Raw genomic sequence first — 115,343 nt, 5'->3', positions numbered from 1 at the left:
TAGAACATACACTGTTCGATCAGGCGATAATTTATCATCAATCGCATCTAGGTTAGGTACAACGTATCAAGCGTTGGCACAGCGCAATGGATTATCCAATCCTAATTTGATTTATCCAGGTCAGACACTTTCATATTAAAAAAAGTTCCTCGTTGAGGAGCAGTACATATAATTTATTCTTAATAAATATCTCATATTTAAGTTATTTTTTATCACTAAATTTTTATTAGTAAGACAAAAAACACTATATATAGCACATTATGTTTTACTACAGCCAATAACATACATGATACACACTATATGTTGTGTATTAAGTATGTTTTAAATGATTTATTATTAAATCTTCGCAATTGACGTTTTATTTTCTTCATGATATATTTTAGTCAATAGATGACAATGCCTCCATTTCCGAAAGGACAGATACGCTCTGACATGGAGGCTCTTTTTTTTGGAGGAAAAGGGATGGATGAACCACTATACTTGAGCTGCAAAGAGCAGTTAGAATTGTTTGCTGCAAGAGGTATGGAAGTAAAAGAACATGATATAAAAAAACTTGAACATATAAATTATTACAGATTAAAAGAATTTGCTAGACCTTTATCAAAAACACGAAAAGAAAATGGAGTAATACTGGTTGATTATACTGGGATATCTTTTAAAGAAGTATTAACTAGATATTACCAAGATAAAAATTTAAGAATTAATCTATTGCATGCAATTGAAAAAGTAGAGATATCTTTGAAGACTAAAATAGCGCAAGTTTTAGGAGAATCTTTAGGAGCGTATGGTTATTTAAACTTTTCATCTTGGACCAATAGAGCAAAATTTAGTAGATTTGAAATTGAAGAGAGACAATATAACTTTAAAAAAAACTTGCTAAAAGTTATGCGTCATGCTCGCTCTGCAGATTTAACAAATAGAAATAAAAATAAAGATGGTTTTCCTATTATATGGCTAGCACTAGACTTATTGATGTTTGGAGATCTAATTAGAATGTTAGAAATAATGAGTAACAAAAATCTTAAAAAAATCGCCGCTTGTTATTCCTGTGAAGCAAACGAACTTATTTCATGGATGAAATGTTTGCATTTTGTTAGAAATATTTGTGCCCATAATTCAAATATAATTGATTTAAAGCTTAAAACAACCCCTATACAAAAGTCAGAATGGGACAATATTCTTTTTATGTTGAAGGATAAACATGGGGAAAAAAGGCAGTCTAATAGATTAGCAATAGTATTATTAATTGTTTATCACCTGGTTTCTCAAATAAATGAACATTATAAGTGGAAAAATCTTAAAAATAACATAAAAACAATATGTGCAGGTAAAGAAAAAAATGCAAATTTATTAGGTTTTTCTAGTATAGAGGCTTCAAAAAAAGTTTTTAAAAAAGAAAAATGACTTCTAAACAAATAATGAAAGTGTAGTCAATGATGTGAGCATTAAGTTTATTTAGTTGAAGGGGTATTCAACAAGCTCCTCGTTGAGGAGCTATACATAACTATATTGACAACTATAAAAATTATTCGATAAAATAGTGATGTTATCGCATATCTTCACTATCACCCATAATAGTCACACTCCAAGCTATACGGTAACAGGTTTGTTGCCACAAAAACTAATGCTATCTCTTTTTATTGTCCATGGTGGCAACAACCTGTACCCTTAGCTCAGTTGGTCAGAGCAGACGGCTCATAACCGTCCGGTCGTAGGTTCGAGTCCTACAGGGTACATAAATTGAAGAATTACAAGTATGAAAAAAATGAAAACTTATTATTTCAACTTTTAACTGTTGACATTGTGTATTATTTATCGTTTAATAAAATTAATAGAACCCCGCACACCTCTTAACAATGTGTCCCAAGCGGGGACGTTTTTATATAGGAGACTATACATATTAGTATTGATTTTTTACAGGATGAGATTATAATAATCATAATAGCTGATGAATTAACTTCCCAATCCTTTTTACAACTCTAAACAGCGAAGCGCCTTTGGGCGCTTCTTTTTTGTACAAAAAAACGACTCATAATGAGCCGTTTAAATAGATCAGAGTAATAAGTCGTTAATTTCTTTAAATTCTTTATCAAGTTCTTTTTCATCATATTTTTCATATTTGTCAGCTTCATGAAGAACTTTTTTAATTTCATGAATAGCTTTTCGTTCAACTAACCATTTTTTTAGGTTATGTTTTTTTTCTGGATTTTCAGATAACGTATCAAGTTCGTCTAATTCTTTGTCCAGTTTGTTGACAGCAGAAACAATTTTGTTTACAACTTTTTCTTCTTTGTTTTCTAAATTTGACATTTATCTTCACGTCCTTTTTATTTGATAATATAAGTATAGAATATAGATACAATTAATACAAAATAAAACCTTTAAATATGTCTAATCGCATAAATAGAAAAGCTAGTTTAAATATTCTTATTAAGTTTATTTAGTTGATTTATATGGGAATAAGAAATATTTAAATTTGAAACGATGGATTTAATTCATGAAAGATACATAAAAGGGATAAGCTAATTAAACTTATTTAAGATCTTTTTTTCATTTTTCTGAAAAGTTAAAGTAATAATAGACTAAAAAATAACCATGTGAGATAATAAATAAAGAAAAAGCTTCAGATACACCCTTACCCTAGAGTCTTTCCCCAAAAAGATAAGTATCTGAAGCTTTTTTCTTTTTATGACTTGGAAATAATAGCATAAAATAATATCTTATACAAAGAATAAGTACAATCTAGTTTTTTGCTATTAAATGTGTAATAATAAATATGCCATCACAACAAAGAATGAAACCCATTATTATCTAGTCTATGTCCATTCTTTTTGTTTGCAGTAGTTGTGATGGCTTTCCGTACTCTTAGCTCAGTTGGTTAGAGCAGACGGCTCATAACCGTCCGGTTGTAGGTTCGAGTCCTACAGGGTATATAAGGATAGATAAATATACAAGGAGGTAAAGAAATGGCTATTACTGTGAACATTTATTATAGTGGTACAAATGGAAATGCGAAAAAATTTGCAAAAGAGATGGTTTCAACTGGAGTTGTAGAAGATATCCGTGCAGAAAAAGGCAATATTAAATATGAATACTTTTTTTCAATGAATGATGAGGACACAATTCTTCTAATTGATAGTTGGACAGATCAAGATGCACTAGACAAACATCATGAATCTCCGATGATGGCTCATATTACTAAACTTAGAGAAAAATATGATTTGCATATGAAAGTTGAAAGATATGTAACAGATATAAAAAATATTTCCGCAAAAGACTCCGCTTTTATAAGAAAATAAAGTGCTTATTTTATTTGATAGGATAGTTTTTTCTTTAGAGTGAGAAGAACACTTGTAGTAACAGTACTCTTAAGTTAATTTATCTATAACTAAACCATTTTTTTATACACCTTCGGGTGTTTTTTTTATTTCAAAAATATAGAATATATAATCTCTTAAATTGGTAAAATAAATGTGTTAGATGTTTTGGTCTATCCGAAAGAGTAGACTTTTTTATGTGAATTTAATAACTGTATCTAATTTTAAATTAATTAATACAATGTTTTAAAAATAATGTTTGTATGCAGTTACATCTGACTTTATCCGAATTAAGAAAAAGATTTATAAAAATAAAATAAAAAAATACATATTTAAATTGACTGATTGTGAAATCATTAACTATAATTTGTTCAGTTTGTGTTAAGGAGAATGGTGATATGAATAAGAAAATTGTAGTAAGTGGATTAATTATAGGTGGATTAGTGTTAGCAGGGATCGCAGGGAAAAACTTTGCCGATGATATTTTGTTATGGGGTGGAGAAGATAATATTGAACAAATCAATCATAATTTGGAGTCATTAGATAAAGCACTAGAAAATAAAGAGCAAAATATTAGTAGTTTAAATTCACGATTATCTTCAAATAATCAAGAACTTGAGCAAGTAAAGGCTAACGTTGAAGAATATAAACAAAAAGTGTTGACTTTGGAAAATGAGAAAAATCAATTAACTATAGATAAAACAAATTTAGAGAATCAATTATCAGGAAAAAATGCTGAATTGCAAGGTAAACAAAATGAAATCAATGCTAAAATTGATGAAATAAATCAAAAAATAGCTGAAATAAATCAATTAAACACTGATTGGAATAATCGTTTACAAACAGAACAAAATAAATTTAATGATGCTCAAAATACTGTTAATAGTTTAAATCAACAAATTAATCAATTGTCAAATGAAAAAAATACTATTAAAAACCAATTGCAAAGTACTCAACAAAAACTAGAAAAAGAGCAATCAGAAAACAGTAATTTGAATAATTATATTGAAAAACTGGAAAAAGCCAAAAGCGATGTAGAAGACACAGCAAATAGATCACAAGAAATCGTGACTGAACATACAGGAAAATAGATGTATTTTTTAGTTTAAATTTCTTTAACAAAATAGTATTTTGTTGCTAAATAATTTTTATTTGAATATTCTACAAAAATATCTCCTCTCAAAATGGAGGGGAAGTACATATTTATATTTTTGCTGAACGACAGGAAACGGGGAAAGGTCTTTTTGTTTGTACTTCAAAAAGACTAAAACATATTAAAAAAGGTCTTCCACCTTTAAATAGATTTGAAATTTTACCAAATAAAGAGACTTCTAGAATTAAATCGCCATTTCGCATGCCAGTTCTGGTGGATTGTGATCGGTTATTTGTCTTAAGTGGTATCTCTATACCATTAACGTTACTTACAAATCGGAGGTATATATGTAGAGAATACCTAGAAAAAATTTTACAAATAAGGAAAAATAATATGAGATGTGAAATTGTGCCTTTAGAGATTAAATCAATGATTTCATTAAATCCTTTGCTAAATTTAAAACCGAAAGATTCAAATCTGACTTTGAGTAGCTAAAGACCTCAACCAATCATTCTTGGCTGAGTTTTTTTCGTTCTTATATTAATTGTTCTAACTCCGGTTTCAATATGCATATAAAAAAGTAAAAATAATAGAAAAACTAGTGATAGTTTTGGTGATAGTGATATTAAAAACCAGAAAAGATGGAAAAAGCAGGAGATAGATAAAATACTGATATTTCAGCGTTTTCTAACGGTACAAAAGAGAAAAAAAGTAATAAATGTACACATGATACAAGAAAAACATGTTCGCACTTCTAGGCAAACCAGGCTTTGAAGACCTTGCCAAAGAATTGAACGAACGTCTTTAAGATAAGGAGTTTTAGGTAATTATTAAAAATAATTATCCAAAACAATTTGCCTTTAAAATGAAAAATGATACTCATTGAGGTATTTATAAAAAAGGATGGCTAATTATAGCCATCCTTTTTTGGTTTGTTGGCAGAGAAATATTTTGTCCAGAAAATTTTCGTTGTTGATTATTGATATAGTCATTGGACTTATCGAAGTTCGTTCAATACTTTCATATGACACTTGATCCTATAGTTGAATAATAGAGATATCTTTATGACTTATATCTTCATGCTTCATGCCAACTTTTCGGTTAGGCACTGCTTACACATAGCTACCATTATGGACAGTTAGGGGAGAGATGGGCACGTTTGTCAATTCTGTGGGCAATAGTATTCACAGTTTAAATTTTTTAAATCAATCAAGCTTACTTTGCTCGGTTGGTCAGAGATTGTGAGCATACATCAAATGTAATTTTTATGTCGTCTGTAATGATTAAATCTTTGTTCAGATCTTTTCAATAGCTTTTATCCGTGCACGAATACTATCATTGACAAATATATCATTATTTTGATAAAATAATAATTGTTATTTAATAGCCATTTGTTTTGATTTGTAATTAGCTGAAACATAGGTAAATCCAATTATAATAGTTTTACGACCAAATTTTAATAAAGTGAATGGAGAAATGATATGGATCAAAAAGCGTTTATTGAATCGATTGATTCTACAATTAATAAATTAAAAAAAGATATTCAATCGTATAATAGAATCATTGGCATAGGGAATATTATAAAAATCGTATTATCTGCTGCTATCCCTATTTTAATTCACGAGGCATCTGATCATAAGTCTTTGTTATTAGTCGTTTCGATTGCTTCCGCAATCATAACGATTATTCAAAGTGGAATGTCTGCGTTTAATTATCAAAACAAAGTACAAACCGCAACACAGGTTCTAATGAAAATAGAAAACGAGAAGCTACTTTATGTAACAAAAACATCCCCATATGATAAAACGGATGAAGAAAATTTTCATTTGATTGTTTCGACACTTCAAACGGAGTTGAATGATATCATTTCTGACTTTAATCAAGTAAGCAATTAACCATATCATCCGTTTAAAGATAGAAAGGTACCAAAGAGATAGGAACAACAAGTAATCCTAGAACAGCATTTATGTATAAATAAAAAATAAACCTAATTTTGCTGATTTAAAAAGGTATCCAAACCTACTCGCTGAGACAGATGGATACCTTTTTTCTTTTACAAAAAAGTTCTGATTTTTTTAGACGGGAGTTATATACTTCAAAACCAATTTTTATTTTTTACCAATAAATTCTTTCTTGATTTTTTTAAAATCAATCAGTATTTTCGTGGGACCTAGCACATGATATTCTCTGACGACCAATTGGTTTCTTTGATTATAATAGCCACTGATTACTAATTTCATTCCTTCATCTACTTCAGCAAGAAAGTTTAAACCATGACCAGCGATTAAACAGTTCGTATCATTCAAGCTAAATCTTATCAAGGGACGAGCCCCAATTTGTAGTATTTTTATTTTTGTTACTGTGCCATATTTCTTAATCATTGTGGACTCTCCCTTATGAGCGATTTCGAGGATGACAATCCGTAAATATTCTTTAATAGCATTATACGAACAAACGTTCTTTTTGTAAAGGAGAAACGCAAAAAAATTTATGGTATTTAAGCTAATATCCGACTATTAATATCAGGGGAATGGCTGTAAAAATTTTCTTTTTTTTGTATGACCATGCTTAAGTAAAGTTAGGAGAGACCGGACACCGGAAATGTTCACAATAAAAAATAAATTAGGGAGACAAATCTTACATTGTGCTTTGAAAATGGATAAACGGTGTTCAAAGAGCTGACCTTCGGCGATAAGTCAAAAAATCTCAAAACATGGAGAGCTGTTTCGAGATTTTCATCCTTAACGCTCAGGTCAAAACGCTCTTTTCACAACCTCTGATTCACGGTGTTCAAGCATCAACTCCTTGAAATAAGCCGGAGAGTCCAAAATAGTAGAGACTATTTTCGGATTCTCCGGCTTAGTTATCAGAGCTAGACACTGCTGTCACAGTTCATTTTATTATTTTAGATTAACCTCGCTTACACAACGTATATCCACGTGCTTGGGCCTCTTGCAGCGAGATAGCTACGACAGAATTTGCGTTGTTAAGTCCCGAACAGTTCGGATTTAAATGATATTTTGTACCATGATCTGGAGCAATATAAACCGTTTGTTCGTTGTTTTGTTGCGGTGTTTGTGCTGCTGCAACTTGATTGGCTTGTTCTTGTGCGGCCGCAGCTTGCCGTTGTCGTTCTGCTTCAGCTGCCTCATTTGCTTTGATCGTTGCATCTACTGTAGCTAGTCGAGCAGACAAGTGTTGATTGCCGTTTGGAATAGCCTGGATTAAAGTAGCTGCTGAGTTATAGTTTTCTCTAGTTGGATGAGCTTCAGCTTGTGATAGTGCTGTTGTTGCTTCATTTTCAGCTTGTTTTTGACGTTCTTCTTGTGCTTTACGCTCAGCTTCAATTTTCTGTTTTTCTTCTTCTTGTTTTTTGCGCTCAGCCTCAAGTTTCTGTCTTTCTTCTTCTTGTTTTTTGCGCTCAGCCTCAAGTTTTTGTTTTTCTTCTTCTTGTTTCTTACGCTCAGCTTCAAGCTTCCGTTTTTCTTTTTCTTTATGTTCAGCCTTTTGTTTCAGCTGTTCTTCACTAGAAGTACTTGATGTTCTTTTTGTTTCGATCTTTTTTTCAGATTGTGTGCTTGCTTTTGAACTATCGGAATGACTGGTAGGAGAGATAGACGCTCCGAAAATCATAAGAATAAATGCTGTTCCTATAATAATAAAGTTTCGTTTTTTATTCCCTTTTTTGAAAAATGATCGAATTAGTCCTACTAACCCCCAACAAATACCAATTAAACCTACTAACACTAAAAAAGTTCCCATTTTTTTCCTCCAAAAATAAAAATATTTTCCTTCCATGTAGGAATGAAAGGAATAAACCTCCTAATAAAAAAATATATCATTCTGTAATACTTGTCTAAAGATATACAAAGTTGTTTTTTATCTAAAAATTAAATTACAAAATAAAAAATGTGAATTTTTAATCACCTATTGATAAAAATAGATATATAAAGGAAATGATTTGCACAACAGCAGATTACGATAGTTACAAAGTGGAAAAGATCAGTCATTAAGTTAGTACAGTATAATTCTTGTTTTTAACGCTTAGAACCTGCTAAAAAAGCAATCAAACAAGTTAATAAGAATCTTTTAAGGTTAATATCAATGAAATGAATTTTTGCTATACTTATTAGAGGCTTATTGAATAAGGAGTTGAGTGAATTGGTTAAAAATAAATTATCAAATATGATTAGTATCAAGAAGAAAGGCGGAGGAAAGGTTAGGGTACATGGATAGAGTAAAGGAAATGCTTCAGTATGTTAGGCAAAAACAACTTTATTTTATTTGTGGTATCGCTCTAATTCTTACACTAATACGTCTTTATCTCTATTACAAAGCGACTTACAGCATCGATATGACAGCTAGCTATGATGACCAGCTTTTTATTCATTATGCCCGTAATTTAGTGGACGGGCAGTGGTTAGGAGAGTACAATGCTAAAACTTTATCAAAAGGTATTTCTTATAGCTTATTTTTAGCTTTTGCCAATAAAATTCAGCTACCATACTCGCTATTATTAGGTGGGTTTAATATTTTAGCTAGCGTGCTGATTACACTGAGTGTAAAGCCGATCGTTAAAAAGAATAGTATCTTGTTTTTTATCTATGTCTTTTTTTTATTTTCACCAATCGGTTTTACCCATGAATATTCGACACGTATTTATCGAAACGCCATTGTAATTCCATCTGTCGTAATTATCGTTGCTTGTTTATTAGCTATTTATTATCGTAAATATCGTGCAACAAAAACTATTTTACCTTGGTTTTTCTTGTTGTCTCTAATCTTTCCATTTTACTGGTATATTCGCGAAGATTCACTCTGGTTGTTGCCGTTTGTTCTGGCAGCCTTAATCATTAGTTTTGTTCAGATTTTATTAGGAGTGGATTTTAGACCAACGAAAACTGTTGAAAAGTTTCTTTCACAAATTACCTTTGATCGAAGAAAACTGATCAAGCTCAGTTTGTTTTTTCTTCCTATGATCAGCTTTATCGTGACAAACCAAATGATTAAGCATAAAAATGAAGAAGTCTATCATCTTGCAGTAGTCAATGATCGTACGAGCGGAGAGTTTGCTCAATTGATGAAGAACTTGATTCGAATAGATGATGGAACGAACATAAACAAAGAGAACAGTAGGATTTGGGTTTCTCATGAAGCGTTAAATAAAGCATTAGCTGTGTCACCTGCTTTTGCTAAAGAAGCTGCTAGAATCAAAGAATTATATACGACACATGCTTGGACTCAGGCAGGAAAAGTAAAGGAATTAAAGGGAGACATTATTTTTTGGGCACTGCGAGATGTGTTGAATGAGTCTGGCTACTATCAAAATAACGCAAAAGAAACCAATGAATTTTGGAAACAAGTCAATCAAGAGTTAAGGGCTGCTTATCGTAAGGGAGATTTGAAGAAGAAACGTGAAGTCTACTTAATGAGTACAGGAGATGGGAAGATTGCCGAGGATATTCCAGTACTCTTAGATTTTTTTAGGACAGCTTATAGTGACAATTTATTTTACAAAGATTTTCATCAAGGAGGGAATTACAGTTTTGGAACCCATGCGGATGTAGAAGCAGCGCAAAACTTTTTGCGGGTTCCTTTATTGAATAATTGGATTAATAGTGAAGATCCACAACCGCCAATTTTAGTTTTATCAAAAACAGCGAAAATCTCTAATATTATGATTGCGATTTATCAAAAGACAAGTGGTGTTGTTCTATGTTTAGCGATTTTAGGATTTTTATTTTTGATCTTAGGTTCAATCTATGCTAAAAAAGATCGTGGTTTTTATTGTTCTGCACTAGTCATTACTAGTGGTTTGATATTGACCCAGTTTTTATTTTTATTTGGGGTTTCATGGTTTTGTTCCTACTCGCCAGAGCAAAAAGATTATTTTCTAAGTGTGTATACGGGGGCAGGAGTACCAATCATGCAAATTGCGATGGTTCTAATCTTTCTGGGAATCAGCAAAATTTCATGGGGGAAAATAAAGCACAAACTCAAATTGAATAAATAATAAAAGACGTTTGCTAACTGTATTAGTTGCAAACGTCTTTATTCTTTTTTCGATCCCGAGTTGTTTTCGGTCATTAGAAATGATTCACTCCTTATTTGGATTCATTTAATGCACGGACAGCTTGTTCAATCGTGATACCAAATGCTACGTTGTTTTCATTTGTAGCATCAATTGCTATAAATTGATTGGATACAGTATCAAATGCAACTCGGTATTCAATATTTGTTTTAGTAAATGTCATGTAAGTCACCTCTTTTTTTATTAATGTAAATTGTGGTTGGAATTTTCTGTTAAATTTTCCTTCCTGTAATCAGTGTAGCACCCTTATTTTTTTTTCGCAATTAATTGCTATGTCAACAAGGGATTCTTAATTTTCTGTGAGTCCAATAAGCAATCCAATCAATAACAGGATAAATACAGTAGCTTGAATAACAATCATGAAATTCCCTCCTCACAGAATAGTTTAGATGCTTTTTCGGAGGTTTACACGAACAAAAGGCTAACAGTTTCAAACAAATCTGTCACTTATAAATTACAATTATATCTTGGTGTTAGTTATGTGAGAAAAAGGGGAATCTAGATTGAAATCGTGTAATTCTAAGAAAAAATATAAAAAAATTCAATAAATCGTTTTCAAATCTTCTTTTTTTTGTTATTATAAATTAAAGATTAACAAAATAAAGGAGGGAATTGAGAAATGTTAAAATTAGAAATAGGCAAGTCATACATATGCAAACCGATTGGAGTGAACTATGAAGTGATTGGTTGCGTGGAACGTACATATACTAATACGGCTGTTATTTTTGTAGAAAGCTATGATCAGAGAGATCGGTTGGCTGTTTACGATAGTAAGTTTCGTCTACTAGTTAAACTGGACGAAATTTATACAGTAGCAGAATCTGCTTTGGTTTCATAAACACTTTTTTTGAGAAATATCGTAAACTTCTCTATAATTAGAGGAGAGAGAAGGGAGCGAAAAAACATGCAAAAAAGAAAGAGTTCAGGTAAAATGGGCATTATCTTAGCAGTTATTTCTGCTATTCCGGCAATCTTAGCAGTAGTTCGTGCGGTGAAAAGCGCGAGAGAAAGATAAAGTAATTGAAAAAGAACCCCATGGATTCAATCCATGGGGCTCTTTTTTTAACCAACACCTAAAACGAAATTCAATAATTTATCTGAATAGGTGATCTCTTCATCCATTGCTTTGATATTTTCATTTAAGATAGTCATTTGATCAGTAATGATCCCATCAACACCATAAAACATCATACGACTGATTCCATCTGAGTCGTTAACCGTCCAGACATACACTTTTTTACCATCTTGATGAGCTGAATCAATAAAATTCCGATTGATCGTACTATACTCCATCGTCAAAAAGTCAGCCGGAGTAACTGGTGGTCCAACAATATTGAATGGTAGGATGTAGCCTACATAAAAATTAGGGTTGGCATTTTTCAGATCAGATACTGTCTGATACGTAAGACTTTGTAGAATATGCTGATGAGTTAAAATGTTTTCTTCATATTTTTTTACAAAGCGATCAACGATATCTTTAGAATCATTTTTTGAATTTTTGATTTCGATTAAAAGTTTTTGATTTAATTCATTGGCTCTCTTTAAATAAGTATCAAAGGAAACGACAGGTTCTTTCGCACCGTTTTCAGTTACTTTTAACTTTTCTAATTCTTTCAAGGTTAGATCTTGTGGTGCTTTATTTATCCCTGTTAATTTTTTTAAGTTAAAATCATGCATGACAACGAATTGACCATCTTTGGTTTCTTGTACATCCATCTCCACATAATCAGGATGGTAGGTACGACTTGTTTTTTCTAAAGCAGCTAAAGTATTTTGGGCACTGTTACCTCCACTGACACCACGATGAGAAATCGTTACAGGTTTCGTTTGAGAAGCAGAAGTCAAATAATCCATATTGTAGAGACAAACACCTACACCAAAAAATACAGCAAATAAAACTAAGCTTGTATTTTTAAGAACAGAAAAACGTTTGTTAGGAGATTCTAAACGAAACCAGTTAGGAGTCTCAGGAAGAAAACCTTCATCATCCATGAAATCAATAATAATGTAAAAAATTCCGACTGTTGACATAACGATGTTGAATAAAAGGATAGCTTGAAGAATCGTCATTGCAAAAACAGCGCTAATCAATGAATAATTAGGGAAAAATTGTTCTACAATTATTTGTGCGAGGAGCACAATTAAATAGCCGGCAAATGAAATGAGTAAAATACTACCACCAATAATGATGAACTGTCCAAGGATTGCAAAAAAACGTGATTTGGTTAAATACCAACTTTCTTTAACCGCTTGTTTAAATGGTCGATCACGTAGAATCATTTCTGGTAAGGCAAAAATGAGACGGATACCAATGTAAGCTAAAAAGATATAAAACAGAATGAAGCTGCTAACCACGATCCAACGATTAGTAAAAATAAAATCCATGATAAAAGCTGGGATTTTAACTTTAGATAGTAAATCAGAATTAAAACTTAACCCACTAATCGGTAAAATAAGTACGAAATAAGCTAAGAAAAAAAGAAAAGTCAATGGGCGTATTTTTTTTAATTGACGAAACGTTGCTTGAAGTAACTGTTTCAACGAGATAGGTGTTTGTTTCTTAATAAAGTAAACACTCATCAATAAAAAAGTAAACTCAAAATAAACTAGGAGTAAGATAGTTAGTAAGACAGCAGTCAAAGACAATAAGACACCTGGGTGCTTTGAAAGGATTGTAGAGATATTATCACTAGATATATAATCAATGGCTCCTCGATTCAAGATGAATTTGGTCGTACTATTCAATAAGGGTAAACAAATAAATAAAATAAATAAATGCATAATCAAAACATCACGAAAATATGCTTGAGTTCCTTTAAGAAAGTCCCAAGCATTTCCTAAACTTCTTTTTAAATAAATTAACATTCAATCACCTACCATAAATATTATAACGTAAAAATAAAAATAAGTGGACAGATTGCGCAAATACTTAACGCAGTACGCCCACTTATCATAAACTATCCTAGTAATCCACTTAAGAAATGTCCACCATAAATCAAAGCCATGCTGTATAAGAAAATCGAGAGGGGTTTCGCCAATAAAATGATCCAAGTATATTTTTTTACAGAAATATTTGTTAGACCAGCCATTAAACAAAGCGCATCATCAGGGGCCACTGGTAGAAAAATTGCTAAAGCAAATAACTTTTCAAAGCGATTCTGGTTATCGAGCCAACCAACATACTTGTTATACGTCTTGTCACTGACCATAGATAAAATAAATGGTTTACCATACCGTCGACCAAGTAAAAAGATGATGATCGAACCGATACAAATCCCTACATAATTATAAATAAAACCAGCATAAGGTCCAAAAATTAATACACCGGCTGCTGTACTTATCCCTCCAGGAATGATTGGAATAACAACTTGCAGGATTTGGATTAAGATGAAAATAATAGGACCTAAGATAATTGAATCTCCAACTAATCCTCTTAAAGAATTTAAATCTTTAAATACACCCAAATTGATAAAATAAATCGTTAAGCCTATCGAAACTACTAATCCAATGATAGATATAAAATTGATCAATTTCCGTGATGCCGCAATGTTCAACGTCTATCAACTCCTTTGATACGTTTTCTTATATTACTAATGTACTTTATTAGTGACTCTTTGTGCCACTATTTTAAATGACAGTTATCAAACAATTTTGTAAGTTGTAATAAGTATAATTTAAAAACGATTCAAAAACATCCAACTAAAGATGTATTTGAAGTATTATTTTTGTGCCTGTAGTTTTAGGAAAAATATCCTCTATTAAATGAAAAATCGGCGTTCAAGTATTAAATCTTTAAAATAAGCTGAGGAAACTAAAAGAAGAAGTTTTTGCTTTACCTCTTATGCGTTTCTAGCTTACTTACGTGGATAGAATACTCTGAACGCCATAACTATATGAAAGCTAAAGGGAATATCTCAGGGGAGTGAAAATCAGTGTCTCATTTTGTCTTTTCACTAAGCCTGTTGAATCAAAGGATTCGTCTAAATACTTTTATATTTAAGATGGGAAGTTCGTACATAAGTTCCACATCATCAATCAGACTTCCAAGTAATCGGAAATCTGATTGATCCAGAAAAACATTTCCAAGCTCTTGGTAATATAGATCCATAGTAGGATTTCTTGGTTCATTGAGCATTTCCGCTAACTCATGCAAATCAGAAGGAGGAGAATAACAAGATCCTTGAATTTCAATATATAATCCTTCGGGTGTTGATTCTAGCCCAATCCTTATTTCAGTGATCTCGTGAGAATAAAGATAGGTTAAAAATTCACTAATGATTCTTTTTGATAATTCTTTTTCCAATGCCATCCTTTTCCTTTCTGCCAACAGTCAGGCTGTCTAAGATCGGTACAAGAAAACCTGCAACGAATCCAGTTGAGAATCCACTATTATATAGGCTTAATCCGCCATGTAATGCACTGACGTTATGGACTAAGACAATATGCAAAAATCCAGCTAAAATACCAAAAATACTACCATAAAAACCACTAATAGGAGCAAGTGCAGTACCAAATATCGCTGCTACGATCATTGTTGTTTGAGAGGCATCATGGATAGTAGCCAGATATGAAGCAAGATAAATCCCTATAAGTATGGGGAAACTGTTCTTTAGATGACAACCGAAGGCACTGAATCCAACTGAAGATAGGATTGCACCAATAATCGGGCCATTGAAATCACCACCAATAAGAAGAACATAGATGGAAAGCATTAGCCCTACTAACCCCATGTTTAGTAAGATGGCACCGATACTTGAGATCGCCATAAAATCAGTAGTTACTTTTCCTGAAGTTTGAAAAATGTCATGTAAACCAGTGAGCTTCCATGAATTAATAAAAAAACCAAATAGCGTAGTTAAACTAAAAAAAAGAAAAATGACTAATGTAAGTTCTTGATGGTAGCCTGTTGAAACGAACGATTGAACTTCAATTGAAAAATCAAATAACCGAAGGATACCAGCCACGACCATGGCGATCAATCCAGAAGTAAAACCAATATTATACAAATGGAATCCACGATGAAAAATAAGGGTATGCGATGCCAAAGGAGGGAGTAAAAAACCAACGAGTATACCAGTCAGATTACCAAATAAAATACCTAAGCCCAATGGTAAGTTCATACCGAAAGTGATATAACTAACTACAGGTGACAAGGCGCTAGCAAATAAGCCAACCATAATATACTGTGAAAATGGTTTATGTACAAAACGTGCATAGAGATAGACACCCAAAATAATGGAAAGAGAGTTATACAGATTTTTTCCAAAAAAAGAAAAGCCTGTGACGGTTAATACAGAAGCAAAGATTAGTCCATTTAGATAGACTTTATGATGATAGCAAAGAAGTACGGACAACAAAGTCAGAACACCAACATTGATAAATGCGCTTCCAAAACCACCTATTGCCAAATAATCGGTCATCAGATTACTAGGAGAAGTGAGGATATTGTTGAGTCCCTCAATAGTTTCAACCGGATGTCCAGAAACAAGCCCGATTATTAGAAAAAACAAGCCAGTAAATGTTAAATAAAAATACTTATTTTTTTGAGATGGCTTTTTTTTGATGGGGTGAATATAAATAACGTCGTTTTTATTAACCATTACATACCTTCTTTGTCGTTTTCTTTAACTATAACGTGAAAGAAATCTTTTGGTCAACTAACAGTTACAGAAAAATCAATTTTTGTAAGGGGAAACAGTATTTTTGTTTATTCTTAAATAATATTGTATCATTGTTAAAAATAAATAAGAAAAAAACTTAAAATATAACGTTTTGAGTAAACTATTTGCCAAAAACTGTGTATATCGGTTACAATAAAACAACATATACTGCAGTAAGAAGTGGGGGAGTTTTAATGAGAAGAAAAGTCTATACTAAAGATCAAATTCTAAAAGCTGCTTATGATGTTGTTGCAAAGGAAGGTTTTAAAGGGTTTACTGCGAGAAATATTGCTAAAAAAATGGGTATATCCACACAACCTATTTATTTAGAGTTCAAAAACATGGAGGATCTAAAAAATACTTTATTAGACTCAATTTTTGAACAACTCAAAGAAAATGTTTTTCCAGTTGAACGTACTGGAGATAAAATTATTGACCTAGGATTAAACTATATCTACTTTGCAAAAAAACATCATAGTCTTTACATGGCATTATATATCGACGAACATGGCGATGGACAAAAAATGCATGATTTTTCTTATAACTATTTCCGTGAAATCGTCAAACAAGATCATCGATACAACCAGTTGTCAGATGAATACGTTGATGCATTACACACTGGAACCTGGGTTGCAGTTACTGGAATCGCATCTTTAATGTCTTCAAACATCATGCACCCAACTGAAGAACAAATTATTTCGTTCATCAAGCGAACGATTGATTCTATTCTTTCTTTAGAAAATCCTGAAACAATTAGTTAGATCTACTTATGAAGTGTGATAACACAAGGTTCATTCCAATACTCTTTCTTACTTCACATTGGGCACTATTTAAGAAGGAGCAGAAAATGATTCTTGTGTTTTTTTGTCTTCTCATAAAATAAATATGCCGGTTTTTGATTTCTATCGGGAAATAGGCTTGACTTTTTACTAAAAAAAGTTTAAAAATAATAGGTATGGAAGGTTGGCAGAGTGGTAATGCACCGGACTCGAAATCCGGCGAGCCGCAGAAATGTGGTGCACGGGTTCAAGTCCCGTACCTTCCTTTATACCAACGGTTAGACACGATTTAGGTCGTGTCTTTTTTGTTGTGTTTTTTAATCTGAATTATTTTTTGACTCCCCCGAAAGACTATTCTGATGGTGAGACATTAAACTCACACTTTACTCAAAAAATAAATCAATAGTGTTTAAGCAGAAGCTTATTGTCATTGGAGCTACCCGAAGTTTTCATAACCTCTTTTTGTATTCCGAATTTCTGTCATATGCCTATCGATAGTTATTGTAACTTTTGTCTCTTCATGAACGATATCATTTAGAAGGGGGAATTTATGAATGTTTCAAAAATTATGCGGTGTTATTTGTTTGGAGTACTTATTTTTCTTGTAAAGTTTTATTAACAAGTAATGAATACTTTTTTAGCCGAATATGGTTGATCAAACGCTTTGGAAAACCAATGAATGAAACCTGTTAATCGTTATGTTTATTTTTGATAAAGTGACCAGTTTGTTCATTATTTAAAAATAAAAGGATGAAAAAAATATAGGAAACAGATGCCTCTGTGTTATAATTGCTGGGATAAATTATAAAAAGGAGTTTAATAATGTACTGGAATAAAAAAAGAATTAATAAAGAATTATTTTTTTGCTTTTAGTTATTTGGCTTGGTTTTTTATTTTTCAATCTATATATGCCATCATTTAGAGCAGACGATTTAGTTTACTCAAATAGATTAGACCAACTAGGGTATTTAGGAGCTTCGATCGAACATTATAAAACTTGGAGTTCGAGAATTATCATAGAGCTGTTTATGATGTTTTTTTCTAAACATTTTCTGCTGTGGAAATTTGTCAATTCAATCATCATGTTGGGCACGGTCCTGATGATTTGTAAGTATGTTTTTGAAAAATTGGATGGTAAGAACGTGTTGCTAGTTACATCTGTCTACTGCTTAGTCCCACTTACCGTGATGGGGGAAACAGGCTGGGAGTCGACAACTTTGAATTATCAATGGTCCGTTTCATTTTGCTTATTCGCTTTTTTCCCATTCTTCCAACGCTTAAAAGGAAGAGCTATCACTCCTAGTATTTATTGGTTTAGTTTGCCTTTCCTGATATTTGCTGCTAACCAAGAACAAGTGAATGCGTGCTATTTTACTTTAACGGCCATTATAACTGGCTATTTATTATATAAAAGAAAATATCATCGCTTATTGATTCTCCCACTGCTCATAAGTTTTATTGAGTTACTATTTTTATTGACAACACCGGGGAATGTCATCAGGACATCCCAGGAAATTAGCAAGTGGTTTCCTCAATATGATCAATTTGGCTTTATCACTAAATTAGATTTGGGTATTTCTTCTTTTGGAAAGCCTTTTTTTCTAGATACAAATGTATTGTTCTTACTTTTGTTCTTATTTGTTTTTTTACTTTCTTATAACAAGTGCAAAAATTATTATGGTTGCTTATTATCTGCTATACCTTTTTTCTTGAATCTGATTATCTATCTAGGGAATACGATGGGTGAAAGTTTTATACACATTCGTGGCAATAGTCGTGCACAAATATGGGATAGCAGTCACTTAACAAAGCTATTTACCGACACTGGAACGAAGCTAGCACTTACTCGTCCTGGATCATGGCTAGCGACTTTACTTGTTTTAGGTTTATTGGCTTGTTTGCTCCTAGGGATTTACTTAAGTTTTGATAATAAAAAAACAGCATCTTTTCTTATATTGTTAATGATGATGGGCGCTTGTTCAAGAATAATTATGGGATTTTCTCCTACGATCTGGGCTTCAGGAATGAGAACTTATTATATTTTATATATAGTTGTAGGAATTTTAGTGTTAATGCTGGTAAAAGAATTGTTGAAAACCTGGAATCCGAAAAAAGCAGAACTCGTACAATTTAGTTTGACTATGCTGGGGATTGGGACCATTGTTTTGACCATCATAAATAGATGAAAATAAAAAAAGACTCAAGTTGTAGGAAATCCAACAGTTAGATCACTAACTATTGAGATCGTTACAACTTGAGTTTTTTTATTTCTCGCTTTGATAGTTTTTTGGATTAATTTTTTCAGTCTCTCTGATAATATACACTGGACGTTGTTTGGTTTCTAAAAAGATTTTTCCAATGTATTTGCCAATTATTCCAAGACACAATAATTGGATACCTCCGATAAACAAGAAAATAGAGACCATGGAAGGCCAACCAGCTGTAGGATCACCATACAACAGGGCACGTAAAATAATAAATAAAATAGCAAGACCTGAACCAATACATGATAATGCCCCCACGAATGAAGCAATTGTTAATGGTGCATCTGAAAAGTTGACGATTCCATCAATAGAGTAATTAAATAATTTCCAAAAAGACCAAGAGGTTTCACCAGCTACTCGTTCACGGTTTTCAAAGGAAATATACTTGGTTTTAAAACCAACCCAACTGAACAAGCCTTTCGAAAAGCGGTTGTATTCAGTTAATTCCAAGATAGCATCAACCATTTGGCGAGTCATTAAACGGAAATCTCTCGCTCCGTCAACCATTTCAGTATCACTGATTTTATTGATTAGCTGATAAAATTTCTTAGCAAAAAAACTACGGATCGGTGGTTCACCGTCACGAGTCGAACGACGAGTACCGACGCAATCAATATCAGATTGCATAATTGTTTCAATCATTTCTGGTAATAGATCAGGTGGATCTTGTAGATCAACATCCATTACAGAGACAAGGTCGCCAGTAGAAGCTTGTAAACCAGCATATAAAGCAGAGCTTCTTTCCCAAAATTTCGAGAAAAGGAAATAAAGCGTACATATTCATGGTCATTAGCTAATGCTTTGATTGCTTGTAATGTATTATCTCTTGAACCATCATCAATAAACAAATATTCAAATTCATGTATTCCCTTAAATTTTTCGACCTCGTTAAAAAAAAGAGGAACTGTTTTTTCTTCGTTATAGCATGGAACCACAATTGATACTTTCATAACATTACCCTTTCCAATAAAGATCCTTCATAATAATAACATGAATGAATCAAAAAAAATATAGTTTTAGAGATAAGTAAACGAACAAAGTCTTCTCAGCTATGTTCGAAGAAATAGAAATGAAAATATAAACCAGATACTAGACGAGATGAGGTCAGATCTAGTTAGGTTTATTTGAAAGTGGAAAATATATTCTTGTTTTTAAACGAGATTGTTCCAACGGAATTTCTTTCACGATAAGAAGGTTTAAGAGTAAAATCAAAAAAGTCTTATTGGAAATCGCTCGTAACTTAATTAGAGCGGATTATTTAGTAAGGACTATCTTTAGATTGGTTAAATGATAGAGATGATTAAATAATAATGAATATTTTTCAAGTCTTTGCTAAACAAAATAGCTTCCTTAGTCAAAACATGTTAAATTAATTAATAGGACTACTTTTTTTATAGTAGAACTCAAAAATATTCACTGTTATTTCATGTGACGAAACTGTAAGAGAGCTATTATTTCAAGATTTAATAGCCTCTATGATAAGATGCTTATGGACGAAATAAAGTAATAGTAATTATTATCTAGGATGTGAAAAATAAAATGTGTGGAATTGTAGGATTTATTAACGACAAAGACAATAAAAAAGCAATCGTAAACGACATGATGGATCGAATCGTTCATCGGGGACCGAATAGTTCGGGTGATTATATTGACCAGCATGTTGCTTTAGGATTTAGAAGATTAAGTATTATCGACTTAGAGGGTGGAAAACAACCTATCTATAATGAAGATCGAACAAAAGTCATCATTTTTAATGGGGAAATCTATAATTACCAACCTCTTAGAGAAGAGCTGATTGCAGCTGGACATATTTTTCAAACACATGCGGATACAGAAGTATTGTTGCATGGTTATGAAGAATGGGGAACTGATCTATTACAAAAGGTTCGGGGTATGTTTGCCTTTGCAATCTGGGACAATAAACGCAATGAATTATTTGGTGCTCGGGATCATTTTGGAATCAAACCATATTATTATGCGGAAATGAACGGCACATTTATGTTCGGATCAGAAATCAAAAGCTTTTTACCACATCCAGATTTTCATAAAGAATTGAATAAAGAAGCCTTGAAACCTTATATGACATTTCAATATTCACCATTAAATGGAGAAACCTTTTTTAAAGGGGTTCACCGTTTGCCAGAAGGTCATTATTTCACTTACAAAGATAATAAGTTAGCGATTCATCAATATTGGGATGCTAATTTTGAAGAAAAACAAAACTATTCACGGAAAGAATGGATCGATAAGATTGATGAAACAGTTGAAGCATCGATTAAAGCACATACGATCAGCGATGTAGAAGTTGGCTCATTCTTATCTAGTGGGGTAGATTCAAGCTATGTGACTTCTGTATTAAAACCTGATCATTCTTTTTCAATTGGGTTTGATGATAAAACATATAATGAAGCTATTGAAGCTAGAAAGTTAACAGAACTTTTGGACTTAGATAATACAGCAGCTGTCATCGATGGAGATATGTCATTTAAAGCTTTTCCTTTGATTCAATACCATTTAGATGAGCCAGATTCGAATCCTTCATGTGTCCCACTTTATTTCTTAGCAAACTTGGCTTCGCAAAGTGTTCGAGTTGTCCAATCAGGTGAAGGGGCAGATGAACTATTTGCGGGATACCAAACTTATGGGTTCCATACGAATTCAAAAGTTATTCGTGTCATTGCTCAAGGGTTGAAGAAACTACCAAAAGGAACACGTTATAACTTGGGACGAAAAATTGGCAAGATGAAAAACTTCCACGGTAGAATCCATTTATATGAATCTTTAGCTCCTGCGAAAGAATATTTTATTGGTCATGCCCGAGTGTTTGAAGAAAACGAAGCGTCAGATATTTTAACACAAGAATACCAAAAGGCTCCTTCCGTTCAGGAGATTATGGCAGTCCATTATGCTAAAACTGAAAAAATCGAAGATGAAGTGAACAAAATGCAATACGTTGACCTTCATCAATGGATGCCAAAAGATATTTTATTAAAAGCGGATAAATTATCAATGGCTAGCTCACTTGAAGTACGCGTACCGTTACTTGACATCGAAGTGATGAGATTGGCAGAACAGATCCCAAGTAAGTATCTGTTAAATCAAAATAATACCAAAGATATTTTCCGACAAGCAGCAAATAAACATTTGCCAGAAGAATGGTCTAACCGTGTAAAACTTGGTTTCCCAGTACCAATCAAAGCTTGGTTGAAAGAAGACCGTGGTTATCAACAAGTCAAAGAATTATTTGAGGCTGATTTTGCCAAAGAATTCTTTGATCAAGAAAAAATTATGAAGTTGTTAAATGACCATCATGAAGGGCGTCATGAAGAACAACGAAAAATTTGGACGATTTTCAGCTTTTTAACTTGGTATAAAGTTTTCTTCGTTGACGAAGAAATCCCTAAGGCTGAAGCAATCGATTATGTAACAGTCTAAACGTGATCAGTTAGCGAAGCAAAAGAACATCCCGCTTCGAGCGGATTGATTTTATTCCTTTTTAACAGTGAACAACTCCTCCTTTATTGTGGAGGAGTTGTTTTTTATTAATAGTTTATTTCTCTTTCTTTCGTTCCGTCTTTTTTGTAGATAATTAATGATGTGTTTTTGTTTTGAGCAATTTCTTTCCCTTTTTCAATCGCTTTTTCTTTCGTATCAAAATGATTACTTGCTTTTTTAGCTCCTTCTGATTGGACAATCCACTTATCTTCTTCAAATTTTACGATCACTTTGGCTGTCAATAATTTAGAAGCTCTTGGATTTGTGTCGTGAGAATCATGCTTTGTTGGATTTTTTTCTTGAGAAAACTCTTTTTTTTCAGTAGAAGTAGCATCTTCTGACCATTCTTTGGCTTGTTTGATAGCAATCGGAATAGCACGATCATCAGGATAGCCTTCTGCAAGCAAGGCGTTACCGATATCGATTGCTTTCTTTCGTGTTAACTCTTCTAAATTTTTCATTGCAGGCGGATAATCTTTCATATTCCAAGGCATAAAATCTTCCTCCTCAAAAATTATTTATATTTCAAGTGTAAGCGCAATAGTTGGAAAAGGAAAAGATTTTGTTTAGCAAGTAGTTATTTAGATAACTTTCGTCAAGTAGTTTTACTTAACAAATTTTGTAAAAAGGCTAGCAATCTAGTGGAAATCATGGTAAGATAATCAAGTCTGAGAGTCATCTTAGAGGATTCTAGTAAAAAATGGGAGGGAAAAACATGCGCGTAAACATTACTTTAGAGTGTACTTCTTGTAAAGAACGTAACTACCTAACAAGCAAAAACAAACGTAACAACCCTGATCGTTTGGAAAAACAAAAATATTGCCCACGCGAACGTAAAGTTACTTTACACCGTGAAACTAAATAATTAGTTTAGCGTAAGTCTAGAATCCTTTTTAGGAAGCTAGACTTTTTTTAATAGTGAAGGTTGAATGAAACCATAAACCTGACAAGCGACTCTTTTTCTTGTAACAGGGTCGTTTTTCTTGTATGATTGAAATCGTTTGTTTAAATTCAGTTTGAGAGGATGAAACACATGTTTATTTCAATGTGGGCACAAGACAAGAATGGTTTGATTGGAAAAGATGGCCTGCTTCCTTGGAGGTTACCAAACGATATGCGTTTTTTTCGGGAACATACGATGGATAAAATATTAGTGATGGGAAGAAAGACATATGAAGGCATGGGCAAATTGTCTCTTCCTTATCGGCATATCATTGTGTTAACTACTCAAAAAGATTTTAAAGTAGAAAAAAATGCGGAAGTCCTTCATTCGATTGATGAACTTTTGGCATATGCAAAAGATATACCTGAAGATATCTATGTGTCAGGAGGAAGTCGAATTTTTCAAGCTTTGTTACCAGAAACAAAAATCATCTGGCGAACATTAATTGATGCAGAGTTTGAGGGGGATACATTTATTGGAGAAATCGATTTTACAGGTTTTGAATTAGTGGAAGAACATGAAGGAATTGTCAACCAAGAAAATCAATACCCTCATCGATTTCAGAAATGGCAAAAAATGAGCAAAGTGGTTTAGCACATAGTTAAATAAAAAAAGACGTTCACTCCAATTTGTAAAGAAAGGAAGGTGAACGTCTATTCTTGTTCAGGCGATTTATTTCAAATTATTTTTGATATCATTGACCATATTTTGACTAGCTATTGGACCATTATAGAGCCAACTAGATTCAGGACCAAATTCTAAGACATGATTTTCTTTGACCGCTTTTAAATTTTGCCAAGTTGCTTCATTAAACATCGCAGCTTTTTCATCACTGTTGACTAAGATGAGATAGTCTGCATCTAACTCTGCTAATTTTTCTGCAGAGACAGCTGACCAATCTGAAGTTGCACTTTTAGAGATTTCAGTAACTAGATTTGGCACACCAAATTTTAGATCACCGTAAATGATTCTTCCACTTGAACGTGTTTCACTAACCATAAATGCTGAGTTATTCGTTACCCATAAAACAGCAGCCGTTTTGCCGTTGATTTTATCTGCGAGTTCTTGTCTAGTGGCTTTCACCTTTTTTTGGTAATCAGTAATGATTTTTTCGGCTGCTTGTTCTTTATTTAATGCTTTTCCGATATCTTTTAGTTGGGTTTCCCAAGTGACATCATTCCCATTTTTTACGACATAGGTTGGCGCAATTTTGCTGTATTGCTCGTATTTACCTCCTTCAACTGTAGCCGAAGAAGAGATCAATAAAAGATCGGGTTCATAACTTAAGACTTTTTCATACGGAAGATCATAAGAGATCGTGGGAACATCTTTTAATTCTTTTTGTAAATAATGTTGAATCGATCCACTACCAACTGTCCATTGAGCAACAGGTTTTTCACCTAAAGCGATAAGATAGTCTTCGAGGTAACTCCCGATGATTCGTTTTGGTTGATTAGGGATCTCGACTTTATGACCCAAGGCATCAGTCACTAGGTGAGTTTTTGCAGTTGTTTCATTACCTGCTGTGTCAGTTGAATTGGATGAATTATTTGAAGAAGAGCAGGCGCTAAGTAAACTAAGCAGCAACACTGTGGCCCCAATGGTAAAGATATTCTTTTTTAGTTTCATTTTTTCCTCCTGAAGGGATTTTCATTGATAATCATTCTCAATTGATATTATTCCTGACAATAGTGGTCATGTCAACTATTTTCGGGAAAGAGCCATTTAGAGTAAAACTTGACGAATTTGTGAAGGAGCTTCATAATTGAGAATGATTTTCAGGGAAAGGATGAAAAATTTGACGACGATTGAAGCTGTTGATATTACAACGGGTTACTTAAATAAACAAGTGATTGAAAAAATGTCTATCAAGATACCAGAAGGAAAAGTGACAAGTTTGATTGGTCCTAATGGCAGTGGTAAATCAACTTTATTAAAAAGTTTTACTCGACTGTTACCTGTCAAAGAAGGAAAGATTATCGTAGATGGATCTGAAATTTCTACATATAGTCCTAAGATGTTAGCGCAAAAAATTGCATTGTTAGCCCAAAGTAGTGAACACCCTTTAGGCATGACTGTCGAAGAGGTGGTCTCTTATGGTCGTTATCCTTATCAAAAATTTTTTAGTGGATTAAATGAAGAAGATCTACATGCTATCCAATGGGCGTTGGAAGCGACGCAACTAACTAAGTTGAAAGAAAGAGAGCTTTCGAGTCTATCAGGTGGACAAGCTCAACGAGTTTGGATTGCGATGGCTTTAGCCCAAGAAGCGGATATTTTGATTTTAGATGAGCCAACCACTTTTTTAGATCCTGCGCATCAATTGGAAATCTTACATTTACTGAAAGAGATCAATCATATCAAACAGACAACCATTTTAATGTCGATCCATGACATCAATCACGCTTCTCGCTTTTCTGACTATTTAATTGGGATGAAAGCAGGACAAATAGTGGTTCAAGGCACACCTGATGAAGTAATCACAACGTCATGGATGAGGGAAATCTATGAAATTGAAGCGCAGATCATCGAATTGCCTGAAACGAATAAACCCGTTGTTTTGTCTTACGATTTAATCAATGATCGTAAGGAGGATGAACAATGAAGACAAAGAGGAAACGAATGATTCTTTCCCTATTGTTGCTAGGAGTAGTTAGTATATTCTTCTTTGCGTTAGCCAATGGAGCGGCGGTTGTCGACTTTTCTAATTTGTGGCAAGCGATTTTTAAATTTGACGACTCAGTTCAATCGCAGTTGATTATCCGAACGATTCGGTTGCCTCGAGTGCTTGGGGCTTTCTTAGTCGGAAGCTGTTTTGCTCTTAGTGGCGCATTGATGCAAGGTGTGACACGGAATCCTTTAGCTGATTCAGGGTTATTAGGAATTAATGCAGGAGCATCACTTGCAATGGCTCTTTGTTTTGCGTTTTGGCCACAAGCTTCTGCTTTTTCTGTTTTTTTACTGTCATTACTTGGTTCGTTGGTAGTTACGTTATTTGTTTTTGGTTTCTTACGTTTTTCAAAAATGGGGATGAATCCACTTCAATTGATTTTAGCAGGTGTTGCGATCAGTACTTTTTTTACAGCTATTAGTCAAGCGCTGACACAACTATTCAATTTGCAACAAGACTTGGCGTTTTGGTTCGTGGGAGGCGCTGCGAATGTCACTTGGCATCAATTGGAAATTTTGGCTCCGATTTATCTGTTGACAGTTAGTGGTTCTTTTTTGCTAGGTCGCTCCATCTCGTTGGTCAACTTAAGTGAGTCACATGCCTTGGCATTAGGAGGCAACCCTGGACGGATCAGATTTTTTGCATTTGTATTAGTGGCGGGGTTAGCTGCAATGGCGGTGTCGTTAGTTGGACCAGTTTCATTTATTGGATTGATGGTTCCACCAATCGTCCGAGGAATCATTGGTTCCGATTATCGGTATGTTTTACCAGCCTCTTTTTTAGCAGGTGGAGGATTAGTGATGTTGGCGGATTATGTTGCACGAATGATCAATCCGCCATTTGAAACGCCATTCGGCTTAATAATTTCCTTGATCGGTGTACCGTTTTTACTACTCCAAGTAAGGAGGGAACAAGGATGAAAAGAAGTTACCAATCACTAGTTGTTTTATTTGTTTTATTAGTTGTTAGTATAGTTGCAAGTTTAATGATTGGCACACCATTTATTCCATTTGATCAATTAGCTGAGGTGTTTCAAGGGAAGGGTTCGGCAATCCAAGAGTTGATTGTTTATGAATTTCGTGCCCCTCGTCTATTAATCAGTCTTCTTGCTGGTATGTGTTTAGGTATTTCAGGCTTTATCTTGCAGGGAGTTACCAGAAATAGACTAGCTGATGCTGGCATATTGGGCATTAACGCTGGAGCAGGTTTTTTCGTTATGATTTATTTGGGCTTTTATGCCAACCAAACTTTTCCGTTTTTACTATTGATCGTGGCTTTTCTAGGCGGCTTGCTTGCAGCTTTACTTGTGTATTTGTTTGCTTATACGAGAAATAGTTTTTTAGGGATGAACCGGCTTTTACTATCAGGAATTGCAGTCAATGCTGGATTGTCGGCATTGATGCTTTTATTTACGATTAAATTGTCGAAAGAAAACTATGGTTTTGTTAATGCCTGGTTAGCAGGTTCACTTTGGGGAGCTAGTTGGCCATATGTTTTCTCATTGTTACCTTGGGCAGTCATTTTGCTTCCTTTCGTGCTGATTTACAGTCGACGAATTGGTTTATTATCTTTTGGTCAAGAAAGAGCGCAAAGTCTAGGATTAGACGTGCAGAAAAGTCAAAAAATCCTATTGATACTCGCTGTTGCTTTAGCCTGCGGAAGCGTTGCGGTAGCTGGCAGCTTATCTTTTGTCGGTTTGTTAGCTCCTCATTTGGCTAAATTTGTCGTCAGAAGAGAAAATCAACTGTCCTTGATCTTGAGTGGATTATTTGGGGCATTTTTTGTAACGATTGCAGATGTTCTTACACGAGTGATTCTACCAAGTGGTGAGATTCCTACTGGGATTTTAATTGCGGTCCTAGGAGCTCCATATTTCTTATATTTATTATTTTCCAAACAAACGATTGCTTAGAAAATAAATACGGGGAAGAAACGATTGTGTTGAGTAAGCAGTGTTTCCCAAAGTAGTTTCTCGTTATTTTGAGACTACGATTATTCTGTCTATTCAAATGAAAAGAGTGAATCAGAGGTCGTGAAGGCATCGGAAAGCTCCAATGACAATAAGAAAGAATTTTTTTTAACAGCTTCTCATGTTTTGAAAAATTCAGGCTTATTTCAAAGAGCTGATGCGTGAACACCGTTTACTCGTTTTTAGAATAAAGAGTGAGAGTGATGTCTTAAATTCTGTTTATAAAACTCTTTTTATTTAAAAAGTTAAATTGCTATTTTTACTATTTTCCGCTACCATTTTAACGAGAGGTGGGTTGATACGTTTGAGTCATATTAAAGAAAAACTTAGAAAACTTGGCATTGAAAATTTACAAAAGATTGCTAGAAGTGAACAGAAGCAGCAAAAAGAGCAAAAAATTTACCAACAACTCTTTCAAAGTGATGAATGGCAGCAAGCAAAAGTGGTTGGTTTGACGATGGCAAATGAGATAGAAGTGGCTACGACCCCAATTATTGAAAAGGCATGGGAAGAGGGTAAAACCATACTTGTTCCTAAGACATGGCCTGAACGTCAAATGTGTTTTTTTAAAATTGATCCGGATACCCGATTTGAACGCACCGCTTTTGGCGTACTGGAGCCATTATCTGATCATTCTTTTTCACCGGACGCTATCGATTTGCTGATCGTTCCAGGGGTTGTTTATCATCAAAATGGTTATCGGATTGGTTTTGGTGGAGGCTACTATGATCGCTATCTAGCCAATTATCCGAACCAGACATGTAGTCTGGTTTTTCAAGAACAAATAAACAATCAATGGGTACCAGAAAGTTTTGATAAAAAAGTGCAACACTTGTTTATCGATAAATAATAAGGAGGGTTACATGAATTATCAACAGAAATTAAAATTAAACGCTTGGCTAAGAAGACCAATTTTGACTTATTTGTTTTTAGCGATACAAACCATCGTGTTTGCAATGATGGAGTTCTTTCCATTTTTAAATATTCCAGCATATTTAGGCATGTTTGGGCCGTCTATTGTAGTTGGAAATGAATGGTGGCGGTTTATTACACCGATTTTCATTCACTTTGGACTGGTGCATTTTGTCATGAATTCTTTGATTTTATATTTTATGGGAGACCAAATTGAAACACTCTACGGCCATTGGCGTTTTTTCTTGATCTATTTGTTTAGTGGTATCCTTGGGAATGCAGCGAGTTTTGCATTCAACGATCTTGGCGTTCTATCTGGTGGAGCAAGTACTTCTTTGTTTGGTTTGTTTGGTGCGTTATTCATTCTTGGTTTTCATTTCAAAAATAACTCTCAGGTTCGCCAATTGATTCGTCATTACATGTTGTTTATTGTTATCAGTTTTGTATTTGGTTTGACGGATACCTCAGTCGATATCTGGGGGCATCTCGGTGGGATTGTTGGTGGCTTGCTTATAGGAAATATCATCGGCCTACCACAGAAAGTGACCAATTACTCGATTCATCAAAAAATCCTATCTACGCTTGTTTTTGGATTTCTTTTGATAATATGTGTTTTATTGGGTTTAAAAAACTACGGATTACTTGTATAATGTGAAGGAAGTGCTTTGAGATGGAGAGCTTATATGACGTGCAACAACTGCTCAAACGATTTGGCATCTTTGTCTATGTTGGGTCACGTATCTATGATATTGAATTAATGACGATTGAATTGAAGAATCTTCATGACAGTCGTTTGATCGATCATGATACATACATGACAGCGTGGCGCATACTAAAACGAGAGCACCGAGTGGAAGAAAGCCGAAAGAAAGGAAACTTGTAATGGACAAAAAAATTATTGGGATTGATTTAGGTGGAACAACAGCAAAATTTGCAATTCTAACACCAGAAGGAGAGATTCAACAAAAATGGAGCATCGATACCAATATATTGGATGACGGTAAACATATTATTCCGGAAATTATCGAGTCAGTAAATCATCGTATCAAATTATATAACATGAATGCTGAAAATTTCATCGGAATCGGTATGGGAACACCAGGAAGTGTCGATAGTGAAGCAGGTACAGTGATCGGAGCCTACAATTTAAATTGGACTGAACTTCAATACGTAAAAAAACAAATTGAAGAAGGAACTGGAATCAAATTTGCTATTGATAACGATGCGAACGTTGCTGCTTTAGGTGAGCGCTGGAAAGGTGCAGGGGAAAATGATCCTGACGTTATTTTTGTTACCTTAGGAACGGGTGTCGGTGGCGGAATCGTTGCTGCTGGGAACTTGATCCACGGCGTTGCTGGTGCAGGTGGCGAGATTGGACACATTACAGTGGACCCAGAAGGTTTTGAATGTACATGTGGTAAAAGAGGGTGCTTAGAAACAGTTTCAAGTGCAACAGGTGTAGTTCGCTTAGCACGTTTCTTAGCAGAAGAGTATGCCGGAGATTCAAAATTAAAAGCAATGCTTGACAATGGAGAAGAAGTAACAAGTAAAGATATTTTTGAAATGGCACAAGCAGACGATCCATTTGGTCTGATGGTCGTTGATCGTGTTTGTTTCTACTTAGGATTAGCTTGCGGTAATCTAGGGAACACTATGAACCCATCAAGTATTGTTTTAGGCGGCGGAGTATCTGCTGCCGGGGAATTTTTACGTAGTCGTGTTGAAAAATATTTCAACCAATTTACGTTCCCTCAAGTACAACAATCAACAAAAATCAAATTAGCAGAATTAGGAAATGAAGCTGGCGTGATCGGTGCTGCTTCATTAGCCTTGAAATTTGCGGAATAACGTGGAGGAATGACATGGTTTTATGGGTAATTAACATCATTTTGCTATTGATTATTCTTGCTATTGTGTTTTGGGAAGTTTATCTACGAGTAATGGCAAAACGTTCTGCAAAAACACTGGAAGAAGAAGAATTTCGTGATGGGATGCGTAAGGCACAAGTCATTGATGTTCGTGAAAAAGACGTGTTTGATGCAGGACATATTTTAGGGGCAAGAAATATCCCTTATACTGTTTTAAAAGATTCATTAGGATCTATCCGAAAAGATCAACCGGTGTATATCTACGACCAAAAGAAAAGCTTAAGTATTCGTACAGCGAATAAGTTAAGAAAAGCTGGCTACCAAGATATCTATATCTTAAAAGGTGGATATGATGGCTGGTCTGGCAAGATTAAAAGTAAAAAAGTATAGAACGTCATGACGTCAAATTATCGGTCAATCCTGATGAGTCGTGTAAAGTCAAATCTGGGTCAGAATGAACCTCATTCTGTCTCAGATTTTTTGTTATTTCATTTGGAAGGAAAATGAGGCTGAAGAATCAACTTTGATTCTGTAGTAACCACCAGAAGTTAGATTTTGGTCTTACTTTTTGGGATTGATACATTCATCAGTTCCACAAATGATAGAGCCAATTTATCAGAAGTTTTTGTATATAAAGTAACAGATACTTTTTAGAAAATTGCATGACTGATTATTCGATTAGGCAACGGGAATAAAAAGAATTCATTAGATCGCACAAGATAAAATACTAAATTTTATTCTTTCCAGAAATAAAAGTTCTATCTCCATTGCGTACGTCATGTATGATGATTCAATGATAAATCAAACAATGGGGGAGAAAAGAAAATGCCAGAAATATCTAATGAAACTTTCACTGAGCAACAACCTGCAGGAGTAGTAAAAAAAGAAGAAATAACAGAAAAAAGAAAAAAGGAACTTGATAAACTTGTTGGAACGATTGAGGTTTCACTAGCTGGTAAATTAAAAGGAAAGACATATGAGGAGATCGTTGAATCGGTTGTGTCTGAGCTTATAAATAAGAAGATAAAGCAATCTGAACTTGGGAGAGTATTATACTCACTAGATCTTTCTGCCCAATTATATCAGCAGGTCGTAAAGGATTATAACATAAAACGCTTAATCAGCCATGATGGTCCAAGCCAAAGTAAAGTCTCTATAACCAATTCTGTGATTATAGAAAATATAGAAAGCGCAATAGATTCTCCACAAATAATAATAGAAGATCAATCGGTCGAACAAAAAGATAGTTCAAAACCAGAAAACATTCAAGAACAAAAAACAAGTAAGTTGACAACTGAAAAGCTAACGTTCAGGAAAAGGATTAAGAAGTGGGGTCAATCGTTAAACATTTTCAGAAAGAGTAACACAGATAAACCAGAGAATATAACAAATTGTCAAGGTATTGAAATGGATAAGGGTGGGGTACCTTTAAAAAAAATATTGAGACGACAATCGAGCGAAACTAATGATGCTTGTCATAATAATAATCAATGCCAACACATTGTTCCTCTAGAAAAGGGAGATAGGAATCACTAGCAAGTATCCATAGAGCGTGCAAAATTGAAATTTAGTATTTAAGGAGTACTAACAGAAATCAAGCCACGATTTTTTGCTATGACATAATCAAAGGAGAATCTAATCATTTATGCTATGATCAATGTATAAGCAATGAAAGAAGTGGAGAAAATGATCAAACTGAAAAGAGTGTACAGTGCGCGCGAAAAGGGTGATGGCTTTAGAATTTTAGTTGATCGAATATGGCCAAGAGGGATATCAAAGGAAAAAGCACAGATTGATCTATGGTTAAAGGAGATTGCACCAAGTACTGAGTTGAGAAAATTCTTTGGACATCTTCCTGAGCGTTTTCCTGTTTTTGAAGAAAAATACCTAGAAGAGTTAATGACAGATCAAGAAAAGCAATTGGCAGTCAAGCAGTTAGCTGAACTCTGTCAAAACTATCCAATCGTGACCTTAGTTTATGGTGCAAAGAATGAACAGCAAAATCAAGCCGTGGTGCTAAAAGGGTTGATGGAAAGGAAGCTGAATCGATGATTATTGGCATTGTTGGGGCAGGCCCCAGAGGACTAAGCATGGTAGAACGATTGATCCGAAACAATCGGGAAAACCAACATATCCAGATCTGTTTATTCGATCCTGATGGGCCTGGTGGTCGAGTCTGGCGGCTCGATCAATCAACAGAGTTATTGATGAACTCAGTTTCTCAGCAAGTTACGCTTTTTACAGATGAAACTTTAACAAGTGGCGGAGAGATTTCACCGGGGCCTAATTTATATCAATGGAGCCAAACAGAGGCGAAAAAGTATATCGAAAAGCAACAGTTTGTGAATAAAGAATTTTTTTTGGCAGAAGCCGAGCGCTTACGTGCCAATGAACCAGCTACCAGATGTTTTTATGGCTTGTACCAGCAGTGGTTTTATGAACAATTAAAAAAATTAGCACCGCATTCATTCACTATCGTTCGATCCTTAGTGAAAGAGATTGATAAGATAAAGACAGGTTTTTACTTGAAAACAAACGAACAGCATTTAGTAGTAGATCAGTTAGTGATGACTACGGGACATTGGGAAAATAAAGTATCCAAAGACGAGAAAAGGTTTTATGACTATGCTGAAAAAGAGCAATTGTTCTACCAACCGCCAGCAAATCCAGCTGATGTTTCCGTAGAAACTATTCCGCCAAAAGCCACAGTGATTCTTAGAGGATTAGGTCTAAGTTTTTTTGATTATGTAGGTTTACTTACCGAGAATAGAGGAGGTAAGTTTGAAAAACAAGGAGAGAAATTGGTATATTTGCCGTCTGGACGTGAGCCGATCGTATACTGCGGGTCTAGAAAAGGGTTGCCCTATTTTCCTCGAGGAAAAAATGAAAAAAGGGGAGGAGCAATGGCTGTTCCTAAATTGATCACCAAAGAAAATTTAGCAAAGCTTTATCAAAATCAACAATTAACTGGGAAACTGTTTTTCGACTTGCTAAAAAAAGATGTCGAACTTTTTTATTATAAGAAATTAATTGAGGAAAAACATCTAGCTATTTCACCAGTATTATTTGAACAAATCTTTTTAACACGTGATCAAAGTGATTGGCAAAAACAATTTCCTGAATTACAGCCTTATCAATGGGAGTGGGATTTTTTTGAAACGCCTATCTATCATGAGAAGCACGACTTTCAAAAAGAAAGTCGAAGGTTTATTGATTATCAAATCAATGAATCAATGAAAGAAAATTGTACTGGGGCGATTGCTTCAGCTTTTGATGCGTTAAAAGATTGGCGTGATCCTGTCCATCTGGTCATTGAATGGGGCATCTTCACTGCCAAAGAATATAGAGAAGTATTATGGGGTTGGTTTACTAAGCTCAATGCTTTTCTCACGATCGGTCCGCCAGTTGTTCGGACAAGAGAATTAGCCGCTCTGATTGATGCGGGTATTTTCACAATCGTTTCCCCACCGCTGGAAATCAAAACAGAGGCCGGTTTCTTTATCGTAGAAAACGAGGGACAACGGATTGAAAGTCGCTACTTGATTGAAGCCCGACTCCCGCAGACTGATTTGACACAAACAAAGAACCCAGCATTAAATAGCTTGAAAAAACATCAGCTGATTCGTCCTTTTACTTATCAGGACACGACTGGCGTGTATGAAACTGGTGCAATTGATATCAAACTAAGCACCAATCAAGTCTGGAACAAACAGGGAGAGCTAGAAGAAAATTTATATTGTTTAGGGATTCCGGTCGAAGGTGTGGATTGGTTGACAGCTACAGTCTCACGACCATATACCGATGCTTGGAATTTGAGGCAAATCGATAAAGTGGCACAGCTGATTCTTGGAAGGACAACCAATTGAAGCAAAAAACACAACCGACTCTAAAGGCTAGATCATTCATCTAACTTTTAAGATCGGTTGTGTTTTACTAATTAATAATGATTCTTTGGGCTATAAAAGGGATGATTTTCTTGAATCGTTTAAAGATTAGCGAGCTACACGTTTACGCATCGCTTTTTTACGATTTTCTTCGATCATTGTTTCTTTTTCATCAATGGGATCGATTACTGTTTTTTTAACTGAAGCTACCAATCCAGCAACAGCTGCCGCTGTTGCAAGACTACCGACTAAAATTCCAGATACAAATTTTTTCATTAAATCCACCTCGTTTATTAGTTGTTGCTTCTATTATGTAACAAATTGAAAAAAAAGGCTAGTCTGACGTCTATTTATTGGAAACCTTTACAAATTTTCCTTGAAAATATTTACTAAATGTTTTATTATAAATTTACTAAATAAATAGCAAAGGCAACAGAAACAAAAGAGTCATAGTTTCAAACGATTCAAAACGTACTTTTTGCTGCTTTTGTAAAAAAAGGAGTGTTTTCATGGCAATCTTGGTATTGGGTGGCGCAGGTTATATCGGTTCACATGCTGTTGATCGGTTGATCAATCAAAACTATCAAGTGGTAGTAGTGGATAATTTATTAACGGGGCATCAAGCAGCAATTCATCCTAAAGCACAATTTTACAAAGGTGACATTCGGGATAAATCTTTTTTACAGTCTGTTTTTGAAAAAGAAACGATCGAAGGAGTCCTTCATTTTGCAGCTAGTTCATTAGTGGGAGAGTCTGTTGAGAAACCATTGAAGTATTTTAATAACAATGTCTATGGTATGCAAATATTGTTAGAAGTGATGCATGAATATCATGTGAAGAATATTGTCTTTTCATCTACAGCAGCCACTTATGGTGAACCTACAGAATCACCAATTACCGAAGCAACTCCTACGAATCCAAAAAATCCGTACGGTGAAAGCAAATTGATGATGGAAAAAATGATGAAATGGTGTGACCAAGCCTATGGCATGCGATATGTAGCATTGCGTTATTTCAATGTAGCAGGTGCAAAAGCAGATGCATCGATTGGGGAAGATCACACACCAGAAACGCATTTAGTTCCTATTATTCTCCAAGTAGCTCTAGGTCAACGTGATTCTTTGGCGATTTACGGTGATGATTACGATACACCCGATGGAACATGCATCCGAGATTATGTTCAAGTGGAAGATTTGGCTGATGCCCATATCTTAGCTTTAGAATATTTAAGAGCGGGGAATGAAAGTAACTTCTTTAATCTAGGGAGCAATCAAGGCTACTCCGTCAAAGAAATGCTTGAAGCGGCTAGAGAAGTAACAAATCGAGAAATTCCAGCTAAGGTGGCACCACGTAGAGCCGGAGATCCAAGCCGGTTGGTCGCTTCCAGTGCTAAAGCTGAAGAAATCTTAGGTTGGCGACCAGCTTACACAGATGTAAAAGAAATCATTAAAACAGCCTGGGATTGGCATGTGAGTCATCCCCATGGTTATGAGGAGTAGAGAGAAGATGACAATCAGTCAAACGATTTGTGATTTTACGACACTAGCAATTGAAGCTGGTGGCTGGATGGAAATGGATCGAATTTATTTACAAAATCGAATTTTGGGAATGATCGGCGAAGAGGCTTTAGAAAACACTGAAGTGCGCCCTGTTTCAGAAGAATCGGTGGTGTTACTTGATCGGTTAGTCGAACAAGCCAAAAAAAATGAAGTGGTTACTGATTTACCAGCTGAAATCGAAATCTTTGAAGCACAATTAATGGATTTTTTAACACCACCACCATCAGTAGTCAATGCGTTTTTTGCACAACATTACGCAACAAATCCAGAAGAAGCAACAGACTACTTTTATCAATTGAGTAAAAGAAATGATTATATCAAAACCAGAGCGATTGCGAAAAATATCAGGTATACGTATCCTTCAGAATATGGCGAATTAGAGATTACGATCAACTTATCCAAACCTGAAAAAGATCCTAAGCAAATTGCTGCCGAAAAACATGCCAAAAAAGTTGATTATCCTGAGTGTATGCTTTGTATGAACAATGAAGGCTATAAAGGACGTTTAAATTATCCAGCTCGCACCAATCATCGAATCATCAGAATGAATCTTGATGGGGAAAGTTGGGGATTTCAGTATTCTCCATATGCTTATTACAATGAACATTCGATCATCTTGTCAGAAGAGCATCGTCCTATGAAGATTACGAAAGAAACATTTTCACGTTTATTAAAAATCACAGAGGTTTTACCACACTACTTTGTTGGTTCAAACGCAGATCTGCCAATTGTTGGAGGATCGATTCTGTCACATGATCATTACCAAGCAGGGCGCCATGAATTTCCAATGGCTAAAGCTCCAATCGAACGATTAATCAAATTATCGGATTATCCTCAAGTAATCGCAGGTGTTGTCAAATGGCCAATGTCTGTCATTCGTCTGCAAGCGACGGGGAAAGAAATCCTAGTGGAAGCTGCTAATAGTATTTTAGAAAAATGGCAACAATATTCAGATCCTGCGGTAGCAGTGACGGCATTTTCTAAAGATGGTACGCCCCATCATACGATTACACCAATTGCTAGAAAACGCGAAAATTATTTTGAACTCGATTTAGTGTTACGAGATAACAATGTCTCTGACGAATATCCAGAAGGGATTTTCCATCCTCACCGAGATATCCAGCATATTAAAAAAGAAAATATCGGTTTGATCGAAGTCATGGGATTAGCTGTTTTACCGCCTCGTTTAAAATCAGAAATGGCAGAAGTAGAAAAGTATTTGCTTGGACAAGAAAATAAGATAGCTGAGTATCACATGGAATGGGCGAAGGGCTTGAAAGCCGACCATCCAAATGTGACAACTGAAACAGTAACCGAGATCGTTCAGCAAGCTATTGGTAAAGTTTTTGTTCGTGTGTTGGAAGATTCAGGGGTATTCAAACGCGATACAAAAGGTCAAGAAGCTTTCCAACGCTTTACTGCAACGCTTTAAGAAGAATGCCCGAGTGGAATAGATAGGAGGAGAAACAAGTGGCAACGATTAAAGATATTGCAAAGTTGGCAGGGGTTTCTCCTGCTACTGTGTCAAGAGTCTTAAATGATGATCAGGAGTTATCAGTTAGCCTAGCAACGAAAAGAAAAATTTTTGAGGCTGCTGAAGAGTTGAATTACACGAAGCATCATAGAAACACATCGTTGAATCAAAAGTCGTTGCGTTTGATCCAATGGTACAATGATCAAGAAGAATTAGAGGATCTCTATTATCTTGCTATTCGTTTGGGAATAGAGAAAAAGGCAGAGGAATCAAATGTGACTTTGCTAAAGGAAACGTGGGACGCTATCAGTGATAGACCGACAAATGGAACGATTGCTCTAGGAAAATTCGATGAGCAACAGTTGATTGAATTGAAGCAGACACAAAGCAATCTGTTATTAGTTGATTTTGATGGAACACCCTATAACATTAATTCATTAATCGTTGATTTTCAAACAAGTATCCAAAAAGTGATTGATTATTTTTTTAACCAGGATAAAAAAGCGATTGCAATGCTTGCTGGTAGGGAATACACCAAAAAAGGACATCAACGGATTGATGACCCAAGGATTGCCGCCTACCAACAAATCATGGCTGGTAAAGGATTGACTACAACGATCATTGAAGCAGATTTTTCAGTTGAATCTGGCTATCGGAAAGTCAAAGAATACTTAGATAGTGGACAGTATTCGTTTGAGGCGCTGTTTGCAGCAAATGATACACTAGCGATCGGTGCATTGAAGGCAATTAACGAAAAAGGTCTGAAAGTACCTGAGGATATCTCATTGATCGGATTCAATGATATTAGTGTAGCAAAATATGTTTCACCAGCTCTTTCGACAGTCAAAGTTCACACGGAATGGATGGGGGAACTGGCGGTAGAGACCGTGTTACAAATGATGAATGAAAAAGCACCTGTTTCGAGAAAAATCATTGTAGAAACGGATCTTATCTTGCGTGAGTCTACAAAAAACTAAAGAACAAATCAAGAGAAAGTTGCGAATGATTGCAACTTTTTTTCTTTTTTTCTGAAATGAATTGTCTTTTTCTTAGCAAGAAGTATGCTACAATATAAAACGATAGAAGTTAGTAGAAAGGATGCATCAAAATGATTACATTAGGGATAGACACCGCTAATCAAACTTTAGCGATCGGCGTGATTGAAGATGATACTGTCTTAGGACAAATCCAAATCAATAAACAGAAAAATCATAGCGTTAGTTTGATGCCGGCTATCGATCAGTTATTCTCAGCACTCGGATTAGCACCAACCGCTATCGATCGAATTGCTGTTTCCGATGGACCAGGTTCATACACCGGTCTAAGAATCGGTGTAACTACTGCAAAAACACTTGCATATACATTGGGTAAAGAACTTGTGGGGATTTCAAGTTTACAAGCAATTGCTGCTAATTGCCGGAACGTAAATGGGTTGATCGTGCCTTTATTTGATGCAAGAAGAAAAAATGTTTATGCTGGTGTGTACCGAAGACAAAATGGAAAATTAGAAACAGTTCTTGAAGATGTACATATTTCAATTGAAGAACTGCTTAAGCAACTGTCTCAGTTCGATGAACCTATCTTATTTGTCGGAACAGATACGCAAAAATTTACGAATGAAATAAAGGAAGTATTACATGAAGCAGAAATAAATAAGGTGCTTGAATGGGATCTTCCTAATGGCTGTACGATTGCAACATTAGGGGCCAATCGTGAACCAGTAAGAGATTTAACCAATTTTGTACCACGTTATTTGAAAAAAGTAGAAGCAGAGGAAAAGTGGTTGGAAACCCACACTCCTGGAGACGAAAGATATGTTGAAAAAATTTAAAGCATATGCTAGAAGTTTATTCTATGAAAAAAAAGAATTTGCTACTAAGATAATTGAAAATCAAGGGAAAAGCTATCGAATAAAAGAGCTGATACCTCGAGATATCAAAGATTTATTATCGATTGAACGCCAGGTATACAATGGCGAATTACCATGGACAAAAAGTGCCTTCCTTTCTGAATTAAATTCACCTTTTCAAAATTTATATTTAGGAATACTAGACGGTGAACAGTTAATTGGATTTATAGGTGCGAGAATTTTTGGCTTGGATTGCCATATTACAAATATTGCGGTTATTCCTGTGTACCAACGAAGAAACATTGGTACATTGTTAATTGACGAAATTGAAAAATTTGCTATAATGAATCGCTGTGACACACTCTCTTTAGAGGTGAGAATGAGTAATCAAGATGCCCAAAGACTCTATCGGAAATTAGGATTTCAATCGAACAAAGTAAAAAAAGGGTATTATACCCAAACAAATGAAGATGGATTAGAAATGATCAAATATTTAGAAAAATGAGAGGTACAATTGATTTATACTAAGAATGACTTTGAAGATGAACAGTTAGCGTCTTGTTTATGGGCGCTTTGTGAGGAAGCATATGAACATGGTTCTCCTTGGACCAAAGACCAATTTTTAATGGATATCCAACAACCACATACGCAATATTACTTATTGGTGGAAAATTCGCTACTCCAAGGATTCATTGGCTATTCGAAAGTTATCGATGAGACGGAGATCACGAATATTGCTGTGGCAAAAAAACTGCAAAAAAAAGGGTATGCACGTCAGTTATTACGCTTTTTATTAGACCGAGAAAAACAAGCAGGAACATATAATGTTTATTTAGAAGTACGAACGTCTAACCTAGCAGCTCGTCATCTTTACCAATCAGAGAAATTTAGAGAACTAGGGAAACGAAAATCTTATTATCATGATCCAGTAGAAGATGCGATCATTATGAGTACAAAGTTAAAAACGGAGACGATGAAATGAAAGAAGAATTGATTCTGGCAATTGAATCAAGTTGCGATGAAACGAGTGTCGCAGTTGTGAAAAATGGTGATGAGATTTTAGCCAATGTCATTGCTTCACAGATTAACAGCCATAAAAGATTTGGCGGTGTTGTTCCAGAGGTAGCAAGTCGCCATCATGTAGAGCAAATCACTTTATGTATCGAAGACGCTTTGGCGGAGGCAGGCACTTCTGTTGAACAACTGAGTGCTGTAGCGGTTACTTATGGTCCTGGTTTAGTTGGTTCGTTACTGATTGGGATTTCTGCCGCTAAAGCTTTTGCTTGGGCGAACAATTTGCCTTTGATACCTGTGAACCATATGGCAGGTCATATTTACGCTGCACGCTTTCAAAAGCCTTTTGAATTTCCGCTACTAGCATTGCTTGTCAGTGGTGGACATACAGAGCTGGTCTATATGAAGGAAGACGGGAACTATCAAATCATCGGTGAAACGAGAGACGATGCCGCTGGAGAAGCTTATGACAAAGTTGGTCGTGTCTTAGGTTTGAGTTATCCAAGCGGAAAAGAAATCGATCAGTTAGCGCATCGTGGTGAAGATACCTACCATTTTCCAAGAGCCATGATTCATGAAAGTAATTATGATTTTAGCTTTAGTGGTTTAAAAAGCGCCTTTATCAATTTAGTACACAACGCCCAACAACGTGGAGAAACTCTTGATACAAATAATTTAGCTGCTAGTTTTCAAGCGAGCGTTGTGGACGTTTTAGTCAATAAAACCCTTCGTGCTTGTAACGAATACCCAGTCAAACAATTGATTGTAGCAGGTGGAGTTGCAGCCAATCAAGGATTGCGTGAAACACTCGAAGAGGCATTGAAAAAAGAACATCCAGAAATTGAACTGCTGATCCCTCCATTAAAACTTTGTGGTGATAATGCAGCAATGATTGGAGCAGCTGCGCATGTAGAGTTGAAACAAGCCAATTTCGCTGATCTTCGTTTAAATGCGAAACCTAGTGTGGTATTGAATCAAGGAGGAAATGAGTAAAATTCACCTTATTTTCGTATACATGGCAAGAGCGGTTGAGAAAAACTTACTTTGTAGTAAGTGAAATCGATTAATTAATGAAATATGAAAGTTAGAATATCATTTTTATTTTTACATCTATTAAAAAGTTTGGGACAATCTTTTATTTGTTCCAAGCTTTTTTTGACTTAAAATTTCTAAATTTGGAAATTTTTGTTCTATTGTTCAAATCGTTATATTAATAAGAGATCTCGCGATAATATGGATTAGAGATTAAGAATACAAATGACGTAAATACTATGTTCTCAGTAAAATCGCTTATTATAATAACTATTTCTAAATAGTAATTGTTATTTCACAAGTAGTGATTTTATTACGATGGTTATTTGTTTTGAAGGCATTTATTTAATTGTCTTAAGAAATAACATATGCTAATATGGATGGTAGAAATGCTTTTATGTGTTATTTTTTAATGGTTGTTTAATTATTTTGATAGGAAAAGGAGAGTTAGAAGATGAAATATGTGTTACAGAGTATGGTTTTAATTTTATGTAGTTTCTTTTTTACGTCTTATGTTGATGCTGCCGGGGCGATTTCGCAAGATGAGCAAATGATCATCCAAGAATTGACTCAACCTATTTTAATTCAAGGCAAAGAATTTCAAATGCCTCAAACATATATTACACAAACTGAAAATTATTTAAAACAAAATGATTTATCCAAGTCACAAGTGGATACAGCAGTAAAAAATATCCAAAATGTGAAGCAAAAACTGACTAATTTAGACATTGATTTGTCATCGGTTCATACGATAAATGATTTAATAAAAATTATCCCTAGGGAAACAATTTTGGAAATTCAGCAATTGATTTCATCAACAGCGGATGCTTTAGGATTAGTCGTTTTAAGTTGGAATAAAGGGTATGTTGAGCTAGGCACACAAAACTCTGATGGCTCGATTTCAGCAGTGTTCAACTCGAAACAACCGATTAAACAAACGGGAACATTCCCTATCTCAAGCATTCTTGCAATTGGATGTTTAATGATGACTGCGACAGGTGCATTCATCGTAGGAAAGAAAGTCAAACTTGCATAAAAAAAAGAAAAAAATAAAAAGAATAGGCGGAATGATTTTTACCCCTATCTTTTTTTTGATCATGGGTTATTCGCTAATGTATATTATTGGGCGACCTGTCATTCAGTTTACGACTTCTTCCTTACGATTGTTTCTGCTTTCGGATATTCCAAAATATGAAAAAAAGACACAACCATCAGCTAAAGGTATGTCAACTAGTGAGTTAGAAGAAAAACGGAAAACAATTGAGTTGGAAGGAGAGAACATTCCCTCCAGTAAAATCGATTATCCAAGAAGTGGGTATCAATATGGACAGGTTGATGTTGCTTCTGTAAATTTGAATGTGCCCTTATATTATGGAGACTCAGATGATATTTTACGAGAGGGTGCTGGGCAATACATGGGGTCTGTGTATCCAGGTGAACATGGGACTACATTGATTGGTGGGCATAATAGTAGTGAATTTGGAAAATTAAGTGCTGTCAAAATTACGGATAAGATTAACATTTCCACTAGTTATGGTGAGTATGTTTACCAAGTATACGAAACAAAGATTTTAGATAAAAATGCGAAATTGATTAGTCAACTTCTAATTCAAAAACAGCAAGGAAAACTGATTTTGTATACTTGTTATCCAGTCGATAGTATTGGAATGACGGATCAAAGATTATTTATTCTAGGCGATCTCATTAAGGGGCCAATGATCCAACCAGATAAATAATGAATTGAAAAATTGCGCTACTCATGTGTTAAGCAAAACGCTTTGAAAAGAGGTGGATTTACCAAAAAAGAATCAAATGATCAATCGAATAATCGCTTGTTTGGCTCACTAAAAATGAAGTTAGTGGATAAAAAATTTCGAAGTGGGGCAATTTAAGCTGCAATGAGTTTGTGAAATTTTATGGTCTTTTCTTACATTTGGTAAAAATAGTTATGAAAAAAAGAAAACAATGGCGAAAAGTGCCAAAAATGATTCTTGCTTTTATCTGTTCGCTTAGTTTATTTGCAATTTTTGTCTTGGGCATTCTTAAGATTACTTTATTCAATCAAAATTTTATGATCCGTGCAGTGGAATCCTCACATTATGGGGAAACGATCACTAAAGAGATCAATCACACAATTGCTGATGTAGGAAGAGGTGCCAATATCTCCCAAAAATGGTTGAATCAGACAGTTTCAGAAAGCTTAGTAAATGATAATATCAAACAATATATTCATAGCATCTATGCTGGCTCAACCTTTCAATTAGAAGGGGAGAAGCAAATAGAAGAGACAGTCCAAAGCCAATTAGAAAGTTACGGAAAAGAAAAGAATTACCCAAGAAATGCAGAATTTGAAACCACAGTAAATAAACTAAAAAAAGTGAGTATTGAAACAGTTCGGCGTGATATCGAAATCCCTTATTTTGCGTTATACGGCAAAAAAATAATGGCTTATACATCCACCCTTAACCTGTTGCTCATTTTTGCAGTCGCTTTTTTTGGAATCTTATTTTCCGCAATCATTTCGCTTAACAAACCTTTCTTTCATTTAATTATCCGTTACCTTGCTTATGTGATCGGTGGAGCTGGATTAATGGTAGGGGCTTTACCGACCTATTTGTATGTAACTCGATTGATTGAACGATTGGGTATTCATTCTGAAGCTCTATACTTATTTTTAACGACTTATTTGAAAAATTTTCTCTTTATGTTTATGAAATTTGGTCTTTTCAGTATCCTGTTGAGCTTGTTCCTATTTGGCGTAAGTGAGTTTTTCAGAAAGAAAATAGTTCGACGTGAAAAATAGAATAGAAAGGGGCGAAAAGATGGAAGCGGTTATTAATTTGAATGAGATACTAAGCTGGTTAAAAAAGCGGATACTGTTGATCATTTGTTCATTGATCGGCGGTTTCGCCGTTGCGACTGGAATAACTTATTTTGTTATTACACCAACATACAGTTCATCGGCTGAATTGATCGTTCAATCGAAAAACGAAATCGTCAACCATAATTTACAATCAGAAGTACATGCAAATGTACTCTTGATTAATACATATAAAGACATGATTTTAGGAGATATCGTACTTAATGAAGCAACCGAATACTTAGAAAATAAATTTGCTTATTACTTAACGAAAGATCAATTGAGAAAGAATATTCAGATTATTCAATCTTCAGATTCACAAATGTTCCATATCAAGGTGATGTCAGATGAAGCTGAAAAAGCTGCGAATATAGCAAATGTTCTTGCTTATACTTTTGAAGAAAAAGTAAAAGAAGTTTTAGACGTAAATAAAGTAACGATCACATCAATTGCGCAAGCAAATCAGCTACCGGTTTCACCCAATAAACGGTTGAATCTTTTTCTTGGTGCATTTTTAGGTTTACTTCTAGGGATCGGAATGGCTGTCTTGTTAGAAATATTGGATAAAACAGTAAAGGATGAGCATTTTCTCGCAACGATGGGGTATCCAGTCTTAGGGATAATTAGTGAAATGAGTAATAAGGAAATTGAAAGTGGGCAATCGATTCAACTCACAACATACTCTCGACAAGGAACTCATACACATAGACAACGAGCGCGTACACATCTAAGCAGAGAAAATCGGTTCACACGAAAATAGATGAGGAGACTAATACGTGAAAAATAATATGAAAAAAAAGGGTGTTCCTCTGATTAGTGCTAGTAAACAATCGTCCATGATCTCTGAACAGTATCGGACGGTTCGATCAAATATCCAATTTAGCTCATTTGATCAGGATATAAAGACAATCGTCGTTACTTCAGCAGGTCCAGAGGAAGGGAAGTCAACTGTTTCAGCGAATCTAGCGATTGTTTTTGCAAATAGCGGGAAGAAAACACTCCTAATTGATGCAGATTTAAGAAAGCCAAGTGTAGAAAGTACATTTCGTTCAACCTCGAACAGTGAAGGACTAACTAACCTGTTAAAAAAAAGAAATGAATCAGCTTTCGTATTCATTCATGAAACAAATATTGCACATTTGTGGACGATGACCAGTGGACCAAAACCTCCCAATCCTTTTGAATTACTCGAGTCAAGCCGAATGAATGAAATCATTGATGAATTAAGCGTAAATTTTGATTTGATCATTTTTGATTTGCCTCCTGTTGTGCCTGTGACGGATGCACAGATACTAGCTTCAAAAACAGATGGTACAATCATTGTCGTGAGAGAACGAAAAACGCTAAAGCAAGAATTGTTCAAAGCAAAGGAACTGTTGACGATCGCTCAGGCAAATATCTTAGGGATTGTCTATAATGGAGTAAAGAAGTCGAAAGATATCAACTACTATTATTGAGGTAGTAGATGGTGTGTTAAAATGATTGAAAGAAAATGTTGATCAAGATCGTGCATATCAAGTACTAAAGAAGGTGATTTATTGATTAAACCAAATAGAAAAATCAAAGCGATTAGTTTGGTGCTACTCGATAGTTTTCTGATCATACTTGCTAATTACATCAGTTTTATATTTATGGTTCCATTTGTTATCATCAATAGAGATTATTTGGCAATAACACTCATTTCATCAGTTGTGTGTTATCTGTTCTATGGTGGGATCTTTAAAGTATTTACAAGAATCAATCGTTATACGAATCTTAATGAGTTGTTAGGGATCTTTGCGGCACTCACTTTTATGTTATTTTCAATTTTTCCTTTGTTTTACTTGTTTAACCAGGAGCTCATGTACCAGATTAGTTTGCGATTAGTTGTTTTTTCTTACATAATGGCACTTTTATTGATTGCTAGTAGTCGGTTAGGCTGGCGGGTCTGGGTTGAATTGAAAAATAAAAATGGTCGTTCGAATGAAAAAAAAGTACGAATCTTGATCATTGGTGCTGGAGAGGGTGGACAATTACTGTATCAAAGTTTTTTAGGTTCTCAAATTGTGAATAATATTGAAGTTGTGGGCTTTGTCGATGATGATTGTAACAAATGGGGAACTTATCTTTTAGGTAAAAAAGTACTGGGAAATACCCGTGAAATAAATCAATTGATCCAGACATTCCGTATCAATATGGTTACGATAGCGATACCTTCGTTACCAAAAAAGAAGATCCAACAGCTTGTTCAATCCATTGAAAATAAGAATATCAAGGTAAATATGGTTCCCTCTTTTGAAGAAGTAGCTACCGGAAAAATCAATGTTTCGCAATTAAAAGAAGTAGATGTGATCGATCTATTAGGAAGAGAGGAAGTTTCCCTTGACCTAGAAAGTATCAGCCATCAATTAGAAGGACAAACGATTTTAGTAACTGGGGCTGGGGGCTCGATTGGTTCAGAGATTTGTCGGCAAGTTTTGGCATTTGAACCAGCAAAGTTGATTTTACTTGGACATGGAGAAAATTCGATTTATTCGATTCATCGAGAACTAACTACATTAGATCCTCAGAGGAAAGTAGAGATTCTACCAATCATTGCTGATATTCAAGATAGAGAACGCATCTTTTATTTGATGGAAAAATACCATCCCACGATTGTTTATCATACAGCCGCACATAAGCACGTTCCGCTGATGGAATATTATCCCACAGAAGCAATTAAGAATAATATTAACGGAACAAAAAATGTGGCGGAAGCAGCTAAAAAAAATCATGTTAAGAACTTTGTGATGATTTCTTCTGATAAAGCAAATCGCCCGCCAAATGTGATGGGAGCAACAAAAAGAATCGCTGAAATGTTAATCACAAGTCTGAACCAATCTGGTGAGACCAAGTTTTCGGCTGTCCGTTTCGGGAATGTACTTGGGTCTAGAGGTAGTGTTATTCCACTGTTTAAAGAACAGATTTTAAGAGGGGGACCGATCACTGTCACCGATTTTCGGATGACCCGCTACTTCATGACGATCCCTGAAGCGAGCAGATTAGTTATTCAATCAGGTGCATTGGCTAAGGGAGGAGAAATTTTTGTTTTGGATATGGATAAGCCGATCAAGATCGTGGATCTAGCTAAGAATATGATCCATTTGAGTGGTTATACAGAAGAAGATATCGAGATTGTTGAAACAGGGATACGTCCTGGGGAAAAATTATATGAAGAATTGCTATTAGAAAAAGAAAAGAAAGAAACGCAAATTTTTGAGAAGATTTTTGTTGGGGACATTAAAGGCTTTTCTTTAAAAGAAGTCACCCAGCTAATTGAACAGTTACCAGAAGATGAAAGCGAAGCAGCCAAGAAAGTTATAGCGTTTGCAAATGCTTCTAATGAATGAAGAAAAGATAGAAATGATGATTGGAAAAATAAATCAATCAGTGAATTTTTGCTGTTAAAGGCGCACGGGGAGATAGAAAATGAAAACAATTGAAGCACATGGGTACTCATCAATTGATGAATTAACGAAAAGCAACCAAAAAATTTTAGGAAGGTTATTTTACCTATTGGGATTTACACTCTGTATTTCGCGTGTTTTTTTCGGGATCAATATGTCAATAAGTGATGTATTTATGGTGCTATTAGTTGGCTACCTTCTACTAATGAAAAAAGTGGTGTTCAGTAAACAATTAGTACTATTTTTTATTGGGGTTATTTGTTGGCGGTTATTGTCCACGATATTGTTAAGTTCATGGGTGGATACTTCTGTTTCGCTTTTTTCAGTCATCATGACGGGACAAAAATTTTTCGTCAATCTCCTTTATTTAATTCTAACGATCTCGATCCTTCATATAAATCCAGAGTTGAAAAAAGATTTTTTATCTGGGGCAAAAGTCGGAACACTTTTTTTTGGCTGTCTTAGTATGTTCATTTTTCTAGTAGCTCCAGCAAGTTTGAAATCATTTGTTTTGTTCGGTGATCTACGTTTGAAAGGATTCATGAATGATCCTAACTATTTTGCTTATCTTCAAACATGTGGCTACTGTATCTGGTACTTAAGACCATTTAAAGGTAAGTGGAAGAACCTGATTGCATTCATGGGTTATACATCCTGTATTTTGTTATCTGCTTCCAAAACAGGGGTTGTAGCATTTTTAGTAATCAATTTGTTATTTCTAATTCAAAAATTATTTAGGAAAAATATCAACGTCAAACATCTTGTAATGACAATCATGACAGCGAGTGTATTGATTATCGGTACGCATTTTCTTTTTGCTGATTATGTAAGTAATTTAATTGCACGTTTTCTTTCCATTCCGCAATTTGTCCGATTTGAGGGAGTTTTCACTAATTTTTATGGCGCAATCGTTGCTGGAGGTTCCGGTAGAACAGAAGCTTGGAAAACAGCACAACTTTTGTTAACGCGGACTCATTTCATGGGTATCGGTTTCGTTGACTACTCTTCAGTTGCTTTATCAGTTAGTGGAAGCCCGACGATTGCTCATAATACTTTTTTACAAATAGCTGTTGAATGGGGAATAGTCCCAGCAATGATGGGAATGTTGTTGGTATTTGGTCAGTTTGTCAGAAAATTATTGCTGAAAAAATGGTTGCTGTGTCTCTTAATATTAGCGAATATTATTTTTTCTTTTAGTATTTCTTTACAAAATTCACGATTACTATGGATCTTAGTAGGTTTACTCGTTGTGAAAGAACAGGGATCTCTAGTAAATGGAAAAAAGGAGCAGTCAAATGATTAGTGTGATTATCCCCACTTTCAATGCAGAAAAATCGATTGAGCGAGCAGTCAATTCTGTACTAAGACAAAGCTATCAAGATTTTGAAATCATTATTGTCGATGATCGATCAACAGATCATACTTGGGAACTTTTAACGAAATTAAAAAAACAAGATCAACGTATCAGAATCTATCAAAACGCTAGAAATTCTAAAAGTGCTTATACTCGCAACCAGGCAATCAAACATGCACGGGGGAACTACATTATGCAACTAGATGACGATGATTATTGTCACGTGGAACGTATGGCAAAGCAAGTAGCGTTTTTAGAGGCTCATCCAGAATTTGGTTTTGTTGGCAGTAATGCCTATTTATGGGACCAAGAGGGTGTCTATGGTGAACGGGTGGTCAAAGAACGACCTGAAATAAAAGATCTCTTGAAAACGAGTCCGTTCATCAATCCATCGGCTATGTTTAGAAAACACATCTTAGAATCTGTAGCGGGTTATCGAGTTTCAAAAGATACTGTTAGAGGACAAGATTATGACCTATATATGCGGTTATATGCGAAGGGACACAAAGGTTATAATTTACAAGAAAACTTAGTTTATTACTATCAAGATAAAGAGTATTATAAAAAAATTTCCTGGAAAAATCGCCTTGGGGAAAGTCGGTTGAAATATCGTAATTTCAAAGAATTAAAGGTTGCTAAAGTTCATTATCTGTATGTCTTGAAACCACTAATAGCGATAATGATTCCTAGACACCTCCTATTTTGGCATCAGCACCGCAAACAAGGATGAAAAGGTTTCTTTGTTTCCTTTACAAATAAATCAGGCTTAGACAAAAAATAAAACATACTAAGATAAGGGCAGCCTCATCTTAGTATGTTTTTTTATTCTCTTAAAGCAGGCGTCACAGCAGTTTTACAAAAAGTAAACCGTTTCTTTTGGTAATCTAATAAACCAGAATCTTTTAACTGTTTGATTACTTGTCCAGCAGTCTCTCTCGTTGTCCCACTATTAACCGCTAATTCTTTTAGTGTGATAGGGTATGGAATTTCGACATGGCCATCTGTGGTTGGTATGCCAAGCTCTTCTTTTAAAATGAATAAGTTTTGTTTCACTCGATCAAAAGCGCTAGAAGTTAAACCGATCTGTATCCGCAGTTCGTGCATCGCTACTACTTTTGAGATTTTATGGATCATATAGAGTAATTGTTTTGGATTGTTTTTCGCAATTTTTTCATAACAAGATACTGGGAAAGAGAAAGTTTCGATGTCTGTCATTGCTTGAGCAGTGTATGAATAAATTCCTTCTTCAAAAATACCAGACATTGGGAAAAGGTTATTTGGATTGACATAATCATAATAATAATAAGTAGCACTTTCATCATATCGTTCTAGACGAACCAATCCTGATGTTAAAATGTAGAGACGTTGTCGTTCATCTCCTTCATCAAATAAAATTTGTCCTTTTTTATAAGAACGAAGGATCGTATGCTCTTTAATGAGCTCAAATTCCTCGTCAGTAAAGTTTTCAAAATCAGGTTGATAGCGTAACTTTGAAAAATGATAATCAATTCTATTTATACGCATAAAACTCCCACTCCTTACTTTCAGCTACATACTATATTGTGACTGGTTTTGGCTTAAATGTAAAGTTTTAACCTAGAAGAAAAATCATGGTTAAAAAAGCAATTTTATTCTTTGTGATCAGTCTTTTATGTTATTATGAATAATTTATACAGATAGATTGCATAATTCTTTTTAATGATTGGTATTTTTGTATAAAAAACACAATTATTACATAAAGCAAGCGCTATCAACCTTGTGAAATATCGAAAAAGAAAATATTCAAAAATAATTTTTTAATGAATAAATATTTTTTTGAGAGAGTTTTCAGTATAAAAAAAGTGATAAAAGTTAATAAAAAATGTAAAAACGTGTATTTATTTAATTGTCTTCTAATAATGTGAAATTGCTCTCGTTTTAGATGAGAAGAAATTATGAAAGTGGTTACAAAAAGGCGGTATTCTATGTATGTAATCAAAACGAAGGAGGCAACACAACATGGATAAACCTATTCACGTTTTCTCTGAGATAGGGAAGTTAAAGACAGTTTTATTGAAACGACCTGGACAAGAAGTGGAAAATTTAACACCAGATATTATGGACCGTCTGTTGTTTGATGATATTCCATATCTGCCAATCGCACAAGAAGAGCATGACTATTTTGCAAAGACATTGCAAGATGAAGGCGTCGAAACTTTATATCTAGAAAAATTAGCTGCAGAAGCAATTGATGCCGGCAATGTCAAAGAACAATTTTTAAATAAAATGTTAGACGAATCCCACATTGCATCTTCTGCTGTAAGAGATGGTCTTCATGAGTTCCTTCTATCAATGGAAACCCAAGAAATGGTAGATAAAATTATGGCGGGTGTCCGCACGAAAGATATTTCAGTTCGTTCAAACAGTCTGTATGATCTTTCTTCAGATGACGACTATCCATTCTATATGGACCCAATGCCAAACCTTTACTTTACACGTGATCCTTCTGCATCAATGGGAAATGGGATGACTGTTAACATGATGACATTTGAAGCACGTCGTCGTGAATCAATGTTTACTGAATACATCTTGAAACATCACCCACGTTTTGCGAACAAAGGGGTTGAAGTATGGTTAGATCGTGAAAACCCTGATCACATCGAAGGTGGAGATGAATTAATCCTAAGTGACAAAGTCGTCGCTGTAGGTATCTCACAACGAACAAGCGCTAAAGCAATCGAAAAATTAGCACGTAATTTATTTGCTAAACATGCAGGCTTTGAAAAAGTCCTAGCAATCAAGATTCCTAACAATCGAGCAATGATGCATTTAGATACTGTGTTTACCATGGTTGATCATGATAAATTCACGATCCATCCAGCAATCCAAAGTAAAGAAGGAAAAATGGATGTCTTTACGATCGAACAAGCAGGCGATGACATCAAGATCGCTCATTCTGATGACTTACAAGCGTCATTAAAAGCTGCGTTAGGTTTAGATGATTTAGTCTTGATCCCAACTGGTAATGGCGATGCGATCGTTGCTCCTCGTGAACAATGGAATGATGGTTCTAATACTCTGGCAATCGCGCCAGGTGTTGTCGTAACGTACAACCGTAACTATGTATCCAATGAATTATTACGTAGCTATGGCATCAAAGTATTGGAAATCAATTCAAGTGAGTTGTCACGCGGTCGTGGTGGTCCACGCTGCATGAGCCAACCATTAGTACGTGAAGATTTAAAATAATATGAATGCTAGTGGCAGTCTAACTGTCAGCTGCCACTAGATTTCCTCTTTAAAACAAAAAACAAACAACCTAAAGGAGAATTTTAGTTATGAAAGAGTCAGTATTTCAAGGAAGAAGTTTATTAGCAGAAAAAGATTTTACAAAAGAAGAATTACAATATCTAATCGATTTTTCTGAGCACTTAAAAGATTTGAAAAAACGTGGCATTCCACATCACTACTTAGAAGGTAAAAACATTGCACTTTTATTTGAAAAAACGTCTACTCGTACACGTGCAGCTTTTACAACTGCAGCAATCGATTTAGGTGCGCATCCTGAATATCTAGGTGCCAATGATATCCAATTAGGTAAAAAAGAATCAACAGAAGATACAGCTAAAGTATTAGGTCGAATGTTTGACGGAATTGAGTTCCGCGGCTTTAGCCAAAAAATGGTGGAAGAACTAGCAGAATTTTCTGGTGTTCCAGTATGGAATGGTTTAACAGACGAATGGCATCCAACACAAATGATCGCAGATTTCTTAACAATCCAAGAAAACTTTGGAACAGTTGAAGGAATCACAGTGGCATATTGTGGTGACGGACGTAACAACATGGCGAACTCTTTACTTGTGACTGGGGCTATTTTAGGTGCAAACATGCGTATCGTAGCACCAAAAGAATTACAACCAGAAGAAGAAATCGTCAAAATGGCAGAAGAATTTGCTGCTAAATCTGGTGCACAATTAATGATCACTGATGACGTAGATAAAGGTGTTGACGGTGCTGACGTACTTTATTCAGATGTTTGGGTATCAATGGGTGAAGAAGATAAATTTGAAGAACGAATCAAATTGTTGAAACCTTACCAAATCAACATGGAAATGATCGAAAAAACGCACAATACTGACCGTTTGATTTTCTTACATTGCTTACCAGCATTCCATGATACAAACACAATCTATGGTGAACAAATGAAAGAACGCTTCGGCATTACTGAGATGGAAGTTACTGATGAAGTCTTCCGCAGTAAATATGCACGTCAATTCGACCAAGCAGAAAACCGCATGCACTCAATCAAAGCGATCATGGCAGCAACACTTGGTAACTTGTTTATTCCTCGTGTGTAACGGTTAATCACATTCATCTCAAGAACAAAACGAGTCAGCTTTAATGGACCTCATCATGGGCTGGCTTGTTTTGTCATTGAGAAAATTCAGAACTCTCTGGAGAAAGGAAGACAAATATGGCAAATCGTAAAGTAGTTGTCGCATTAGGTGGTAATGCGATTTTATCAACAGATGCAAGTGCAAAAGCACAACAAGAGGCATTGATGGAAACAGCAAAATACTTAGTAAAATTCATTGAACAAGGGGATGAGTTGATCATTTCTCACGGGAATGGACCACAAGTAGGGAATTTGCTGATCCAACAACAAGCAGCTGACTCAGAAAAGACACCAGCGATGCCTTTAGATACTTGTGTTGCAATGACAGAAGGATCAATTGGGTATTGGTTACAAAATGCAATGGGTGAAGTGTTGAAAGAAAAAGGCATCGATAAAGATGTGGTTTCGCTTGTTACGCAAGTCATCGTTGATGAAAACGATCCATCATTTAAAAACCCAAGCAAACCAGTAGGACCATTCTATACCGAAGAAGAAGCCAATGAACAAATGAAAGCTGATTCAACAGTAACCTTTAAAGAAGATGCTGGTCGTGGCTGGCGTAAAGTAGTGGCTTCTCCTAAACCAATTTCAATTAAAGAAGCACGAGTGATTGAAACGCTAGTAGAACAAGGCGTGATTACAATCTCTGTTGGTGGTGGTGGAATTCCTGTTGTGGAAACGGCAACTGGTTTAGAAGGTAGAGAAGCGGTCATCGATAAAGATTTTGCTTCTGAAAAATTAGCGGAAATCATCGATGCAGATCTATTGATCGTTTTAACTGGAGTAGATAATGTTTATGTAAATTATCAAAAACCAGATCAAAAGAAACTAGAAACTGTTTCAGTTTCAGAAATGAAGCAATACATTGATGAAAATCAATTTGCACCAGGAAGTATGCTGCCAAAAGTCGAAGCGGCAATTGCCTTTGTTGAGGCAAAACCAAAAGCTAAAGCGATTATTACTTCTTTAGAAAATATCGAGAACCTTCTCGCATCTGAAGAAGGAACGATCATCGTAGCGGATAACTAAGAATTCTTTTTCTTAGGAAATGAACTATGTTAAAAAGTGTCCAGTTGGTATTTCTTCTCCTTTAGACCTTCTGGACATTTTTTATAAAAAATTCCTAGCCAGCAGTTTTTTTTTCTGCTATAATTCAATTAATATAATAATTTCATAGTTTGTTGAACAAGAGAGTAATTGTATTTACTTGATCAAAGCGAGTTTGGGTGTGGTGAAAGCCAAACGAGAGGATACAATGAAGCGCACTTGGAGAACTCTGTCTAAGACAGACGGCTATCAACCGATATCAGATGAAGCTGGTCCTAGCAAATAGGACAACTGGAGTGGTACCGCGGGATATCTCGTCTCTAGTGATCATAGTTATCTATGATCACTAGAGATTTTTTTGTTTTCAGCAAACAAAAGTATTTATAGGAGGAATGTAAATGAATAACAAAGATATTGTATCAAAAGCGATCTATGACGTTGTCAAAGACGATCTTACAATGGAACAAGTAGAAAAACTATTAGAAAATCCAAAATCTGCAGACCATGGGGATGTAGCCTTTCCTGCCTTTTCATTAGCGAAAATCTATCGAAAAGCCCCTCAACAAATTGCAGCTGACCTAGCAGAAAAAATCGATTCAACAAACTTTGAAAAAATCGAAGTGGTTGGTCCTTACTTAAACTTCTTTATGAATAAAGCGATGATCAGTAAAGAAGTTTTGGCTTCTGTCGTGAAAGAAAAAGAACATTATGGCGACAGCTCCATCGGAAATAACGGAAACGTACCAATCGATATGTCTTCTCCTAATATTGCAAAGCCGATTTCAATGGGGCATTTGCGTTCTACAGTTATCGGGAACTCCATCGGATTTATCATGGAAAAATTAGGCTACAACCCGATCCGTATCAATCATTTAGGAGATTGGGGCACACAGTTTGGGAAACTGATTGTGGCTTATAAAAAATGGGGTTCAGAAGAAGCAGTACGTTCTGAACCAATCAATGAATTGTTGCGTCTGTATGTTCAATTCCATGAAGTGGCTGAAACAGAACCAGAATTGAATGATGAAGCACGTTCATGGTTTAAACGTTTGGAAGAAGGCGACAAAGAAGCCATTGAATTATGGCAATGGTTCCGCGACGAGTCTATGAAAGAGTTCAATAAAATCTACGATCTATTAGAAGTTCGTTTTGATTCTTTAAATGGTGAAGCTTTCTATAACGATAAAATGGATGAAATCGTAGAACTTTTAGAAGAAAAACATTTATTGCAATCAGATAAAGGTGCTGAAATCGTTGACTTATCTGCTTATGATTTGAACCCAGCGTTGATCAAGAAATCAGATGGTGCAACACTTTATATCACTCGTGATTTAGCAGCAGCTCTTTACCGCAAACGCACCTATGATTTTAAACAATCATTGTATGTTGTCGGAAACGAACAAAGTTATCACTTCAAACAATTGAAAGCTGTTCTTAAAGAATTAGGCTTTGATTGGTCAGATGATATGCATCACATCCCATTCGGATTGATTACTCAAGGTGGTAAAAAACTATCAACACGTAAAGGGAAAATTGTTTTACTTGAAGAAGTGCTAAATGAAGCCATTGACTCTGCTAAAGAACAGATCAGTGAGAAAAATCCTGATTTAGAAAATAAAGATGTGGTAGCTAAACAAGTCGGTGTTGGCGCAGTTATCTTCCATGATTTAAAAAACGATCGCCTAAATACATTTGACTTTAATTTAGAAGAAGTTGTACGTTTCGAAGGTGAAACAGGACCTTATGTACAATATACACATGCTCGTGCTGTCAGCTTGTTAGCAAAAGCCGACTTTACGCCATCGACAGATCAAGAATACGCCTTGAATGATGAAAACAGCTGGGAAGTTGTAAAATTGATTCAAAAATACCCAGAAACTGTTTTACAAGCAGGTGAAAAATACGAACCGTCTATTATTGCGAAACATGCAATCAAGTTAGCTCAAGCATTTAATAAATATTATGCACATACTAAAATTTTAGTTGAAGATGACCAAAAAGAAGCGCGTTTAGCATTAGTTTATGCTGTAACAGTCTTGTTAAAAGAAGATCTACGTTTGCTTGGCTTACACGCACCAGATAAAATGTAAGAAAAGTAACGTACACAAATAAACCGTCCCTTACGAAAGGCTTACTTATAATAGTAGCTTTCGTGAGGGGCGGTTTATTTTATATAGAAGTGATTGGGACAGATATCATCCATTCATTGATTCATGCTGCGTTGATTAAATTTAGTTGGCTTAAAAAAGTGTTGTCTCTTTGGGAGCATGTAAGAAGGCTTCCACCAATTTTGCTTCTTCTTCATCTTTGGAAATGATAATGGTTGTATCGAACCCGGCAATCGTACTGACGATATGAGGTGGTTTGATATCGTCTAAAACGGCAGCGAAAAGATGTGCGTTGTCTGGTAAGGTATGGACGACCGTCAGAAAATGGACCCGTTCCACTTTTAACACGATGTCTTCGATCATTTGGACTAACCGTTTTTCATCATCTGTTTTTGCTTCGAGTCCTTTTTTTCCTTGAAAAAGAACAAAATGGGAAACGCCATTTTCATCTGGTACTTTTACGATTTTTAAGTCACGAATATCTCTGGAAATCGTAGCTTGTGTCGCTGTCACACCATAATTCTCCAGTTTGGCCAAGAGTTCTTCTTGTGTACGGATCGTAAATTCCCCGATCACTTGTTTAATAAGTAAATGTCGCTCAGATTTACGCATATTCTTTCTCCTTTACGAAAGATTTCACATGTATCATATCAAAAAAAAATCGAGTTGCCCAATATTATTCTGATTTATGAGATAACTCTAGGAATTATGATCATTTGTTAATGAGAGAGTAAAGTATAAAAGATGAGAATAAATGCAGAGGCAACTAGAGATTTCTCTTGATATTTACTAGCAAGTCAGGTAAAATATTGAATGTTGAGCAAGAATGTCTCTTTAGCTATTGCTATACAGGTAGGTTACTTGTATAATGTTTGAAGATGCTTTTTGTATCAATAAATCCACATTCCTGTTGGATCGTTGATAGGTGCTTGAAAAAGTTTGTCAGCGAGGTAAAAGACAGGGAGAGGAAAAATAAAAACCAAATCGGAGGAAACAAAAATGGCAGTAATTTCAATGAAACAATTACTAGAAGCCGGCGTACATTTTGGTCACCAAACTCGTCGCTGGAACCCAAAAATGAAGAAATATATCTTCACAGAAAGAAACGGAATCTACATCATCGACTTACAAAAAACTGTTAAGTTAGTAGATGCAGCTTATGACTACATGAAGAGCGTTGCAGAAGAAGGCGGCGTAGCTTTATTCGTAGGTACGAAAAAGCAAGCACAAGAAGCAATCAAAGATGAAGCAACACGTGCTGGACAATACTTTGTAAACCATCGTTGGTTAGGTGGAACATTGACTAACTGGGATACAATCCAAAAACGTATCAGCCGTTTGAAACAAATCAATGCAATGGAAGAAGATGGAACTTTTGAAGTTCTACCTAAAAAAGAAGTTGCTGGTTTGAACAAACAACGTGAACGTCTTGAAAAATTCTTGGGTGGTATCGCTGATATGCCAAGAATTCCAGATGTAATGTACATCGTTGACCCACGTAAAGAGCGCATTGCTGTTCAAGAAGCGCATAAATTAAATATCCCAATCGTAGCTATGGTTGATACAAACTGCGACCCAGACGAAATCGACGTAGTTATCCCTTCAAATGACGATGCAATTCGTGCCGTTAAATTGATTACTTCAAAAATGGCTGATGCATTTATCGAAGGTAACCAAGGGGAAGACCAAGTAGTTGAAGAAGACTTTGTAGTAGAAAACAATGCTACTTCAATCGAAGAAATCGTTGACGTTGTAGAAGGCGACAACACTTCAGCAGAATAATTTTTAAATGATGGAGCTGTTTCAAAGGCTAGGCGACAAGCCTCACTCTCCTTTGAAACAGCTTTTTTTAAAAAGAAACTATAGGAGGATACAATAATGGCAGACGTAACAGCTAAAATGGTAAAAGAACTACGCGAAATGACAGGCGTAGGTATGATGGATGCGAAAAAAGCATTAGTTGAAGTAGAAGGCGATATTGAAAAAGCAGTAGATCTTTTACGTGAAAAAGGAATGGCTAAAGCAGCTAAGAAAAATGATCGTATTGCAGCTGAAGGATTAGCTTCAGTAGCAATCAAAGGAAATACTGCAGCAATCGTTGAAGTTAACTCAGAAACAGACTTTGTTTCTAAAAACGAAATGTTCCAAGATCTAGTGAAAGAAATCGCTGAACTTGTTGCAGAAAACAAACCTGCAGACATGGAAGCTGCAATGAAGATCAAAACAGAAAAAGGTACGATCGAATCTGACTTGATCGAAGCAACACAAGTAATCGGAGAAAAAATCAGCTTCCGTCGTTTTGAAGTAGTTGAAAAAGAAGATAACGCTGCTTTCGGTGGTTACTTACACATGGGCGGACGTATCGCTGTATTGACTGTTTTAGATGGAACAACTGATGAATCTGTAGCAAGAGACGTTGCTATGCACGTAGCTGCAATCAATCCTCGCTATGTAAACGAAACTCAAATTCCTGAAGCTGAATTAGAACATGAAAAAACTGTTCTTACAGAACAAGCTTTAAACGAAGGTAAGCCTGCTAATATCGTTGAAAAAATGGTAGAAGGACGCTTGAAGAAATTTAAAGCAGAAATCGCTTTGGTTGACCAACCATTCGTTAAAGATCCTGATATGACTGTTGAAAAATATGTTGCTTCTAAAGGTGCTACAGTGAAAACTTTTGTACGCTTTGAAGTTGGCGAAGGAATCGAAAAACGCGAAGACAACTTTGTTGAAGAAGTTATGAACCAAGTGAAAAAATAATTCTGAAAATTGAGTATATGTTATCTAATGTTGATTCATTTTGCGAGTCACTTTTTAAATGTTGGATCAACATTAGATAGTATGCTTATTTGGAATTAAAAAGGAGCAGCGACGTATGTCACAGCTCTTTTTTTTAGGCATAGGTACAAATAGTTAGACTTTTAGTGGCTAAATTACCTGAATATGGTAAAATAGCAATAGAAAATATTGGAGGAATGAACATGGTCACACCGAAATATCAGCGTGTTGTCTTAAAATTAAGTGGAGAAGCTTTAGCTGGGAATGAAGGCTTTGGAATCAAACCGCCTGTTATTAAAGAAATCATCCAAGAAATCAAAGAAGTACACGAATTAGGCGTTGAAATGGCTATCGTGGTAGGCGGCGGCAATATTTGGCGCGGACAAATCGGTGCTCAGATGGGAATGGAACGTGCTCAAGCTGATTACATGGGGATGCTGGCAACTGTAATGAATGCTTTAGCGTTGCAAGATACTTTGGAAAATGTTGGTGTGCCAACACGTGTCCAAACATCAATCGAAATGCGACAAATTGCTGAACCATATATTCGCAGAAAAGCAGAACGTCATTTAGAAAAAGGCCGAATCGTGATTTTTGCAGGTGGAACTGGGAATCCATACTTTTCAACAGACACTACTGCAGCATTACGCGCAGCTGAGATTGGCGCTGATGTTATTTTAATGGCTAAAAACAATGTTGATGGTGTTTATTCAGCTGATCCAAAATTAGATTCAAATGCTGTGAAATTTGAAGAATTGACTCATTTAGAAGTGATTGCAAAAGGGTTGCAAGTAATGGACTCTACCGCTAGCTCACTAAGCATGGACAATGACATCCCATTGCTTGTCTTTAATTTAAATGAACATGGAAATATCCGTCGTGCAATCTTAGGCGAAAATATCGGAACAACTGTAAGGGGGAAATAAAAAATGGCAGATGCAATTATGACAGAAGCAAAAGAAAAGATGCAAAAAGCAGCACAAAATTTACAACGTGAGCTTGGACAAATTCGTGCAGGACGTGCCAATGCAAGTTTACTTGATCGAATCACAGTTAATTATTATGGTGCACCAACACCTTTGAACCAAATGGCTTCAATCCAAATCCCGGAAGCACGTGTTTTAATGATCACTCCATTTGATAAGAGCATTTTACAAGATGTTGAAAAAGCAATTATGGCAAGTGATATTGGAATCAGTCCAACCAATGATGGGAATGTCATTCGTTTAATTATTCCTCAATTAACTGAAGAACGTCGTAAAGAATTAGCAAAAGATGTAAAAAAAGAAGCAGAAAATGCGAAAATCGCTGTTCGTAACATTCGTCGTGATGCAATTGATGAATACAAAAAACAACAAAAAAATGGCGATATCACAGAAGATGATCTACGTGGATTAGAAAAAGAAGTACAAAAACTAACCGATGAAAGCATCAAAGAAGTAGATAAAATCGCTAGTGACAAAGAACAAGAATTACTGGAAGTTTAACCATAAAGCTTGGTAGAATCAGTCTTTTATCAATGCCGTTTATGTATTTTTACACCTACTAAAAAGCTTTGGACGATTTCTTGTCCAAGGCTTTTTTTATAGCAAAAGTTAAAAAATAAGAAAAAAGTCGTAGAAATAACTAAAAAAAGTAATCCAGCATAGGAAATCACGTGATAAATTGATATAATACTAAAGATAGTGGTAACTTTTAAGTATAGGAGGAAAAAGAATGTTACGTTTTTTTCCGCAAAAAAACAAGTATATTCAAGAAAAAAGTGATTTTCATTTTGCGGCTGAAGGTCCCATTCCTCAGCATATCGCAATCATTATGGACGGAAATGGTCGTTGGGCCCAAAATCGACGTTTACCTCGAGTTGCTGGACATAAAGAAGGGATGGAGACAGTTAAAAAAGTAACCAAACAAGCTTCTCGTTTAGGTGTGAAAGTTTTAACCCTCTATGCTTTTTCAACAGAAAATTGGAAACGACCAAAAGATGAAGTCCGTTTTTTGATGCAACTTCCAGTGGATTTTTTTGATACATTTGTTCCAGAATTGATCAAAGAAAACGTTCAGGTTCGTGTCATGGGCTATGAAGAAGTATTACCTGAACATACACAAGATGCTGTTCGTCGAGCAATTGAGCAAACAAAAGATAATACTGGAATGATCCTTAACTTTGCTTTGAATTATGGAAGCAGAGCAGAGATTGTGACAGCAGTCAAAAAAATTGCTGAAGAAGTCAAAAATGAAGAAACTGCGATTGAAGCTATTGACGAAGAACTGATTGCAGATCATCTCATGACTGGTTTTTTGCCAACCGAATGGCGGGATCCTGAATTGGTTATTCGAACAAGTGGGGAAGAAAGAATTAGTAACTTCTTGCTTTGGCAACTTGCATACAGCGAATTGTATTTCACAAAAGCTTTGTGGCCTGATTTTGATGGGGCGCATCTAGAAGAAGCAATCGCAGCATTTCAAAACAGAGACCGTCGTTTCGGTGGCGTGAAGAAAACAGAGAAAGAAGGAGATCAGTCATGAAGCAACGAGTGATCACAGCTGCTATTGCCCTGGTCCTATTTATACCAATTATATGGATCGGTGGAATCACAATCGAATTTGTAGCAGCTTTGTTAGCAGTCGTCGGTGTCTATGAGTTATTCCGTATGAAGGGCTTGACGTTGTTAAGTTTTGAAGGAATATTATCAGCGATTGGAGCAGTTATTTTAGTTCTACCAAAAGAACGTTGGTTTTTCTTTTTACCGGAGAAGACAAGCACGTTTATGCTCTTTTACTTGATCGTCATGATCTTGTTAGGGACATCAGTTATTTCAAAGAATACCTATACGATTGATGAAGCGGGGTTCCCGGTAATTACTAGTTTATATGTAGGTATTGGATTTCAAAATTTCGTCAATGCAAGAACAGAAGGTTTGGCAGTTTTGCTCTTTGGATTATTTGTCGTTTGGGCAACTGATATCGGTGCTTATATGGTTGGAAGACAATACGGAAAACATAAGTTAAGTCCAGATGTTTCACCAAATAAAACAATTGAAGGAGCATTAGGTGGTATTGCTAGTGCATTAGTCGTTGCTTTGTTGTACTTCTTGTTCTATCCAGCCAAAGAATTATTTGGACATGGGCTGTTCTTCATGCTCCTTGTAACGATGCTCTTATCGATCGTGGGACAATTTGGTGATCTCGTTGAATCTTCGATCAAACGTCATTACGATGTCAAAGATTCTGGGAATATCTTACCAGGGCATGGCGGGATACTAGATCGTTTTGATAGTTTGCTTTTTGTCTTTCCAATCATGCATTTATTTGGATTGATTTAGTGATCATCAAAGACTTGAATGAGCACTTGCCTAATCGTCTACTCATTTATAAATAACAATAGTTTAATAGTATGCCAATGAGTTGTTAACTAAATATGGGTATGGGAATGAAGCATTATCTTTTTTCAAATCAATATGCGAGCTTTATGTTCACATCTTACTCAAAAAAGAATACGTGGTGTCTTAGAAGTTGTTCGTTCAGAAAATAAGCCGAATAATCCAGAAGAAAAATAGTTTTGGATTATTCGGCTTATTTCTAAAAATTGATTATTTCCAGCGCCACCTCTTTTCTTTAAAAAAACTAGGGCTATTGGTGAATAGCTATTAATATGGTAAAATTAAGATGTTTTATTTAACCTAAAAAAAAGTAAAGGAGAATGTAAAATGAAAACAATTATTACATTTATTATTGTTTTTGGCATTTTGGTCATTGTTCATGAATTTGGACACTTCTTCTTTGCGAAACGATCAGGAATTCTCGTTCGAGAGTTTGCAATTGGTATGGGACCCAAAATTTATGGGCATCAAGCTAAGGACGGAACTACCTATACACTACGTTTATTGCCAATCGGAGGTTATGTGAGGATGGCAGGAAACGGGGACGATGAAACAGAGATGGCTCCGGGAATGCCGTTATCTCTTTTATTAAATTCTGATGGTATCGTAGAGAAAATCAATTTAAGTAAAAAAGTACAGCTTACAAATAGTATCCCGATGGAATTGATTCGTTATGATCTTGAAGAAGAATTAACGATTACTGGCTATGTCAATGGCGAGGAAGAACAAGAAGTGACTTATTCTGTCGCGCATGATGCTTCGATCATTGAAGCCGATGGCACAGAACTTCGAATCGCTCCAAAAGACGTGCAGTTCCAATCAGCCAAATTATGGCAACGGATGTTGACGAATTTCGCAGGACCAATGAATAATTTCTTGTTAGCTATTTTGTTATTTATTCTGCTTGCTTTTATGCATGGCGGAGTTCAAGTCACTAACACGAATCAAATTGGCGAAGTCTTACCTAATGGTGCAGCACAAACTGCTGGTTTAAAAGAAAATGATAAAATCTTGGAGATCAATGGTAATGCCATTCATTCTTGGGGAGATCTAACGGCTACGATCACCGAGAATCCTGGGAAAAAACTCAATGTTGAAGTCGAGCGCAATGGTCAGAAACAAACCCTTTCAGTAACACCAGGCGTGGTAGAAACGAATGGAAAAAAATATGGGCAATTAGGAATCAAAGCACCAATGAAAACGGGATTTTTTGACAAGATCATTGGAGGAACACAACAAGCTTTCAGTAGTTCATTAGAAATTTTTAAAGCACTAGGCTCATTATTTACAAACTTTAGTTTAAATAAATTGGGCGGTCCTGTAATGATGTTCCAATTATCTTCAGAAGCTGCAGATCAAGGAATATTAACGGTCATTAGCTTGATGGCCATTCTTTCGATGAATTTGGGAATCGTTAACTTATTACCAATTCCAGCGCTTGACGGAGGAAAGCTTGTCTTGAACGTCGTGGAAGGGATTCGTGGAAAACCAATCAGCCAAGAAAAAGAAGGCTTTATCACATTAGCAGGCTTCGGTTTATTGATGCTTTTAATGGTATTAGTCACATGGAATGATATCCAACGATTCTTTTTCTAGAAAAAGTTTATAAATAGGGTATAATTACAAACGATAAATGATTATATGAGAAATGAAGGAGTATATAGAATGAGACAATCAAAAATGTTGATTCCAACATTACGAGAAGTTCCAAATGATGCAGAAGTACTAAGTCATCAAATTTTATTAAGAGCAGGGTATATTCGCCAAGTTTCAGCTGGTATTTATTCTTATTTGCCTCTTGCTAATCGTGTATTGGAAAAATTAAAAACGATCATGCGTGAAGAATTTGAAAAGATTGGCGCTGTCGAAATGTTGATGCCAGCTCTCTTACCTGCGGAATTGTGGGAAGAATCTGGTCGTTATGAAACTTACGGCCCAAATTTATATCGTCTCAATGATCGTAATGATCGCAAAATGATCTTAGGTCCAACTCATGAAGAAACATTTACTGAATTGATTCGCAATGAAGTCAATTCCTATAAAAAATTGCCGTTGAACCTTTACCAAATCCAGACAAAATATCGTGATGAAAAACGTCCACGGTTTGGGTTATTACGTGGCAGAGAATTTATTATGAAAGATGCTTACTCTTTCCATTCATCAGAAGAAAGTTTAGATGAAGCGTATAAAGATTATGAAAAAGCATATACTGAGATTTTCAAACGGTGTGGGTTAGATTTCCGAGCAATCATTGGTGATGGTGGTGCAATGGGTGGTAAAGATTCAAAAGAATTCATGGCGATCTCAGAAATCGGTGAAGATACGATCTGTTACTCAACAGAAAGCGATTATGCCGCTAACTTAGAAATGGCGACAAGTTATTATGTCCCTAAAAAATCACATGAAACACAACTTGAATTAGAAAAAATTGCGACACCAGATGTAAAAACGATTGAAGAAGTAGCGAACTTCTTTGAAACTGAGCCACAAAAAATCATCAAATCTGTTTTATTTATGGCAGACGAAAACCCAGTATTGGTATTAGTACGTGGGGACCACGATGTCAATGATGTGAAACTGAAAAACTTTTTAGCGGTTGATTTCTTAGAAGAAGCAACAGAAGAAGATGCTCAAAAATACCTAGGAGCAGATTTCGGCTCTGTTGGTCCAATCGGTGTAGCAGAAGAAGTAAAAGTCTACGCTGATCGTCATGTCCAAGACTTAGCGAACGCTATTACTGGAGCGAATGAAACTGGGTTCCATTATGTGAATGTCAACCCAGAACGAGATTTTGAAGTGATCTCATATGAAGACCTTCGCTTTGTTCAAGAAGGAGATCCATCACCTGATAATAATGGTGTATTGGCATTTACACGTGGAATCGAAATCGGACATATCTTTAAATTAGGCACACGCTATAGTGAATCAATGGGCGCAACCGTATTAGATGAAAATGGACGTGAAAAATTTGTCATTATGGGTTGTTACGGAATTGGCGTAAGTCGTCTGCTTTCAGCAATCGTTGAACAAAATTCAGATGAAAATGGCATTAACTGGCCTAAAGGAATCGCGCCTTTTGATTTACATGTTGTTCAAATGAATCTAAAAGACGAAAACCAAACGAACTTAACCGAAGAAGTCGAACAAACGATGTTAGCTGCTGGTTATCAAGTACTCGTTGACGATCGTAATGAGCGTGCAGGTGTGAAATTTGCAGATTCCGATTTAATTGGCTGTCCAATTAGAATTACAGTAGGTAAAAAAGCGGTGGATGGTATCGTTGAAGTCAAAATTAAGAAAACTGGGGAAATGGTTGAAGTCCGCAAAGAAGAGCTAGCAAATACGTTACCCATTCTTTTAAATCAATAAAATACAGTTAAGAAAGAAAATTCTTGCTCGAAATGAAAGACAAGCCTAACGAATAGTTGGGCTTGTCTTTTTTCTAATGAGACTGAGACAAGTTTTGGCTCGGTATCCTTCGTTTTTTGTTTCTCACATTTGTTCGAATGAAAAATCATACTGGCTCTTTAGTAAGAAGAAATTGATTTGTGTTACAAAATCGTTCTTAATAAATCGTTGGCACCAATCCTCCATCAAGTCGCAAGGCAGCGCCAGAAAAAGAAGTTGCATAGGGGCTAGAAACAAAGGCAACAAAACGCCCGATTTCTTCTGGTCGGATTAAGCGTTGGATCTGTGAGAGTGGACGATGATTTTTCATAAAATCTTGTTCCCATTCAGATTCAGGCAATTGGCTGTCTGCGTACATTGTTGTTAACATTTCTTGAACGCCCTCTGTCAAGGTGGAGCCAGGCATGATCGTGTTGACGGTCACTTGAGAGCCAACAGTCAATTTGGATAAACTTTTTGCTAAAGAAAGATTCATCGTTTTGGTCATACTGTATTGAGCCATTTCACCTGAAGGCATCACTGCTTCTTCACTCGCAATAAAAAGGATACGACCAAAATCTTGCTTCAACATTTTAGGTAAATAATTTTTGGCTAATGCATTTCCAGCAAGTACATTGACTTGGAAAAAATGTTCCCAAATATCATCTGTGATAGCTAAATAATCCATCGGTTCAAAAATCCCCATATTATTGATCAAAATATCTACTGTAGGAAATTGCGTAAACAGTTCTTGCCGTGCTTCTGGATCTGCTAAATCAAATGGCGCACGCTGAGGGTTAGTTCGGGGGAATTTTTCTTTTAATTCAGTGACCACTTGATCAACAAGCGGTGCGTGACGACCGTTGATGATGACATCTGCACCTTCTTTTGCCAATTCAATCGCAATGGCCTTTCCGATGCCTTTCGTTGAGCCAGTGACTAACGCAACCTTATGAGATAAACCTAGTTCCATCTTACATCTTCCTCCTTTATTTAAAATCGAATGTATCAGGATTTGGTCCTACCCGAAAATGATCGTTCAGTGCATTCAAAACCGTCATTTCATCTTCAGAAAGAACGAAATCAAAAATGTCAGCATTACTTTTCATTCGTTCGGGCTTAACTGACTTGACCACTAATAAGATGTCTTGCTGGACATCCCAACGTAAGATTACTTGGGCTGGAGTAATATGATGCGCTTCAGCAATCTCTACTATAGTTGGGTGATTCAATAGTTTCCCTTGCATCAAAGGGGACCACGCTTGGATCTTTATTGCATGTTTTGCGCAGAAATTGCGTAGTTCAATTTGAGATAACTTTGGATGTAGTTCCACTTGGTTGAGAACGGGAATGACATTCGCATGTGTCAATAATTTTTCTAAATGAGTGATTTGAAAATTGCTAACACCAATCGCTTTGATTTTCCCCGCTTGATATAATTGTTCCAAAGCACGCCATGACTCTAAAAATGCATCTTCGCCAGGCCAATGGATTAAATAAAGATCTAGATAGTCTAGTCCTAGACGTGCTAAACTGGTTTCAAAAGCTTGGATCGTTTCGTCATAGGTTAAATGATCGTTCCAGACTTTGGAGGTTACGAATAGTTCTTCTCGAGAAATTCCAGCAGCTTTCAGCCCTTCTTTGATTCCGATTCCTGTACCAATTTCATTATCATATATTTGAGCAGTATCAATCAACCGATAGCCCTTTACAATGCCTTCTTTGACTACTTCAGCAGTTTGGGTATCAGGGATTTGAAAGACACCAAGTCCTATCCCTGGAATTTCTATTTGGTTATTTAACATGATTCGATCATTCAATGAATGGATCATCTATACTCCTCCTTTAATTTTCAATAGATATAATGTATACTAGATAGGCTCTAATAGATAGTACCTACTTTATTGTGCTATAGTGTCTAAAAAGTAACTATTGGATAGTAAAAGGATTTTAGGAGGGAAATATGATTGGAAAAACGTATAATATTGGTGTAGAAGCCACGATGGATGTTATCGGTGGGAAATGGAAACCGATTATTTTATGCAACCTGCGTCACAGTCCGCTTCGTCCCAGCGACTTAAAACGAAAAATTCCTAATCTTAGCCAAAAGATGTTGACTCAACAATTGCGTGAATTAGAAGCAGACGGTATTGTTGTACGAACCTCATATCATCAGGTTCCACCAAAAGTTGTTTATTCCTTAAGTGAATATGGTCAAACATTAAGTAGTGTGTTAGATGCGTTATGTGATTGGGGCGAACTGCATGTTACTACGTTGCAAGAGCAAGGAGTACCAATCAGCTTACGTTGTGAGGATTCATTTAGCTAAGTAATCAACGATTTAGAACGAGAAAGAAAATTCTTTGTCGTTTTTTTAATGTAAATCCATGTAAAAACGGGTATACTAAATAGTACTGAAAGAAGAAGAGGTTCAAATGAAATAGCATTGATTTGTCCTCGTCAGAAAGGGCGTATGGTTTTGTCAGAAAAACGAGAGTTATTTGAAAAATTGTTGGAACAAATCCAACTAGAAGAAGTGGAAAAAAATCATCCACTAATCTCTGCTGGCGAAATGGAGCGTGTAGTGGTTCACCGCAAATCAAGATTGTGGGAGTTTACCCTACACTTTACTCAAATTTTACCGATCATGCTTTATCGATCATTGCTCCAAAATTTGACACTGGCATTTAAAGATATTGCACAGATCAGATTAACTATCAAAGCTGATGATCAGCAGTTTGATGAAAAATTATTACAAGATTATTGGGCACAAGCTTTAGAAAGCCAACAATGCGATACGCCGTTGGCTCAACAAGTTTTAAAAACACAAGTCCCTATATTGAAGGAAAAGAAAATTGTCTTGCCAGTAGATAGCAATGGCGCTATTAATTATTTAAAGCAACAATATCTACCTTTAGTTGAAACGCTGTTTGTCAGCTACGGGTTCCCTAAATTTCGTATCGAACCTGAAATTGATGAAGAACAAGCAGAACGTGTGCTAAAACTGTTTGAAGAGCGGAAGCAAGAACAAGCAGAAGCGTTCATGAAGCAAGCTGCGGAAAGTTTGATTGTCCATGAACAAAAGAAAAAAGAAAGAAAAGAGCAACTTCCTGTACTAGATGGACCGATCCAGTTAGGTCGTAATATTCCAGCAGATGAACCGACAATACCAATGATCAATATCGTTGAAGAAGAACGTCGTGTGACCTTGGAAGGCTATGTATTTGATAAAGAAGTGCGTGAGCTACGTTCAAAACGTAAGATCCTAACGTTAAAAATCACCGATTATACTTCTTCTTTTATTGTTAAGAAATTTTCAAATAATGAAAAAGATGAACAAATCTTTGATGCAATCAGCGTAGGAAGCTGGTTAAAAGTTAGAGGAAGTATCCAAGAAGATACATTTGTGCGAGACCTGGTGATGAATGCACAAGATATCATTGAGGTGAAGCATGCACCTCGTAAAGACTATGCTCCTGACGATGAGAAACGAGTGGAATTACATGTTCATAGTAATATGAGTACGATGGATGCAACCAATAGTATCTCTGACCTTGTGGCTCAAGCTGGAAAATGGGGACACAAAGCGATTGCGATCACGGATCATGGAGGGGCACAAGCATTTCCTGAAGCGCATAGTGCCGGTAAAAAAGCAGGCGTGAAAATTCTTTATGGGGTTGAAGCCAATGTTGTAGATGATGGTGTGCCGATTGCTTACAATGATGAACATGTTTCTTTGAATGAAGGAACATATGTCGTATTTGACGTGGAAACCACTGGACTATCTGCTGTTTATGATACGATCATCGAATTAGCTGCGGTCAAGATGTATAAAGGGAATGTCATTGAAAGCTTTGATGAATTTATTGATCCTGGACACCCACTTTCCCGCACAACGATTGATCTAACTGGGATCACAGATGAAATGGTACGAGGATCTAAATCAGAAGAAGAAGTCCTACGTCTGTTTCTCGAGTTTTCAAAAGATTCGATTCTGGTCGCCCATAATGCCGCGTTTGATATGGGATTCTTGAATACAAGTTATGCAAAATATGGAATTCCAGAGGCGACGAATCCAGTCATCGATACGCTGGAATTAGCCAGATATCTGTATCCTCAATTTAAACGATTTGGTCTAGGTGTGTTATCTAAAAAATTTGGTGTCAGTCTTGAACAGCATCACCGAGCGATTTACGATGCTGAAGCGACAGGTCATTTAGCATGGATTTTCGTTAAAGAAGCAATGGAAAACCATGAGATGCTCTACCATGATCAACTCAATGCTCATGTGGGAGAAGGCGATTCGTATAAACGAGCAAGGCCATTTCATGTGACGATCTTAGCGAAAAATCAAGCTGGATTAAAAGATTTATTCAAATTAATCTCGATGTCGAATGTGGAATATTTTGAACGTGTCCCACGTATTCCTCGTTCACAACTGAAGAAATTACGTGAGAATCTTTTCATTGGCTCTGCTTGTGATAAAGGTGAGATTTTCGAAGCAATGATGCAAAAAGGAATTGAAGAAGCTAGAAATCGAGCAAAGTTTTATGATTATATTGAAGTGATGCCAAAAGCGGTCTATGCACCATTGCTTGAGCAAGAACTAGTCAAAAATGAACATGATTTAGAAGAAATCATCAAAAATCTAGTTGAAATCGGAAAGTCATTGGACAAAATCGTCGTTGCTACTGGGAATGTTCATTACCTTAATGAAGAAGATGCAATCTATCGGAAGATTTTGATTAATTCAATGGGTGGGGCTAATCCGTTGAACCGACATAGTTTGCCTGATGTGCATTTTAGAACAACAGATGAGATGTTGACTGCTTTTAACTTTTTAGGAAAAGATCTAGCGAAAGAAATCGTCGTTGACAATACGAATAAGATTGCTGACCTTTGTGAAGAGGTCATTCCGGTGAAAGATGATTTGTATACGCCAAAAATTCCTGGATCTGAAGAAGAGATTTCTGATTTGAGTTATACCAGAGCTAAACAGTTGTACGGTGATCCATTACCAGAAATCATTGAAAAACGATTAGAAAAAGAATTGAATTCGATCAACGGGAATGGGTTTTCTGTGATCTATTTGATTGCGCAAAAACTGGTGCATAAAAGTAACGAAGATGGTTATTTAGTTGGTTCACGTGGATCAGTTGGTTCTAGTTTTGTTGCGACAATGACTGGGATCACTGAAGTAAATCCATTAGCCCCTCACTATTATTGTCCTGATTGCCAGTATTCAGAATTCTTTGAAGATGGTACTTACGGCTCGGGGTTTGATATGCCTGAAAAAAAATGTCCGAAATGTGGCGCACGATTAAATAAAGATGGCCATGATATTCCTTTTGAAACGTTCTTAGGGTTCCATGGAGATAAAGTACCAGATATCGATTTGAACTTTTCAGGTGATTACCAAGCAGAAGCGCACAACTATACGAAAGTTTTGTTTGGAGAAGAATATGTTTATCGAGCAGGAACAATCGGGACAGTTGCCGATAAAACAGCTTATGGCTTTGTTAAAGGTTATGAGCGAGATCATAATTTACAATTTCGCAGTGCTGAAGTTGATCGATTAGCCAAAGGTGCGACTGGCGTGAAGCGAACGACTGGACAACATCCAGGGGGGATCATCGTTATTCCCGATTACATGGACGTATATGATTTTACACCGATCCAATATCCAGCAGATGATCAAAATTCAGAATGGAAAACAACGCATTTTGATTTCCATTCTATCCATGATAATGTACTGAAGCTTGATATTCTGGGACATGATGATCCGACAGTAATCCGTATGTTGCAGGATTTATCGGGAATCGATCCACAAACGATCCCAACTGACGATCCAGAAGTAATGAGAATTTTTGCCGGTCCAGATGTCTTGAACGTTACCAGTGAACAGATTTATTCTAAAACAGGGACACTAGGTATCCCAGAGTTTGGGACACGCTTTGTTCGGGGAATGTTGGAAGAAACACATCCAACGACTTTTGCTGAACTCTTACAGATTTCTGGATTATCACATGGGACCGATGTGTGGTTAGGCAATGCAGAAGAATTGATCAAACGTGGGGATGCAACTTTGGCTGAAGTAATTGGTTGTCGGGATGATATCATGGTTTACTTGATCCATGCTGGATTAGATAGTGGGATGGCTTTTAAGATTATGGAAACCGTTCGTAAAGGGCTATGGAACAAGATCCCTGATGAATTACGAGAAACCTATCTATCCGCCATGAAAGAAAACAATGTTCCAGATTGGTACATTGATTCTTGTTCTAAAATCAAATATATGTTCCCAAAAGCCCATGCAGCGGCTTATGTTTTGATGGCCTTACGTGTAGCTTATTTTAAAGTCTATTTCCCTATTTTATACTATTGTGCCTATTTCTCAGTTCGAGCGGATGATTTTAATCTTGTGGCTATGTGTAAAGGGAAAGATGCGGTAAAACAAGCGATGAAAGAAATCACAGATAAAGGTTTGGATGCCTCAGTCAAAGAGAAAAATCAGTTGACCGTCCTTGAATTAGCGAATGAAATGTTGGAAAGAGGCTTCCATTTTGGCATGATCGATCTATATAAATCAGATGCCGTGAACTTCGTGATCGAAGGAGACACATTGATCGCACCATTTAGAGCTGTCCCAAGTTTAGGAACAAACGTTGCAAAACAAATCGTTGAAGCACGAAAAGATGGACCATTCTTATCAAAAGAAGATCTTGCTACACGAGGAAAAGTTTCTAAAACGTTGATTGAGTATATGAACGACAACGGGGTATTGAAAGACCTTCCAGATGAAAACCAACTTTCCTTGTTTGATATGTTCTAATCAAGGGTTAGCGTGGAAGCTTGTCATTTTAAATGAAATATGGTATAGTTATTTATAGGTAATGATACTAACTGTGAGTGAGCGGAATTTTCGCTCACTCTTTTTAATGGAATTACGGAAGCAATTTTAAGGAGGCGAACTTTTTGAGTAGCGTCGTTGAAACAGTCACAGCAATGGTGACTCCGATTTTAGAGGAACAAAATTTTGAACTTGTCGAAGTAGAATTTGTGAAGGAAGGCAAAAGTTGGTTCTTACGAGTATTCATTGACAAAGATGGCGGAATCGATATCGAAGAATGTGCATGGGTTAGCGAAAAACTTAGCGAAAAACTTGATGCAGCAGATCCAGATCCTATCCCACAAGCTTATTTTCTAGAGGTATCATCTCCAGGGGCAGAACGCCCATTAAAAAAAGAGAAAGATTACGAAAAAGCGCTTGGAGAATATATCCATGTTTCTCTTTATCAACCAGTTGATGGAGAAAAACAATATGAAGGATTTCTCCAATCAGTTGATGCTGAACAGCTGATATTGAAAATACGCATAAAAACACGGGAAAAAGAATTAATTCTTGACCGAAAAAATATTGCCAAAGCTCGCTTAGCGATCCAATTTTAATCACGGAGAGGAAACAGAAAAATGAGTAAAGAAATGCTAAACGCATTAGATGCATTAGAAGCTGAAAAAGGGATTTCAAAAGAAATCGTGATCGACGCTTTAGAAGCTGCTTTAGTTTCTGCATACAAACGCTATTATGGTCAAGCTCAAAATGTTGAAGTTGAATTTGATCAAAAGAAAGGGAAAATTCACGTCTATGCTGTGAAAGAAGTTACTGAAGAAGTAATGGATTCACAATTAGAAGTATCATTAAAAGATGCGCTTTTGATTAATCCGGCATATGAGATTGGTGATACCATCCGTTTTGAAGTGACACCAAAAGACTTTGGACGAATTGCTGCACAAACAGCAAAACAAGTTATTTTACAACGTGTCAGAGAAGCAGAAAGAACCATCATTTACAATGAGTTCAGCGCGTATGAAAAAGACATTATGCAAGGTATCGTTGAACGTCAAGATAAACGATATATCTATGTAAATCTTGGAAAGATCGAAGCAGTTTTATCGAAACAAGATCAAATGCCTAATGAATTTTATCAACCGCATGATCGTATCAAAGTGTACGTTTCTCGTGTAGAAAATACGTCAAAAGGGCCACAAGTCTTCGTTAGCCGTAGCCATCCAGATCTATTACGCCGTTTATTCGAACAAGAAGTGCCAGAAGTTTACGATGGGATCGTTGAAATCGTAAGCATTGCTAGAGAAGCGGGCGATCGTTCAAAAGTAGCCGTTCGTTCAAATGATGAAAATATTGATGCAGTTGGAACTTGTGTTGGACCAAAAGGCCAGCGTGTGCAAGCGATCGTGAATGAATTAAAGGGTGAAAACATGGATATCGTTGAGTGGAACGAAGATCCAGCGGTATTTATCACGAATGCTCTGAATCCAGCGCAAGTGATCGATGTGATTTTTGATGAAGAAAATCCTAAAGCTTGTACCGTTGTCGTTCCAGATTACCAATTATCCTTAGCGATTGGTAAACGTGGACAAAATGCACGTTTGGCTGCCAAACTAACAAATCACAAAATCGATATCAAGTCAGAATCAGATATGGCTGAATATTATGAAAAACAAGCGCAAGATCAAGAAGTAGCTTCTGAAGAAGTCGCTCATGATGAAGCGATCGTTCAATCTGATTATACAGATGATGAATATGAAACGATTGCTTTCAACGATGAAACAGTTGAAAATACGGATCAAGATGCTTAACAATTAGCTTAGGAGGCGAAGAGATGAAACAAAGGAAGATTCCTTTACGCAAATCTGTGGTTTCAGGTGAAATGAAACCCAAAAAAGAGATGATTCGAATTACCCGTTCCAAAGAAGGGGAAGTATCGATTGATCCCACTGGGAAAATGCCAGGCCGTGGTGCGTATGTCTCACTTGAGCCAGCTGAAGTACAACAAGCTTGGGATAAGAAGATTCTTGATCGGGCGTTAGAAACGACTTTGACAGATGAATTCTACCAAGAGTTACTCGATTATGTAACCCATCAAAAAGCACGAAAAGAGCTATTCGGTAAATGAATGAAGGAAATCGGCAAAAAGCCATGAATCTCATTGGGTTAGCGATGCGCGCTGGTAAGTTGATTACCGGCGAGGAGTTGACCATTGCAGACATTCGTAAACAGAAAGCAAAGATCGTGTTTGTAGCAAATGATGCGAGTGAGAATACGAAGAAAAAAGTGAAAGATAAGAGTTCATATTATGAAGTTCCTTGCTTTGAACTATTTTCCGAAGCTGAAATCACGCAGATGATTGGGAAGCCTCGCAAAGTATTTGGAATCGTAGATAACGGTTTTGCGAAGAAAACCAAGGAGCTAATTGAAGGTTAGGAAGGTGATTGCATGAGCAACAAACGAATTTATGAACTAGCAAAAGAATTAAATCAGCCTAGTAAAGACGTTGTGGAAAAGGCGCAGCAACTTGGGATTAATGTGAAGAATCACATGGGAGCAATCACAACTGGTGATGAAAAGAAGTTGCAACAAGCGTTCAAAAAACCACAGACGAATAAAAAACCAGCACAGCAAGCCAGCCAAAAGCCAGCCACAAACCAGCCGAATGAACAAAAGAAACAAGAAACAAAAACGAAACAACAAAAAAATAACCGCAACTATCAAGATCGCGGTCAAGGGAGCGGTCAAGTGAATCAAGGAAAAAACCAATCAACAAACCAAAACCGAAGTAATAATGGAGGCGGAAATAACCAAAACCGTCAAGGAGCAACACAAAGTGGCAATCAAAACCGCCAAGGATCAACACAAGGCGGAAACCAAAACCGTAACAACAATAATAATCGTGGTAAATTTAACAATAACAACCGCAATCGTTTTAACAAAAAAGGGAAAAAAGGAAAACAACAAACTTCCAATAAACCTGCTGTACCACCACGTAAATTCCGTGAGTTACCAGAAGTATTAGAGTATACTGAAGGCATGAACGTTGCGGATATTGCGAAGAAAATCCATCGTGAACCAGCAGAGATCATCAAAAAATTATTTATGCTTGGCGTAATGGTCAACCAAAACCAAGCACTAGATAAAGATACGATTGAACTCTTAGCAACAGATTATGGGATGGAACCACAAGAAAAAATCCAAGTAGATATCGCAGATATCGACAAATTCTTTGAACCAGAAGAATTAAATCCTGATACATTGGTTTCTCGTCCACCAGTTGTAACAATCATGGGACACGTCGACCACGGGAAAACAACATTACTTGATACATTACGTCATTCACGAGTAACAAGTGGCGAAGCTGGTGGGATTACACAACATATCGGTGCCTACCAAATCGATATTGATGGCAAACCAATAACATTCTTAGACACACCTGGGCATGCTGCATTTACAAGTATGCGTGCGCGAGGAGCAAGTATCACTGATATCACGATCTTAGTTGTAGCAGCAGATGACGGTGTTATGCCACAAACAGTCGAAGCAATCAACCATGCGAAAGCAGCTGGCGTACCAATTATCGTTGCTGTTAATAAGATTGATAAACCAGGGGCAAATCCTCAACACGTGATGCAAGAATTAAGTGAATATGAATTGATTCCAGAAGCTTGGGGTGGAGAAACGATTTTCGTTGAAATCTCTGCTAAATTTGGTCAAAATATTGACGAATTGCTAGAAATGATCTTGCTGGTTGCGGAAGTAGAGGATCTAAAAGCAGATCCTAAACAACGAGCAATTGGTACAGTAATTGAAGCACGTCTAGACAAAGGAAAAGGACCTGTTACAACATTACTTGTTCAACAAGGAACTTTAAACGTAGGTGACCCAATTGTAGTAGGAAATACCTATGGACGTGTGCGTGTGATGGTCAACGACTTAGGTCGTCGTGAAAAATCTGCTGGACCAGCAACACCAGTTGAGATCACTGGGTTAAACGATGTGCCACAAGCAGGTGACCGCTTTGTTGTCTTTGAAGATGAAAAAACTGCTCGTGCAGCCGGTGAAGAACGTGCCAAACGTGCGTTGTTAGAACATCGTGCGATCACTAGTCGGGTAACATTGGACAACTTGTTTGAAAGCTTAAAAGAAGGCGAATTAAAAGAAGTAAATGTTATCATTAAAGCTGATGTACAAGGTTCTGCAGAAGCATTGGCTGCTTCATTGCAAAAGATCGATGTAGAAGGCGTACGTGTGAAAATCGTCCATTCTGCAGTTGGTGCCATCAATGAAAGTGATGTAACCCTTGCAGCAGCAAGTAATGCGATCATCATTGGGTTCAATGTTCGTCCTACACCACAAGCTAAAATTCAAGCGGATAATGAAGAAGTGGACATTCGTTTACACCGAATCATTTATAAAGCAATCGAAGAAATCGAAACAGCGATGAAAGGGATGCTAGATCCAGAGTTTGAAGAAAAAATCACTGGTCAAATGATCGTTCGAGAAACATTCAAAGTATCAAAAGTTGGAACGATCGCTGGGGCTTATGTCACAGAAGGATACATTCGACGTGATAGTGGCGTTCGCGTGATCCGCGATGGTATCGTTATTTACGAAGGACAACTAGCTAGCTTGAAACGTTTCAAAGACGATGTAAAAGAAGTTAAAATGGGTTATGAATGTGGTGCAATGATCGAAAAATTTAATGACATCAAAGTCGATGACGTCATCGAAGGCTTCATTATGGAAGAAATCAAAACAAATTAATTTTAGGAGGCCGCTCAATATGGCAAACTATCGAGACCGCCGAGTCGGTCAAGAAATTTTAAAAGAAGTAAATGATATTTTACGCAAAAAAGTTCGTGATCCTCGTGTAGAAAACGTGACAATCACTGATGTCCACGTTACGGGAGATCTACAACAAGCAACCATCTATTATAGTATTTTATCTGACTTAGCTTCAGATAAGAAAAAAGCACAGGAAGGCCTAGCAAAAGCAAGTGGACTGATTCGCCGTGAATTAGGACACAACTTAAGCATCTATAAAACGCCTGAATTAACTTTTGAATTAGATGAGTCAGTGGGGTATGGTAACCACATTGATGAGTTGCTTCGTAATTTAAATAAAGATTAAAACAAAAAGAGCTATAAACCTTAAGAAGTGGGGTTATAGCTCTTTTTTAGTAGTTTTTTTAGTTTTAGCTTTTTATAAAGCAGAGATACCGCAGTTACACCATCATCCAATTTTTTAGAAAAAAAGTTCAAACTACACAATGCAAGTAGTTTAAAATGATAAACGCACAGTACCATAATTTTACTGTACAGAATACATGAGAAAAAAATGAGCAATTTGTACGTGTCTCGAACAGGTTGTGAAAGAAGCGGTCAACTCCAAACGAATAAGAGAGAATCTTTTAAAATAGCTTTTCTTATTTTGAAAAATTCTCTCTTATTTTTAAGAAGTGGCTTCTTGGACACCGTTTATTAAGAGTTAGATTTATACTTCAGACTCTTTTCGAGATTCGTATATGATCCTCAGTTTTTTGTTTTGGGGAAGACTAGGATCATTTATTCCTTAAAAGCTGCGACTCGTTTTAATCAAAGGCTGCAAATGAAGGATTCAAGCTTGCCTTTGTCTAAGAGAATAACATGAATTGTATTTACAGGTTTGTGAAGTTTTATTACAAGTTTGTTGCCAAATAATAAAAACGTAGCGAAAAAAGGTAAAATCGTCACATTATTGTGGGATGTGTTATAATGACAAAGTTGATATTTTATTGGATAGGGAGAAAAAACATGGACGGATTATTACCTTTGTGGAAAGAACGTGGCATGACAAGTCATGATTGTGTATTTAAATTAAGAAAAATCTTACATATGAAAAAAATTGGTCATGGTGGTACGTTAGACCCTGATGTTGATGGTGTGTTACCGATTTGCCTTGGAAAAGCGACTAAAGTTATCGAATATTTAAGCGATGCAGGAAAAGTATACCAAGGAGAGATTACATTAGGATTTAGTACAACGACAGAAGACAAATCTGGTGAGGTCGTCGAAAGTAAAACAGTTGATCGATTAATCAGTGATGAAGAAATTGATGAAACAATGAAAAGTTTTATCGGGGAAATCACTCAGATACCACCGATGTATTCAGCTGTCAAAGTGAACGGCAAACGTCTTTATGAGTATGCCAGAAACAATGAAACAGTTACACGTCCCGTGCGTAAAGCGCAGATTGAACGTTTTGAAAGAACAAGTGACGTGCATTGGGACCAAGAGAAGGGGTTGCTATCTTGGCGTTTTGAGGTAGTGTGCGGAAAAGGGACTTATGTACGAACGCTTGCTGTTGATACTGGGAAAAAATTAGGCTATCCTGCTCACATGTCCGATCTAACTCGAACAGCTAGTGGAGGAATGAAGAAGGAGCAGTCAATCACTTTACAGCAAGTAGCAGATTATATGCTTGCAGGAACCTTTGAAGAACATTTATTGCCACTAGAAGCTGGTGTTGCTCGTTTTAAGAGAGTAGACATTAGTGATCGTGTTTGGGAAAAAGTTAAAAATGGTATGCGCTTAGATTATCAGGTATTTAACTTAGCAGAAATGCCGACAGAAGAGATCGCACTTTTTTACCAAGACAAAGTAGTAAGTATTTACCAGCCAAATCCAAAAGAAAAAAATAAATTAAAACCAAGCAAAGTGTTGAGGAATGAGGTATAAAAATGAAAATTATCAAAATTAGACATCCTTATCAAGCAGATCAGATCCCACCAGATGACGTTGTACTTGTTTTAGGCTTTTTTGACGGGGTACATCTAGGCCATCAACGTGTTATCAATCGGGGAAAAGAAATTGCTAAAAAAGAAGGATTGAAATTAGCTTTGATGACTTTCAACCAACATCCTTCAATCGTCTTCAAAAAAATAAATCCAAGTCAAGTAAAATATTTGACTACTCTGGAACAAAAAGAAGAAAAAATGGCCTTATTAGGTGTTGATTATTTATACGAAATCGATTTTACGTCATCGTTTGCTCATTTAGCTCCACAAGAATTTGTTGATCAATATATCGTAGGACTTCATGCAAAATATGCTGTTTCTGGTTTTGACTATACTTACGGACCTAAAGAAATTGCAGATGTAGCGCACTTACCAAGTTATGCAAAAAATCGATTTGAAATCATCACTGTACCAAAAGAAGAAGACATTGGCGAGAAGATTAGTTCGACACGGATACGTGAATTATTAAACGCAGGAGAAATAAATGAAGTAACACGTTTATTGGGGGCTGCTTACGAGGTCGAAGGGGTGGTAGTCCATGGCGATGCTCGTGGCCGCCTGCTAGGATTCCCAACAGCTAACATCAAAGTTAAAAGTACTGTTCATCTTCCAAAAGAAGGCGTCTATGTTTCAGAGATCAAAGTTGGTGAAACGTGGTATCAAGCAATGGGATCAATCGGTCATAATGATACCTTTGGTGATGATCGTGAACTTACCGTTGAATTATATATTTTAAATTTTGCTCAAGATATCTATGGAGAGCATGTAAAAGTCCGTTGGCATCATTTTTTGAGAAACCAAGTGAAATTTCCAAACGTTGAATCGTTGATTGAACAACTGAAAGCAGATGAAAAAGCGACAGCGGACTATTTTAAATAAAAGTATTGAATTTAACTGAAGACAATAAAAAAGCCTTTTTTGGTGAAATCATTCGAGTCAGCAAGTAGCTTGCTGACTCTTTTATTATAGAAAAAAGTAAATCGATCGAATAAGCGTATCGTTTGCCTAAAAGACAGGGTGCTATTGTACACTTGATATAGGAAGTATGCAGTAGGTGAAAAAGAAGGGTGGAAAGTATATGTATAAAGATCTAACAAATAAGGTGGCAGTAGTAACTGGAGGATCAAAAGGGATCGGTAAAGCAATCTGTGAACGCTTTGGTAAAGAAAAAATGTGTGTGGTTGTCAACTATCATTCGGATGAAGAAGGGGCACAAGAAGCAGTAGCCGAGATCGAAAAAAATGGTGGCAAAGCAGTAGCTGTCGAAGCGGATGTCAGTACAGAAGAAGGGATGGATCGTCTGCTCAAAGCAGCAATCGAAACATTCGGAAGTTTAGATATCTGGGTCAATAATGCTGGTATGGAAACGCAAAAACCAACCCATGAGCTGGAATTAGAAGATTGGGAGAAAGTGTTAAAGGTGAACCTAACAGGCGTATTTTTAGGGACAAAAACAGCGTTGAATTATTTTAAAACTCATCAGATCAAAGGTAATATTATCAATATGTCCTCCGTTCACGAACAAATCCCTTGGCCGACATTTGCTCATTACGCAGCATCAAAAGGCGGTGTCAAGCTGTTTACAGAAACAGTAGCCATGGAGTACGCACCAGAAAATATTCGAATCAACAGTATTGGACCAGGGGCGATCAAAACTCCGATTAATGCAGAAAAATTTGAAGATCCAAAAGAAAAAGAAATTCTAGAAAGCATGATACCAATGGAACGAGTGGGTAAACCCGAGGAAGTCGCCGCTGCTGCTGCTTGGCTCGCTTCTAATGAATCCAGTTATGTGACAGGAATTACTTTATTTGTAGATGGTGGCATGAAACTATATCCATCCTTTCAAGGGGGTAAGGGTTAAAGCTACTTACCATTATTATAGAAATTCAGGTCAAACGCTCTTTTCGCAATCTCTTATGCACGGTGCTTATGCATCCAGTTCTTGAAATAAGCCTGAATTTTTTGAAACATGGGAAGCTGTTTCAAAAAATTCAGGCTTATTGTCATCAGAGCAGATCGTTTCTTTCACAGTCTCTCTTTCAAAATAAAAAACTAATTCTTTTTTAGTGAAATGGATGTTTGTTTTTGTAGTTGTTCATAGATCCATGACCCGAAATTAGTGACATAATTAAAGTTACCACCAATTAAGATATCATATTCATTTTCTTTGAAATGCGTGTATTGGATCAATCGATCATTTTTATTAGCATAAACCTCTGAATGATAGTTAAAAAGTTGCTCTTTAAAGGCATCCATTTCGTGAAAATCATCTGTTACAAGAGATAATTTTAATGTGACAGGGACATCAAGCGTCACTTGATAATCTTTTTGGATCATTAGATTTTCCTTGTCACCGTAAAGGAAATCAAACAAATTTTGTTCAGAAAACTTCCATTTTCCTCCAACTTTTGTTCCCTTTAATTTCCCTTCGTGCAGATAGTTTCGAATTGAACGAGTTGTCACACCAAGTTGGTCGGCTAATTCTTGTACTGAATAATAACCTTTCAATATATCCCTCCTAGAAATTAAACCACTTATTTAAATACCGTGGTATCGAATTAAAATAAAGTCCTTATGACTCAAAAGTTAGTTTCAGATTGATGAGGAATTAAATATACTTTATAGATTGTAATTATACTAAAATTCTTATGAAAAAAATAGATTTGTTCGTTAAATAATCGTTATGTTTAGAATAAAATAAACAGATAAAGCAGTGTTTTTCAAATTTAAACTTAAAAAATCGTTATTTAAAATAACTTAATGGAAATTTATGATCACTATGGAAATTTGAGGTGATGAAATAAAATAAAAACAAATTTACTTATAGATAGCAATGAATCCAATCAAATAAGTCAGAAGAACAAATCAACGTGTCTTAGAAATTTTAGCGTTATATAAAAGAAACGCATAAATTGTTTAATTTTTTTTATTTTATAACTAAGGTTTTAATAATTTTTCTCTCGAACCGTCATTGACAATATTTTCATTCAAAGTTTATACTATATTTAGGAAAAAAAATGAATATTATCGTGCTTTTTCCTAAAAGTTCAGAAAGGAGACTTGTTATGTTTACGAAACCTGTACTAAAAAAAATCTCTGGCAATGTTTTGTCCCCATGTTCTTGTGGGTTATTGATTGGTAACGGTTCTTAATCTAGTCTTCCGATGTCCATTTTTAATTGGAAAATAAAGTTGCCCTACAAAACTCCCCTGTTAAAAAGGCGACTTTATTTTCCTATTTAATATAGTCAAAATGTTATTATTCGTTTGTGATGCTAATAAAAGAGGTGAGTGATCTATGAAAATCAAGGAAAATTTATACGCGTATCCTTTTCTTGATGAAATGATTCTCCATAATGTTCTAAGAAGCAGCTGGCTAGTGATTTCTAAAGAAGAGTTAGAGTTGGTGAAGCTACGAAAGTATTCAGCGTTATCCGAGTCTACGCAAAAAAAACTAAAAATCTTTCAGCTTCTATTAGATGAGCCATTAAAAGTAAAAAAAAATGAAGTCACCATTCCTGAAACCGCTTATTTGGCGTTGACACATCAATGTAATTTAAAATGTGTGTATTGTTACGCAGAAGCAAATATGACCAAGGGTTCTGTTGCAAAGTTTTCCAAAAAATCTATTTTAGTGTAAAATTGAGAAAAAAGACAGAGAGGACAGAGTAATGAATCATTTTAAAGGCAAACAATTCAAAAAAGACGTCATTATTGTCGCTGTTGGTTACTACCTGCGTTACAATCTAAGCTATCGTGAAGTTCAGGAATTGTTATATGATTGTGGAATAAATGTTTGTCATACTACGATTTATCGTTGGGTACAAGAGTACAGCAAAGTCCTCTATTATCTTTGGAAGAAGAAAAATAGACAATCCTTCTATTCATGGAAAATGGACGAAACCTATATCAAAATTAAGGGACGTTGGCATTATCTTTATCGTGCAATTGATGCGGACGGCTTAACCTTAGATATCTGGTTACGAAAGAAACGGGATACGCAAGCAGCCTATGCTTTCTTAAAACGACTCCATAAACAGTTTGGTGAGCCGAAAGCAATTGTGACCGATAAAGCACCTTCTCTTGGCTCCGCCTTTAGAAAGTTACAGAGTGTGGGTTTATATACTAAGACAGAGCACCGAACTGTGAAGTATCTTAACAATTTAATAGAACAAGACCATCGACCTATTAAACGACGAAATAAATTTTATCAAAGTCTCCGTACAGCCTCTTCCACGATTAAGGGCATGGAGACCATTCGAGGAATATATAAAAAGAACCGAAGAAATGGAACGCTCTTCGGCTTTTCGGTGTCTACTGAAATCAAGGTATTAATGGGAATAACAGCCTAAGATATTTGGAGTTCAGAGAGGGCGCGTTTGATTTTCAAACTTCGCAACAGAACCAAAGAAGGTATCAAGAGTCACAGTGAATTTATTCCGAAAAGTGAAAAGAGCAAATATAAAATTTAATAAAAATAACCCGTGGTGCTAGTTAATTTTAATATCCTAAAGAATATCTCAAAGTTCCTTCAAAACGTCGTTGTGCTCGACTTAATAGAACACTGTAAGCCAGTAATATGCTTTCAAATCTACTCTCTAGCCCTTTAACAGAACGTGAGTTGAAATTTTGACAACCTAATTTTTCTAAGGAAGAAAAAACAGTCTCAACTGTTTTTCTTTGTTTTCCAAGTAAGCTGTGGTCTAGTTTTTCTGATTTATCCATGTTTTTACGTGGCGGAACGGATATAGTAATGCCCTTAAGGGCAAGCTTTTCATGGATTTTATGGCTAATATATCCTTTGTCCCCTAGGATATTGGGAATATTCGCTTCTTCCGATAAAGTCTCTAACACTTTCACGTCATGGACACCTGGATTCGTGATTGAGTAAGTAATCGGAAAGCCAGTCTTAGTAACGATCATATGAATTTTAAGACCATAAAAATAAGATTTTTTTGTTGAGTTATAGCCAACTTTGGCTATTTGATTCAATAGTTTTGCTTGTCTATTTCTAACTGGTTTACATAATGGACTAGGAAAACTATCTATAATTCCGACTAGTTCACCTTTGGTGAGCTTCTTTATGAAAAAGTATCGAATAATCTTGATAGTGTAAGCTAAGTTTGAACTTAAGCGAGTGAATCGACTCCTACTAGGAAAGTCACCATTAGGAAATAATACGGAACAAACCGCTCTATACGTGGCTCTTTGGCTAGTATAGCCATTAATTATGCCCCATATAACACAAGCAATAATCACTGTATCGCGTTGCTTCAGTTGATCAGTGTTTCTTCGGTTTTTAATCTTATCTGGTACACAATTGTGGTATATGTTAGAAACAGTTCTCATAATTTCCTTGAATGTTATAAAAGTATCTGTATAATGTTCAGTATATTTTGATGAACGCATATGTAGTCCTCATTTCTTGGGAGTTTTGAGACTACTATATGCGTTTTTTTGTTGATTTACCAACATGTTTAGACATTTTCCTCTAGGAAAAAATTAACTAGCACCAGGGGTTTATTTTAGTTTTTCTTGGAAATAAAAACAGCGAAAATCCGAACATTTTCACCTCTCTCACTTTATAACTTTTACAAAATAGTACTTCTCATAAAAAGCGCTCTAGTTAAAGAAAATAAGAGAAAAATCAAAAAAAACAAAAGTTTCTTTTACACTTGTTTCTATGTTCGTTACAATGGTTATGGGAAGTTTTTCAAAAGGTTAAGAAAAGCTTACGGAGGTTTTTGAAATCAAAAAGTAGTAGGGAACGATAAAATGAAACATACACACAAAATCATATTGGCTGTCACTTCTGTATGCACTGTTATTATTCTAGGTGTAAGTATCTTTTTTGTTACACAAGCAGCAACAAACAATAAATTAGAAAACACTAGTCAAACAACTCAACACTCAAGCAGCAGCTCAAAACCTGTTGAAGATAAACAAACGACGAAACAGCTTGATCAAGCAAAACAGCTTGCTGCAAGTTATCATTATGATGAAGCCATCGCCTTACTTGAAAAAGACGACGCCAAAGAAGCGCAACAATTGTTAGCAACTTTGAAAAAAGAAAAAGAATCCTTGGTAAAATGGGAAGACCCGACCAAAATCTCACACGTCTTCTTTCATAGTCTGATCGTTGATCCAGCTAAGGCTTTTCATACCCAGCAAGCACAAGGGTATAAAGATTATATGGTCACTATTTCCGAATTCAATAAAACCATTGATCAGTTATATAAAAATAACTATGTTCTTGTTAATCTAAATGGATTAGTCAAAAAAGGAACAGATGGAAAACTGACCTTTACAGGTGTTTCTCTTCCAGAAGGAAAGAAACCGTTAATTCTTTCGCAAGACGATGTCAGCTATTATGAATACATGGACAATTCAGGATTTCCAAGTAAGTTGATTGTCGATAAACAGAACCAAATCAAGAATATTTATATCGACAATAAGAAGGAAACTGTTGGTGACTATGATATGGTTCCATTGATCGATTCATTCATTAAAAAACATCCCGATTTTTCTTATCAAGGCGCCAAAGGAACATTAGCTTTAACAGGCTATAATGGTGTATTAGGTTACCGTACATCAAAATCAGAATATGGTGATAACGAAAAAACAAACAAAGAAATCGAAGCAGCCAAAAAAGTTGCTGATCAATTAAAGAAAGATGGTTGGAGTTTTGCTTCTCATACTTGGGGACACTTGAATATGACACAAGCTTCTTTAGCCGATATCCAACAAGATAATGAACGTTGGCAAAATGAAGTTGCACCTATTTTAGGCAAAACAAATATTTTGATCTACCCATTTGGCGCTGATATCAGCGATTGGCAACCTTATTCTGAAGCAAATCAAAAATTTGCTTACTTGAAACAACAAGGATTTGATATCTTCTGCAATGTCGATGCCTCAACTCCTGCATGGGGACAACTAGGAACTGACTACTACCGTAACGCCAGAATCAATATTGACGGTATCCGTTTCGAAGCTGACCTAAAAGGAGAAAATCCAATACTTGATCAATTTATCAACGTCAAAGAAGTGTATGACCAAAAAGATCGAGGATAGAGGTTGTGAAAGAAGCGTCCAGCTCCGCCGACAATAAGAATGGATTTTTCTAAACAGCTTCTCATGTTTTGAAAAATCCAGACTTATTTCAAGGAGTTGGGCTTTGAACACCGTGAATAGAGGTTGTAAAAAGAGCGTTTTGACTTATTGTTGAAGGTCAGCTCTTTGAACACCGCGTGTTAGGTTGTGAAAAGGCTGGTCTGCATCAAGCAATAAGAATGAACAGAGAAAAACAGCTTCTTGAATACCGCAGATAGGTTGTAAAAAAACCGTTTTGACCTGACGATAACCAGTAAAACAGAGGTGAGATCATTGCTAAAAGTAGCAGTGGTCTCATCTCTTTTTTTGCACAAGTCATATTTGATTGTTTCGTTATTTTAATCAGGATAAAGTTCTTTTTTTTTATGCTAAAGAGTGATTCTTTCTTCTCGATTTTCACTTTCTTCGTTTAACTTTTGGTAAATACTTCTGTCAGAAAAAGCTCTAGGTAGACACACGAAAGCAGATAAAAAGCCTAACTTTTGCAACAGTTTATGCTGTCGTTCAAAGTTAGGCTTCTACAGTTTATAAATAGCCCTTTCTATCCATGAATCACATCAAGTAATGTCTGGAATAAGATTGCACTAGAAGCTGCTCCTGGATCAATGTGTCCAATCGCCCGCTCCCCTAAATAAGAAGCACGTCCTTTTTTTTCGACCAAATTTTTAGTATGTTCTTTGGCATTTTCGATGACGTCTGCGGTTAGCTGATTGTTTTTTAATGCTTCCGTAACAGGCAACCAAACATCTAGCATTGTTTTATCCTCTGCTTCAGCTTTTCCTCTTGCTTGTATCCCATTTGTACCTTCTTCGATGATTTTCCCTAATTGCTCTTGTGAATTGATGACGTCAACATCCTTTGTCGCTTTCATCATGTTCATGAATGCTGAACCATATAGCGGACCTGAAGCTCCTCCAACTTTGGAGATCATTGCCATCGAAAGAACTTTAAAGGTATCACTGATTGTTGTCGGTTCCTCTTTCTTAAAGGCGTCTTCAAATGCGGAAACACCTCGCCCCATATTATTTCCATGGTCACCGTCACCGATCGGCGTATCTAGATCACTAAGATAACTTTTGTGGTTCTGTTGCAAAGTTTTCCAAAAAATCTATTTTAGTGTAAAATTGAGAAAAAAGACAGAGAGGACAGAGTAATGAATCATTTTAAAGGCAAACAATTCAAAAAAGACGTCATTATTGTCGCTGTTGGTTACTACCTGCGTTACAATCTAAGCTATCGTGAAGTTCAGGAATTGTTATATGATTGTGGAATAAATGTTTGTCATACTACGATTTATCGTTGGGTACAAGAGTACAGCAAAGTCCTCTATTATCTTTGGAAGAAGAAAAATAGACAATCCTTCTATTCATGGAAAATGGACGAAACCTATATCAAAATTAAGGGACGTTGGCATTATCTTTATCGTGCAATTGATGCGGACGGCTTAACCTTAGATATCTGGTTACGAAAGAAACGGGATACGCAAGCAGCCTATGCTTTCTTAAAACGACTCCATAAACAGTTTGGTGAGCCGAAAGCAATTGTGACCGATAAAGCACCTTCTCTTGGCTCCGCCTTTAGAAAGTTACAGAGTGTGGGTTTATATACTAAGACAGAGCACCGAACTGTGAAGTATCTTAACAATTTAATAGAACAAGACCATCGACCTATTAAACGACGAAATAAATTTTATCAAAGTCTCCGTACAGCCTCTTCCACGATTAAGGGCATGGAGACCATTCGAGGAATATATAAAAAGAACCGAAGAAATGGAACGCTCTTCGGCTTTTCGGTGTCTACTGAAATCAAGGTATTAATGGGAATAACAGCCTAAGATATTTGGAGTTCAGAGAGGGCGCGTTTGATTTTCAAACTTCGCAACAGAACCTGACCAAGAACTATCCGGATCAATTGTCTTTTATTGAATGGTTCCAACTATTAGATCAATTAAAAGACTGTGGTGTAAAAAAAGTCATTTTTACTGGTGGAGAAATAGGACTGAATCATGATTCTTTAAAATATATCGATTATGCTTATCAACTAGGCTTATCGGTTGGTTTGATCACTAATGGAACCTTGATTGGAAAAAAAAGGAATGCACAATTCTTGGCAGATCGATGCGAATCAATGACCATCAGCTTGGATTCGATTGATAAAGAAGAAAATGACAAGAACCGTGGTAGAGGTTGTTATGAAATAGCAATGAGAGGTATCCGTAATCTTTTAGATATCGGTTTCCATAATATTTACGTTAATGCAACCGTTACCAACTATAACTTAAAATCAGTTGATCAAACGATTGAGTTTTTTAAAGAGAATGGAATCGCCTATAAATTAGGTGGATTTAGCGAATTAGGAAGAGGTAGTATGGCAGATATTTCATTATCTTTTGAAGAAAGAAAAGAAATCGAGTGCAAAGAAAAAAGTGCTCAACGATCTGCATTTTTAAAGCCATTTACAATTAAAGAATCTTGTGGTTTGGGTTTGGGAGAGTTCGTTATCAATCCAGTTGGGGATATTTTTACATGTAAATTATTGGAGACAGATGACTATAAATTAGGTAATATCAGAAAAAACAAATTAGCTGATATTTATAACCATAAAGAGATAGAATTGCTTGAATCTCAAAATATCCATCATTTATCTGGTTGTCAAACTTGTTCTTTTCGCTATTTATGCGGTGGTGGTTGTCGTGCGCAACATTATTATCATACCAATGATATTCATGGAGTGGATCGCTCTGAATGTCAATTATTGCAAGAGTTAATAAAAAATCAAATGTATCGTATCTGGAAACAGACAGAAATGACCTGAAGGAGCGTGATTAGGTGAGACTGAACGGCGAATTGGCCTATGAGAAATTAGGGAACGACCTCTATCTTTCCTTGAATGATGAAATCTATCTTTTAGATAATGAAGTATCGATCTATATATTTGAATTATTAAAAACAAATGTAGCACTTAGTCATGTAAAAGAAAAAGTATTAATACGATTTGCTGATTCTGGTGACTATTCTAATGAAGAAAAAGAAAAATATATCACAGAGTTTATCTCAGATCTGATCAACAATCAAATTCTCTTACAAGATCAGGTCAATCAATGAAAACTAGCAAAAGAACAATGCGTTTATCAAAAGATAATCAACATTGTTCTTTTTTGCTTCTTTCTTCTGGCTTCACTCAAATTATCAAATGAAGCGTCATATTTCGGTAAAACTTCTCTTTGTCCGTTACAAGACTCAATTAGATAGAGAAGGGTCTAACTCAGTTCTTTGTTTAAAAATTAAACAATACAGTACGCCTATGATAAAGCCACTGATTGCTGGCAGGATAAAACCAACACCACTGGAAGCAAATGGAATCGTATGAACATACCAATTGGTTAAATTTGTTGTCAAATGATTTTGAATAGGTAATGCTTTGATACCATCAAATAAAGCAGGTATGGCTGTAAAGATTGTCGTCAATTGATAAACGATTCTGCGATTTTGGAAAAAGGCAGAGCAAAGTGCTGGGATGATCATTGCCATGGAAAGAGGATAAAGAATCATTAAAAATGGCATGGTCCAAGCAATAATGGTGTCAAGTCCAAAGTTTGCGGTAATAAAAGAAAGTAATGTAGTGATTCGAAGCCATCCTTTATAGCCGATCTTAGGGAAGCGGACAGAGAAATCTTGGGCAAATGAGGCAATCAATCCCATCGCAGAAGTGAAAACTGCTAATAGCGTCATCAAGGCCATAAAAATCAATCCCACTTTACCAAAATAGGATTGAACGATTTGAGTTAATGCAATCCCTCCGTTTTCGGAGATACCAAAGCGATTTAAAGACATCGTACCTAATGCAATAATCCCCAAATAGATACCACCACATAAAACCATCGTTAATAGACCAGATTTTACAGTATTTTTAGCAATCTGATCTTCATCATGAATCCCCATTCCTTGAAGCGCACGAATGATCGTAATTCCAAAAGCTAATGAGGCTAATGCGTCCATTGTATTATATCCTTCGATAAAGCCGTTGGTAGTTGCTGCTTGTTGGTAATCCAGTACAGGCTTGGCATCCAATGGTCCTAAGGGAAGAATCAAAGCGACGATAAACACAGCGAATAGTAAAATTAAAAATAATGGGTTTAAATATTTTCCAATGATTTTTAATAAATTTGATTCACGAGTTGATAAATAATAGGCTAAGCCAAAGAAAATAACCGAAAAGATAAATAAGCCAATCGTTGTATACTTTTCTGGTAAAATCATTCCTAAACTAAATTGATATCCTAATGCAGCAGTTCTGGGAGTGGCGAATAAAGGTCCTAAGGCCATATGGTTCATAATAAGAAATAAGGTACCATACCACGCAGCCACTGGTTTAGCAAAATCGTACAACCCGCTTGAGCGTGTTTTGCTTAAGGCAATCAGTGCAGCTAAAGGTAATAAAGTAGAGGAGATCAAAAAACCAATCCCAGCAGATAACCAATGACTACCTGCAAGTTGACCTAAATGAGCAGGGAAAATAAGGTTACCTGCTCCAAAAAGCATTCCGAAAATGAGTGAAGCTAATAAAAATAATTTCTTTGTTGATAATTTTTCCATCATAAATAACTCCTTAATCGTTTAGTTAACATAAATGAAATGAAGCTAAACGTCTGACTCGTCTTTGTCAAAAAATTTGCATAAATCTTTTCCTTTCTTTGGTGAAAAACACAAAAAGCCCGTTGGAATAATTATTCCAACGGGCAATTGACATTGCGGTACCACCGTTTTTTTTGTTTATGAATAAACAATCTCTTAGCGACTCACTAATAGTGAAGCGCATTATCCGATAACGGGGATCGCCGGCACAAACTTCTAACGTCACTTGTGCATCTCCAGAGTTACTTTCACAAATAATAGACCTACGATTTTCCACCAACCAATCGCTCTCTAAAATGCTTATTATTCGTTACTCTCTCTATCAATGATTTTTGTTCATTATAGAAGCAATGATGGACAGTGTCAAGACAAAAAAAGTAAAAAATTGAATTTTCTGTCAATAGATTTGGGTGAAACGTTCACCATTGATTTTTTTCTTTCTTCTTAATTACGGTCAATTTTTATTGCTGTAAGAGTCTTCGTTAAGGACAGAAGCGTAGTTAAGTGTCTACATAATAAATAGTGAAACGAATACTTAATGGCTTGAAAAATGTGGTGGAATATTCTTTGAGATTGTTAGAAACAGCCAACTATTGTTAGCAAAGTATTTATTTGACTGTCTCTACAACAATTTTGAAATTTGATCTATCACACCGATTTGTTATCAGTCAGTCGTTCGATTCATCTTTTAAGACAAAAAAAGCAAAAATTGCAAGGTTAAACGGTTTCAAACGCCTTTTTTTAGAATGAATATAAGTAAAATAGGATTTACCCAATTGAGCGAAGATTAAAAAAAGGAGGTTTTGTTACATTTGCTGTAAAGAGAAAGGTGAGGGTAAGTGGATGAGAAAGATGACGATTGTTTTCTTTTTGTTCCTTATTTTTTTGACCATTGAGGCATATACGCGAACAATGATTGTCTACGCTGAATCTGTACAAAGCACAGCGGGGATCCGCTTTGTACCAAATCCTTCAAATGCATCATCAGAAGATCTGGCAAAAGAGAAAGACGGGCAGACAAAAAGAATGATGCAAAGAAAGCTCCCAAAAACAATTGATCAGCAGAGTAGTTCTTTGATGATCTGTGGTGGACTCATTGTAACAGCAGCAGGAGGTTTCCTCTTACTGAGAAAAGGAAAGAAGGAAAAAAATGAAAAAAGTAGTTTTAACAATCGCACTATTTAGCACATTCGTTATTAGTGCGAAGGCAACAACCGTTTATGCAGAAATAGCCGATGATACTCATGGCACAAGTATCGCTAAAGTTGGGTTAGAGAAACAAGATGAAACGGATGAACCAACGGATCCAATTGATCCACCAGATGTACCAGGTACGTATATTCCAACAGGAAACACCGGTGCTTTACGTATTGACTATATCTCAAATATTGACTTCGGTACACAAAAAATCGCTAGTGAAACAAAAAACTATACAGCTGGGAATTCAGATGAATTTGTTGAAACACAAATATCTGATCTACGAGGAAATGGTGCAGGTTGGAACTTACAAGTTAGCTATGATAGTGAAAAAGCAGGATTTTATACTGAAAATGGTGTTGCGTTAGCTGGGGCTGAACTAAGCTTGTCAGCAGGGACAGCAAAAACGGTGACAGAGAATCAATCTCCGGCAGCTGAAACGGCAACGGTAACAGTAAATAAAGATGCGCAAAATATTATGTTTGCTGCCGCAACAACCGGTCTAGGGACTTGGGAAGATCAGATGTCAGCAGAAGCTGTTTCATTAAAAGTACCTTCTGGTAACTTGGCAGGAACTTATTCTGCCACACTTGTTTGGACATTAACAGATGCACCAGCTTAATCTAAAGGAGAAGAAACATGAAAAAAAATATTCTAGCAACTACATTATTAAGTGTGTTAGCCATTAATACCATGAGTATGACCATCTATGCAGAAGAAATGAGTGATTCAGCAACTTCAACAGCAAAGATCACATTCGAAGGGAATGATACCCATTCCAATAAACCAGATAATCCAGATAATCCAGATGATCCAATCGACAAACCAGACGAAGTAGATCCAGATGATCCTAACAATCATGGAACTGGCGATCAAGGACCACTTTCAATTGACTATGTGTCCAATATCAGTTTTGGTACACAAGAAATTTCACAAAATAAAAAAGTCTATGTCGCAGCAAATGCAAAACCATTTGTTCAAATTACAGATAAACGAGGAGTAGCTGGTGGCTGGTCACTAACTGCGACTGCTTCAAAATTTTCAGCAGCTGACAGCACTGAATTAAAAGGAGCAATCCTATCATTTGCGAATGGAGATACTCGAACGACTTCTGATAACATCAGCGGCAAACCTGATGCTTTTGATTTCACTTTTAACAATCATGAAGCTCAACCAGTTATGACGGCAAAAAGTCTGAATGGTCAGGGAACTTGGTTAGATGTATTTGAAGGAGAAGAAGGAAACAATACAAATGTTCAATTGACTGTTCCTGCTGGTTCTGCTCAAGCAAAAGAGTATACCGCAACGATTACTTGGACCCTTACTGCAGGTCCAACTGATGCACAATGATGCATAAACGTCATCATCGTTTTATTTGTTTAGTCACAGGCATCATCGGATTTTGGGGAATCCTTGATGTCAATTCGCTTACCTCATATGCAGATTCAGCTGAATCTGCATATAGTGTAAGTGCAAATATACCTGAAGAACAAACAAATAAAGATGTATCTTATTTTGATTTAACTGAAGCACCAAATGAAACGCGCGACCTATCCATTCATTTATCCAATGTCGGAGAAAAAGAAAGTGTCTTTGAAATAGAGATCAACAATGCAGCGACCAACACAAACGGTGTGATCGATTATAATCAACGAACAGTTAAAAAGGATGCCTCTGCCAAATACCAAGTCAGTGATTGCTTAACCACTGATGCAAAGGAAGTAACAATTCCAGCTGGAGAAGCAAAAGACGTGCACTTTCAATTGAAAATGCCAAAAGAATCATTTGACGGGATTCTTTTAGGAGGTATCCATGTAACGAAAAAAGAGAACCAAAGTGAAAAAGTTTCTGGAACAGCGATTCGAAATAAGTATGCTTATGTTATTGGGGTTGAGCTTAGGAACAACAGTAAACCTGTCTCACCAGATTTGAAATTAATTTCTGTAAGAACTGGGTTACAAAATTCGTATGCAACGATTTTTGCACATTTACAAAATCCTACATCAACGATCATCAGTCAAGTTCATACGGAAGCGACGATCACTAAAAAAGGCTCATCAAAAGTGTTGTATACAGCAAACAAAGATCATATGTCGATCGCACCCAATACGAACTTTGATTTTCCGATCAGTGTCAACAAGAAGAAAATCGATCCGGGAACTTATATGTTAACAGTGGATGCGACAACAGAAAATAATCAAAAGAAATGGCATTTAGCAAAAACATTTACGATCAAACCAGAAAATGCCAAAAAAATCAATGATGAAGCAATTACAGAAGAAAAAGCAGAAGTATCTTATCTGCCGATGATCATTGGGATAGGCGGCTTACTATTAGGGATCATTGTGTTCTTAAGTTACAAACTGTTCCAACAAAAAGGTAGGTGAGGAAGGAAATGAAAAAGCAAAAAGTGAATAAAAAATTATTATTTCTAGTCGCCTATTTTGCTTTGTTCAGTCTCTTTCAGCTAGCCTTCTCTACTAAGTCAGTTGTTGCGGATTCATGGCCTGATGGACAATCAGAAGCTGACATCTATGGTGGACATATCCATGCTAAAATCACCTATGTAAAAGATGGGAATCCAAATTATACAGCGATTGGGGATACGATAACAGTTACAACAGTTTTAGAAAAAAAAGATGATACAAACCTTGAAGAAGAGTATAAGCAATCAACGTTAGTGACGGTTTTTCCTGATAAAGAGCAAGGGTTGGAATTATTAGGAGAACCCGAACTTGTTTATAAACATGGTGGTGTAACAGGTAACGGAAATTTGATGCCTCCATCTAAGGAAGTTGCCTATGACATCATAACGGCTTATAACTTTTATGGACATACAGAATTTGGAGATTCCAAGTCCTATGATGGGCGGATTACAGAAATATTGCCGCTCGCTTCAGACGGTATCTCTGATGGTCCTTATAGTGACAATTGCTCGGTTTATCGATTATTGGAAAAAACGGGTGATTCAATGACGATCACCTATCGTGCCAAAGTCACAGAAAAAGCAGTCACTAAGGATAAATTTGTCTTGCGTGCATCTGTTTGGGATAGTATGAAAAAAGATATTGGATTTACTCATTTTTTATCTGCTGAAATGCCAAGCTTTCAATCAGAAAAGTTAGCCTTATCTTTTGATGATACGAGCAAAAATCTAGAATTAGATTCCGAGCAGATCACGCTAACAGGTAAATGGAGTGGTCCTTTGAACGATCTCACAGCTTACTTAACAATCAATGGGATGATAATGAACACTGATGAACTATTGTCTTGCTTCAAGAGTGATGGCACATTTCGTGTACCTGTTGACCTGAGTCAGCTACCATCAGTTTCAGAAGTGAATAATGTGACTTTGATGATCCAAAAAAGTAATGGTGAGTCAGCACAAGATTCAACGGTCTTAAGAATGACCAAACCTGCTTCACCTCCTACGATTGAACTGGCAAATAATCTTGCTAATCAAACGCTCGTTCTTTACCCGGGGGATCAAGGGTTTACCTTGAGTGGCAAGTGGAAAGCCGATAGTGGTTCGTGGATCAATATTTACTATAAGTTAAATGGTGTTGAAAAAAAGCTGAATGATTCAGATTCGATTGCGAATACACAACCTGGAAATATGGTTGATTTTTCAAAGAATTTCACACTTGCAGACTTAGCAGCAGGAGAAAATCAATTTGAAGTTTATGTTAAAAATGAAAAACAACAACAATCAAATATTGAAACATTTAAGGTGATCAAAGAAGCGGGGGTTGTGAGATTTGTAAACGTACCAGATCTTCTGACTTTCATGTCAATCCCCGTTGCTAGTCATACGATTCAAACAAATTTGACACAGGCAGCCAATCTTTTAGTAGAAGATACAACTGGAAAACCGATGAATTGGAAACTTAATGTGTCACAAACTGAAGAGTTTAAAGATGGTAAACAAGTATTACCAGCCACTCTTTTTTATCAAAATGGTGATACGGCACAAGTCATCGAAAAAGAACATCCGATCACACTTCCTATGACTGAAGTAACAACTAATAATAATGTCCGGAATTACAGCATTCTACAAAATTCAGAAAACTATTTTTATCTAAATGTTCAACCCGGTGGATATGCTGGGGAATATTCATCACAGGTGGAATGGACAATTGTCAATGCCCCTTAGTTACTTTTATTGATAAAATATAGCGGAGCTGGTTAACAGGGATATTCAAATGATTGAAATCCAGATTTTTAATATTGAAATTAGCGAAATAAGCCAAAGATAGCCAAAATTACTTTTTGTATTTAAGCTATCTTTGGCTTATTTTTTTGTATTGTTTTATTAAGGATGGTGCAAATGCTGATCAAAGAAGACTGTTCGTTGATTGAAATAGTTTGGATAGTTCTATGCTACTAAAAAAAGATGAATAAATGAAACTTGGATTTCCATCTAATCGAGAAGGTTAAGGTAACGTGAGATTCAGTTTTACAGTTAAGCTCTAAGGTGGTTAAATAAAAATTGAATTTTTCAAATATTCTAAATATGCTTGCGATTTTTCTAGTATTTTTTATTATTCATGTTATCTTATAACAGTAATGTTATTGGTTGTCAAAAGGGGAGGCACCAATTAATGAAAAAGTGGTATGTTTGAAAATGATAAACTGGTTTGCTTAGGGGGATGGGTTAATGGAAGTGATTATTTATATTATAGTGGTTCATCTTAATTTTGCACTGATAGGTCTCATTTTATTTGCAAAAAAAAGGATTTTTATGGATTGCTTCATTCGTTTGGGATTAACGCTACTTAATATATGGCTGATTGAATGGACGCCAGTATTTTTGGTTTTACTTTATTTTTATAATGGAAAATATATTTTTCAGGAAACAAGAAATCTATTTATTGTTTTTTTATTAAATACTTTTTGTGTAAATTTTATCGGCATTTCTGTTTTTTTGACAATTGAAGTGCCACGATTTTTAGAAAATTATGACTTGTTAGCGAATGCGATCCTAGAAATTTTGCTTTTAGTGGCAATCCTAATTGTAATGAAAGAATTAGATAAAAAGTTTCGAATTAGTAATTATCTATACGCATATAAAAAAAATCGTCTGTTTTCGACATTTTTGATTATATGTATGTTCATGTCACTTTTGTGGTATCATTTGCTTTTTTCGATGGATTCATTGGATTTCCTTTTAACCTCTTTTATTTTAGTTGCTAGTAATTCCTTTTATGGACTACTTATGCTTTTGATTTTATTGAATGAAAAAAAGGAAGAATACTATCAGATCTATTTGGAAAGCATGAAAAAAAATGAAGAATATTATCAAAAGCTAGAAGAATTTCGTCATGATTATAAAAATTATGTTGGTGTGATGGAAGATCTTGTACAGAATAAACAAATTCATAACGAAATAGAGGCCATCGTAGGGGAAGAAAAAGAGTTTTTTGAAACGCAACTCAACGATGCTTTACACATGAAGTTACAAAAAATTTATGATCCACTGTTGCAAGGAGTTTTTGTCAAATTTGTTAAGCGGGCAGAAGAGCTTCGGATACCTTATAAAATCCAAGTTAATCATATCATACCCAAGCTTTCAATGAATTCCTATGACATGATTCGCTTATTTACAAATATTATCGAAAATGCGTTTGTTCATTATGATCAAACGATGGCGAAAGAAAAAAAAAAAATCACGATCATCGTTGAACATTTGTGGGATTGTTTTTATTTTGAATTTAGTAATCCCAGCAAAAACACTGGAAAAAATCTAACTGAATTGTTTCAAAAAGGAACAACCAGTCAGAAAAGTAGTAAGGGAATTGGGTTATACAGTGTCAAAAAAATCGTAGAAGAGAATGAGAATCTTACATTGAATTTAAAGTATGACAAACAAGAGCAACGTTTTTACTGTATCTTAACTTTGAAAAAAGAAACAGTCCATTAAAAAAAAGCCACTTGCCTATTTACTGAATAGGCAAGTGGCTTTTTGTTGTACGTATAGGACTAATGAACCAAATGATTTTCATTTTTCAGATGTTCCATAAAATCTACTAATTTTTTTATACTTCGACGGCTAAGGATCAAGGTATCATCATTTTTAAACACAATTTCATTGTTTTTTTTATCTACTAATTTAATGTTAGCTGGATTGATGGAGTAACTCTTCAAATCATTGAAAAAATGAAAGTTTTGAAACGTTTGTTTTAGTTCTTCAATTTTTCCATGAATCAAAAAAAATTCTGTTTGACAGAAAAATTCAATAGTCGAACGAGAACCTGTGATCTTACTTAAGTAATTGACTTCTTTAGGGTCGATTAAATAGATTTTAGAAAGTGATTCGATTTTAATGAGTTTACTTTGTCCTTGTTGCAAATTCGAATGGTTGAACAATAATTCTTCCAAGCCATTTACAGCTTCCATGATGTCTTTTTTACTATAGTATTTATCTGCTCGAATATTTTGATTGATAATCTCCATCCCTTTAGTTGTGTCATTCGTCAAAAACAGGATGTAACAAGAATGATTTCTCTGACGAATTTTTTTGCTAAAATCAATCCCGGAATGAAAACGGTTCAATTCAATATCAACAATAAAAATATCTGAGTCTTGGATAGGCATAAAATCAAGGTCAGCATAGAATTTTTCTAATTGAGAAGGCAAGGGGATGGTTAACGAAATTGCTGCTAAATTAGCACTACGATTATATTGTTTACGAAATTCTTCTTGATGGAATACATTATCTTCAATATAGTACACTTTCACACACATCACCTCCAACTTTCAATCGTTCTTAGTATAGCAAGAATCAATGTGTGGATAAAGAGAATAAAAGAATAAATTATTAGACTTTTTTTATTTAATATTTAAATAATTGAAAGGAAATATAGATGTTGAAGTAAAATTTGAACGAAAGAGTCAGAGAAAAAACGGTTATTTTGGAAGTCTAAAAATCATCTGGAAATAGTCTACAGACAAAAGCTGGGATACCTTTTTTAAAAGTTGAACCAATGCGTACGGTTTTGTTCGTAAAAAGAAAGAACATCCTATATTAGTTGGTCATATGAAGAAAAGCAAGAATGAGAAAAGAGAAAAATTAATTGAAATAGCCGTTACAAGAAAACGCTTTTATGTTAAGGTAGATACGTAAAATAGTACATTGGTTAGGGAGGGGATTCAATTGACAAGGGAAGAAAAAATATATGATGTAGCATCACAGATCATTTATGTGGTCGTGAACAATCTTTTTTTTATTGTTGTAAATTTACCGCTGTTTAGTTACCTTTATTTGATGATTTATCAAGGAGTTACATTATATCTAATCCTAATGGTTCTTTTTATGATTCTGTTTGCTATTTCATTGATCGCACTATTTGAATCGCTGTATCAGTTTATTATTAAGAAACAGGAAAGCAATCTCCGATTTTTTTGGCGGAGCATCGCTAAGGCATGTTCTTGGGATAGTTTACCTGTCTATTTGCTCATCAGTTTGATTCCTTCAATAGGATTTCTCTTTTTTATGGTTGAACTTTCTCCAATTTTTTCTATATTTGTCATTATTTATGCTATTTTAGCGGTCTACGGGATGTTGATCCTTCCTTTTGCTATCATGGAAACGATCCTTTTCCAAAACACCTTTTTAAAAACGTTGTTGAATGCGATGATTTTATCTTTCCAGAAATGGCAATTACAGCTTTTTACGATTGCCTATCTGTTATTTGTTCTTTTATTGTTTCCACGCTCGCCAGCTATCTTCTTTTTTGTCGGTTTTAGTGGCTACTGCTACTTGTTTTTAACTTTTTATGCACCATTTTTACAAACTCGGATAGCGAGTATTAAGGGATTGGATCAGAGAAATGACTAAAAGCATAACGAGGATTAAACATAACCTTTTGAAACACGCTTTTAATCGTTACATGTTGTGGATGAGCGTTAGTTTATTAGTGTTATTCTTTATTATTTATCTCATCACAGTCTCTTTCCATCAAAAAAGAGATGAAAATCTAAAGGAAATCAACTTAAATTTTTATACAGAAATTATGATGATGAAAAATGCAACAGATAATATGTTGGCGCTTTTGTATGCGGAACAACCTGATTTGGAAGATTTGAGGCAAATTACTAATTTATCACTCGCAGAATACTACGAATACAAAACGACTACTTACATGAAACATGCCGGTTCAAAGTATAATGGAACCCAAAATTTTGTTAATCAGTCCTTTAAAATGAATGATTATTTGTCAACTGTAGTTATTTATCATGCGCAGACGAAACGTAGCGTAGTCTTTCAAAAAGATCAGACAACCACGATGAAAAAAGTGGATGAATTTCATCTAGCAGACCCAAGCGATATCGAAAAGACAAAAAAGCAAATTTTTAAGATAAATAAGAATAGAAATCTGATTGGATTTCACAAAGAATTACATAAAGAAACAGATTTAAGTTACGCAGCAGATGTCTATTTTTATTATGATATTTCTCCATTATTTGAAAAGATTCATTATCAAGTGTTAAGAAACAACGGCAATATTCAAGTTTTCTACAAAAACAACCCTATTCCACCGGAGATAAAACCAAAATATGTTCTAGACCAACGTCAAGCAGAACATTACGTGGTTACAGCCACGACAAAGTATGCCAATGTTTTTACAGAATATTCTTTGATCTATACTGTCTACTCTTTTTTTACCATCCTTGTGTTTTTAGGTTTTTTCCCATTTCTATTTCAGTATTTGCAAAAAATAGAGGGAAGACTCTCTCAACTAACTCAAAAAATTACCAAAGTAAAAACAGGGAATTTTGACCCTGAAAAGTTCGCTCAATCAGACGACTATAAAAGTGATGATGCGATTTCTTTGATCTCTTCTAGTATTGATGAATTAGCGTATCAGTTAAATGACCAGATTCATCAAGTTTATAAAAGTAAGATTAAACAAAAGGATTATCAGATCCAAAGTATTCGGTCTCAGATCAATCCACACTTTCTTTACAATACGTTAGAAGCAATTCGAATGAAAGCAGAACTAAATGAAGATCACGCAGTGGCAGGAATGCTCTTAAATGCTGCAACATTATACCGTAAATTGATCAAGGGGAAAGATGTCATTTGTTTAGCGGAAGAATTGGAATATTGTGATGCTTATCTTAGTCTTTTTGAAATACGTTTTGAAGATGCACTATTTTATGATATCGTTTGTGATCCAAGTCTTGAATCTTTGCTGATTGAGAAATTTACGATCCAACCAATCATCGAAAATTTTATTCATCACGGGATTGATTCGCAACGCCAAGATAACTTCATCGAGATCCATTGTTTTGAAAAGGATGATCGGTTATACATTGAAGTAGTAAATAACGGAAAGCCAATTCCAAAAGTAGAAAAACAAAGAATCCAAAAACAACTTGCTCAAAACAGCCATGATCTGGAGATGACTGCCCCTACTGGCTTATTTGGGGTAGATTATCGAATCAAACAACGCTTTGGTCATCAGTATGGCGTAACATTTACTACGCAAGAAGATTATGTGAAATTTCAAATCACCATGCCTAAAAAAAGAGGAGGGGAGATCGCGTGAATGTTTTACTAGTTGATGATGAACCGTTAATCACAGAAGGAATTGAGAAACTGCTAAAAAAAACAACCGGTAACACAAAAAATTTCACGACATTTAAAACAACTTCCGGTATTGAAGCATTGAAAATCCTAAATGAGGTAGCTATTGATATCTTATTAACAGATATCAGAATGCCTGATATTGATGGATTGGCACTTGCTAAAAAGGCACGTTGTGTACAAAAACAAATAAAAATCATCTTTATCAGTAGTTATGATGATTTTAGTTATCTGAAACAAGCCATTCTCATTGGAAGCAGTGATTATCTTTTAAAACCAGTCGATCCTATTGAGTTAGCCACTACTTTTGGGAAGTTGACAAGAGAAATAAAAGAAGAAAAACTCTTTCAGCATTTGAAGAACAATCAACAGATTGATGTGTTTCGTGTCAATTTGTTGCGGAAATTGCTGCATCAAGAAATTTCGTCAACGGAATTAGCAAAATGGCAGGACATCCTTGAACCAATCACGGATTGGCAAAATTATACCATCACTTACCTAGAAGGTGCTTTTTATAATGATAAACTTTTTGAACGTGTTTCTGAGCAGTTATCGGTATTATTCGTCCAACCTTATAGCCTTTTATTGGAACCGAATAAACTTCTTTTGTTTTTTTCTCCTAAAGAAGAACAACATTATCGGTTAAGTATTCAATATTTATGTGAGACATTTGATTTATTTGCGGTCATCGGTAGTGGCTGCCATTCATTAATTGAGATCACGCATTCTTATCGAAGTATTGAACCATTTATGGAAAGTAAAAATATCTTGGAAAACCCATTAGTCATTGATCTATTTCCTAAAACTACATTGATCAACGAATACCAACTAACGCAGAAAATTTATTTTAAAAGTTTAGCTTATCTTGAAAACCAATCAATTGAAGCATTCCAACAATTAGCTATTGCCAATATTGATCAATGGAAAGACCATCCGATTCAGTCGTTAGTATGTCATTACTTGCTGATCGCACTTCACAAAGGGATTGCTACTCTGGAAAAACAAGAACAAGCTTATCAAGAGTTACAACCATTGCTCTACGCATTAAAGACAGCAGACAAATCAGTTTTTAAGAAAAAGATAGGTACGATCTGTTCAAAACTGACTGAAATAAGTTGTACCACAAAAAGTCATTCTCCAGTGATTGACCAAATCTTATATCTAGTCAATCAGGATTTCACGAAACGCTACTCTTTAAAATCATTAGCTGAGCGATTTCATATGAATCCAGCCTATCTTGGACAGCTTTTTTTAAAAGAATTGAATATGAGTTTTAGTGAATATGATAAAAAAATTCGTATGAGAGAAGCCAATCAGCGAATCAAAGAGAGTACGGAAAGAATTACTGTGATCGCAAAAGCCTTAGGATATGATGATATCAGTTTATTTTATCGTCATTATAAAAAAGAATACGGAATAACCCCCAATAAAGCACGCAAGTTCGAAAATGAAAGAGAGCCGTTGAACCTAAAATGAAAAATCATTCTTTTATCATTTTTTATGACTAAGAAAGGCGTAGCAAAACCAATAATGAAATCATGAATCATTTTTCGAGAAGAGTGATATTCCAGACTCTTCTTTTTTGTGTCTTTATTACATACAAAAAATATTGTCTATAATTTTGCCAATAAATCTATAAAATCGCAAATTGAGAAAGCGCTTTGTTTACTTTATGATAAACGTAGATAAGGAGTTGAACAGGATGGAAGAAAAATTAGCAGCAACATTTGTCAAAAAGAAGCAGGAAAATCGTGTGTTAAAAACATTTAAAAAAAACCGACCTTTATTTTTCCTTTCTTTACCAGGAATTATTTGGTTTGCGATATTTTCCTATTTTCCACTTTTTGCGATTTTAGTGGCGTTTAAAGATTTTCGATTAAGTGGTAATTTTTTTGAGAGTTTTATGAAGAGTGATTGGGTCGCTTTTAAAAACTTTGAATTTATTTTTAAAAGTGGGAATGCTAGCCTGATTATTCGCAACACGGTTGGTTATAATGTGCTGTTCATTGTTATGGGAATCATCGTGCCATTGATCCTTGCATTATTGTTAAATGAAATTTTCAGTAAGCGACTATCAAAATTGTATCAAAGTGTCATGTTTATTCCTTACTTTCTTTCGATGGTCGTTGTCAGTTATATCGTATTTGCATTTTTGGACCCGACAAATGGGTTTATCAATCAGTTTTTAATAAGTATTGGGAAAGAGCCGATCCAATTTTATATGCAAGCAAAGTATTGGCCTTATATTTTAGTCGTTGTACAAATGTGGAAAACGATGGGCTACAATATGATTATTTTTTTAGCCGCAATATGCGGGTTTGATAAATCTTATTACGAAGCAGCTAATCTTGATGGAGCAACAAAATTCCAACAAATCTGGTATGTCACGATTCCTATGTTGAAACCGGTGATCATTATGTTGACGATTTTAGCAGTAGGGGGGATCTTTCGGACAGACTTCGGATTGTTTTATCAAGTGCCAAAAGATTCAGGGGCGCTTATCAATGTGACACAAACCATTGACACTTATATCTATCGCGGATTGTCGTCTATGGGAGATATCGGTTTATCGGCTGCTGGTGGACTGTTGCAGTCAGTAGTTGGCTTCTTTTTAGTGTTAGGAACCAACATGATCGTCAAAAAAATCGATAAAACACAAGGAATCTTTTAAGGGAGGAAAAAGAGTGGAAGCAAAAAAAACACTAGGTGAATCTTTGAACCGATTTGGACGAATCAGTAAAAAAAATAACCTTTTGATTAGTCTGGGTTTAGGGATATTGACCTTTTTAACTGCTGTTCCTTTTATTTTAGTTTGTATTATCGCCTTTACTGATTCAGAATCGATCCAACGAAACGGGTACCGACTGCTACCTGAAAAATGGAGCCTAGCAGCTTTTCAAGCAATTTTTGAAGAAGGAGCGATTTTTTCCGCATTCGGTACAACGATTTTCATTACGATCATTGGGACCGTCATCGGTGTGTTTTTAATGTCGACCTTTGCGTATACCCTTTCTCGAAAGACTTACGCTTATCGAGGGTTTTTATCAAGGTATTCTTTGATACCCATGTTGTTTAGCGGTGGGATGATTGGTAATTACATTGTGGTTGTGAATGTTTTAGGGTTGAGGAACTCTATCTGGGCATTGATTTTACCTTTGTGTATGTCCACATTTTCAATCATGGTTTTGAAAACGTTTTATCAAATGTCTGTCCCAGAAGCATTGATTGAATCAGCATATATCGATGGTGCCAGTGAGTGGTTGATTTATTTTAAAATCGTACTTCCGTTATCGTTACCAGGTATCGCAACCATTGCCTTATTTTTAACCTTAGGCTATTGGAATGATTGGTTTTCAGCATTACTTTATACCGATAATAATCAATTGGTACCGTTACAGTATTTGTTGATGAAGATGGAGAATAATATTGAATTTATTGCAAACAATGCTGGAAAAATGGGGATGACCCAAACCGGTGCTTTACCCACTGAAACGATCAAAATGGCGGTGGTAGTAGTAGCTACTTTACCGATCTTGATTGCATATCCTTTTTTTCAAAAATATTTTATTGGTGGTTTAACTGTTGGCGCAGTGAAAGAATAGTATAGGAGGAAAAATAATGAAAAAATTTGTATTGCTAGGAGCTGCATTATTAGCAGGAGGTCTTTTAACAGGATGTTCAAGTAACAAAACCAGTAATGCGAGTGAGTCTGGTACGGTGGATCTTACTTGGTACATAACGGGTATTCCACAAAAAGATGTGGCAAAAGTGAATGAGGAGGTCAATAAGTATACAAAGGACAAATATAATGTCACAGTGTCTCTTAATCAAATTGACTGGGGTGAATATGACCAAAAGATGAGCGCACTGGTCAATGCCGGAGAAAGCTTTGATCTCGCATTTACTGCTTCTTGGCTAGGAGGATTTAATTATTTAACCAATGCTCGAAAGGGCGCATTGTACGATATCACAGAATTACTTGATAATGAAAACCAAGGATTAAAAGCTGAAATCTACGAGAATTTTTGGAAAGGTTCCACCATTGATGGAAAGATATATGGGGTACCAGCGCAAAAAGAAATCGCTGCTACGGAATATTTTGTCTTTAATAAAGAACTAGTTGATAAATATGATGTTCCGTACGAATCAATCAAAACCTATGATGAACTTGAACCATGGCTCAAAACGATCAAGGAAAAAGAAGGAATCAATCCTTGGTACATGTCTGAAGGTTACCGAAACCCTTATAAATTCGATGAATTATCAACATCCGTTGGGATCAACCTTGAAGGAGATGAAGGGAAGATCGTCAATTATTATTTTGAGAAACCATACGTTGAACGGGTTGAAAAAGTGAGAGATTTTATGAAAAAAGGCTATGTCAATAAAGATGCAGCGCTGGCAAAACAAACCGATATTGTTGGGAAAGAATGGTTTGTTACTTCAACCGTGATGGGACCACTTGATACAGCAACAGTCAAAGACCAAGTGAAAAAAGATGTAGTGGTAACGCCTATGGTAGATTCAATTGTGACGAATGCTTCAGCAATGGGTGGCGGTACGGTGATCAGTGCGAACTCGAAACATCCAAAAGAAGCGATGAAGCTATTAGAAGCTGTAAATACCGACGAAAAATTGATGAATCTCTTATCCTATGGTATTGAAGGAACACATTATGAAAAAACTGGGGAGAAGACAATCAAATGGTTAGATGCTCATAGCAATTATACGATGCCATTTTATATGTTTGGGAATTACTTCAATCTTTATCACCAAGAAGGTGCACCAACAGACGAATGGGAAGTGTTGAAATCTTATAATGAGCAAGCAGAAGCATCCCCAGCACTTGGATTCAACTTTGACACGAAAGCTGTGACAACGCAACTTGCTGCTTTGAATAACGTACAAGAAGAATTTAAAGCATTGATCAACACTGGCTCAGTTGAAACACAAGAGAATTTGAATAATATGAAGAAAAAAATGAATGCGGCTGGACTAGATGAAATTATCACGGAAATGCAAACACAATATGATAGTTGGAAAAAAGAACAAAAATAATACAGATAGTACAAGCCAGGAGCTCAATTTTTTTAGTTGTTTCCTGGCTTTTCACTAGAAAAAGAGGAATAGTGTGAAAAAATTACTAGAATTTGAACGTGTGCAACGAATCATCATAGAGTTAAAAAAGAACATGATCAAAACTGCGATACCTGTTGAGAATTTAGTTTTTCATTCTGAAACGGGGACAAAAGAATTTGAAAGAGGTGCTTATTTTGGCGAAAAAAATCAGTACTATACAATTGCAGGAGAACTCTGTTTACCAAATGAATTTCAAAATCAAACAGTCGATTTAGCAATCTTTTCTTCACTAACTGAATGGGATTCAACGACAAACCCACAAATAAAAGTGTATTTTGATGATCAGCTGATCCAAGGATTAGATGTTAACCATACGACTTTGCGGTTACCCAAAGAATATGCTTCAAGAGATCGGATTCCATTGCAAATCGAGGTTTTTTCAGGTCGGGAGGAAAAAAAATATCCTTTGACGGTTGAGCTAAGGCTGATCGATCCTTTGTCTTATGAACTCTATTACGATTTGTTCGTGATATTGGATAGTTGGCGATCGCTAAACGAGCATGACTCGAATTATATCTATTATGAAAGAGAATTAGGACAAGTAGTTGATCAATTGAATTTTTATAAACCTTATAGCTCAGAATATTATCAAGGATTAATGAAAGCAAAAGAACACTTAGAACGTGCATTTTATCAAACAGGCTTAGTAAAAAATGCTCCTCGTGCCTTGGTTGTTGGTCATACACATATCGATTTGGCTTGGTTATGGACAGTGATGCAGGCGGTTGAAAAGGGAGAACGTAGTTTTTCGACTGTATTGAAATTAATGGAGGAATATGATGAACTGACTTTCATTCAGAGTCAACCACAAATGTATCAATTGATCAAAGATACCTATCCGCAACTATATGAGAAAATCAAAGAAAAAATTGTTGCAGGCAAGTGGATTCCAGAAGGGGCTATGTGGGTAGAAGCAGATTGTAATCTTGCTTCAGGTGAATCATTGGTCCGTCAATTTCTTTATGGGAAACAATTTATACGCGAAGAGTTTGGTCAAGAAAGTCAAATTTTGTGGTTACCAGATGTTTTTGGCTATTCTGCAGCTTTGCCGCAAATTTTGAAAAAAACAAACACGCCCTATTTCATGACAACAAAACTTTCTTGGAATCAATTCAATCAGATCCCTTATGACAGCTTTTTTTGGCAAGGAATCGATGGTAGCCGAGCGCTAACTCATTTTATTACGACAATCAGTGACGGTTATAGCCCGACACCTTACTATACGACTTACAATGGACTACTCGATCCTTATACGGTGAAAGGAAGTTGGGAACGATACTTAGATAAGGATGTCAATGACAGTATTCTGATCGCTTACGGTTATGGAGACGGTGGTGGAGGACCAACACGAGACATGTTGGAAACGTTGAAACGCATGAAAAAAGGTTTGCCGAGTATGCCCCAAGTCATTGAAAGCACAGCGATTGATTTTTTTGAAGAACTCTCCGAAAAAATGGTCAAGCATCAGGAAAAAGAGTGGCTCGGAGAACTGTATTTTGAATACCATCGGGGAACGTATACCTCCATCGGGAAAAACAAGCGCAACAATCGATTTGGTGAAACGTTATTACAGACAGTTGAAAAATTATATAGTATCTTTGCCCGAGAAAAATATCCAGCTGAAATGTTGGAAAAATCATGGAAACAATTATTGTTAAATCAATTCCATGATATTCTTCCAGGAAGCGGAATCAAAGAAGTTTATGATCAGACAGATATTGATTATCACGAACTTTTCACTGAAATGAATCAATTAATTGACACAGTGTTGCCAAGTCACGATGCAGGACAGTTTCTTTATCTGTTCAACCCTAGCGGAGTAAGTGAACAAGTCATCGTTCCATTACCACTGGAGTCAGGAGAATGTCTGGAACACCAAGGACAGTCGATTGTCAGCCAAAAAACGTATGATGGACAATTCTTAGGACGATTCGATCATTTACCTGCTCTCGGTGGGAGTTATTACACTATTGTAAAATCAGATCGTGAAGTCACGACTAAAACGGAAACCACTCCTTTAACTAAGCAATACGAGACACCAGACTTTAGTCTTTTATTCGACGAACACTATCGTATGATCAGTGCATTCGATAAAAAGAACCAACGAGAAATCGCTGGTAAGAAAGCAGTGAACGAACTACTGGTTTACGAAGATCTGCCTTTAAATTATGATGCATGGGACATTGATTTTTACTATAAAAATAAACCAACAATCATCACCGATATTCAAGAAGCATTGATTGTTGACCAAGGTCCGATTCGGGATACGTTGAAAATCGTTAGAAAGTTTTATGATTCGACCATTACGCAATACATCCATTTGATTCACGGAAAAGCACGAATCGATTTTGAAACGAAGATTGATTGGCAGCAAAATCATAGTCTCCTTCGAGCAGAGTTTCCAGTGCCTGTCAATGCCTATCAAGCGACTTATGATATCCAGTTTGGCAATCTACAACGACCGGCGCATAAAAATACTTCGTGGGACAAAGCAAAGTTTGAAGTATGTGGACATAAATGGGTCGATCTATCCGATGATGGCTATGGGATTTCATTATTGACAGATTCAAAGTATGGCTTTGATGCTCAATACCAACATTTAGGAGTCTCATTGATCAAATCCGCCACAGATCCTTATGAAACAGCAGATCAAGGCAATCATCAGTTCACCTACTCGCTTTATTGCCATGCTCAAACGTGGAAGGAAGCGAAGACCCAAGAAGAAGCTCGTCAATTAAATATCCCTTGTTTGGCTGTTCGTCAAGAACAGAAAACTTTACCAGAAGGTTCGTGGGTGAACTGTCAAGAACGAAACATTTGTCTGGAAACCTTAAAGAAAGCTGAAACGGATGGATCCATCATTATGCGGGCTTATGAATTTGAAAATCGCCAAACAACAACGGTCTTAAAATTTTCTCAGCCAATTCAACATGTACAGATTTGCGATCTATTAGAAAATCCAATTGAAACGGTCGCTTTAGATAATGATCATGAAGTTACTGTGGTGTTCAAACCTTACGAGATCCATACCTTCAAAATCCAATTAAAGGAGCAGAACGATGGGTGATTTGCAAAAATTGTTGCAAAAAATGACACTAAAAGAAAAAGTTGGACAATTGAATCAACGATTGTATGGCTGGCAAGTCTACGAAAAAAAAGACGGAAAGCTTTTTTTGACGGACTATTTCAAAAATGAAGTGAAAAAATATGGCACAGTCGGTGTCATTTATGGGGTATTTCGTGCCGATCCTTGGTCTGAAAGAAATGAGCTGACTGGATTAACAACCAGTGAGGCACAAGAAGTCAGTCAGATGATCCAACAATACATGAAAAAAGAGACCCGTTTAAAAATACCGGTCTTATTATCCGAAGAATGTCCTCATGGGCATCAAGCCTTAGAAGCCACCACTTTGCCAACGAATTTTTCAGTGGGATGTAGTTGGAATCCCGAACTTTATCAACAATTGCAAGAAGTCGTGGCTGCTGAGTTACAGGAAAAAGGAGCTCATCTTGGACTGATTTCGACTTTAGATCTATTAAGAGATCCACGCTGGGGCAGAACAGAAGAATGTTTTAGTGAAGATCCGTATCTAACAGCGGCCTTTACCCAAGCAGCTGTAACTGGTTTACAAAAAGAACAAAAAATTAAAGCTGTGTTAAAACATTTGGCTGGTCAAGGAAACGTCATGGGAGGACATAATTCTGGTCCAGTGGCAATCGGAGAGCGTGAGTTAAGGGAAATCCATTTACCCGCCATTCGAGCAGGAATTAAAGCTGGCGCAAAAGGCTGTATGGCAGCGTATAACGATATTGATGGTATATTTTGTCACACGAATCCCCATTTGTTACAAGAAATTTTACGAGAAGAATACGGGTTTTCTGGAATCGTCATGGCCGATGGTTGTGCATTAGATCGAGTGGCAGAAACTTGTGGCGATCCATCAATGGCTGCAGCCAAAGCCATCTCTAGTGGAGTTGATCTTAGCTTATGGGACGAGGTGTTTCCTTATCTAGAACAAGCAGTGGCTATTGGGCTGGTAAGTGAAGAAGTGATTGATCGTTCTGTTTTAAGAATTCTTGAGTTGAAAAGCGAATTAGGTCTTTTCTCTAGCCAAAGTTCACCGAAAGTTTCTTTTACTTCGGCACAAAAAGAAACGTTGTGTACAGCTTTGGCAGAAGACAGTCTAGTATTGTTGAAAAATGACAATATATTACCTTTGAAAAAAGAGAAATTAAATAAAATTGGAGTTGTAGGACCTCATGCGAATAATATCTATCATCTATTAGGTGATTACACGCCTTTTAAAAAAATAGCATCATGTTGCAATGTATTGCAGGGAATCAAGGAGTATACGGCAAATTCAACTACCCAATTGGCTTTTGCTCAAGGCTGTCAGATCACAACTGATCTACCTCAAGGACTAGACGAAGCAAATCAAGTAGCTGAAAATGCAGATGTCATTGTCGTGACTTTAGGTGGGTCCAGTGCCAGAGATTTTTCAACGGCTTTTGCTAAAAATGGCGCTGCATTACAGGGATCACAAGAAATGACTAGTGGGGAAAATATTGATCTAGCCTCGATCGAACTACCGGAATGCCAAATTAAACTAGTCAAGGAATTAGCAAAACATGGAAAACCAGTCATTGCCGTTTTGATTGAAGGCCGACCTCATAGTATCTCAGCGATTGAACCATATGTTTCAGCGATTCTTTTCGCTGGCTATCCAGGACAATACGGAGGAAAAGCGATCGCGAATGTTCTCTTTGGAAAAAATCCGAATGGTAGATTAGCTTTTACGATTCCTGAGCATTCAGGTCAATTACCCGTTTATTATAACTATCGAAATACTCAATTTAAAGAAACGTATACCGATTATCCTGAAAAGCCAATCTATCGTTTTGGCTATGGCTTAAGCTATACATCGTTTGAATTGACCGATGTACTCTTTACCGATCATCAAGATCATTCGATTAAGGTTTCTTGTCGATTGAAAAACACAGGTAATCATAGTGGAGCAGAGACGATTCAAATTTACGGGAAAAAACAACAAGGTTTTATTCCCCCACGAGAAAAAGAATTGCTCGCATTTAAAAAAGTACATCTAACCCCATTGGAAGAACGAATGATTGAAATTATCCTAACAAAAGAACAGTTATACTATTTAGATGAAACGTTTAAAGAAGTATTGCCAAGAGAAGTTCATTTGACAGTTGAAACAGTTACCTTTAAACAAAGTATTCAATTATTTAGAAAGGTTGATGATCATGAAAAAAGCACATGGTGTATCCGCAGTTGACCAGGAAAACGAAGACCGTAAGCTGCGAAAAGACATTGTCGAAAACCATCAAAGCGAAACAGATCATTACCAGGAGTTACCCGCTAATATCCAAAAAAAACTCGATTGGTTTCAAGATCAAAAACTGGGCGTGATCTTTCATTGGGGGCTGTATAGTATTCCCGGTATTGTAGAGTCTTGGCAATTGTCACAAGAAGACAGCTGGGCAAGAAAAATACCTTGGCGCACGAACATGGTCGAATTAAGAGAAGATTATTGGGGGTTGATCCATAGTTTCAATCCTTATAAGTTTGAACCAACTAAGTGGGCAAAGCTGTGCCGACAAGCTGGTTTTCGCTACATGATTTTTACAACAAAACATCATGACGGCTTTACAATGTATGATACAAAGTATTCGGATTATAAAGTAACTGCAGCGACATGTCCCTACCATAAAGCGCCTCAAGCAGATATTTTTAAGGCAGTTGTCACCGCTTTTAGAAAGGAAGGACTAGCGACAGGTGCTTATTATTCAAAGCCAGATTGGCATAGCCCTTATTATTGGTTACCTGAAAGAGAAGCGACTGGACGATATGCAAATTATGACCCCAAAGAGTTGCCTGAAATCTGGCAGAAATATGATCGGTTTGTTACGAATCAACTCATTGAAATTAGCCAAAATTATGGCCAACTTGATATCTTATGGTTAGATGGAGGCTGGGTGAATCAGGGCAATGAGCAACTCGATATGGAAAAAATAGCGAGTGAAGTCAGGCATTCTCAGCCAGATCTCTTGATTGTCGATCGAACAATTGGTGGGGCCTATGAGAACTATGTGACACCAGAAAGAAAAATACCTGAACAACCACCAGTCAAAGTATGGGAAAGCAATATCCCATTAACCAAAAATTGGGGCTATTGGCCAAATGATGAATATAAAGAAGTAGCAGAAGTTATTCTATCATTCGTCCAGATCGTTGCAAAAGGAGGAAATCTACTACTAGGAATCGGACCTAAACCAAATGGAGAGTTACCTACAGAAGCGGTAGCGATTTTAGAAAGACTAGGCGATTGGTTGGAAAAATATGGCGAAGGAATCTATGAGACAAGAGCAGTACCGTTTGATTCCCCTGAAGGCTGGTATGTGACCCAGAAAAATGACGATTATTACTTTTTTTATAAAGAAAACGCTTCATCTTTATTGCTGTCTGAGGTAGGATTGGATTATAGAAACTTTACCATTCAAGAACTGTCTGAAAAAAATCAGACAAAGAGATCTGAAACTTTATTACCAGGAAAAACGATGGAGGGCATTGGTTGTTGGCAACTAATGGCAGAATAAGGAGTGGATGCTAATTGATGAATGAATCAAACAAGCCATTATCTGTTACAAAAGCACCTTCTTTAAAAGAGCGTGGCGTGATTTTAGATATTGGTCGTAAATTTTATTCAATGGATTTTCTGAAAAAACTTGTAGACTACATGGCTTCATTGAAAATGAATGCTTTGCAACTTCACTTTTCTGATAATGAAGGATTTCGGTTGGAATGCGAAACAATTCCAGAAATCACATCAGAGAAATTTTTGACGAAACAGGAAATGACGGATTTGATTGATTATGCGGAGCAAAAGGGGATTTCTGTGATTCCAGAGTTTGATAGTCCTGGTCATTTGCAACGGTTGTTGGCAATCTATCCACAATGGCAAATGGAGCGAAAAGGCGAGGATTCTTTGATTTTCCCCACTAATCGAGCCCTTGATATCACCAAAAAAGATGCGGTTACCATGATCAAAAAGATGATAAAAGAATATGCAGAGTTATTTCATCGTTCCGACTATTTCCATTTAGGGGCAGATGAATACATTGAATTTTCAGAGTTGGATAAATATCCTGCATTAAAAGCACAAGCAATCGCTGAATACCACGACCCAACTCGTCAGTATGATGTTTTCATCGACTACATCAATGAGTTAGCAGATTATGTCGAAACATTAGGTAAAAAAGCTAGAATTTGGAATGATGGTGTCTATAAAAAAGGACTGCTCATGAAAAGTAAATTAAAACCTTCTATTCAAATTACGTATTGGACGAAACATCAAGCAACAATGGCGACTGCGGGGGAATTTCTCACTCGTGACCATCAATTGATCAATGTCAACGATCAATTTTTCTATT

General features: G+C 35.9%; 103 protein-coding genes, 3 tRNA genes, 1 pseudogene and 2 other annotated features (2 of these 109 only partly in view). Of the genes and pseudogenes, 86 read left to right on the top strand and 21 right to left on the bottom strand.

Annotation, left to right across the window (positions count from 1 at the left end; genetic code table 11):
* From IGL30_RS08100 to IGL30_RS08090, 3 genes are all read left to right on the top strand, one after another.
* Positions 1–139: the final stretch of a LysM peptidoglycan-binding domain-containing protein gene (locus IGL30_RS08100; protein WP_240273440.1), read on the top strand. Its footprint begins 1,169 nt before the window's first position; the window shows 139 of its 1,308 coding nt (coding positions 1,170–1,308); the start codon falls outside the window, past its left edge; its stop codon occupies positions 137–139.
* 323 nt (positions 140–462) lie between these two features.
* The gene (locus IGL30_RS08095) at positions 463–1,404 is read left to right on the top strand and encodes an Abi family protein (protein ID WP_081128558.1); all 942 of its coding nucleotides are present in this window, start codon (positions 463–465) and stop codon (positions 1,402–1,404) included.
* Between the two features lie 258 nt (positions 1,405–1,662).
* Positions 1,663–1,736: transfer RNA gene (locus IGL30_RS08090), tRNA-Ile, on the top strand.
* A 316-nt stretch (positions 1,737–2,052) separates the two neighbouring features.
* On the opposite strand, the gene IGL30_RS08085 is transcribed toward IGL30_RS08090, so the two are convergent.
* The gene (locus IGL30_RS08085) at positions 2,053–2,310 is read right to left on the bottom strand and encodes a hypothetical protein (protein ID WP_081125523.1); all 258 of its coding nucleotides are present in this window, start codon (positions 2,308–2,310) and stop codon (positions 2,053–2,055) included.
* 549 nt (positions 2,311–2,859) lie between these two features.
* Here IGL30_RS08085 and IGL30_RS08080 point away from each other — a divergent pair.
* The 4 genes from IGL30_RS08080 (at position 2,860) to IGL30_RS08065 (ending at position 6,305) form a co-directional block, all read left to right on the top strand.
* Positions 2,860–2,933, top strand: a tRNA-Ile gene (locus IGL30_RS08080).
* A 33-nt stretch (positions 2,934–2,966) separates the two neighbouring features.
* The gene (locus IGL30_RS08075; protein WP_010718759.1) at positions 2,967–3,299 is read left to right on the top strand and encodes a putative quinol monooxygenase; all 333 of its coding nucleotides are present in this window, start codon (positions 2,967–2,969) and stop codon (positions 3,297–3,299) included.
* Between the two features lie 416 nt (positions 3,300–3,715).
* Entirely contained in the window at positions 3,716–4,408 is a 693-nt protein-coding gene (locus tag IGL30_RS08070; RefSeq protein ID WP_081123338.1) for a DNA-directed RNA polymerase subunit omega, read from the top strand.
* Between the two features lie 1,483 nt (positions 4,409–5,891).
* Positions 5,892–6,305, top strand: a complete 414-nt coding sequence (locus IGL30_RS08065) for a DUF4231 domain-containing protein (protein ID WP_010718761.1) — start codon at positions 5,892–5,894, stop codon at positions 6,303–6,305.
* Between the two features lie 213 nt (positions 6,306–6,518).
* Here IGL30_RS08065 and IGL30_RS08060 read toward each other — a convergent pair whose 3' ends face one another.
* Both IGL30_RS08060 and IGL30_RS08055 read right to left on the bottom strand, forming a co-directional pair.
* The gene (locus tag IGL30_RS08060; protein ID WP_317751561.1) at positions 6,519–6,791 is read right to left on the bottom strand and encodes a hypothetical protein; all 273 of its coding nucleotides are present in this window, start codon (positions 6,789–6,791) and stop codon (positions 6,519–6,521) included.
* Positions 6,792–7,320: 529 nt separating this feature from the next.
* On the bottom strand, positions 7,321–8,172 hold the full coding sequence (locus tag IGL30_RS08055) for a hypothetical protein (RefSeq protein ID WP_063627713.1): 852 nt from the start codon (positions 8,170–8,172) through the stop codon (positions 7,321–7,323).
* 466 nt (positions 8,173–8,638) lie between these two features.
* Here IGL30_RS08055 and IGL30_RS08050 point away from each other — a divergent pair, with 466 nt between their 5' ends.
* On the top strand, positions 8,639–10,423 hold the full coding sequence (locus tag IGL30_RS08050) for a hypothetical protein (RefSeq protein ID WP_010737816.1): 1,785 nt from the start codon (positions 8,639–8,641) through the stop codon (positions 10,421–10,423).
* A 91-nt stretch (positions 10,424–10,514) separates the two neighbouring features.
* Here IGL30_RS08050 and IGL30_RS08045 read toward each other — a convergent pair whose 3' ends face one another.
* The gene (locus IGL30_RS08045; RefSeq protein WP_430618151.1) at positions 10,515–10,664 is read right to left on the bottom strand and encodes a hypothetical protein; all 150 of its coding nucleotides are present in this window, start codon (positions 10,662–10,664) and stop codon (positions 10,515–10,517) included.
* A 456-nt stretch (positions 10,665–11,120) separates the two neighbouring features.
* Here IGL30_RS08045 and IGL30_RS08040 point away from each other — a divergent pair, with 456 nt between their 5' ends.
* Positions 11,121–11,339 (top strand): hypothetical protein, encoded by a 219-nt coding sequence (locus IGL30_RS08040; RefSeq protein WP_010737815.1) that lies wholly within the window; start codon positions 11,121–11,123, stop codon positions 11,337–11,339.
* A 224-nt stretch (positions 11,340–11,563) separates the two neighbouring features.
* On the opposite strand, the gene IGL30_RS08035 is transcribed toward IGL30_RS08040, so the two are convergent.
* The 4 genes from IGL30_RS08035 to IGL30_RS08020 form a co-directional block, all read right to left on the bottom strand.
* Positions 11,564–13,366: a glycerophosphoryl diester phosphodiesterase membrane domain-containing protein gene (locus IGL30_RS08035; RefSeq protein WP_088744941.1), complete on the bottom strand. Its 1,803-nt coding sequence runs from the start codon at positions 13,364–13,366 to the stop codon at positions 11,564–11,566.
* A 92-nt stretch (positions 13,367–13,458) separates the two neighbouring features.
* On the bottom strand, positions 13,459–14,055 hold the full coding sequence (locus tag IGL30_RS08030) for a TVP38/TMEM64 family protein (protein WP_088744940.1): 597 nt from the start codon (positions 14,053–14,055) through the stop codon (positions 13,459–13,461).
* Positions 14,056–14,468: 413 nt separating this feature from the next.
* The gene (locus tag IGL30_RS08025) at positions 14,469–14,804 is read right to left on the bottom strand and encodes a hypothetical protein (RefSeq protein ID WP_249509706.1); all 336 of its coding nucleotides are present in this window, start codon (positions 14,802–14,804) and stop codon (positions 14,469–14,471) included.
* The gene (locus tag IGL30_RS08020; RefSeq protein WP_123874692.1) at positions 14,773–16,101 is read right to left on the bottom strand and encodes a DUF1576 domain-containing protein; all 1,329 of its coding nucleotides are present in this window, start codon (positions 16,099–16,101) and stop codon (positions 14,773–14,775) included. The genes IGL30_RS08025 and IGL30_RS08020 overlap by 32 nt, the downstream gene beginning before the upstream one ends.
* Positions 16,102–16,355: 254 nt before the next feature.
* On the opposite strand from IGL30_RS08020, the gene IGL30_RS08015 reads away from it, so the two are divergent.
* The 3 genes from IGL30_RS08015 to IGL30_RS08005 all read left to right on the top strand — a co-directional run bounded on the left by IGL30_RS08015 (position 16,356) and on the right by IGL30_RS08005 (position 19,126).
* Positions 16,356–16,922 (top strand): TetR/AcrR family transcriptional regulator, encoded by a 567-nt coding sequence (locus tag IGL30_RS08015; RefSeq protein WP_010737811.1) that lies wholly within the window; start codon positions 16,356–16,358, stop codon positions 16,920–16,922.
* Between the two features lie 196 nt (positions 16,923–17,118).
* Positions 17,119–17,206 (top strand) — tRNA-Ser (locus IGL30_RS08010).
* Between the two features lie 642 nt (positions 17,207–17,848).
* Positions 17,849–19,126, top strand: coding sequence for a DUF6056 family protein (locus tag IGL30_RS08005; protein WP_249509707.1), 1,278 nt, complete (start codon positions 17,849–17,851; stop codon positions 19,124–19,126).
* Between the two features lie 78 nt (positions 19,127–19,204).
* Here IGL30_RS08005 and IGL30_RS08000 read toward each other — a convergent pair.
* Positions 19,205–20,154 (bottom strand): annotated as a pseudogene (locus tag IGL30_RS08000) (glycosyltransferase family 2 protein).
* 589 nt (positions 20,155–20,743) lie between these two features.
* Here IGL30_RS08000 and asnB point away from each other — a divergent pair.
* The gene (gene asnB, locus IGL30_RS07995; protein ID WP_349700629.1) at positions 20,744–22,639 is read left to right on the top strand and encodes an asparagine synthase (glutamine-hydrolyzing); all 1,896 of its coding nucleotides are present in this window, start codon (positions 20,744–20,746) and stop codon (positions 22,637–22,639) included.
* A 107-nt stretch (positions 22,640–22,746) separates the two neighbouring features.
* Here the strand turns inward: asnB and IGL30_RS07990 are convergent, their stop codons facing one another.
* A complete protein-coding gene (locus IGL30_RS07990; protein WP_053766725.1) occupies positions 22,747–23,193 on the bottom strand; it encodes a DUF2188 domain-containing protein in 447 nt (148 codons plus the stop codon).
* A 206-nt stretch (positions 23,194–23,399) separates the two neighbouring features.
* Between IGL30_RS07990 and rpmG the strand changes: the two genes are divergently transcribed.
* Positions 23,400–23,564 carry a 50S ribosomal protein L33 gene (gene rpmG, locus IGL30_RS07985; protein ID WP_002320810.1) on the top strand — a complete coding sequence of 55 codons (165 nt, stop codon included), beginning with the start codon at positions 23,400–23,402 and terminating at the stop codon, positions 23,562–23,564.
* Positions 23,565–23,732: 168 nt separating this feature from the next.
* Positions 23,733–24,236 carry a dihydrofolate reductase gene (locus IGL30_RS07980; RefSeq protein ID WP_010718835.1) on the top strand — a complete coding sequence of 168 codons (504 nt, stop codon included), beginning with the start codon at positions 23,733–23,735 and terminating at the stop codon, positions 24,234–24,236.
* A 78-nt stretch (positions 24,237–24,314) separates the two neighbouring features.
* Here IGL30_RS07980 and IGL30_RS07975 read toward each other — a convergent pair whose 3' ends face one another.
* A complete protein-coding gene (locus tag IGL30_RS07975; RefSeq protein ID WP_010718836.1) occupies positions 24,315–25,271 on the bottom strand; it encodes an ABC transporter substrate-binding protein in 957 nt (318 codons plus the stop codon).
* 142 nt (positions 25,272–25,413) lie between these two features.
* On the opposite strand from IGL30_RS07975, the gene IGL30_RS07970 reads away from it, so the two are divergent.
* The 11 genes from IGL30_RS07970 (at position 25,414) to IGL30_RS07920 (ending at position 34,928) form a co-directional block, all read left to right on the top strand.
* Entirely contained in the window at positions 25,414–26,247 is an 834-nt protein-coding gene (locus IGL30_RS07970) for an ABC transporter ATP-binding protein (protein ID WP_172595703.1), read from the top strand.
* Positions 26,244–27,233 (top strand): FecCD family ABC transporter permease, encoded by a 990-nt coding sequence (locus IGL30_RS07965; protein WP_025480160.1) that lies wholly within the window; start codon positions 26,244–26,246, stop codon positions 27,231–27,233. Before IGL30_RS07970 ends, IGL30_RS07965 begins: the two co-directional genes overlap by 4 nt.
* Entirely contained in the window at positions 27,230–28,225 is a 996-nt protein-coding gene (locus IGL30_RS07960; RefSeq protein WP_053766727.1) for a FecCD family ABC transporter permease, read from the top strand. Before IGL30_RS07965 ends, IGL30_RS07960 begins: the two co-directional genes overlap by 4 nt.
* A 361-nt stretch (positions 28,226–28,586) precedes the next feature.
* Positions 28,587–29,132 carry a 5-formyltetrahydrofolate cyclo-ligase gene (locus IGL30_RS07955; protein WP_088744937.1) on the top strand — a complete coding sequence of 182 codons (546 nt, stop codon included), beginning with the start codon at positions 28,587–28,589 and terminating at the stop codon, positions 29,130–29,132.
* Positions 29,133–29,145: 13 nt separating this feature from the next.
* Positions 29,146–29,844, top strand: a complete 699-nt coding sequence (locus IGL30_RS07950; protein WP_063627259.1) for a rhomboid family intramembrane serine protease — start codon at positions 29,146–29,148, stop codon at positions 29,842–29,844.
* 20 nt (positions 29,845–29,864) lie between these two features.
* Positions 29,865–30,077 carry a YqgQ family protein gene (locus IGL30_RS07945; protein WP_010718842.1) on the top strand — a complete coding sequence of 71 codons (213 nt, stop codon included), beginning with the start codon at positions 29,865–29,867 and terminating at the stop codon, positions 30,075–30,077.
* Positions 30,077–31,042, top strand: coding sequence for an ROK family glucokinase (locus IGL30_RS07940; protein WP_010718843.1), 966 nt, complete (start codon positions 30,077–30,079; stop codon positions 31,040–31,042). The genes IGL30_RS07945 and IGL30_RS07940 overlap by 1 nt, the downstream gene beginning before the upstream one ends.
* Before the next feature lie 14 nt (positions 31,043–31,056).
* Positions 31,057–31,452 (top strand): rhodanese-like domain-containing protein, encoded by a 396-nt coding sequence (locus IGL30_RS07935; protein ID WP_010737800.1) that lies wholly within the window; start codon positions 31,057–31,059, stop codon positions 31,450–31,452.
* 435 nt (positions 31,453–31,887) lie between these two features.
* On the top strand, positions 31,888–32,598 hold the full coding sequence (locus IGL30_RS07930) for a hypothetical protein (RefSeq protein ID WP_123874696.1): 711 nt from the start codon (positions 31,888–31,890) through the stop codon (positions 32,596–32,598).
* A gap of 150 nt (positions 32,599–32,748) precedes the next feature.
* Positions 32,749–33,114 carry a DUF488 domain-containing protein gene (locus tag IGL30_RS07925; protein ID WP_025480161.1) on the top strand — a complete coding sequence of 122 codons (366 nt, stop codon included), beginning with the start codon at positions 32,749–32,751 and terminating at the stop codon, positions 33,112–33,114.
* Entirely contained in the window at positions 33,111–34,928 is a 1,818-nt protein-coding gene (locus IGL30_RS07920) for an FAD/NAD(P)-binding protein (protein ID WP_375371663.1), read from the top strand. The genes IGL30_RS07925 and IGL30_RS07920 overlap by 4 nt, the downstream gene beginning before the upstream one ends.
* A gap of 126 nt (positions 34,929–35,054) precedes the next feature.
* Here IGL30_RS07920 and IGL30_RS07915 read toward each other — a convergent pair whose 3' ends face one another.
* Complete coding sequence (locus IGL30_RS07915; protein WP_010718848.1) at positions 35,055–35,222, bottom strand: DUF3042 family protein; 168 nt, start codon at positions 35,220–35,222, stop codon at positions 35,055–35,057.
* Between the two features lie 233 nt (positions 35,223–35,455).
* Here IGL30_RS07915 and galE point away from each other — a divergent pair, with 233 nt between their 5' ends.
* The 15 genes from galE (at position 35,456) to IGL30_RS07840 (ending at position 50,243) form a co-directional block, all read left to right on the top strand.
* On the top strand, positions 35,456–36,445 hold the full coding sequence (galE, locus tag IGL30_RS07910) for a UDP-glucose 4-epimerase GalE (protein WP_010737796.1): 990 nt from the start codon (positions 35,456–35,458) through the stop codon (positions 36,443–36,445).
* Positions 36,446–36,452: 7 nt separating this feature from the next.
* Positions 36,453–37,937, top strand: a complete 1,485-nt coding sequence (gene galT / locus IGL30_RS07905) for a UDP-glucose--hexose-1-phosphate uridylyltransferase (RefSeq protein ID WP_430618146.1) — start codon at positions 36,453–36,455, stop codon at positions 37,935–37,937.
* A gap of 38 nt (positions 37,938–37,975) precedes the next feature.
* Complete coding sequence (locus IGL30_RS07900) at positions 37,976–38,956, top strand: LacI family DNA-binding transcriptional regulator (protein ID WP_010718851.1); 981 nt, start codon at positions 37,976–37,978, stop codon at positions 38,954–38,956.
* 131 nt (positions 38,957–39,087) lie between these two features.
* On the top strand, positions 39,088–39,810 hold the full coding sequence (tsaB, locus tag IGL30_RS07895; protein WP_010718852.1) for a tRNA (adenosine(37)-N6)-threonylcarbamoyltransferase complex dimerization subunit type 1 TsaB: 723 nt from the start codon (positions 39,088–39,090) through the stop codon (positions 39,808–39,810).
* Positions 39,794–40,333, top strand: coding sequence for a ribosomal protein S18-alanine N-acetyltransferase (rimI, locus tag IGL30_RS07890; RefSeq protein ID WP_010737793.1), 540 nt, complete (start codon positions 39,794–39,796; stop codon positions 40,331–40,333). Before tsaB ends, rimI (IGL30_RS07890) begins: the two co-directional genes overlap by 17 nt.
* Before the next feature lie 9 nt (positions 40,334–40,342).
* Positions 40,343–40,810 (top strand): ribosomal protein S18-alanine N-acetyltransferase, encoded by a 468-nt coding sequence (gene rimI / locus IGL30_RS07885; protein WP_063627253.1) that lies wholly within the window; start codon positions 40,343–40,345, stop codon positions 40,808–40,810.
* Positions 40,807–41,835 carry a tRNA (adenosine(37)-N6)-threonylcarbamoyltransferase complex transferase subunit TsaD gene (tsaD, locus tag IGL30_RS07880; protein WP_010718855.1) on the top strand — a complete coding sequence of 343 codons (1,029 nt, stop codon included), beginning with the start codon at positions 40,807–40,809 and terminating at the stop codon, positions 41,833–41,835. Before rimI (IGL30_RS07885) ends, tsaD begins: the two co-directional genes overlap by 4 nt.
* 493 nt (positions 41,836–42,328) lie before the next feature.
* Entirely contained in the window at positions 42,329–42,910 is a 582-nt protein-coding gene (locus IGL30_RS07875; RefSeq protein ID WP_010718856.1) for a hypothetical protein, read from the top strand.
* A gap of 31 nt (positions 42,911–42,941) precedes the next feature.
* On the top strand, positions 42,942–43,610 hold the full coding sequence (locus IGL30_RS07870) for a class D sortase (RefSeq protein WP_088744932.1): 669 nt from the start codon (positions 42,942–42,944) through the stop codon (positions 43,608–43,610).
* Between the two features lie 212 nt (positions 43,611–43,822).
* The gene (locus tag IGL30_RS07865; RefSeq protein ID WP_051641758.1) at positions 43,823–44,677 is read left to right on the top strand and encodes a hypothetical protein; all 855 of its coding nucleotides are present in this window, start codon (positions 43,823–43,825) and stop codon (positions 44,675–44,677) included.
* Positions 44,678–44,696: 19 nt separating this feature from the next.
* Positions 44,697–45,494 carry a YveK family protein gene (locus tag IGL30_RS07860; RefSeq protein WP_034698350.1) on the top strand — a complete coding sequence of 266 codons (798 nt, stop codon included), beginning with the start codon at positions 44,697–44,699 and terminating at the stop codon, positions 45,492–45,494.
* A 28-nt stretch (positions 45,495–45,522) separates the two neighbouring features.
* Positions 45,523–46,191, top strand: coding sequence for a CpsD/CapB family tyrosine-protein kinase (locus tag IGL30_RS07855; RefSeq protein ID WP_088744950.1), 669 nt, complete (start codon positions 45,523–45,525; stop codon positions 46,189–46,191).
* A gap of 81 nt (positions 46,192–46,272) precedes the next feature.
* Entirely contained in the window at positions 46,273–48,102 is a 1,830-nt protein-coding gene (locus tag IGL30_RS07850) for a polysaccharide biosynthesis protein (RefSeq protein ID WP_088744930.1), read from the top strand.
* Between the two features lie 79 nt (positions 48,103–48,181).
* A complete protein-coding gene (locus IGL30_RS07845; RefSeq protein WP_088744929.1) occupies positions 48,182–49,462 on the top strand; it encodes an O-antigen ligase family protein in 1,281 nt (426 codons plus the stop codon).
* Positions 49,455–50,243 (top strand): glycosyltransferase family 2 protein, encoded by a 789-nt coding sequence (locus tag IGL30_RS07840; RefSeq protein ID WP_088744928.1) that lies wholly within the window; start codon positions 49,455–49,457, stop codon positions 50,241–50,243. Before IGL30_RS07845 ends, IGL30_RS07840 begins: the two co-directional genes overlap by 8 nt.
* Positions 50,244–50,335: 92 nt before the next feature.
* Here IGL30_RS07840 and IGL30_RS07835 read toward each other — a convergent pair whose 3' ends face one another.
* Entirely contained in the window at positions 50,336–51,037 is a 702-nt protein-coding gene (locus tag IGL30_RS07835; protein WP_010718864.1) for a Crp/Fnr family transcriptional regulator, read from the bottom strand.
* Positions 51,038–51,511: 474 nt separating this feature from the next.
* On the opposite strand from IGL30_RS07835, the gene arcA reads away from it, so the two are divergent.
* From arcA to argS, 4 genes are all read left to right on the top strand, one after another.
* A complete protein-coding gene (gene arcA, locus IGL30_RS07830; RefSeq protein WP_010718865.1) occupies positions 51,512–52,741 on the top strand; it encodes an arginine deiminase in 1,230 nt (409 codons plus the stop codon).
* 89 nt (positions 52,742–52,830) lie between these two features.
* Entirely contained in the window at positions 52,831–53,850 is a 1,020-nt protein-coding gene (argF, locus tag IGL30_RS07825; RefSeq protein ID WP_010718866.1) for an ornithine carbamoyltransferase, read from the top strand.
* A gap of 116 nt (positions 53,851–53,966) precedes the next feature.
* Entirely contained in the window at positions 53,967–54,917 is a 951-nt protein-coding gene (arcC, locus tag IGL30_RS07820; protein ID WP_088744927.1) for a carbamate kinase, read from the top strand.
* A gap of 143 nt (positions 54,918–55,060) precedes the next feature.
* Positions 55,061–55,260, top strand: a binding site (T-box leader).
* A 73-nt stretch (positions 55,261–55,333) separates the two neighbouring features.
* Positions 55,334–57,025 (top strand): arginine--tRNA ligase, encoded by a 1,692-nt coding sequence (gene argS / locus IGL30_RS07815; RefSeq protein WP_088744926.1) that lies wholly within the window; start codon positions 55,334–55,336, stop codon positions 57,023–57,025.
* Between the two features lie 150 nt (positions 57,026–57,175).
* Here the strand turns inward: argS and IGL30_RS07810 are convergent, their stop codons facing one another.
* Positions 57,176–57,655 (bottom strand): arginine repressor, encoded by a 480-nt coding sequence (locus IGL30_RS07810; RefSeq protein ID WP_010737782.1) that lies wholly within the window; start codon positions 57,653–57,655, stop codon positions 57,176–57,178.
* Between the two features lie 387 nt (positions 57,656–58,042).
* On the opposite strand from IGL30_RS07810, the gene rpsB reads away from it, so the two are divergent.
* The 8 genes from rpsB (at position 58,043) to IGL30_RS07770 (ending at position 66,570) form a co-directional block, all read left to right on the top strand.
* Positions 58,043–58,825: a 30S ribosomal protein S2 gene (rpsB, locus tag IGL30_RS07805; RefSeq protein WP_010718870.1), complete on the top strand. Its 783-nt coding sequence runs from the start codon at positions 58,043–58,045 to the stop codon at positions 58,823–58,825.
* A gap of 96 nt (positions 58,826–58,921) precedes the next feature.
* On the top strand, positions 58,922–59,803 hold the full coding sequence (gene tsf, locus IGL30_RS07800; protein ID WP_088744925.1) for a translation elongation factor Ts: 882 nt from the start codon (positions 58,922–58,924) through the stop codon (positions 59,801–59,803).
* A 221-nt stretch (positions 59,804–60,024) separates the two neighbouring features.
* A complete protein-coding gene (gene pyrH, locus IGL30_RS07795) occupies positions 60,025–60,747 on the top strand; it encodes a UMP kinase (RefSeq protein ID WP_010718872.1) in 723 nt (240 codons plus the stop codon).
* Between the two features lie 3 nt (positions 60,748–60,750).
* A complete protein-coding gene (gene frr / locus IGL30_RS07790) occupies positions 60,751–61,308 on the top strand; it encodes a ribosome recycling factor (protein WP_010718873.1) in 558 nt (185 codons plus the stop codon).
* Between the two features lie 229 nt (positions 61,309–61,537).
* Positions 61,538–62,347, top strand: a complete 810-nt coding sequence (locus IGL30_RS07785; RefSeq protein WP_010718874.1) for an isoprenyl transferase — start codon at positions 61,538–61,540, stop codon at positions 62,345–62,347.
* Positions 62,344–63,144, top strand: a complete 801-nt coding sequence (locus IGL30_RS07780; protein WP_010718875.1) for a phosphatidate cytidylyltransferase — start codon at positions 62,344–62,346, stop codon at positions 63,142–63,144. The genes IGL30_RS07785 and IGL30_RS07780 overlap by 4 nt, the downstream gene beginning before the upstream one ends.
* A gap of 384 nt (positions 63,145–63,528) precedes the next feature.
* The gene (gene rseP / locus IGL30_RS07775; RefSeq protein WP_123874700.1) at positions 63,529–64,797 is read left to right on the top strand and encodes an RIP metalloprotease RseP; all 1,269 of its coding nucleotides are present in this window, start codon (positions 63,529–63,531) and stop codon (positions 64,795–64,797) included.
* 69 nt (positions 64,798–64,866) lie between these two features.
* Entirely contained in the window at positions 64,867–66,570 is a 1,704-nt protein-coding gene (locus tag IGL30_RS07770) for a proline--tRNA ligase (protein ID WP_010718877.1), read from the top strand.
* Between the two features lie 196 nt (positions 66,571–66,766).
* Here the strand turns inward: IGL30_RS07770 and IGL30_RS07765 are convergent, their stop codons facing one another.
* Entirely contained in the window at positions 66,767–67,561 is a 795-nt protein-coding gene (locus IGL30_RS07765) for an SDR family NAD(P)-dependent oxidoreductase (RefSeq protein ID WP_375371662.1), read from the bottom strand.
* 16 nt (positions 67,562–67,577) lie between these two features.
* Entirely contained in the window at positions 67,578–68,420 is an 843-nt protein-coding gene (locus IGL30_RS07760; RefSeq protein WP_010718879.1) for an aldo/keto reductase, read from the bottom strand.
* Positions 68,421–68,551: 131 nt separating this feature from the next.
* On the opposite strand from IGL30_RS07760, the gene IGL30_RS07755 reads away from it, so the two are divergent.
* The 11 genes from IGL30_RS07755 (at position 68,552) to IGL30_RS07705 (ending at position 82,081) form a co-directional block, all read left to right on the top strand.
* Positions 68,552–68,917 carry a winged helix-turn-helix transcriptional regulator gene (locus IGL30_RS07755; protein WP_063627248.1) on the top strand — a complete coding sequence of 122 codons (366 nt, stop codon included), beginning with the start codon at positions 68,552–68,554 and terminating at the stop codon, positions 68,915–68,917.
* Between the two features lie 150 nt (positions 68,918–69,067).
* A complete protein-coding gene (locus IGL30_RS07750; protein WP_034698557.1) occupies positions 69,068–73,420 on the top strand; it encodes a PolC-type DNA polymerase III in 4,353 nt (1,450 codons plus the stop codon).
* Between the two features lie 143 nt (positions 73,421–73,563).
* Complete coding sequence (gene rimP / locus IGL30_RS07745) at positions 73,564–74,037, top strand: ribosome maturation factor RimP (protein ID WP_010718882.1); 474 nt, start codon at positions 73,564–73,566, stop codon at positions 74,035–74,037.
* Between the two features lie 21 nt (positions 74,038–74,058).
* On the top strand, positions 74,059–75,246 hold the full coding sequence (nusA, locus tag IGL30_RS07740) for a transcription termination factor NusA (RefSeq protein WP_430618141.1): 1,188 nt from the start codon (positions 74,059–74,061) through the stop codon (positions 75,244–75,246).
* A gap of 23 nt (positions 75,247–75,269) precedes the next feature.
* The gene (rnpM, locus tag IGL30_RS07735) at positions 75,270–75,563 is read left to right on the top strand and encodes an RNase P modulator RnpM (protein ID WP_010718884.1); all 294 of its coding nucleotides are present in this window, start codon (positions 75,270–75,272) and stop codon (positions 75,561–75,563) included.
* Positions 75,560–75,871, top strand: coding sequence for a YlxQ-related RNA-binding protein (locus tag IGL30_RS07730; protein WP_010718885.1), 312 nt, complete (start codon positions 75,560–75,562; stop codon positions 75,869–75,871). The genes rnpM and IGL30_RS07730 overlap by 4 nt, the downstream gene beginning before the upstream one ends.
* A 12-nt stretch (positions 75,872–75,883) precedes the next feature.
* Complete coding sequence (gene infB, locus IGL30_RS07725; RefSeq protein ID WP_113820733.1) at positions 75,884–78,205, top strand: translation initiation factor IF-2; 2,322 nt, start codon at positions 75,884–75,886, stop codon at positions 78,203–78,205.
* 19 nt (positions 78,206–78,224) lie between these two features.
* The gene (gene rbfA / locus IGL30_RS07720; RefSeq protein WP_010718887.1) at positions 78,225–78,572 is read left to right on the top strand and encodes a 30S ribosome-binding factor RbfA; all 348 of its coding nucleotides are present in this window, start codon (positions 78,225–78,227) and stop codon (positions 78,570–78,572) included.
* Between the two features lie 662 nt (positions 78,573–79,234).
* On the top strand, positions 79,235–80,158 hold the full coding sequence (truB, locus tag IGL30_RS07715; RefSeq protein WP_088744924.1) for a tRNA pseudouridine(55) synthase TruB: 924 nt from the start codon (positions 79,235–79,237) through the stop codon (positions 80,156–80,158).
* A gap of 2 nt (positions 80,159–80,160) precedes the next feature.
* Positions 80,161–81,096: a riboflavin biosynthesis protein RibF gene (gene ribF, locus IGL30_RS07710; RefSeq protein WP_088744923.1), complete on the top strand. Its 936-nt coding sequence runs from the start codon at positions 80,161–80,163 to the stop codon at positions 81,094–81,096.
* Between the two features lie 199 nt (positions 81,097–81,295).
* On the top strand, positions 81,296–82,081 hold the full coding sequence (locus IGL30_RS07705) for a glucose-1-dehydrogenase (RefSeq protein WP_034698325.1): 786 nt from the start codon (positions 81,296–81,298) through the stop codon (positions 82,079–82,081).
* 191 nt (positions 82,082–82,272) lie between these two features.
* Here IGL30_RS07705 and IGL30_RS07700 read toward each other — a convergent pair whose 3' ends face one another.
* Entirely contained in the window at positions 82,273–82,728 is a 456-nt protein-coding gene (locus IGL30_RS07700) for a helix-turn-helix domain-containing protein (RefSeq protein WP_010718891.1), read from the bottom strand.
* A 789-nt stretch (positions 82,729–83,517) separates the two neighbouring features.
* On the opposite strand from IGL30_RS07700, the gene IGL30_RS07695 reads away from it, so the two are divergent.
* Positions 83,518–83,859: a hypothetical protein gene (locus IGL30_RS07695; protein ID WP_375371661.1), complete on the top strand. Its 342-nt coding sequence runs from the start codon at positions 83,518–83,520 to the stop codon at positions 83,857–83,859.
* 31 nt (positions 83,860–83,890) lie between these two features.
* Positions 83,891–84,571, top strand: coding sequence for an IS6-like element ISS1N family transposase (locus IGL30_RS07690; protein WP_375371655.1), 681 nt, complete (start codon positions 83,891–83,893; stop codon positions 84,569–84,571).
* Between the two features lie 148 nt (positions 84,572–84,719).
* Here IGL30_RS07690 and IGL30_RS07685 read toward each other — a convergent pair whose 3' ends face one another.
* The gene (locus IGL30_RS07685; RefSeq protein ID WP_375371657.1) at positions 84,720–85,628 is read right to left on the bottom strand and encodes an IS982-like element ISEfm1 family transposase; all 909 of its coding nucleotides are present in this window, start codon (positions 85,626–85,628) and stop codon (positions 84,720–84,722) included.
* Positions 85,629–85,994: 366 nt separating this feature from the next.
* On the opposite strand from IGL30_RS07685, the gene IGL30_RS07680 reads away from it, so the two are divergent.
* Positions 85,995–87,293, top strand: a complete 1,299-nt coding sequence (locus IGL30_RS07680) for a polysaccharide deacetylase family protein (protein ID WP_002290399.1) — start codon at positions 85,995–85,997, stop codon at positions 87,291–87,293.
* 580 nt (positions 87,294–87,873) lie between these two features.
* Here the strand turns inward: IGL30_RS07680 and dhaL are convergent.
* On the bottom strand, positions 87,874–88,425 hold the full coding sequence (dhaL, locus tag IGL30_RS07675) for a dihydroxyacetone kinase subunit DhaL (RefSeq protein ID WP_002333399.1): 552 nt from the start codon (positions 88,423–88,425) through the stop codon (positions 87,874–87,876).
* A gap of 60 nt (positions 88,426–88,485) precedes the next feature.
* On the opposite strand from dhaL, the gene IGL30_RS07670 reads away from it, so the two are divergent.
* The 3 genes from IGL30_RS07670 to IGL30_RS07660 are packed head-to-tail and all read left to right on the top strand — an operon-like array spanning position 88,486 to position 90,436.
* On the top strand, positions 88,486–89,166 hold the full coding sequence (locus IGL30_RS07670) for an IS6-like element ISS1N family transposase (protein ID WP_375371655.1): 681 nt from the start codon (positions 88,486–88,488) through the stop codon (positions 89,164–89,166).
* A gap of 5 nt (positions 89,167–89,171) precedes the next feature.
* Positions 89,172–90,146, top strand: coding sequence for a radical SAM protein (locus IGL30_RS07665; protein ID WP_375371654.1), 975 nt, complete (start codon positions 89,172–89,174; stop codon positions 90,144–90,146).
* Between the two features lie 14 nt (positions 90,147–90,160).
* Positions 90,161–90,436 (top strand): hypothetical protein, encoded by a 276-nt coding sequence (locus IGL30_RS07660; protein ID WP_010737768.1) that lies wholly within the window; start codon positions 90,161–90,163, stop codon positions 90,434–90,436.
* Between the two features lie 135 nt (positions 90,437–90,571).
* Here the strand turns inward: IGL30_RS07660 and brnQ are convergent, their stop codons facing one another.
* A complete protein-coding gene (gene brnQ / locus IGL30_RS07655) occupies positions 90,572–91,930 on the bottom strand; it encodes a branched-chain amino acid transport system II carrier protein (protein WP_034698322.1) in 1,359 nt (452 codons plus the stop codon).
* Between the two features lie 133 nt (positions 91,931–92,063).
* Positions 92,064–92,301: a binding site (T-box leader), on the bottom strand.
* A gap of 508 nt (positions 92,302–92,809) precedes the next feature.
* On the opposite strand from brnQ, the gene IGL30_RS07650 reads away from it, so the two are divergent.
* The 6 genes from IGL30_RS07650 (at position 92,810) to IGL30_RS07625 (ending at position 99,083) form a co-directional block, all read left to right on the top strand.
* Positions 92,810–93,151 carry an LPXTG cell wall anchor domain-containing protein gene (locus IGL30_RS07650; protein ID WP_010737766.1) on the top strand — a complete coding sequence of 114 codons (342 nt, stop codon included), beginning with the start codon at positions 92,810–92,812 and terminating at the stop codon, positions 93,149–93,151.
* Positions 93,117–93,785, top strand: a complete 669-nt coding sequence (locus IGL30_RS07645; RefSeq protein ID WP_430618137.1) for a WxL domain-containing protein — start codon at positions 93,117–93,119, stop codon at positions 93,783–93,785. Before IGL30_RS07650 ends, IGL30_RS07645 begins: the two co-directional genes overlap by 35 nt.
* A 17-nt stretch (positions 93,786–93,802) precedes the next feature.
* Complete coding sequence (locus IGL30_RS07640) at positions 93,803–94,513, top strand: WxL domain-containing protein (protein ID WP_123874701.1); 711 nt, start codon at positions 93,803–93,805, stop codon at positions 94,511–94,513.
* Complete coding sequence (locus tag IGL30_RS07635; RefSeq protein WP_094940610.1) at positions 94,510–95,550, top strand: DUF916 and DUF3324 domain-containing protein; 1,041 nt, start codon at positions 94,510–94,512, stop codon at positions 95,548–95,550. Before IGL30_RS07640 ends, IGL30_RS07635 begins: the two co-directional genes overlap by 4 nt.
* 8 nt (positions 95,551–95,558) lie before the next feature.
* Positions 95,559–97,316, top strand: coding sequence for a hypothetical protein (locus IGL30_RS07630; RefSeq protein ID WP_123874702.1), 1,758 nt, complete (start codon positions 95,559–95,561; stop codon positions 97,314–97,316).
* A 504-nt stretch (positions 97,317–97,820) separates the two neighbouring features.
* Positions 97,821–99,083: a GHKL domain-containing protein gene (locus IGL30_RS07625; protein WP_430618136.1), complete on the top strand. Its 1,263-nt coding sequence runs from the start codon at positions 97,821–97,823 to the stop codon at positions 99,081–99,083.
* A gap of 59 nt (positions 99,084–99,142) precedes the next feature.
* Here the strand turns inward: IGL30_RS07625 and IGL30_RS07620 are convergent, their stop codons facing one another.
* Positions 99,143–99,907: a LytTR family transcriptional regulator DNA-binding domain-containing protein gene (locus IGL30_RS07620; RefSeq protein ID WP_192924244.1), complete on the bottom strand. Its 765-nt coding sequence runs from the start codon at positions 99,905–99,907 to the stop codon at positions 99,143–99,145.
* Between the two features lie 409 nt (positions 99,908–100,316).
* Between IGL30_RS07620 and IGL30_RS07615 the strand changes: the two genes are divergently transcribed.
* The 10 genes from IGL30_RS07615 to IGL30_RS07570 all read left to right on the top strand — a co-directional run.
* The gene (locus IGL30_RS07615) at positions 100,317–101,000 is read left to right on the top strand and encodes a hypothetical protein (protein ID WP_123874704.1); all 684 of its coding nucleotides are present in this window, start codon (positions 100,317–100,319) and stop codon (positions 100,998–101,000) included.
* A 175-nt stretch (positions 101,001–101,175) separates the two neighbouring features.
* Positions 101,176–102,714 (top strand): sensor histidine kinase, encoded by a 1,539-nt coding sequence (locus IGL30_RS07610; protein ID WP_430618134.1) that lies wholly within the window; start codon positions 101,176–101,178, stop codon positions 102,712–102,714.
* Entirely contained in the window at positions 102,711–104,228 is a 1,518-nt protein-coding gene (locus tag IGL30_RS07605) for a response regulator transcription factor (protein ID WP_123874706.1), read from the top strand. Before IGL30_RS07610 ends, IGL30_RS07605 begins: the two co-directional genes overlap by 4 nt.
* A 226-nt stretch (positions 104,229–104,454) precedes the next feature.
* Entirely contained in the window at positions 104,455–105,423 is a 969-nt protein-coding gene (locus IGL30_RS07600; RefSeq protein ID WP_010718906.1) for an ABC transporter permease, read from the top strand.
* 13 nt (positions 105,424–105,436) lie between these two features.
* Positions 105,437–106,354 (top strand): carbohydrate ABC transporter permease, encoded by a 918-nt coding sequence (locus IGL30_RS07595; protein WP_010737756.1) that lies wholly within the window; start codon positions 105,437–105,439, stop codon positions 106,352–106,354.
* Positions 106,355–106,370: 16 nt separating this feature from the next.
* On the top strand, positions 106,371–107,810 hold the full coding sequence (locus tag IGL30_RS07590) for an ABC transporter substrate-binding protein (protein ID WP_088744916.1): 1,440 nt from the start codon (positions 106,371–106,373) through the stop codon (positions 107,808–107,810).
* A 73-nt stretch (positions 107,811–107,883) separates the two neighbouring features.
* Positions 107,884–110,958 (top strand): alpha-mannosidase, encoded by a 3,075-nt coding sequence (locus IGL30_RS07585; RefSeq protein ID WP_088744915.1) that lies wholly within the window; start codon positions 107,884–107,886, stop codon positions 110,956–110,958.
* Positions 110,951–113,188, top strand: coding sequence for a glycoside hydrolase family 3 N-terminal domain-containing protein (locus tag IGL30_RS07580; protein WP_123874708.1), 2,238 nt, complete (start codon positions 110,951–110,953; stop codon positions 113,186–113,188). The genes IGL30_RS07585 and IGL30_RS07580 overlap by 8 nt, the downstream gene beginning before the upstream one ends.
* The gene (locus IGL30_RS07575; protein WP_088744948.1) at positions 113,157–114,509 is read left to right on the top strand and encodes an alpha-L-fucosidase; all 1,353 of its coding nucleotides are present in this window, start codon (positions 113,157–113,159) and stop codon (positions 114,507–114,509) included. Before IGL30_RS07580 ends, IGL30_RS07575 begins: the two co-directional genes overlap by 32 nt.
* 17 nt (positions 114,510–114,526) lie before the next feature.
* Positions 114,527–115,343, top strand: the 5' portion of a protein-coding gene (locus tag IGL30_RS07570) for a family 20 glycosylhydrolase (RefSeq protein WP_249509695.1). The gene runs 242 nt beyond the window's last position; only the first 817 of its 1,059 coding nucleotides appear in the window; it begins with the start codon at positions 114,527–114,529; its stop codon lies off the right edge, out of view.

The sequence above is a fragment of the Enterococcus sp. DIV1089c genome (genome assembly GCF_050530965.1).
GTDB classification, from domain to species: Bacteria; Bacillota; Bacilli; order Lactobacillales; family Enterococcaceae; genus Enterococcus_B; species Enterococcus_B hirae.
Note: the sequence above shows the minus strand (reverse complement) of the source record. Positions and strands in the feature narration are given on the sequence as shown.

Bases quoted from the DNA above. Each gene is read 5' to 3' on its own strand.
- IGL30_RS07685 (WP_375371657.1), bottom strand. From the start codon at position 85,628: ATGCGTTCATCAAAATATACTGAACATTATACAGATACTTTTATAACA.
- pyrH (WP_010718872.1), top strand. From the start codon at position 60,025: ATGGTCACACCGAAATATCAGCGTGTTGTCTTAAAATTAAGTGGAGAA.
- rpmG (WP_002320810.1), top strand. From the start codon at position 23,400: ATGGGAGGGAAAAACATGCGCGTAAACATTACTTTAGAGTGTACTTCT.
- IGL30_RS07980 (WP_010718835.1), top strand. From the start codon at position 23,733: ATGTTTATTTCAATGTGGGCACAAGACAAGAATGGTTTGATTGGAAAA.
- IGL30_RS07970 (WP_172595703.1), top strand. From the start codon at position 25,414: ATGATTTTCAGGGAAAGGATGAAAAATTTGACGACGATTGAAGCTGTT.
- IGL30_RS08065 (WP_010718761.1), top strand. From the start codon at position 5,892: ATGGATCAAAAAGCGTTTATTGAATCGATTGATTCTACAATTAATAAA.
- IGL30_RS07575 (WP_088744948.1), top strand. From the start codon at position 113,157: ATGAAAAAAGCACATGGTGTATCCGCAGTTGACCAGGAAAACGAAGAC.
- IGL30_RS07705 (WP_034698325.1), top strand. From the start codon at position 81,296: ATGTATAAAGATCTAACAAATAAGGTGGCAGTAGTAACTGGAGGATCA.
- asnB (WP_349700629.1), top strand. From the start codon at position 20,744: ATGTGTGGAATTGTAGGATTTATTAACGACAAAGACAATAAAAAAGCA.
- rnpM (WP_010718884.1), top strand. From the start codon at position 75,270: ATGAAACAAAGGAAGATTCCTTTACGCAAATCTGTGGTTTCAGGTGAA.
- IGL30_RS07765 (WP_375371662.1), bottom strand. From the start codon at position 67,561: ATGGAACTAGGTTTATCTCATAAGGTTGCGTTAGTCACTGGCTCAACG.
- IGL30_RS07610 (WP_430618134.1), top strand. From the start codon at position 101,176: ATGATGATGAAAAATGCAACAGATAATATGTTGGCGCTTTTGTATGCG.
- IGL30_RS07935 (WP_010737800.1), top strand. From the start codon at position 31,057: ATGGTTTTATGGGTAATTAACATCATTTTGCTATTGATTATTCTTGCT.
- IGL30_RS07940 (WP_010718843.1), top strand. From the start codon at position 30,077: ATGGACAAAAAAATTATTGGGATTGATTTAGGTGGAACAACAGCAAAA.
- IGL30_RS07680 (WP_002290399.1), top strand. From the start codon at position 85,995: ATGAAACATACACACAAAATCATATTGGCTGTCACTTCTGTATGCACT.
- galT (WP_430618146.1), top strand. From the start codon at position 36,453: ATGACAATCAGTCAAACGATTTGTGATTTTACGACACTAGCAATTGAA.
- IGL30_RS07870 (WP_088744932.1), top strand. From the start codon at position 42,942: ATGATTTTTACCCCTATCTTTTTTTTGATCATGGGTTATTCGCTAATG.
- IGL30_RS07860 (WP_034698350.1), top strand. From the start codon at position 44,697: ATGGAAGCGGTTATTAATTTGAATGAGATACTAAGCTGGTTAAAAAAG.
- IGL30_RS07760 (WP_010718879.1), bottom strand. From the start codon at position 68,420: ATGATCCATTCATTGAATGATCGAATCATGTTAAATAACCAAATAGAA.
- IGL30_RS07755 (WP_063627248.1), top strand. From the start codon at position 68,552: ATGATTGGAAAAACGTATAATATTGGTGTAGAAGCCACGATGGATGTT.
- tsaD (WP_010718855.1), top strand. From the start codon at position 40,807: ATGAAAGAAGAATTGATTCTGGCAATTGAATCAAGTTGCGATGAAACG.
- arcC (WP_088744927.1), top strand. From the start codon at position 53,967: ATGGCAAATCGTAAAGTAGTTGTCGCATTAGGTGGTAATGCGATTTTA.
- IGL30_RS07770 (WP_010718877.1), top strand. From the start codon at position 64,867: ATGAGACAATCAAAAATGTTGATTCCAACATTACGAGAAGTTCCAAAT.
- IGL30_RS08015 (WP_010737811.1), top strand. From the start codon at position 16,356: ATGAGAAGAAAAGTCTATACTAAAGATCAAATTCTAAAAGCTGCTTAT.
- IGL30_RS07835 (WP_010718864.1), bottom strand. From the start codon at position 51,037: ATGCGTATAAATAGAATTGATTATCATTTTTCAAAGTTACGCTATCAA.
- IGL30_RS07670 (WP_375371655.1), top strand. From the start codon at position 88,486: ATGAATCATTTTAAAGGCAAACAATTCAAAAAAGACGTCATTATTGTC.
- IGL30_RS08045 (WP_430618151.1), bottom strand. From the start codon at position 10,664: ATGACATTTACTAAAACAAATATTGAATACCGAGTTGCATTTGATACT.
- frr (WP_010718873.1), top strand. From the start codon at position 60,751: ATGGCAGATGCAATTATGACAGAAGCAAAAGAAAAGATGCAAAAAGCA.
- IGL30_RS07855 (WP_088744950.1), top strand. From the start codon at position 45,523: ATGAAAAAAAAGGGTGTTCCTCTGATTAGTGCTAGTAAACAATCGTCC.
- IGL30_RS08020 (WP_123874692.1), bottom strand. From the start codon at position 16,101: ATGGTTAATAAAAACGACGTTATTTATATTCACCCCATCAAAAAAAAG.
- IGL30_RS07960 (WP_053766727.1), top strand. From the start codon at position 27,230: ATGAAAAGAAGTTACCAATCACTAGTTGTTTTATTTGTTTTATTAGTT.
- arcA (WP_010718865.1), top strand. From the start codon at position 51,512: ATGGATAAACCTATTCACGTTTTCTCTGAGATAGGGAAGTTAAAGACA.
- tsf (WP_088744925.1), top strand. From the start codon at position 58,922: ATGGCAGACGTAACAGCTAAAATGGTAAAAGAACTACGCGAAATGACA.
- IGL30_RS07730 (WP_010718885.1), top strand. From the start codon at position 75,560: ATGAATGAAGGAAATCGGCAAAAAGCCATGAATCTCATTGGGTTAGCG.
- IGL30_RS07810 (WP_010737782.1), bottom strand. From the start codon at position 57,655: ATGCGTAAATCTGAGCGACATTTACTTATTAAACAAGTGATCGGGGAA.
- rpsB (WP_010718870.1), top strand. From the start codon at position 58,043: ATGGCAGTAATTTCAATGAAACAATTACTAGAAGCCGGCGTACATTTT.
- IGL30_RS07640 (WP_123874701.1), top strand. From the start codon at position 93,803: ATGAAAAAAAATATTCTAGCAACTACATTATTAAGTGTGTTAGCCATT.
- rimI (WP_010737793.1), top strand. From the start codon at position 39,794: ATGTTGAAAAAATTTAAAGCATATGCTAGAAGTTTATTCTATGAAAAA.
- IGL30_RS07690 (WP_375371655.1), top strand. From the start codon at position 83,891: ATGAATCATTTTAAAGGCAAACAATTCAAAAAAGACGTCATTATTGTC.
- IGL30_RS07580 (WP_123874708.1), top strand. From the start codon at position 110,951: ATGGGTGATTTGCAAAAATTGTTGCAAAAAATGACACTAAAAGAAAAA.
- IGL30_RS08055 (WP_063627713.1), bottom strand. From the start codon at position 8,172: ATGGGAACTTTTTTAGTGTTAGTAGGTTTAATTGGTATTTGTTGGGGG.
- IGL30_RS07990 (WP_053766725.1), bottom strand. From the start codon at position 23,193: ATGCCTTGGAATATGAAAGATTATCCGCCTGCAATGAAAAATTTAGAA.
- IGL30_RS08050 (WP_010737816.1), top strand. From the start codon at position 8,639: ATGGATAGAGTAAAGGAAATGCTTCAGTATGTTAGGCAAAAACAACTT.
- IGL30_RS07590 (WP_088744916.1), top strand. From the start codon at position 106,371: ATGAAAAAATTTGTATTGCTAGGAGCTGCATTATTAGCAGGAGGTCTT.
- IGL30_RS07865 (WP_051641758.1), top strand. From the start codon at position 43,823: ATGAAAAAAAGAAAACAATGGCGAAAAGTGCCAAAAATGATTCTTGCT.
- galE (WP_010737796.1), top strand. From the start codon at position 35,456: ATGGCAATCTTGGTATTGGGTGGCGCAGGTTATATCGGTTCACATGCT.
- IGL30_RS07645 (WP_430618137.1), top strand. From the start codon at position 93,117: ATGAAAAAAGTAGTTTTAACAATCGCACTATTTAGCACATTCGTTATT.
- IGL30_RS07785 (WP_010718874.1), top strand. From the start codon at position 61,538: ATGTTACGTTTTTTTCCGCAAAAAAACAAGTATATTCAAGAAAAAAGT.
- IGL30_RS07635 (WP_094940610.1), top strand. From the start codon at position 94,510: ATGATGCATAAACGTCATCATCGTTTTATTTGTTTAGTCACAGGCATC.
- IGL30_RS07945 (WP_010718842.1), top strand. From the start codon at position 29,865: ATGGAGAGCTTATATGACGTGCAACAACTGCTCAAACGATTTGGCATC.
- IGL30_RS07600 (WP_010718906.1), top strand. From the start codon at position 104,455: ATGGAAGAAAAATTAGCAGCAACATTTGTCAAAAAGAAGCAGGAAAAT.
- IGL30_RS08060 (WP_317751561.1), bottom strand. From the start codon at position 6,791: ATGATTAAGAAATATGGCACAGTAACAAAAATAAAAATACTACAAATT.
- argF (WP_010718866.1), top strand. From the start codon at position 52,831: ATGAAAGAGTCAGTATTTCAAGGAAGAAGTTTATTAGCAGAAAAAGAT.
- IGL30_RS07845 (WP_088744929.1), top strand. From the start codon at position 48,182: ATGAAAACAATTGAAGCACATGGGTACTCATCAATTGATGAATTAACG.
- IGL30_RS07780 (WP_010718875.1), top strand. From the start codon at position 62,344: ATGAAGCAACGAGTGATCACAGCTGCTATTGCCCTGGTCCTATTTATA.
- IGL30_RS08005 (WP_249509707.1), top strand. From the start codon at position 17,849: ATGCCATCATTTAGAGCAGACGATTTAGTTTACTCAAATAGATTAGAC.
- rbfA (WP_010718887.1), top strand. From the start codon at position 78,225: ATGGCAAACTATCGAGACCGCCGAGTCGGTCAAGAAATTTTAAAAGAA.
- IGL30_RS08070 (WP_081123338.1), top strand. From the start codon at position 3,716: ATGAATAAGAAAATTGTAGTAAGTGGATTAATTATAGGTGGATTAGTG.
- tsaB (WP_010718852.1), top strand. From the start codon at position 39,088: ATGATTACATTAGGGATAGACACCGCTAATCAAACTTTAGCGATCGGC.
- IGL30_RS08035 (WP_088744941.1), bottom strand. From the start codon at position 13,366: ATGTTAATTTATTTAAAAAGAAGTTTAGGAAATGCTTGGGACTTTCTT.
- IGL30_RS07875 (WP_010718856.1), top strand. From the start codon at position 42,329: ATGAAATATGTGTTACAGAGTATGGTTTTAATTTTATGTAGTTTCTTT.
- brnQ (WP_034698322.1), bottom strand. From the start codon at position 91,930: ATGATGGAAAAATTATCAACAAAGAAATTATTTTTATTAGCTTCACTC.
- IGL30_RS07650 (WP_010737766.1), top strand. From the start codon at position 92,810: ATGAGAAAGATGACGATTGTTTTCTTTTTGTTCCTTATTTTTTTGACC.
- IGL30_RS08040 (WP_010737815.1), top strand. From the start codon at position 11,121: ATGTTAAAATTAGAAATAGGCAAGTCATACATATGCAAACCGATTGGA.
- argS (WP_088744926.1), top strand. From the start codon at position 55,334: ATGAATAACAAAGATATTGTATCAAAAGCGATCTATGACGTTGTCAAA.
- rseP (WP_123874700.1), top strand. From the start codon at position 63,529: ATGAAAACAATTATTACATTTATTATTGTTTTTGGCATTTTGGTCATT.
- IGL30_RS07840 (WP_088744928.1), top strand. From the start codon at position 49,455: ATGATTAGTGTGATTATCCCCACTTTCAATGCAGAAAAATCGATTGAG.
- IGL30_RS07965 (WP_025480160.1), top strand. From the start codon at position 26,244: ATGAAGACAAAGAGGAAACGAATGATTCTTTCCCTATTGTTGCTAGGA.
- ribF (WP_088744923.1), top strand. From the start codon at position 80,161: ATGAAAATTATCAAAATTAGACATCCTTATCAAGCAGATCAGATCCCA.
- IGL30_RS07630 (WP_123874702.1), top strand. From the start codon at position 95,559: ATGAAAAAGCAAAAAGTGAATAAAAAATTATTATTTCTAGTCGCCTAT.
- IGL30_RS07695 (WP_375371661.1), top strand. From the start codon at position 83,518: ATGAAAATCAAGGAAAATTTATACGCGTATCCTTTTCTTGATGAAATG.
- IGL30_RS08095 (WP_081128558.1), top strand. From the start codon at position 463: ATGGATGAACCACTATACTTGAGCTGCAAAGAGCAGTTAGAATTGTTT.
- IGL30_RS07930 (WP_123874696.1), top strand. From the start codon at position 31,888: ATGCCAGAAATATCTAATGAAACTTTCACTGAGCAACAACCTGCAGGA.
- truB (WP_088744924.1), top strand. From the start codon at position 79,235: ATGGACGGATTATTACCTTTGTGGAAAGAACGTGGCATGACAAGTCAT.
- IGL30_RS07975 (WP_010718836.1), bottom strand. From the start codon at position 25,271: ATGAAACTAAAAAAGAATATCTTTACCATTGGGGCCACAGTGTTGCTG.
- nusA (WP_430618141.1), top strand. From the start codon at position 74,059: ATGAGTAAAGAAATGCTAAACGCATTAGATGCATTAGAAGCTGAAAAA.
- IGL30_RS07915 (WP_010718848.1), bottom strand. From the start codon at position 35,222: ATGAAAAAATTTGTATCTGGAATTTTAGTCGGTAGTCTTGCAACAGCG.
- infB (WP_113820733.1), top strand. From the start codon at position 75,884: ATGAGCAACAAACGAATTTATGAACTAGCAAAAGAATTAAATCAGCCT.
- IGL30_RS07925 (WP_025480161.1), top strand. From the start codon at position 32,749: ATGATCAAACTGAAAAGAGTGTACAGTGCGCGCGAAAAGGGTGATGGC.
- IGL30_RS08075 (WP_010718759.1), top strand. From the start codon at position 2,967: ATGGCTATTACTGTGAACATTTATTATAGTGGTACAAATGGAAATGCG.
- IGL30_RS08085 (WP_081125523.1), bottom strand. From the start codon at position 2,310: ATGTCAAATTTAGAAAACAAAGAAGAAAAAGTTGTAAACAAAATTGTT.
- IGL30_RS07920 (WP_375371663.1), top strand. From the start codon at position 33,111: ATGATTATTGGCATTGTTGGGGCAGGCCCCAGAGGACTAAGCATGGTA.
- IGL30_RS07625 (WP_430618136.1), top strand. From the start codon at position 97,821: ATGGAAGTGATTATTTATATTATAGTGGTTCATCTTAATTTTGCACTG.
- IGL30_RS07950 (WP_063627259.1), top strand. From the start codon at position 29,146: ATGAATTATCAACAGAAATTAAAATTAAACGCTTGGCTAAGAAGACCA.
- IGL30_RS07620 (WP_192924244.1), bottom strand. From the start codon at position 99,907: ATGTGTGTGAAAGTGTACTATATTGAAGATAATGTATTCCATCAAGAA.